Origin of the sequence: Klebsiella sp. M5al, assembly GCF_002090195.1 — a bacterium.
GTDB classification, from domain to species: domain Bacteria; phylum Pseudomonadota; class Gammaproteobacteria; order Enterobacterales; family Enterobacteriaceae; genus Klebsiella; species Klebsiella grimontii.
The window spans coordinates 4,640,994-4,756,336 of record NZ_CP020657.1 but is presented as its reverse complement, the minus strand read 5'-3'; the positions used below and the strand labels follow the sequence as shown (position 1 = coordinate 4,756,336).

At 57.4% G+C, this 115,343-nt stretch carries 108 protein-coding genes and 1 CRISPR repeat array (2 of these 109 cut by a window edge); of the genes, 74 read left to right on the top strand and 34 right to left on the bottom strand.

Annotation, left to right across the window (positions count from 1 at the left end; translation table 11 throughout):
• The 4 genes from relA to eno form a co-directional block, all read left to right on the top strand.
• Positions 1-1,586, top strand: the 3' portion of a protein-coding gene (gene relA / locus BWI76_RS22805) for a GTP diphosphokinase (protein ID WP_004137289.1). Its footprint begins 652 nt before the window's first position; only the last 1,586 of its 2,238 coding nucleotides appear in the window; the start codon falls outside the window, past its left edge; it ends in the stop codon at positions 1,584-1,586.
• A gap of 59 nt (positions 1,587-1,645) precedes the next feature.
• Positions 1,646-2,437, top strand: coding sequence for a nucleoside triphosphate pyrophosphohydrolase (gene mazG, locus BWI76_RS22800; RefSeq protein WP_049085091.1), 792 nt, complete (start codon positions 1,646-1,648; stop codon positions 2,435-2,437).
• Positions 2,438-2,664: 227 nt separating this feature from the next.
• On the top strand, positions 2,665-4,302 hold the full coding sequence (pyrG, locus tag BWI76_RS22795; RefSeq protein ID WP_004124328.1) for a glutamine hydrolyzing CTP synthase: 1,638 nt from the start codon (positions 2,665-2,667) through the stop codon (positions 4,300-4,302).
• A gap of 80 nt (positions 4,303-4,382) precedes the next feature.
• Positions 4,383-5,681, top strand: coding sequence for a phosphopyruvate hydratase (eno, locus tag BWI76_RS22790; RefSeq protein ID WP_004124327.1), 1,299 nt, complete (start codon positions 4,383-4,385; stop codon positions 5,679-5,681).
• A gap of 67 nt (positions 5,682-5,748) precedes the next feature.
• Here the strand turns inward: eno and BWI76_RS22785 are convergent, their stop codons facing one another.
• Positions 5,749-6,858 (bottom strand): SDR family oxidoreductase, encoded by a 1,110-nt coding sequence (locus tag BWI76_RS22785; RefSeq protein WP_004137295.1) that lies wholly within the window; start codon positions 6,856-6,858, stop codon positions 5,749-5,751.
• 459 nt (positions 6,859-7,317) lie between these two features.
• On the opposite strand from BWI76_RS22785, the gene queE reads away from it, so the two are divergent.
• Positions 7,318-7,989, top strand: a complete 672-nt coding sequence (gene queE / locus BWI76_RS22780) for a 7-carboxy-7-deazaguanine synthase QueE (RefSeq protein WP_004124321.1) — start codon at positions 7,318-7,320, stop codon at positions 7,987-7,989.
• 56 nt (positions 7,990-8,045) lie between these two features.
• On the opposite strand, the gene queD is transcribed toward queE, so the two are convergent.
• Positions 8,046-8,408, bottom strand: a complete 363-nt coding sequence (gene queD, locus BWI76_RS22775; RefSeq protein WP_004137297.1) for a 6-carboxytetrahydropterin synthase QueD — start codon at positions 8,406-8,408, stop codon at positions 8,046-8,048.
• Between the two features lie 436 nt (positions 8,409-8,844).
• On the opposite strand from queD, the gene cysJ reads away from it, so the two are divergent.
• The 11 genes from cysJ (at position 8,845) to cas2e (ending at position 21,830) form a co-directional block, all read left to right on the top strand.
• A complete protein-coding gene (gene cysJ, locus BWI76_RS22765) occupies positions 8,845-10,644 on the top strand; it encodes an NADPH-dependent assimilatory sulfite reductase flavoprotein subunit (RefSeq protein ID WP_004137299.1) in 1,800 nt (599 codons plus the stop codon).
• Entirely contained in the window at positions 10,644-12,356 is a 1,713-nt protein-coding gene (cysI, locus tag BWI76_RS22760; protein WP_004137301.1) for an assimilatory sulfite reductase (NADPH) hemoprotein subunit, read from the top strand. The genes cysJ and cysI overlap by 1 nt, the downstream gene beginning before the upstream one ends.
• Before the next feature lie 99 nt (positions 12,357-12,455).
• A complete protein-coding gene (cysH, locus tag BWI76_RS22755) occupies positions 12,456-13,190 on the top strand; it encodes a phosphoadenosine phosphosulfate reductase (RefSeq protein ID WP_024358494.1) in 735 nt (244 codons plus the stop codon).
• A gap of 189 nt (positions 13,191-13,379) precedes the next feature.
• Complete coding sequence (locus BWI76_RS22750; protein WP_064371631.1) at positions 13,380-16,040, top strand: CRISPR-associated helicase/endonuclease Cas3; 2,661 nt, start codon at positions 13,380-13,382, stop codon at positions 16,038-16,040.
• Positions 16,041-16,051: 11 nt separating this feature from the next.
• On the top strand, positions 16,052-17,611 hold the full coding sequence (gene casA / locus BWI76_RS22745; RefSeq protein ID WP_004137307.1) for a type I-E CRISPR-associated protein Cse1/CasA: 1,560 nt from the start codon (positions 16,052-16,054) through the stop codon (positions 17,609-17,611).
• Positions 17,608-18,159, top strand: coding sequence for a type I-E CRISPR-associated protein Cse2/CasB (casB, locus tag BWI76_RS22740; protein ID WP_004137309.1), 552 nt, complete (start codon positions 17,608-17,610; stop codon positions 18,157-18,159). The genes casA and casB overlap by 4 nt, the downstream gene beginning before the upstream one ends.
• 14 nt (positions 18,160-18,173) lie before the next feature.
• Entirely contained in the window at positions 18,174-19,232 is a 1,059-nt protein-coding gene (cas7e, locus tag BWI76_RS22735; RefSeq protein ID WP_004137311.1) for a type I-E CRISPR-associated protein Cas7/Cse4/CasC, read from the top strand.
• 9 nt (positions 19,233-19,241) lie between these two features.
• On the top strand, positions 19,242-19,988 hold the full coding sequence (gene cas5e, locus BWI76_RS22730) for a type I-E CRISPR-associated protein Cas5/CasD (RefSeq protein ID WP_004137313.1): 747 nt from the start codon (positions 19,242-19,244) through the stop codon (positions 19,986-19,988).
• Positions 19,970-20,620 (top strand): type I-E CRISPR-associated protein Cas6/Cse3/CasE, encoded by a 651-nt coding sequence (gene cas6e / locus BWI76_RS22725; RefSeq protein ID WP_004137315.1) that lies wholly within the window; start codon positions 19,970-19,972, stop codon positions 20,618-20,620. The genes cas5e and cas6e overlap by 19 nt, the downstream gene beginning before the upstream one ends.
• Positions 20,617-21,537 carry a type I-E CRISPR-associated endonuclease Cas1e gene (cas1e, locus tag BWI76_RS22720; protein WP_004137317.1) on the top strand — a complete coding sequence of 307 codons (921 nt, stop codon included), beginning with the start codon at positions 20,617-20,619 and terminating at the stop codon, positions 21,535-21,537. Before cas6e ends, cas1e begins: the two co-directional genes overlap by 4 nt.
• Positions 21,537-21,830 (top strand): type I-E CRISPR-associated endoribonuclease Cas2e, encoded by a 294-nt coding sequence (gene cas2e, locus BWI76_RS22715; protein ID WP_004137319.1) that lies wholly within the window; start codon positions 21,537-21,539, stop codon positions 21,828-21,830. Before cas1e ends, cas2e begins: the two co-directional genes overlap by 1 nt.
• 96 nt (positions 21,831-21,926) lie before the next feature.
• A CRISPR array of direct repeats spans positions 21,927-23,360; the repeat unit is 29 nt; unit sequence GTGTTCCCCGCGCTAGCGGGGATAAACCG.
• Between the two features lie 359 nt (positions 23,361-23,719).
• On the opposite strand, the gene BWI76_RS22710 is transcribed toward cas2e, so the two are convergent.
• Positions 23,720-24,775 carry an aminopeptidase gene (locus BWI76_RS22710; RefSeq protein ID WP_004137323.1) on the bottom strand — a complete coding sequence of 352 codons (1,056 nt, stop codon included), beginning with the start codon at positions 24,773-24,775 and terminating at the stop codon, positions 23,720-23,722.
• Between the two features lie 246 nt (positions 24,776-25,021).
• Here BWI76_RS22710 and cysG point away from each other — a divergent pair, with 246 nt between their 5' ends.
• From cysG to rpoS, 13 genes are all read left to right on the top strand, one after another.
• Positions 25,022-26,428: a siroheme synthase CysG gene (cysG, locus tag BWI76_RS22705; RefSeq protein ID WP_162685338.1), complete on the top strand. Its 1,407-nt coding sequence runs from the start codon at positions 25,022-25,024 to the stop codon at positions 26,426-26,428.
• A 9-nt stretch (positions 26,429-26,437) separates the two neighbouring features.
• Complete coding sequence (gene cysD, locus BWI76_RS22700) at positions 26,438-27,346, top strand: sulfate adenylyltransferase subunit CysD (protein WP_004104981.1); 909 nt, start codon at positions 26,438-26,440, stop codon at positions 27,344-27,346.
• Positions 27,347-27,355: 9 nt separating this feature from the next.
• Entirely contained in the window at positions 27,356-28,783 is a 1,428-nt protein-coding gene (gene cysN / locus BWI76_RS22695) for a sulfate adenylyltransferase subunit CysN (protein ID WP_004137327.1), read from the top strand.
• Positions 28,783-29,388: an adenylyl-sulfate kinase gene (cysC, locus tag BWI76_RS22690; protein WP_004124289.1), complete on the top strand. Its 606-nt coding sequence runs from the start codon at positions 28,783-28,785 to the stop codon at positions 29,386-29,388. Before cysN ends, cysC begins: the two co-directional genes overlap by 1 nt.
• A gap of 53 nt (positions 29,389-29,441) precedes the next feature.
• A complete protein-coding gene (locus BWI76_RS22685) occupies positions 29,442-29,768 on the top strand; it encodes a DUF3561 family protein (RefSeq protein ID WP_004137329.1) in 327 nt (108 codons plus the stop codon).
• A 139-nt stretch (positions 29,769-29,907) separates the two neighbouring features.
• Positions 29,908-30,225: a cell division protein FtsB gene (gene ftsB / locus BWI76_RS22680; RefSeq protein WP_004124270.1), complete on the top strand. Its 318-nt coding sequence runs from the start codon at positions 29,908-29,910 to the stop codon at positions 30,223-30,225.
• Positions 30,226-30,244: 19 nt separating this feature from the next.
• A complete protein-coding gene (ispD, locus tag BWI76_RS22675) occupies positions 30,245-30,955 on the top strand; it encodes a 2-C-methyl-D-erythritol 4-phosphate cytidylyltransferase (RefSeq protein WP_004137332.1) in 711 nt (236 codons plus the stop codon).
• Positions 30,955-31,434 carry a 2-C-methyl-D-erythritol 2,4-cyclodiphosphate synthase gene (ispF, locus tag BWI76_RS22670; protein WP_004124268.1) on the top strand — a complete coding sequence of 160 codons (480 nt, stop codon included), beginning with the start codon at positions 30,955-30,957 and terminating at the stop codon, positions 31,432-31,434. The genes ispD and ispF overlap by 1 nt, the downstream gene beginning before the upstream one ends.
• On the top strand, positions 31,431-32,480 hold the full coding sequence (truD, locus tag BWI76_RS22665; protein ID WP_004137335.1) for a tRNA pseudouridine(13) synthase TruD: 1,050 nt from the start codon (positions 31,431-31,433) through the stop codon (positions 32,478-32,480). Before ispF ends, truD begins: the two co-directional genes overlap by 4 nt.
• Complete coding sequence (surE, locus tag BWI76_RS22660) at positions 32,461-33,222, top strand: 5'/3'-nucleotidase SurE (protein ID WP_004124266.1); 762 nt, start codon at positions 32,461-32,463, stop codon at positions 33,220-33,222. The genes truD and surE overlap by 20 nt, the downstream gene beginning before the upstream one ends.
• Entirely contained in the window at positions 33,216-33,842 is a 627-nt protein-coding gene (locus BWI76_RS22655; RefSeq protein WP_024358491.1) for a protein-L-isoaspartate(D-aspartate) O-methyltransferase, read from the top strand. The genes surE and BWI76_RS22655 overlap by 7 nt, the downstream gene beginning before the upstream one ends.
• A gap of 122 nt (positions 33,843-33,964) precedes the next feature.
• Positions 33,965-35,083 (top strand): murein hydrolase activator NlpD, encoded by a 1,119-nt coding sequence (nlpD, locus tag BWI76_RS22650; protein WP_004137339.1) that lies wholly within the window; start codon positions 33,965-33,967, stop codon positions 35,081-35,083.
• Positions 35,084-35,241: 158 nt separating this feature from the next.
• On the top strand, positions 35,242-36,234 hold the full coding sequence (rpoS, locus tag BWI76_RS22645; protein WP_004137341.1) for an RNA polymerase sigma factor RpoS: 993 nt from the start codon (positions 35,242-35,244) through the stop codon (positions 36,232-36,234).
• Between the two features lie 65 nt (positions 36,235-36,299).
• Here rpoS and BWI76_RS22640 read toward each other — a convergent pair whose 3' ends face one another.
• Positions 36,300-36,677 (bottom strand): hypothetical protein, encoded by a 378-nt coding sequence (locus tag BWI76_RS22640; protein WP_004137343.1) that lies wholly within the window; start codon positions 36,675-36,677, stop codon positions 36,300-36,302.
• Entirely contained in the window at positions 36,674-37,888 is a 1,215-nt protein-coding gene (locus tag BWI76_RS22635; RefSeq protein ID WP_004137345.1) for an MFS transporter, read from the bottom strand. Before BWI76_RS22635 ends, BWI76_RS22640 begins: the two co-directional genes overlap by 4 nt.
• A 107-nt stretch (positions 37,889-37,995) precedes the next feature.
• Between BWI76_RS22635 and BWI76_RS22630 the strand changes: the two genes are divergently transcribed.
• On the top strand, positions 37,996-38,883 hold the full coding sequence (locus BWI76_RS22630) for a LysR family transcriptional regulator (RefSeq protein WP_064371659.1): 888 nt from the start codon (positions 37,996-37,998) through the stop codon (positions 38,881-38,883).
• On the opposite strand, the gene BWI76_RS22625 is transcribed toward BWI76_RS22630, so the two are convergent.
• Positions 38,880-39,299, bottom strand: a complete 420-nt coding sequence (locus BWI76_RS22625; protein ID WP_004137348.1) for a MarR family winged helix-turn-helix transcriptional regulator — start codon at positions 39,297-39,299, stop codon at positions 38,880-38,882. The two genes, BWI76_RS22630 and BWI76_RS22625, sit on opposite strands and share 4 nt — an antisense overlap.
• Before the next feature lie 170 nt (positions 39,300-39,469).
• Here BWI76_RS22625 and BWI76_RS22620 point away from each other — a divergent pair, with 170 nt between their 5' ends.
• The 4 genes from BWI76_RS22620 to BWI76_RS22605 all read left to right on the top strand — a co-directional run bounded on the left by BWI76_RS22620 (position 39,470) and on the right by BWI76_RS22605 (position 42,228).
• Positions 39,470-40,063, top strand: coding sequence for a non-oxidative hydroxyarylic acid decarboxylases subunit B (locus BWI76_RS22620; RefSeq protein ID WP_004137351.1), 594 nt, complete (start codon positions 39,470-39,472; stop codon positions 40,061-40,063).
• Positions 40,063-41,490: a non-oxidative hydroxyarylic acid decarboxylases subunit C gene (locus BWI76_RS22615; RefSeq protein ID WP_004853598.1), complete on the top strand. Its 1,428-nt coding sequence runs from the start codon at positions 40,063-40,065 to the stop codon at positions 41,488-41,490. Before BWI76_RS22620 ends, BWI76_RS22615 begins: the two co-directional genes overlap by 1 nt.
• Before the next feature lie 10 nt (positions 41,491-41,500).
• Entirely contained in the window at positions 41,501-41,737 is a 237-nt protein-coding gene (locus BWI76_RS22610) for a non-oxidative hydroxyarylic acid decarboxylases subunit D (protein WP_004124248.1), read from the top strand.
• Between the two features lie 338 nt (positions 41,738-42,075).
• Positions 42,076-42,228, top strand: a complete 153-nt coding sequence (locus BWI76_RS22605; RefSeq protein WP_004137356.1) for a Hok/Gef family protein — start codon at positions 42,076-42,078, stop codon at positions 42,226-42,228.
• Between the two features lie 118 nt (positions 42,229-42,346).
• On the opposite strand, the gene mutS is transcribed toward BWI76_RS22605, so the two are convergent.
• Complete coding sequence (gene mutS, locus BWI76_RS22600; RefSeq protein ID WP_064343142.1) at positions 42,347-44,908, bottom strand: DNA mismatch repair protein MutS; 2,562 nt, start codon at positions 44,906-44,908, stop codon at positions 42,347-42,349.
• A 649-nt stretch (positions 44,909-45,557) separates the two neighbouring features.
• Here mutS and BWI76_RS22595 point away from each other — a divergent pair.
• From BWI76_RS22595 to BWI76_RS22505, 19 genes are all read left to right on the top strand, one after another.
• Positions 45,558-46,097, top strand: coding sequence for a fimbrial protein (locus BWI76_RS22595; protein ID WP_004124241.1), 540 nt, complete (start codon positions 45,558-45,560; stop codon positions 46,095-46,097).
• A gap of 81 nt (positions 46,098-46,178) precedes the next feature.
• Positions 46,179-46,733, top strand: coding sequence for a fimbrial protein (locus BWI76_RS22590; protein ID WP_024358484.1), 555 nt, complete (start codon positions 46,179-46,181; stop codon positions 46,731-46,733).
• Positions 46,734-46,808: 75 nt separating this feature from the next.
• Complete coding sequence (locus BWI76_RS22585) at positions 46,809-49,277, top strand: fimbria/pilus outer membrane usher protein (RefSeq protein WP_004137362.1); 2,469 nt, start codon at positions 46,809-46,811, stop codon at positions 49,275-49,277.
• A 25-nt stretch (positions 49,278-49,302) separates the two neighbouring features.
• Entirely contained in the window at positions 49,303-50,046 is a 744-nt protein-coding gene (locus tag BWI76_RS22580) for a molecular chaperone (protein WP_024358482.1), read from the top strand.
• 18 nt (positions 50,047-50,064) lie between these two features.
• Positions 50,065-50,694 (top strand): fimbrial protein, encoded by a 630-nt coding sequence (locus BWI76_RS22575; protein WP_004137363.1) that lies wholly within the window; start codon positions 50,065-50,067, stop codon positions 50,692-50,694.
• Positions 50,694-51,746, top strand: coding sequence for a fimbrial protein (locus BWI76_RS22570; protein ID WP_004137364.1), 1,053 nt, complete (start codon positions 50,694-50,696; stop codon positions 51,744-51,746). The genes BWI76_RS22575 and BWI76_RS22570 overlap by 1 nt, the downstream gene beginning before the upstream one ends.
• A 9-nt stretch (positions 51,747-51,755) precedes the next feature.
• Positions 51,756-52,304, top strand: coding sequence for a fimbrial protein (locus tag BWI76_RS22565; protein ID WP_049088659.1), 549 nt, complete (start codon positions 51,756-51,758; stop codon positions 52,302-52,304).
• Between the two features lie 22 nt (positions 52,305-52,326).
• A complete protein-coding gene (locus tag BWI76_RS22560; RefSeq protein ID WP_004137366.1) occupies positions 52,327-52,998 on the top strand; it encodes a hypothetical protein in 672 nt (223 codons plus the stop codon).
• A gap of 103 nt (positions 52,999-53,101) precedes the next feature.
• The gene (locus tag BWI76_RS22555) at positions 53,102-53,311 is read left to right on the top strand and encodes a DUF4762 family protein (RefSeq protein ID WP_004137367.1); all 210 of its coding nucleotides are present in this window, start codon (positions 53,102-53,104) and stop codon (positions 53,309-53,311) included.
• Positions 53,312-53,381: 70 nt separating this feature from the next.
• Positions 53,382-54,050: a DsbA family protein gene (locus BWI76_RS22550; protein WP_004137368.1), complete on the top strand. Its 669-nt coding sequence runs from the start codon at positions 53,382-53,384 to the stop codon at positions 54,048-54,050.
• Positions 54,051-54,052: 2 nt separating this feature from the next.
• A complete protein-coding gene (locus BWI76_RS22545) occupies positions 54,053-55,003 on the top strand; it encodes a hypothetical protein (RefSeq protein WP_004137370.1) in 951 nt (316 codons plus the stop codon).
• A gap of 9 nt (positions 55,004-55,012) precedes the next feature.
• Positions 55,013-57,124, top strand: coding sequence for a peptidase domain-containing ABC transporter (locus BWI76_RS22540; RefSeq protein WP_004137372.1), 2,112 nt, complete (start codon positions 55,013-55,015; stop codon positions 57,122-57,124).
• Positions 57,121-58,281, top strand: a complete 1,161-nt coding sequence (locus BWI76_RS22535) for an efflux RND transporter periplasmic adaptor subunit (RefSeq protein ID WP_004137374.1) — start codon at positions 57,121-57,123, stop codon at positions 58,279-58,281. The genes BWI76_RS22540 and BWI76_RS22535 overlap by 4 nt, the downstream gene beginning before the upstream one ends.
• Positions 58,281-60,224 (top strand): ABC transporter permease, encoded by a 1,944-nt coding sequence (locus tag BWI76_RS22530; RefSeq protein WP_064371630.1) that lies wholly within the window; start codon positions 58,281-58,283, stop codon positions 60,222-60,224. Before BWI76_RS22535 ends, BWI76_RS22530 begins: the two co-directional genes overlap by 1 nt.
• On the top strand, positions 60,221-61,618 hold the full coding sequence (locus BWI76_RS22525) for a TolC family protein (RefSeq protein WP_004137376.1): 1,398 nt from the start codon (positions 60,221-60,223) through the stop codon (positions 61,616-61,618). Before BWI76_RS22530 ends, BWI76_RS22525 begins: the two co-directional genes overlap by 4 nt.
• Positions 61,605-62,858 carry a beta-ketoacyl-[acyl-carrier-protein] synthase family protein gene (locus tag BWI76_RS22520; protein WP_024358472.1) on the top strand — a complete coding sequence of 418 codons (1,254 nt, stop codon included), beginning with the start codon at positions 61,605-61,607 and terminating at the stop codon, positions 62,856-62,858. The genes BWI76_RS22525 and BWI76_RS22520 overlap by 14 nt, the downstream gene beginning before the upstream one ends.
• Positions 62,855-63,661 (top strand): MaoC family dehydratase, encoded by an 807-nt coding sequence (locus tag BWI76_RS22515; protein WP_049099302.1) that lies wholly within the window; start codon positions 62,855-62,857, stop codon positions 63,659-63,661. Before BWI76_RS22520 ends, BWI76_RS22515 begins: the two co-directional genes overlap by 4 nt.
• Before the next feature lie 16 nt (positions 63,662-63,677).
• The gene (locus BWI76_RS22510; RefSeq protein ID WP_004137379.1) at positions 63,678-63,929 is read left to right on the top strand and encodes an acyl carrier protein; all 252 of its coding nucleotides are present in this window, start codon (positions 63,678-63,680) and stop codon (positions 63,927-63,929) included.
• Between the two features lies 1 nt (position 63,930).
• Positions 63,931-64,662, top strand: a complete 732-nt coding sequence (locus BWI76_RS22505; protein ID WP_004137381.1) for an SDR family NAD(P)-dependent oxidoreductase — start codon at positions 63,931-63,933, stop codon at positions 64,660-64,662.
• Positions 64,663-64,688: 26 nt separating this feature from the next.
• On the opposite strand, the gene BWI76_RS22500 is transcribed toward BWI76_RS22505, so the two are convergent.
• From BWI76_RS22500 to BWI76_RS22490, 3 genes are read right to left on the bottom strand one after another with little or no spacing between them, the layout of a single operon-like run.
• Positions 64,689-65,954, bottom strand: a complete 1,266-nt coding sequence (locus BWI76_RS22500) for an HD domain-containing protein (RefSeq protein WP_049088667.1) — start codon at positions 65,952-65,954, stop codon at positions 64,689-64,691.
• Positions 65,920-66,408 (bottom strand): FidL-like protein, encoded by a 489-nt coding sequence (locus BWI76_RS22495; RefSeq protein WP_004137386.1) that lies wholly within the window; start codon positions 66,406-66,408, stop codon positions 65,920-65,922. Before BWI76_RS22495 ends, BWI76_RS22500 begins: the two co-directional genes overlap by 35 nt.
• Positions 66,401-67,141 (bottom strand): winged helix-turn-helix domain-containing protein, encoded by a 741-nt coding sequence (locus tag BWI76_RS22490; protein WP_004137388.1) that lies wholly within the window; start codon positions 67,139-67,141, stop codon positions 66,401-66,403. Before BWI76_RS22490 ends, BWI76_RS22495 begins: the two co-directional genes overlap by 8 nt.
• Positions 67,142-67,312: 171 nt before the next feature.
• On the opposite strand from BWI76_RS22490, the gene BWI76_RS22485 reads away from it, so the two are divergent.
• The gene (locus tag BWI76_RS22485; RefSeq protein ID WP_004137390.1) at positions 67,313-67,633 is read left to right on the top strand and encodes a FaeA/PapI family transcriptional regulator; all 321 of its coding nucleotides are present in this window, start codon (positions 67,313-67,315) and stop codon (positions 67,631-67,633) included.
• 760 nt (positions 67,634-68,393) lie between these two features.
• On the top strand, positions 68,394-69,545 hold the full coding sequence (gene fucO / locus BWI76_RS22480) for a lactaldehyde reductase (protein WP_004137392.1): 1,152 nt from the start codon (positions 68,394-68,396) through the stop codon (positions 69,543-69,545).
• Between the two features lie 96 nt (positions 69,546-69,641).
• Here fucO and BWI76_RS22475 read toward each other — a convergent pair whose 3' ends face one another.
• The 5 genes from BWI76_RS22475 to BWI76_RS22455 form a co-directional block, all read right to left on the bottom strand.
• Entirely contained in the window at positions 69,642-70,421 is a 780-nt protein-coding gene (locus BWI76_RS22475; RefSeq protein WP_004137394.1) for a heme ABC transporter ATP-binding protein, read from the bottom strand.
• The gene (locus tag BWI76_RS22470; protein WP_004137396.1) at positions 70,414-71,409 is read right to left on the bottom strand and encodes a FecCD family ABC transporter permease; all 996 of its coding nucleotides are present in this window, start codon (positions 71,407-71,409) and stop codon (positions 70,414-70,416) included. The genes BWI76_RS22475 and BWI76_RS22470 overlap by 8 nt, the downstream gene beginning before the upstream one ends.
• Positions 71,409-72,227, bottom strand: coding sequence for a heme/hemin ABC transporter substrate-binding protein (locus tag BWI76_RS22465; protein WP_004137398.1), 819 nt, complete (start codon positions 72,225-72,227; stop codon positions 71,409-71,411). The genes BWI76_RS22470 and BWI76_RS22465 overlap by 1 nt, the downstream gene beginning before the upstream one ends.
• Positions 72,224-73,264 carry a hemin-degrading factor gene (locus tag BWI76_RS22460; protein WP_024358463.1) on the bottom strand — a complete coding sequence of 347 codons (1,041 nt, stop codon included), beginning with the start codon at positions 73,262-73,264 and terminating at the stop codon, positions 72,224-72,226. Before BWI76_RS22460 ends, BWI76_RS22465 begins: the two co-directional genes overlap by 4 nt.
• A gap of 71 nt (positions 73,265-73,335) precedes the next feature.
• Positions 73,336-75,705, bottom strand: coding sequence for a TonB-dependent receptor domain-containing protein (locus tag BWI76_RS22455; protein ID WP_004137401.1), 2,370 nt, complete (start codon positions 75,703-75,705; stop codon positions 73,336-73,338).
• Positions 75,706-75,920: 215 nt separating this feature from the next.
• Between BWI76_RS22455 and BWI76_RS22450 the strand changes: the two genes are divergently transcribed.
• On the top strand, positions 75,921-76,205 hold the full coding sequence (locus BWI76_RS22450; protein ID WP_004137407.1) for a SelT/SelW/SelH family protein: 285 nt from the start codon (positions 75,921-75,923) through the stop codon (positions 76,203-76,205).
• A gap of 75 nt (positions 76,206-76,280) precedes the next feature.
• The gene (locus BWI76_RS22445) at positions 76,281-76,625 is read left to right on the top strand and encodes a nitrous oxide-stimulated promoter family protein (RefSeq protein ID WP_004137409.1); all 345 of its coding nucleotides are present in this window, start codon (positions 76,281-76,283) and stop codon (positions 76,623-76,625) included.
• Positions 76,626-76,749: 124 nt separating this feature from the next.
• On the opposite strand, the gene sitD is transcribed toward BWI76_RS22445, so the two are convergent.
• The 9 genes from sitD to BWI76_RS22400 all read right to left on the bottom strand — a co-directional run bounded on the left by sitD (position 76,750) and on the right by BWI76_RS22400 (position 84,481).
• Complete coding sequence (gene sitD / locus BWI76_RS22440; protein ID WP_064371629.1) at positions 76,750-77,604, bottom strand: iron/manganese ABC transporter permease subunit SitD; 855 nt, start codon at positions 77,602-77,604, stop codon at positions 76,750-76,752.
• On the bottom strand, positions 77,598-78,446 hold the full coding sequence (sitC, locus tag BWI76_RS22435) for an iron/manganese ABC transporter permease subunit SitC (protein WP_004132182.1): 849 nt from the start codon (positions 78,444-78,446) through the stop codon (positions 77,598-77,600). The genes sitD and sitC overlap by 7 nt, the downstream gene beginning before the upstream one ends.
• Positions 78,443-79,264: a manganese/iron ABC transporter ATP-binding protein gene (locus BWI76_RS22430; protein WP_004132184.1), complete on the bottom strand. Its 822-nt coding sequence runs from the start codon at positions 79,262-79,264 to the stop codon at positions 78,443-78,445. Before BWI76_RS22430 ends, sitC begins: the two co-directional genes overlap by 4 nt.
• Positions 79,261-80,178 carry a metal ABC transporter substrate-binding protein gene (locus tag BWI76_RS22425; protein WP_004132186.1) on the bottom strand — a complete coding sequence of 306 codons (918 nt, stop codon included), beginning with the start codon at positions 80,176-80,178 and terminating at the stop codon, positions 79,261-79,263. Before BWI76_RS22425 ends, BWI76_RS22430 begins: the two co-directional genes overlap by 4 nt.
• A 177-nt stretch (positions 80,179-80,355) precedes the next feature.
• Positions 80,356-81,318 (bottom strand): LacI family DNA-binding transcriptional regulator, encoded by a 963-nt coding sequence (locus tag BWI76_RS22420; protein WP_049085408.1) that lies wholly within the window; start codon positions 81,316-81,318, stop codon positions 80,356-80,358.
• 56 nt (positions 81,319-81,374) lie between these two features.
• Complete coding sequence (locus BWI76_RS22415; protein WP_064371628.1) at positions 81,375-82,289, bottom strand: ROK family protein; 915 nt, start codon at positions 82,287-82,289, stop codon at positions 81,375-81,377.
• Between the two features lie 207 nt (positions 82,290-82,496).
• Entirely contained in the window at positions 82,497-82,811 is a 315-nt protein-coding gene (locus tag BWI76_RS22410; RefSeq protein WP_004134302.1) for a PTS lactose/cellobiose transporter subunit IIA, read from the bottom strand.
• A 23-nt stretch (positions 82,812-82,834) separates the two neighbouring features.
• Complete coding sequence (locus BWI76_RS22405; protein WP_004134311.1) at positions 82,835-84,157, bottom strand: PTS cellobiose transporter subunit IIC; 1,323 nt, start codon at positions 84,155-84,157, stop codon at positions 82,835-82,837.
• A 9-nt stretch (positions 84,158-84,166) separates the two neighbouring features.
• The gene (locus BWI76_RS22400; RefSeq protein WP_004134312.1) at positions 84,167-84,481 is read right to left on the bottom strand and encodes a PTS sugar transporter subunit IIB; all 315 of its coding nucleotides are present in this window, start codon (positions 84,479-84,481) and stop codon (positions 84,167-84,169) included.
• Positions 84,482-84,655: 174 nt separating this feature from the next.
• Between BWI76_RS22400 and BWI76_RS22395 the strand changes: the two genes are divergently transcribed.
• From BWI76_RS22395 to BWI76_RS22380, 4 genes are all read left to right on the top strand, one after another.
• Entirely contained in the window at positions 84,656-85,927 is a 1,272-nt protein-coding gene (locus BWI76_RS22395) for a PTS sugar transporter subunit IIC (RefSeq protein WP_024358455.1), read from the top strand.
• Between the two features lie 223 nt (positions 85,928-86,150).
• Entirely contained in the window at positions 86,151-87,494 is a 1,344-nt protein-coding gene (locus BWI76_RS22390) for a maltoporin (protein WP_064371627.1), read from the top strand.
• Between the two features lie 12 nt (positions 87,495-87,506).
• A complete protein-coding gene (locus tag BWI76_RS22385; protein WP_049088679.1) occupies positions 87,507-89,702 on the top strand; it encodes a CBM35 domain-containing protein in 2,196 nt (731 codons plus the stop codon).
• A 54-nt stretch (positions 89,703-89,756) separates the two neighbouring features.
• Entirely contained in the window at positions 89,757-91,157 is a 1,401-nt protein-coding gene (locus BWI76_RS22380) for a glycoside hydrolase family 1 protein (RefSeq protein WP_064371626.1), read from the top strand.
• A 189-nt stretch (positions 91,158-91,346) separates the two neighbouring features.
• Here the strand turns inward: BWI76_RS22380 and BWI76_RS22375 are convergent, their stop codons facing one another.
• The 7 genes from BWI76_RS22375 to hypA all read right to left on the bottom strand — a co-directional run bounded on the left by BWI76_RS22375 (position 91,347) and on the right by hypA (position 98,361).
• A complete protein-coding gene (locus tag BWI76_RS22375; RefSeq protein WP_004134317.1) occupies positions 91,347-92,294 on the bottom strand; it encodes an alpha/beta hydrolase in 948 nt (315 codons plus the stop codon).
• Positions 92,295-92,411: 117 nt separating this feature from the next.
• Positions 92,412-94,484, bottom strand: a complete 2,073-nt coding sequence (flhA, locus tag BWI76_RS22370; RefSeq protein WP_004134321.1) for a formate hydrogenlyase transcriptional activator FlhA — start codon at positions 94,482-94,484, stop codon at positions 92,412-92,414.
• A 258-nt stretch (positions 94,485-94,742) separates the two neighbouring features.
• Positions 94,743-95,753, bottom strand: coding sequence for a hydrogenase expression/formation protein HypE (gene hypE, locus BWI76_RS22365; RefSeq protein ID WP_004134322.1), 1,011 nt, complete (start codon positions 95,751-95,753; stop codon positions 94,743-94,745).
• Positions 95,750-96,871 carry a hydrogenase formation protein HypD gene (gene hypD / locus BWI76_RS22360; RefSeq protein WP_004134323.1) on the bottom strand — a complete coding sequence of 374 codons (1,122 nt, stop codon included), beginning with the start codon at positions 96,869-96,871 and terminating at the stop codon, positions 95,750-95,752. The genes hypE and hypD overlap by 4 nt, the downstream gene beginning before the upstream one ends.
• Positions 96,872-97,144 (bottom strand): HypC/HybG/HupF family hydrogenase formation chaperone, encoded by a 273-nt coding sequence (locus BWI76_RS22355; RefSeq protein WP_004104861.1) that lies wholly within the window; start codon positions 97,142-97,144, stop codon positions 96,872-96,874.
• Complete coding sequence (gene hypB, locus BWI76_RS22350; RefSeq protein ID WP_004134325.1) at positions 97,135-98,007, bottom strand: hydrogenase nickel incorporation protein HypB; 873 nt, start codon at positions 98,005-98,007, stop codon at positions 97,135-97,137. Before hypB ends, BWI76_RS22355 begins: the two co-directional genes overlap by 10 nt.
• 3 nt (positions 98,008-98,010) lie before the next feature.
• The gene (hypA, locus tag BWI76_RS22345) at positions 98,011-98,361 is read right to left on the bottom strand and encodes a hydrogenase maturation nickel metallochaperone HypA (protein ID WP_004134327.1); all 351 of its coding nucleotides are present in this window, start codon (positions 98,359-98,361) and stop codon (positions 98,011-98,013) included.
• 208 nt (positions 98,362-98,569) lie between these two features.
• Here hypA and hycA point away from each other — a divergent pair, with 208 nt between their 5' ends.
• The 9 genes from hycA to hycI all read left to right on the top strand — a co-directional run bounded on the left by hycA (position 98,570) and on the right by hycI (position 106,390).
• A complete protein-coding gene (gene hycA, locus BWI76_RS22340; RefSeq protein WP_004134329.1) occupies positions 98,570-99,019 on the top strand; it encodes a formate hydrogenlyase regulator HycA in 450 nt (149 codons plus the stop codon).
• 82 nt (positions 99,020-99,101) lie between these two features.
• On the top strand, positions 99,102-99,710 hold the full coding sequence (locus BWI76_RS22335) for a 4Fe-4S dicluster domain-containing protein (RefSeq protein WP_004134331.1): 609 nt from the start codon (positions 99,102-99,104) through the stop codon (positions 99,708-99,710).
• Positions 99,707-101,533: a formate hydrogenlyase subunit 3 gene (hycC, locus tag BWI76_RS22330; protein ID WP_004134332.1), complete on the top strand. Its 1,827-nt coding sequence runs from the start codon at positions 99,707-99,709 to the stop codon at positions 101,531-101,533. The genes BWI76_RS22335 and hycC overlap by 4 nt, the downstream gene beginning before the upstream one ends.
• 2 nt (positions 101,534-101,535) lie before the next feature.
• Positions 101,536-102,459: a respiratory chain complex I subunit 1 family protein gene (locus tag BWI76_RS22325; protein WP_004134333.1), complete on the top strand. Its 924-nt coding sequence runs from the start codon at positions 101,536-101,538 to the stop codon at positions 102,457-102,459.
• Between the two features lie 17 nt (positions 102,460-102,476).
• A complete protein-coding gene (hycE, locus tag BWI76_RS22320; protein WP_004134338.1) occupies positions 102,477-104,186 on the top strand; it encodes a formate hydrogenlyase subunit HycE in 1,710 nt (569 codons plus the stop codon).
• Positions 104,187-104,195: 9 nt separating this feature from the next.
• On the top strand, positions 104,196-104,738 hold the full coding sequence (locus BWI76_RS22315) for a formate hydrogenlyase complex iron-sulfur subunit (RefSeq protein ID WP_004134341.1): 543 nt from the start codon (positions 104,196-104,198) through the stop codon (positions 104,736-104,738).
• Complete coding sequence (locus BWI76_RS22310; RefSeq protein ID WP_004134342.1) at positions 104,738-105,505, top strand: NADH-quinone oxidoreductase subunit B family protein; 768 nt, start codon at positions 104,738-104,740, stop codon at positions 105,503-105,505. Before BWI76_RS22315 ends, BWI76_RS22310 begins: the two co-directional genes overlap by 1 nt.
• Positions 105,502-105,912 carry a formate hydrogenlyase maturation HycH family protein gene (locus tag BWI76_RS22305; protein ID WP_004134344.1) on the top strand — a complete coding sequence of 137 codons (411 nt, stop codon included), beginning with the start codon at positions 105,502-105,504 and terminating at the stop codon, positions 105,910-105,912. The genes BWI76_RS22310 and BWI76_RS22305 overlap by 4 nt, the downstream gene beginning before the upstream one ends.
• A complete protein-coding gene (hycI, locus tag BWI76_RS22300; RefSeq protein ID WP_004134345.1) occupies positions 105,905-106,390 on the top strand; it encodes a hydrogenase maturation peptidase HycI in 486 nt (161 codons plus the stop codon). The genes BWI76_RS22305 and hycI overlap by 8 nt, the downstream gene beginning before the upstream one ends.
• Before the next feature lie 212 nt (positions 106,391-106,602).
• On the opposite strand, the gene BWI76_RS22295 is transcribed toward hycI, so the two are convergent.
• Complete coding sequence (locus tag BWI76_RS22295) at positions 106,603-108,027, bottom strand: 6-phospho-beta-glucosidase (RefSeq protein WP_004134347.1); 1,425 nt, start codon at positions 108,025-108,027, stop codon at positions 106,603-106,605.
• Between the two features lie 26 nt (positions 108,028-108,053).
• Entirely contained in the window at positions 108,054-109,496 is a 1,443-nt protein-coding gene (gene ascF, locus BWI76_RS22290; RefSeq protein ID WP_004134349.1) for a PTS cellobiose/arbutin/salicin transporter subunit IIBC, read from the bottom strand.
• A gap of 256 nt (positions 109,497-109,752) precedes the next feature.
• Here ascF and BWI76_RS22285 point away from each other — a divergent pair, with 256 nt between their 5' ends.
• The 4 genes from BWI76_RS22285 (at position 109,753) to BWI76_RS22270 (ending at position 114,685) form a co-directional block, all read left to right on the top strand.
• Entirely contained in the window at positions 109,753-110,766 is a 1,014-nt protein-coding gene (locus tag BWI76_RS22285) for a LacI family DNA-binding transcriptional regulator (RefSeq protein ID WP_024358443.1), read from the top strand.
• Positions 110,767-110,900: 134 nt separating this feature from the next.
• Positions 110,901-111,428 carry an electron transport protein HydN gene (hydN, locus tag BWI76_RS22280; protein ID WP_004134351.1) on the top strand — a complete coding sequence of 176 codons (528 nt, stop codon included), beginning with the start codon at positions 110,901-110,903 and terminating at the stop codon, positions 111,426-111,428.
• Positions 111,429-111,440: 12 nt separating this feature from the next.
• Positions 111,441-113,660, top strand: a complete 2,220-nt coding sequence (gene hypF, locus BWI76_RS22275; protein ID WP_064371625.1) for a carbamoyltransferase HypF — start codon at positions 111,441-111,443, stop codon at positions 113,658-113,660.
• An 11-nt stretch (positions 113,661-113,671) separates the two neighbouring features.
• The gene (locus tag BWI76_RS22270) at positions 113,672-114,685 is read left to right on the top strand and encodes a HoxN/HupN/NixA family nickel/cobalt transporter (RefSeq protein WP_064371624.1); all 1,014 of its coding nucleotides are present in this window, start codon (positions 113,672-113,674) and stop codon (positions 114,683-114,685) included.
• 254 nt (positions 114,686-114,939) lie between these two features.
• On the opposite strand, the gene norW is transcribed toward BWI76_RS22270, so the two are convergent.
• Positions 114,940-115,343, bottom strand: partial view of an NADH:flavorubredoxin reductase NorW gene (gene norW / locus BWI76_RS22265; RefSeq protein WP_004132900.1) — the 3' portion only. It continues 730 nt past the right edge of the window; the window shows 404 of its 1,134 coding nt (coding positions 731-1,134); its start codon lies off the right edge, out of view — the gene reads right to left on this strand; its stop codon occupies positions 114,940-114,942.

Sequence of the window (115,343 nt, the reverse complement as noted above, 5' to 3'; positions counted from 1 at the left end):
TGCACGAGCGGCGCATCGATCGTGAGCATTACATTGACGAATTCGTCGGGCATTTACGCACGGAGATGAAAACCGAGGGCGTCAAAGCCGAGGTCTACGGGCGTCCCAAGCATATCTACAGCATCTGGCGCAAAATGCAGAAAAAACATCTTGCCTTCGACGAGCTGTTTGACGTGCGGGCGGTGCGTATCGTCGCCGAGCGCCTGCAGGATTGCTACGCCGCGCTGGGGATAGTGCATACTCACTACCGCCACCTGCCGGACGAGTTTGATGATTACGTCGCCAATCCCAAGCCTAATGGCTATCAGTCAATCCATACCGTCGTGCTGGGCCCCGGTGGCAAAACGATTGAAATTCAGATCCGTACTCGCCAGATGCATGAAGATGCCGAACTGGGCGTGGCCGCGCACTGGAAGTACAAAGAGGGCGCCAGCGCAGCGGCCAGCGGCGGGCGCGGCTATGAAGATCGCATTGCGTGGCTGCGTAAACTGATTGCCTGGCAGGAAGAGATGGCTGATTCCGGCGAGATGCTGGATGAGGTGCGTAGCCAGGTCTTTGACGATCGGGTTTACGTTTTTACGCCGAAGGGCGACGTGGTGGACTTACCTTCCGGTTCGACGCCGCTCGATTTTGCCTATCATATTCACAGCGATGTCGGCCACCGCTGCATTGGGGCGAAAATCAGCGGGCGTATTGTGCCGTTTACCTATCAGCTGCAGATGGGCGACCAGATTGAAATCATCACCCAGAAGCAGCCCAACCCAAGCCGCGACTGGCTGAACCCGAACCTCGGCTACGTTACCACCAGCCGCGGGCGTTCCAAAATACACGCCTGGTTCCGCAAGCAGGACCGCGACAAGAATATTCTTGCCGGGCGGCAGATCCTTGACGACGAGCTTGAACACCTTGGCATTAGCCTGAAGGACGCGGAAAAGCATCTGCTGCCGCGCTACAACTTCAACGAGCAGGACGAACTGCTGGCGGCGATTGGCGGCGGCGATATTCGCCTCAACCAGATGGTCAACTTCCTGCAGGCGCAGTTTAATAAGCCCAGCGCGGCGGAGCAGGATGCGGCGGCGTTAAAGCAGCTGCAGCAGAAAACCCATGCTCCGCAGAATCGCAGCAAAGACAATGGTCGCGTGGTGGTCGAAGGGGTCGGCAACCTGATGCATCACATTGCGCGCTGCTGCCAGCCGATTCCCGGCGATGAAATTGTGGGCTTTATCACCCAGGGCCGCGGGATCTCGGTGCACCGCGCGGATTGCGATCAGCTCGCGGAACTGCAGTCTCACGCCCCGGAGCGCATCGTTGACGCGGTGTGGGGAGAGAGCTACTCGGCGGGCTACTCGCTGGTGGTACGCGTGCAGGCCAACGATCGCAGCGGCCTGCTGCGCGATATCACCACCATTCTCGCCAATGAGAAAGTTAACGTGCTGGGCGTGGCCAGCCGCAGCGATACCAAACAGCAGTTGGCGACGATCGATATGACCATCGAGATCTACAACCTGCAGGTGCTGGGCCGCGTGCTGGGTAAACTGAATCAGGTACCGGATGTCATCGACGCCCGTCGCCTGCACGGCGGTTAACTTCACTTTCTTTATGTCGGCCGGGGTCGCCCCGGCCTGATTCTTTAATGGAAACGACAATGAGCCAAATCGACCGCCTGCTCGGCATTATGCAGCGTCTGCGCGATCCGGAAAACGGCTGTCCGTGGGACAAAGAGCAGACTTTTGCCACCATCGCCCCGTATACCCTCGAAGAAACCTATGAAGTGCTCGACGCGATTGCCCGCGAAGATTTTGACGATCTGCGCGGTGAATTAGGCGACCTGCTGTTCCAGGTCGTCTTCTACGCTCAGATGGCGCAGGAAGAGGGGCGCTTTGATTTTAACGATATCTGCGCCGCGATCGGCGACAAGCTGGAGCGCCGCCATCCGCATATTTTCGGCGATGCCTCCGCCGGGAACAGCAGCGAAGTGCTGGCCCGCTGGGAGCAGATCAAAAGCGCAGAGCGAGCGGAAAAGTCCCAGCACTCAGCGCTGGACGATATTCCGCATAGTCTGCCGGCGCTGATGCGCGCGCATAAAATCCAGAAACGCTGCTCGGCGGTCGGCTTTGACTGGACTTCTCTGGGGCCGGTGCTGGACAAAGTGCACGAAGAAATAGACGAAGTCATGCACGAAGCGCAGCAGGCGGTGGTGGATGAAGCTAAACTGGAGGAGGAAGTGGGCGATCTGCTGTTTGCGACGGTCAATTTATCCCGCCATTTAGGGGTAAAAGCTGAAGTTGCCCTGCAAAAAGCCAACCTGAAGTTTGAGCGCAGATTCCGCGAAGTAGAGCGGATTGTCGCCGCGCGGGGCCTGGAAATGACCGGCGTTGACCTCGATACCATGGAGCTGGTGTGGCAGGAAGTAAAACGCCAGGAAACTGATCTCTAAAGAGTTTTCGTGATCAAGCGCTATTTGTGTGATTTTTTAAATAACAAGCGCTTGATTTACGTCAAAAACATTTCGCCAAAAGCGGCTATTTTCTCACTCCCTGCGTTTGTGTGGGCCTGATGAAAAGGAGGGATAATGAAAGTTTGTGGCGTCAGTCATGATCGGGTATACTGCTTTCCCGTCCTGGTTATTCCATCGTCTTTTAAACCTAACTTCTCAGGTTCAGCATGACAACGAACTATATTTTTGTGACCGGCGGGGTCGTATCCTCTCTGGGTAAAGGCATTGCCGCAGCTTCCCTCGCAGCCATTCTCGAAGCCCGCGGGCTTAACGTGACCATGATGAAACTGGATCCGTACATCAACGTCGATCCGGGCACCATGAGCCCAATCCAACACGGGGAAGTGTTCGTTACTGAAGACGGCGCTGAAACCGATCTGGACCTGGGTCACTATGAGCGTTTCATTCGCACCAAGATGACCCGTCGCAACAACTTCACCACGGGCCGTATTTACTCTGATGTCCTGCGCAAAGAGCGTCGCGGCGACTATCTGGGGGCCACCGTTCAGGTTATTCCGCACATCACCAACGCGATCAAAGAGCGCGTGCTGGCGGGCGGCGAAGGCCATGATGTGGTGCTGGTAGAAATCGGCGGCACCGTTGGCGATATCGAGTCGCTGCCGTTCCTTGAAGCGATTCGCCAGCTGGCGGTGGATATCGGTCGTGAAAACGCGCTGTTTATGCACCTGACCCTGGTGCCATACATGGCCGCCGCGGGTGAAGTCAAAACCAAGCCGACCCAGCACTCCGTTAAAGAACTGCTTTCCATCGGTATTCAGCCTGACATCCTGGTCTGCCGCTCCGATCGCGCCATTCCGGCGAACGAACGTGCCAAAATTGCATTGTTCTGCAATGTGCCAGAAAAAGCCGTTATTTCGATGAAAGATGTCGATTCCATTTATAAAATTCCGGGCCTGTTGAAATCGCAGGGGCTGGACGATTATATTTGTAAACGATTCAGCTTAAACTGTCCGGAAGCGAACCTGGCCGAATGGGAACAGGTTATCTATGAAGAAGCGAACCCGGCAGGCGAAGTCACCATTGGTATGGTCGGCAAGTATATTGAACTGCCGGACGCCTACAAATCGGTGATTGAAGCGCTAAAACACGGCGGTCTGAAAAATCGCGTTACCGTCAACATCAAGCTGATTGATTCGCAGGATGTGGAAACGCGCGGCGTCGAAATTCTGAAGAATTTAGACGCTATCCTGATCCCAGGTGGCTTCGGCTATCGCGGCGTTGAAGGTAAGATTGCCACCGCGCGCTATGCGCGTGAAAACAACATTCCTTATCTGGGTATTTGCCTGGGTATGCAGGTTGCGCTGATTGAGTTCGCGCGCAACGTAGCCGGGATGGAAAACGCCAACTCAACGGAATTTGTGCCAGACTGTAAGTACCCGGTTGTGGCCCTGATTACCGAATGGCGTGATGAAGACGGTAATGTCGAAGTGCGCTCTGATAAGAGCGACCTCGGCGGCACGATGCGCCTTGGCGCACAGCAGTGCCAGCTGGGCGAAGATAGCCTGGTGCGCCAGCTGTACGGTGAGCCAACCATTACCGAACGCCATCGCCACCGCTACGAAGTCAACAATATGCTGTTGAAACCGATTGAAAATGCGGGCCTGCGTATTGCGGGCCGTTCCGGGGATGATCAGTTGGTCGAGATCATCGAGGTGCCTAACCATCCGTGGTTCGTCGCCTGTCAGTTCCATCCGGAGTTTACTTCGACGCCGCGTGATGGCCATCCGCTGTTTGCAGGCTTTGTGAAAGCCGCTAGCGAGTACCAGAAGCGTCAGGCGAAGTAAAAGAGTTAGAACGGCAATGCACCCATCCGGGTGCATTGTTTGTCTGGAGTTTTAGTTTAACTTGTACTGAGGAAAACCTAATGTCCAAAATCGTTAAAGTCATCGGTCGTGAAATCATCGACTCCCGTGGTAACCCGACTGTTGAAGCCGAAGTACACCTGGAAGGTGGTTTCGTCGGTATGGCAGCTGCTCCGTCAGGTGCTTCTACTGGCTCCCGCGAAGCGCTGGAACTGCGCGATGGCGACAAATCCCGTTTCATGGGTAAAGGCGTACTGAAAGCCGTTGGCGCTGTTAACGGCCCGATCGCTCAGGCAATCCTTGGCAAAGACGCCAAAGATCAGGCTGGCATCGACAAAATCATGATCGACCTGGACGGTACTGAAAACAAATCTAACTTCGGTGCGAACGCTATCCTGGCCGTCTCTCTGGCTAACGCCAAAGCTGCCGCTGCTTCTAAAGGTCAGCCGCTGTATGAGCACATCGCTGAGCTGAACGGCACCCCTGGCAAATACTCCATGCCGGTTCCGATGATGAACATCATCAACGGCGGCGAGCACGCTGACAACAACGTCGACATCCAGGAATTTATGATTCAGCCGGTTGGCGCTAAATCCCTGAAAGAAGCCGTACGTATGGGTTCTGAAGTGTTCCACAACCTGGCTAAAGTTCTGAAAGCTAAAGGTATGAACACCGCTGTTGGCGACGAAGGCGGCTACGCGCCGAACCTGGGCTCCAACGCTGAAGCGCTGGCTGTTATCGCTGAAGCGGTTAAAGCTGCTGGCTACGAGCTGGGCAAAGACATCACTCTGGCGATGGACTGCGCGGCTTCTGAATTCTACAAAGACGGTAAATACGTTCTGGCCGGCGAAGGCAACAAAGCGTTCACCTCTGAAGAATTCACCCACTTCCTGGAAGAGCTGACCAAACAGTACCCGATCGTCTCCATCGAAGATGGCCTGGACGAATCTGACTGGGACGGTTTCGCATACCAGACTAAAGTACTGGGCGACAAAATCCAGCTGGTTGGTGACGATCTGTTCGTAACCAACACCAAGATCCTGAAAGAAGGTATCGAGAAAGGCATCGTTAACTCCATCCTGATCAAATTTAACCAGATCGGTTCTCTGACCGAAACTCTGGCTGCGATCAAAATGGCGAAAGACGCTGGCTACACTGCCGTTATCTCTCACCGTTCAGGCGAAACTGAAGACGCTACCATCGCTGACCTGGCTGTGGGTACCGCTGCAGGCCAGATCAAAACCGGTTCTATGAGCCGTTCTGACCGCGTTGCTAAATACAACCAGCTGATTCGTATCGAAGAAGCGCTGGGCGAAAAAGCACCGTACAACGGTCGTAAAGAGATCAAAGGTCAGGCATAAGCCCGTCTTTCTCTGATATGAAAAAGCCAGCCTTCGGGCTGGCTTTTTTTTGCCCCGAAACCGGTAACTACTTAAAATCTACCGCCATTTGCTGCGGAATAGAAAGCCCGCGCGTGGTTTGTACGCAGCGGTCAATGTAATCGGTAAAGCGCGGCGGTTTCGGCATGCCCATGCTGAGCAGCTTGTCGTTGCTGAACCGCACGTTGAGCGTGGCGAAGGCGCCGTACAGACGCATGGCCTTTAGCATCAGCCGCTCGTTGCAGGGGCCAAAAATAGTCTTCAGCTCACGGCGCATTTTGACCAGCGTTTCATAGCTGACCTGCGCGTATTTATCGCCGACCGGCGCCTGTTCGAGGGCGGAGGCCATCGCGTTATCGATATCCGCAAACCTTACGCTGTTTTCCTCTCCCGCTGAAATATGCACCACCTCTCCGCGCGCCAGCGGGCTGATAAGCAGCATCATCAGGGCGTCGGCGCAATAATCGACGGGGATCACGTCGATGCGGTCTTCCATTGAACACATAAATTTTTGCAGCATCAGCCCCATGCTGAACACCCAGAAGATGCTGCTGGAGGGCTGACAGCCGTGATGAGTGTGGCCAACAACAATCGAGGGGCGGGCGATCGCCAGCGGTAGCGTCGGGCATTCCTGCCGCATAAGACGTTCAATTGTTGATTTAGAGTGCGTGTACTCGACCAGATGCTCGGCGCGTTCACGGAACGCCGTGCTTTCCGCTACCAGCGAATCGGGGTCTGGTGAGCAGGACATCGCGGTGCCCACGTGCAGAAAGCGCTGAAGGCCGCTGACCTGAGCCATCCGCCGGGCAAACTGCAGCGTACCTTCGACGTTGACTTTCCAGATAAGCGGATTGTTACCAAATGAGGCGACGGCGGCGCAGTTGAGCACGTGGGTGACCTGATTCAGGCGCGGATCCTGGAGAAAAGGCTGCGGATTGGCCAGATCGCCCAGCAGGATGTTGTGGGGCGTCAGGGCCGTTAATCTCGCTTCACTAATATTGAATTTTCGCAGGTTATCCTTAATCCGTTCTACGGCGGCTACACTATTATCAGCACGAACTAACAGTAATAGATTAGGCGCATTCATTTTATTAAGAATGCTTTCTAACACTGCTCCACCCAGAAACCCGGTCGCGCCAGTAATTAATAATGTATTCATGAATGCAGTCTCATTAGTATTGGTTGACTGGATTCTAGGCGCGGAAAATTAAACGGATATTCAATGGGGGATGAACATAACGTGCGGTTTATTAAGGTTATTTTAAGGAAAGGCGTCGCAGTGGATCGAATTTGACCCCGAGCTCATCCCATAAATTCATTATTTCATGTATCCATTTGTACATCGTTGAAATTTATTATTTTTAATTTTGCTTTTTTATTTTTAGCGTTCAGGGTTATACATGTTTTGTTACACCAAAAATTTTAGCCATGCCGCTTAATAGTCGCCTGATGATTATCAGGCTAATTAAAAAACCGTCGCTGAATAATATTATCTGTCCGTCGCCAGAGGAGTATCGTCCTGGCGTATTTTTAATCAATCACTCGGCGCAGCGCGGGACAAGATCTGCGCGGGCAAATCTGCGATAATGCGCGCTCACAACCTTAAGCAGAGATGATTATGCAGTACCCGATTAACGAGATGTTCCAGACCTTGCAAGGCGAAGGTTACTTCACCGGCGTTCCCGCCATTTTTATTCGTTTACAGGGATGCCCGGTTGGTTGCGCCTGGTGCGATACCAAACATACCTGGGATAAGCTTGCCGATCGGGAAGTGTCGCTGTTCAGCATACTGGCGAAAACTAAAGAGAGCGATAAATGGGGCCCGGCAAGCAGCGAAGATCTGCTGGCCATCATCGGGCGTCAGGGCTGGACGGCCCGCCACGTGGTCATTACCGGCGGCGAGCCCTGTATTCATGATTTAACGCCGTTAACTTCTTTACTGGAGCAAAACGGATTTAGCTGCCAGATAGAAACCAGCGGCACCCATGAAGTTCGCTGCACGCCTCATACCTGGGTGACGGTGTCGCCAAAGGTGAACATGCGCGGCGGCTATGATGTGCTCTCGCAGGCGCTACAGCGGGCTGATGAAATTAAACATCCGGTTGGACGCGTGCGCGATATCGAAGCGCTGGATGAACTGCTGGCAACGCTGGCTGATGAAAAGCCGCGCATTATCGCCCTTCAGCCGATTAGCCAGAAAGATGACGCGACGCGCCTGTGCATTGAAACCTGTATCGCCCGCAACTGGCGCTTATCGATGCAGACGCATAAATATCTCAATATCGCGTGATATAAAAAACCCTGATAGCGCAAGGCTACCAGGGTTTTCTTCAGCGAAAGGCGCTCTCACTCGCCGCGATAGACGCAGCCCGCGGTGCAGGTTTCTTTGATCATCACCGCGCTCAGCAGCGGAACCCGCGGTTTCATCTGCTCCCAGATCCATTTGGCCAGCACTTCGCTGGTCGGATTGGACAGCCCCGGAATATCGTTCAGATAGTAATGGTCGAGGCGATCGTAGGTGGGTTTAAACGCGGCCTTCAGCTCGGCAAAATCCATGATCCACCCGGTATGGGGATCGACTTCACCGGTAATCTCCAGGCGCACCATAAATGAATGGCCGTGCAGACGACCGCATTTATGGCCTTCCGGCACGTGCGGCAGGTGGTGAGCGGCTTCGAAGGTGAAATCTTTAAACAGCGTGGTGGACATCTTTTATTCTCAATATGGCAAAAAACCGCCGTAGGGTACCGGAAAGCACCTTTTTTCGCATTAACTAAAACGGCCCTGAACACAAAATAGACGTATTGATCCAACTTATACAAATTAAGTGCTTATATTTCATGTGCTTATTTAATCGATTTTGTTGTTAATAACTATAACTAAAACAGGTTAGTTCATTTGGTTATTTGTTATTTCCATCCCTTATTTAGTTGTTACTATTTGCACCGTTAACCTACCAACTCGTCATACTTCGAGCCGCATGTGCGTTGGCAATACTCGGCCACTTACTTCGGTAAGTTCCCGGGGATGCGCTGTGTCGCCGCCAGCCTGCAACTCGAATTATTTAGAGTAAATACATTTTCTTCTGTTTTATCGCGCTGACAGGGCGTGAATCACAGCTTTGCTTACTGGAACATAACGACGCATGACGACACAGGCCCCACCTTCCAATTTGCTACCGCTGAGTCCGGAGCAAATGGCGCGCCTTCAGGCGGCCACGACCGACTTCACGCCCACCCAGCTGGCCTGGGTTTCTGGTTACTTCTGGGGCGCGCTGAATCAGCAGCCCGGCGCGGCGGCTGTCGCGCCAGCCCAGGCGGCGGAAGTTCCGTCCATCACCCTGATTTCGGCATCGCAAACCGGCAACGCCCGCCGCGTGGCTGAAGCGCTGCGCGACGATCTGCAGGCCGCGCAGCTGAACGTGAAGCTGGTTAACGCAGGCGACTATAAATTCAAACAAATTGCCTCCGAAAAGCTGCTGGTCGTGGTGACGTCGACGCAGGGCGAAGGTGAGCCGCCGGAAGAAGCCGTTGCGCTGCATAAGTTCCTGTTTTCGAAGAAAGCGCCGAAGCTGACCGATACCGCATTTGCCGTGTTTGGCCTCGGCGATACCTCCTATGAATTCTTCTGCCAGTCCGGCAAAGATTTTGACAACAAGCTGGCCGAACTGGGCGGCGAACGCCTGCTCGACCGCGTTGACGCGGATGTCGAGTATCAGGCCGCCGCCGCCGAATGGCGCGCTCGGGTGGTTGAGGTACTGAAAGCGCGCGCGCCTGCCGCTGCGCCGTCTCAGCTGCTCGCCAGCGGGTCGGTGAACGAGATCCACACCAGCCCCTATAGCAAAGAAGCGCCGCTGACCGCGACGCTGGCGGTGAATCAAAAAATCACTGGCCGCGATTCTGAAAAAGACGTGCGCCATATTGAAATCGACCTCGGCGACTCTGGCCTGCGCTATCAGCCGGGCGATGCGCTGGGCGTCTGGTACCAGAACGATCCGGCTCTGGTGAAAGAGCTGGTGGAGCTGCTGTGGCTGACGGGCGCGGAACCGGTCACGGTTGACGGCAAAACGCTGCCGCTCGCCGAAGCGCTGGAGTGGCACTTCGAGCTGACGGTTAACACCGGCAACATCGTGGAGAACTACGCCACCTTAACCCGCAGCGAGTCTCTGCTGCCGCTGGTGGGCGATAAGGCGCAGCTCCAGCATTACGCCGCGACCACGCCGATTGTCGATATGGTGCGTTTCTCCCCGGCGCAGATGGATGCTCAGGCGCTGGTCGACCTGCTGCGTCCGCTGACGCCGCGCCTGTACTCTATCGCCTCTTCGCAGGCGGAAGTGGAAAGCGAAGTCCACGTCACCGTTGGCGTGGTGCGTTATGACATCGAAGGCCGCGCCCGCGCCGGCGGCGCCTCCAGCTTCCTGGCTGACCGCGTCGAAGAAGATGGCGAAGTGCGCATCTTTATCGAGCATAACGATAACTTCCGTCTGCCCGCTAACCCTCAGACGCCGGTTATCATGATTGGCCCCGGCACCGGCATCGCGCCGTTCCGCGCCTTTATGCAGCAGCGCGCGGCGGAAGGCGCGGAAGGCAAGAACTGGCTGTTCTTCGGCAACCCGCACTTTACCGAAGATTTCCTCTATCAGGTGGAGTGGCAGAGCTACGTCAAAGAAGGCGTGCTGAGCCGCATCGACCTGGCCTGGTCCCGCGATCAACAACAAAAAGTCTACGTTCAGGACAAGCTGCGCGAGCAGGGGGCCGAACTGTGGCGCTGGATTAACGACGGCGCCCATATTTATGTCTGCGGCGATGCCAATCGTATGGCAAAAGACGTTGAGCAGACCCTACTGGAAGTGATTGCCGAATACGGCGCGATGGACGCCGAAGCGGCGGACGAATTTTTAAGTGAGCTGCGCGTTGAGCGCCGTTATCAGCGAGATGTCTACTAATGAGCGAAAAACATCCAGGCCCGCTGGTGGTCGAAGGTAAACTGACTGACGCCGAGCGCATGAAGCTCGAAAGCAACTACCTGCGCGGCACCATTGCGGAAGATTTGAACGACGGCCTGACCGGCGGTTTTAAAGGCGATAACTTTCTGCTGATCCGTTTCCACGGTATGTATCAGCAGGATGACCGCGATATCCGCGCCGAGCGCGCGGCGCAGAAGCTGGAGCCGCGTCACGCGATGCTGCTGCGCTGCCGCCTGCCGGGCGGGGTGATCACCACTAAACAGTGGCAGGCGATCGATAAATTCGCCGGCGATAACACCATTTACGGCAGCATCCGTCTGACCAACCGTCAGACCTTCCAGTTCCACGGCATTCTGAAGAAGAACGTCAAGCCGGTGCACCAGATGCTGCATTCGGTGGGGCTGGACGCGCTGGCGACCGCCAACGATATGAACCGTAACGTGCTGTGTACTTCTAACCCGTACGAGTCTCAGCTGCATGCTGAAGCCTACGAATGGGCGAAGAAGATCTCCGAGCACCTGCTGCCGCGCACGCGCGCTTATGCCGAAATTTGGCTGGATCAGAAGAAAGTCGCCACCACTGATGAAGAACCGATCCTCGGCCAGACCTACCTGCCGCGTAAGTTCAAAACCACCGTGGTGATCCCGCCGCAGAACGATATCGATCTGCACGCGAACGATATGAACTTCGTGGCCATCGCTGAAAACGGCAAGCTGGTGGGCTTTAACCTGCTGGTTGGCGGCGGTTTATCGATTGAGCACGGCAATAAGAAAACCTACGCCCGTACGGCGAGCGAGTTTGGCTATCTGCCGGTGGAGCACACCCTGGCGGTGGCAGAAGCGGTGGTGACGACCCAGCGTGACTGGGGTAACCGTACCGATCGTAAAAACGCGAAAACCAAATACACCCTCGAACGCGTAGGGGTTGAGACCTTTAAGGCGGAAGTGGAGCGTCGGGCGGGCATCAAGTTTGAGCCGATCCGTCCGTACGAGTTCACCGGCCGCGGCGATCGTATCGGCTGGGTGAAGGGTATCGACAATAACTGGCACCTGACGCTGTTTATTGAAAATGGTCGTATTCTTGATTATCCGGGGCGTCCGCTGAAAACCGGCCTGCTGAAGATCGCGAAGATCCACAAAGGCGAATTCCGCATTACGGCGAATCAGAACCTGATCGTTGCCAGCGTACCGGAAGATCAGAAGGCGAAGATCGAGAAGCTGGCGCGCGATCATGGTCTGATGAACGCCGTTACGCCGCAGCGCGAAAACTCGATGGCCTGCGTGTCGTTCCCGACCTGTCCGTTGGCGATGGCGGAGGCCGAGCGTTTCCTGCCGTCGTTTACCGATAAAGTCGAGGCGGTGATGAGCAAACATGGCGTTGGCGACGAGCATATCGTCACCCGCGTCACCGGCTGCCCGAACGGCTGCGGCCGGGCGATGTTGGCGGAAGTGGGGCTGGTCGGTAAGGCGCCGGGCCGCTACAACCTGCACCTGGGCGGCAACCGCAGCGGGACGCGTATTCCGCGTATGTATCGGGAAAATATTACCGAGTCGGAAATCCTCGACTCGATCGACGAACTGGTAGGGCGCTGGGCGAAAGAGCGCGAAGCGGGTGAAGGCTTCGGCGACTTTACGGTGCGTGCGGGCATCATTCGCCCGGTGCTCGACCCAGCCCGTGATTTCTGGGAATAAACATCCAGCTGCCCGGTGGCGTTTCGCTTACCGGGGCTGTGGGTTTTGTAGGCCGGGCAAACGCAGTACCGCCCGGCGAAACAGACAAACGAGGTCCTTATGTCCATACTCGATCTAAACGCGCTGAACGCATTACCGAAGGTCGATCGTGTTTTGCAGCTGGCGGAAACCAATAGCCAGTTGGAAAAGCTGAGCGCGGAAGCGCGCGTCGCGTGGGCGCTGGAAAACCTGCCGGGCGAATACGTGCTCTCTTCGAGCTTTGGTATCCAGGCGGCGGTGAGCCTGCATCTGGTCAATCAGGTGCGCCCGGATATTCCGGTCATCCTGACCGATACCGGCTATCTGTTCCCGGAAACCTACCAGTTTATCGACGAGTTAACGGACAAACTCAATCTGAACCTGAAGGTCTATCGGGCGAAGGAGAGCGCTGCATGGCAGGAGGCGCGCTACGGTAAGCTGTGGGAGCAGGGCGTTGAGGGCATTGAAAAATATAATGACATCAACAAGGTCGAGCCGATGAACCGGGCGCTGCAGGAGCTGAACGCGCAAACCTGGTTTGCGGGACTGCGCCGCGAGCAGTCCGGCAGCCGCGCCCACTTACCGGTGCTGGCGATCCAGCGCGGCGTGTTTAAGGTGCTGCCGATCATCGACTGGGATAATCGTACCGTCTATCAGTATCTGCAAAAGCACGGCCTGAAGTATCACCCGCTGTGGGATCAGGGCTATTTGTCGGTAGGGGATACCCACACCACCCGTAAATGGGAGCCGGGGATGGCGGAGGAAGAAACGCGCTTCTTTGGCCTGAAAAGAGAGTGCGGACTGCACGAAGGTTGAGATGAGTCCCGGCGCTGCCGGGATTTTTTCCTGAATTGTTAATTATTGATGTCTTTATAATTATTAATAATTGATATTATTATCAATTCCATCGCAAAGATAAAATATTTTTGATGTAAATCACATCTCTTATTTGGCAGTGTGATAATACTTGAATAAATATGCCTGCTAAATGGAATAATATAGAGAATGTTCAATTATTGGGGGAAATCCCTGCGCGGAGATGATGATGGCGGTGATGATTATCACTTGCTATGTTGGCATTCTCTGGATGTTGCCGCTGTAGGTTATTGGATGGTGCAGGATAATATCCATAGTATTAATGATTATCTTAATAAACTGGGGCTTCATCATAGAGAACAGGCGGCACAATTTTTTGCATGGCTATTATGCTGGCATGATATTGGAAAGTTTGCCCACTCTTTTCAGCAGCTTTATCGTCATGAAGAGTTAAATGCGCAGGACGAATATATAAAACATTATGAAGCCATCCCGCATGCGACTCTGGGATATTGGCTCTGGAATGCTTTTTTAAGCGAGTGCTCTGAACTTTTTCCTGAATCCTCTCTTTCTGCCCGTAAGTTAAAGCGCGCCATTGCGCTTTGGATGCCCCTTACGACAGGCCATCATGGTCGACCGCCTTCTTCAGTAACAGAACTAAAAAATTTTCGTCAGCAGGATAAAGAAGCGGCTCGTGATTTTCTTATCAGGGTTAAATCATTATTTCCACTGATTGAGGTTCCTGATTTTTGGGATGATGATGACGGTATTACGCTTTTTAAACATCTCTCATGGTTTATTTCCGCTGCGATAGTACTGGCTGACTGGGTCGGTTCTTCAATCCGGTATTTCCCTCGAATCGCTAAACCAATGGGCGTCGAGGAATACTGGCAGCAGCATGCGCTGGTTAAAGCGAAAGTAGCTATAACCGTTTTCCCTCCTTCCTCTGGCGTTGCCCCTTTTTCCGGAATAAAAGCGTTATTCCCTTTTATTCAACAGCCAACACCTTTGCAGAAAAAAGCGCTTGAACTGGATATTGATAAAGAAGGTCCACAATTATTTATTCTTGAAGATGTGACTGGCGCTGGAAAAACGGAGGCCGCGTTGATTTTGACGCATCGTCTGATGGCTACTGGAAAGGCGCAGGGGCTCTATTTTGGTCTGCCGACGATGGCGACGGCGAATGCCATGTTCGATCGTATGTTGGAGAGCTGGCTGGGGCTGTATCAACCGGGTTCTCGGCCAAGTCTTGTCCTGGCTCATAGCGCGCGTGGATTAATGGATCGTTTCACGCAGTCTCTCTGGTCGGGAGATTTATCAGGTTCAGAAGAGCCTGACGATCTTCTGCCTTCCAGCCAGGGGTGTGCCGCCTGGTTTGCCGACAGTAATAAAAAAGCGCTGTTAGCTGAAGTGGGCGTTGGTACGCTTGATCAGGCAATGATGGCGGTGATGCCGTTTAAACACAGTAATTTACGGATGCTGGGGCTGAGCCATAAAATTCTGTTGGCGGATGAAATTCACGCCTATGACAGCTACATGTCGCGGATCCTTGAGTGCCTGGTTGAGAAGCAGGCAAGCGATGGCAATACCACGATTCTGCTTTCCGCCACGCTATCACAGCAGCAACGGGACAGGCTGGTTGCTGCTTTTGCTAAGGGCGCACAGGGGCGGGTAGAAGCACCGTTATTAGGCCATGACGATTATCCCTGGCTCACGCAGGTGACCGGTTCGAAGGTGGTTTCTCAATATGTGGAGACCCGTAAAGAAGTTGAGCGCAGCGTCAAAGTTAACTGGACGCACGGCGAACAGGAGTGTCTTGAACGCATTGAGCAAGCGATAGGCCAGGGAAAATGTATTGCATGGATACGCAACTCCGTTGATGACGCAATTCGTATTTATCGCCAGCTTCTAACCCGAGGCGTTGTACCTTCCGAAAGCCTCTTGTTATTCCATAGCCGTTTCGCCTTTTACGATCGTCAGCGCATTGAAAACCGGGCGCTGGCGCAGTTTGGTAAACAAGGTGTTGCGAAGCGTTGCGGACAGGTTCTGATTGCCACACAGGTCATTGAGCAAAGTCTGGATATCGATGTCGATGAAATGATCTCTGATTTAGCGCCAGTGGATTTGTTGATTCAGCGAGCCGGTCGTTTACAGCGCCATATCCGCGATCGTAATGGCTTATTGAAAGCTTCTGGAAGAGACGAACGTAACCCGCCAGAGCTGCTGATCTTCGCCCCAGAATGGGATGACGAACCGCAAGAGGATTGGTTCTCAAACGCTATGCGCAACAGCGCCTACGTCTACCCCGATCATGGGCGCCTGTGGCTAACCCAGCGTGTGCTGCGCGAACAAGGGGAAATTCGAATGCCGCAGTCAGCCCGATTGCTGATTGAGTCTGTCTATGGCGAAGAAGTTGATATGCCACCGGGGTTCGTGAAGACGGAGCAGTTGCAGGAGGGGAAATTCTACTGTGACCGGGCATTTGCTAAGCAAAACATTATCAACTTTGCGCCGGGCTACAGCCCTGAATGCAGTGATTATCTGCCAGAGAAACTTTCGACGCGTCTGGCCGAAGAGTCGGTTTCATTGTGGTTGGCGAAAATTGTCGATGGAGCAGTTATGCCTTATGCCCCAGGAGAGCACGCCTGGGAAATGAGTGCGCTGCGGGTACGTCAGGGCTGGTGGGATAAGCACCGTGGAGATTTCGTTCTGCTTGACGGTAAGCGACTCCAGCAGTGGTGCGCGGAGCAGCATCAGAATCAGGAGTTTGCCTTAGTAATTGTAGTATCGGATCTGGAAACGTGCGGCTATTCAGCGCATGAAGGGTTGATTGGAAAGATGGAGGTATAGCAGATACTCGCATGGATAGTTTCTCACTTTTGACTACCCCCTGGCTCCCCGTACGTTTAAAAGACGGTTCTACGGGCAAGCTGGCGCCGGTTAATCTGGCGGATGAAAACGTGGTGGATATCGCCGCCGCGCGGGCGGATTTACAGGGCGCGGCCTGGCAATTTCTGCTGGGTTTATTGCAGTGCAGCATGGCGCCGAAAAATCATTCTCGCTGGGAAGATGTCTGGTTCGAAGGGCTAAGCGCAGATGTGCTTCAGCGAGCGCTGGAACCGCTGGAGCCTGCGTTCCAGTTTGGCGCTGATACGCCCTCTTTTATGCAGGATTTCGAAGCATTAACCGGAGAAAAAGTCTCTATTGCGTCATTGTTGCCGGAAACCCCAGGCGCACAAACCATTAAACTTAATAAAGACCACTTTGTTAAGCGCGGCATCACGGAGCGATTTTGTCCGCACTGCGCGGCGCTGGCGTTATTCTCGTTACAGCTTAATGCTCCATCAGGTGGCCAAGGACATCGCACTGGATTGCGTGACGGTGGTCCTATGACTACGTTGATCGAGTTACTGGAGTATCAGGAGAACCGGCAAACATCTCTGTGGCGGAAATTATGGGTGAACGTTATGCCACAGGATACTGCTGGGATGTATCTGCCCGCCCATTATGACGGTGCTATTTTTCCTTGGCTGACCAACACTCGTTCTAGTGAACCTTCAACAGGTGTAAACACGACGCCAGAACAAGTGAATGTTCTCCAAGCCTATTGGGGAATGCCGCGGCGTATTCGCCTCGATTTTAATACTACCCATTCAGGTCGCTGCGATCTCTGTGAAACGCAAAGCGATGAATTACTTAGCTGGATGATCATGAAGAACTACGGTGTTAATTATGTGGGTTGGAGACACCCGTTAACACCCTACCGTCTTCCCCGTAAAGAGGGTAGTGGCTTCATTTCAGTCAAACCGCCGCCCGGCGGGCTTATCTGGCGCGACTGGCTGGGGTTGAATCAAGAAGAGGATTCGGAAAATAACACCGAATATCCGGCGCTGATCGTCAAAACAACCGGTGCGCGTAGCCTGAAGGATGTAAAGATTGGGCTGTGGGGTTTTGGTTACGATTTCGAAAAGATGAAAGCCCGCTGCTGGTATGAACATCACTTCCCATTGCTATTAACCGAAAATATTATCCCCGAACTACGCACGGCGGCACTAACGGCATCGCGCAACCTTAGCCTGCTGCGCAGCGCGTTAAAAGAGGCCTGGTATTCCGATGCCAAGGGCGCGCGCGGCGACTTCAGCTTTATTGATATCGACTTCTGGCATCTGTCGCAGGAACGCTTTCTTGAGCTTATTCGCGATCTTGAAAACGGCCTGAACGCAGACGAAAGGCTGAACCGGTGGCAAACGAATATCTGGCTGTTTACCCGCAGCTACTTTGATGACCATGTTTTTACCAACCCTTATGAGGGCGTCGATCTCAAACGCATCATGCTGGCGCGTAAAAAATATTTCACCAAATCGGCGGAGAAGCAGAGCGCGAAAGCCGCCAAAGCGAAAAAGCAGGAGGCTGCTGAATGAGTATTGTGAAGGACGACCATAGGGCCACGCTGCGCAGATGGCACAAAGATTTACAGGAAAAACGCGGCCTGCGTGCCAGCCTGCGGCGCAGCAAAACGGTCAATGAAGCCTGCCTGTCGGAAGGATTTCGTTCATTGCTGATGCAGACTCACACGTTATGGAAAGTCGAAGGGCAACAGTGGCGTTTTACCGCGCTGGCGATAACCGCGTCGCTGGCCGCACACGTTAAATCTATCGATGAACGGCAGAAATTTGCCACGCAGCTAGGCCAGACGACGGGCAATAACCAGGTCATGTCCGAACTGCGTTTTTCCCGGCTGTCTGCGGTAAAAACGCCTGATGAGCTACTACGTCAGCTACTCCGTGCCGTTCGGCTGCTTAACGGCGCGGTGAACTTTCCCTCACTGGCGGACGATGTCTTCCACTGGTGTCGTGAATACGACGAACTGCTTAATCATACCCGCCGCCAGCAGCGGCCGACTGAATTTATCCGTATCCGCTGGGCGCTGGAATATTACCAGGCCGGTGAAGCTAACAACGACGATTAGTAAGGGACTATCAGATGACCACATTTATTCAGCTGCATTTACTCACCGCTTATCCAGCCGCCAACCTGAACCGCGACGACACCGGTTCACCGAAAACTGTGGTGCTTGGCGGTGCGACGCGTCTGCGCGTTTCTTCGCAAAGCCTGAAGCGCGCATGGCGGACCTCCGAACTTTTTGAACAGGCGCTGTCCGGAAATATCGGTATCCGTAGCGGACGTATTGCTCGTGAAGCGGCGAAGATCCTTATTGAAAAAGGTATTGATGACAAAAAGACCATCGAGTGGGCGGCAAAAATTGCGGATTACTTAGGTAAGGCAAAAGCAGATAAAAAAGCAAAAGATCCGCTGACCAACACCGAGACCGAACAACTGGTGCATATCAGTCCGGCTGAGTTTGATGCGGTCATGGCCCTGACGCACCGTCTGGCGGAAGTAAAGCGTGCGCCAAACGAAGACGAGCTGGATTTATTGCGTCACGATCGTATGGCTGTCGATATTGCCATGTTTGGCCGCATGCTGGCCAATAAACCGGAATTCAATGTTGAAGCTGCCTGCCAGGTTGCGCACGCCTTCGGCGTTAGTGAAACGATTGTGGAAGATGACTTCTTTACCGCTGTTGATGATCTCCGGAAGACTTCGCTAGAGGATGCCGGTGCCGGACACCTCGGTGAAGCCGGATTTGGCTCGGCGCTGTTTTATACCTATATCTGCATCGACAAAGATCTGCTGGTGAAAAATCTGAACGGTAATGAGGAACTGGTGAACAAAACGCTACGTGCCTTTACTGAGGCAGCGCTGAAAGTCTCGCCAACCGGTAAGCAAAACAGCTTCGCCAGCCGCGCCTATGCGTCCTGGGCGCTGGCGGAAAAAGGCACCGATCAACCGCGTTCGCTGGCCGCGGCATTTTACAATCCGATCAACGGCACCAATCAGCTGGATGCTGCGGTAAAACGCATTACTGAACTGCGTGAAAATATGAATACCGTTTACGAACAGCAGACATCATGTGTCGATTTTGACGTTATGAAAAAGAAGGGAAGTATCAAAGACGTACTGGACTTTATCTGCGCGTAAGGGGCGGCTATGAGCCAATATTTGGTTTTTCAGCTACATGGGCCGATGGCCTCCTGGGGCGTTGATGCGCCCGGCGAAGTGCGCCATAGCCACGAGCTACCCTCGCGTTCGGCACTGCTAGGTTTCCTGGCAGCAGCACTGGGTATCCGGCGCGATGAAGAAGCTCGCTTGAACGCGTTCAATCAGCATTACTCTTTTCTGCTGTGCGCCAGTCAGGAACCGCGCTGGGCGCGAGACTATCACACGGTCCAGATGCCGAAAGAAGTGCGTAAAGCCCGTTATTTCTGTCGTCGTGAAGAGTTGAGCGATCCAGAACTGCTCAGCGCGCTGATCTCGCGGCGGGACTATTACACTGATGCCTGGTGGATGGTGGCGCTTACGCAAACGACGGATGCGCCTTATTCGCTGGAACAACTGCGGGATGCATTACAGCACCCTGTTTTTCCTCTGTATCTGGGGCGAAAAAGTCACCCGCTGGCTTTGCCACTTGCGCCGTTGTTGCTGGAGGGTGCCGCACCGGATGTGTTGAACGAGGCGTATCGACAGTATCGGGAGAAGTTCAACAAGATAAATATCCGACTAGCAGAACTGCAACCTGAGTGCTGGTGGGAAGGCGAGCATGTCGGTCTGAATGCTAATAAAGTCTTACGTCGTCGTGACAGCCCGATGAGCCGCAAGCACTGGACGTTTGGCGAGCGTACCGTTAATCAAGGGCCGCTGCTCATCAAGGAGGAACCGTGTACCTTGCAAAAATAACGCTGCATACCAGCCAGCTATTACCATCACAGCTATTACAACTGGTGGATCGCGGTGAATATGCGATGCACCAGTGGCTCTGGGAGTTATTTCCAGAAGGGCCGGAGCGGCAGTTTCTTTATCGCCGGGAGGAGCTTCAGGGGGCGTTTCGTTTCTTTGTTCTTTCCCTTGAGCCTCCCGCTGAAAGTGAGATTTTTGATATTCAGTATCGACCATTTGCACCAACGTTGATCGCAGGACAGACCCTGTGTTTTAGCCTGCGTGCTAACCCAACGATTTGTAAAGGCGGTAAACGTCACGATCTATTGATGGAGGCGAAGCGCCAGGTAAGGGGGCAGGTTAATGGCCCGGATATGTGGCTGCATCAGCAGCAGGCGGCGCAGGGCTGGCTGGCGCGTCAGGGGGAGCAAAATGGGTTTTCACTGCGTGAAGTGAATGTTGATGCCTATCGGCAACAGCAGGTTGTGCGGGTGAAATCGCGCCAGATGATCCAGTTCAGTAGCGTGGATTACTCCGGCGTGCTGGTGGTTAACGAACCCACGTTATTCCTGCAACGTTTGATTCAGGGATACGGGAAAAGCCGGGCGTTTGGCTGTGGGTTAATGTTGATTAAACCCGGAGATGACGAGTGACATTTGTTCCGCTAAGCCCAATCCCATTGAAAGACCGTACGTCGATGATTTTTCTCCAGTATGGCCAGGTAGACGTACTCGATGGCGCGTTTGTGTTGATCGATAAGACGGGGATACGTACTCATATTCCGGTTGGGTCTGTAGCTTGCATAATGCTGGAACCGGGAACGCGGGTTTCTCATGCGGCGGTACGCCTGGCATCGACGGTTGGTACGTTACTGGTATGGGTGGGGGAAGCGGGAGTACGCGTTTACTCTTCCGGCCAGCCCGGCGGGGCGCGTGCTGATAAACTTCTTTATCAGGCGAAGCTAGCGTTGGATGATGATTTACGTCTGAAAGTAGTGAGAAAAATGTATGAGCTGCGGTTTCGGGAACCCCCTCCAGCGCGACGTTCTGTTGAGCAACTGCGCGGTATTGAAGGGGCCCGCGTCCGTCAGACTTACTTGTTATTGGCTAAACAGTACGGCGTGAAGTGGCATGGGCGTAATTATGATCCTAAAGACTGGGAAAAGGGTGATGTAGTTAACCGGTGCATCAGCGCGGCGACTTCTTGTCTTTACGGAATATCAGAAGCAGCGGTGCTGGCGGCTGGCTACGCGCCTGCGATTGGTTTTATACATAGCGGCAAACCTCTTTCATTTGTTTATGACATCGCGGACATCATCAAATTTGAAGCCGTCGTTCCTAAGGCATTTGAAATTGCCGCTCGCGCACCGGCTGAACCCGATCGAGAAGTTAGACTGGCCTGCCGTGATATTTTCCGTAGTACTAAGCTGACTGGAAAACTCATTCCTTTGATTGAGGACGTGCTAGCTGCTGGTGAGATTGAGCCGCCTAAGCCAGCGCCAGATATGTTGCCGCCGGCGATACCAGAGCCACAGCGACTCGGCGACGGCGGGCATCGGGGGCATGGCTGATGAGTATGGTAGTTGTTGTTACGGAAAACGTGCCGCCGCGCCTGCGAGGACGGCTTGCCATATGGTTGTTAGAGATTAGGGCTGGCGTCTACGTCGGCGATGTTTCAAAACGTGTGCGGGAGATGATTTGGCAACAGATTACGCAATTAGGCGGCGCTGGAAATGTTGTTATGGCCTGGGCGACGAATACAGAGTCCGGTTTTGAGTTTCAAACTTGGGGAGAAAATCGACGTAGTCCGGTAGATTTGGACGGCCTGAGATTGGTTTCTTTCCTTCCCATTGAAAATCAGTAAGTTATAAGTTCTTTAATAAAAAGGAATTGTAGAACATAAGTTGGTAAATTGTTGCTCTCTGAAAATTGTAATAGAAAACAAATATATATATTTAGAGTGTTCCCCGCGCTAGCGGGGATAAACCGCAGCTGCGCATTGCTGGCGCCGGTCAGCGCGTGTGTTCCCCGCGCTAGCGGGGATAAACCGGGGCACGGTAGACGCGCCAGCAGGCAGCGCAGGTGTTCCCCGCGCTAGCGGGGATAAACCGTTGACTCCTGCGCCAGGTCGGGGCGCTGCCGTGTGTTCCCCGCGCTAGCGGGGATAAACCGTTACCGCAAACGCGGCGCATAGCTTGATCACGGTGTTCCCCGCGCTAGCGGGGATAAACCGCCGATCAAAGTCAAAACCGGGATCGTGATGCCGTGTTCCCCGCGCTAGCGGGGATAAACCGCATCGCCCCGAGCTTATCCCGGCATATCGTGAGTGTTCCCCGCGCTAGCGGGGATAAACCGCGACTGCTCGAGATTGCCGACGCGCTGGTCGTGTGTTCCCCGCGCTAGCGGGGATAAACCGGCACTGAGGACAGAGGCGTGTAGTGTCAGAATGTGTTCCCCGCGCTAGCGGGGATAAACCGACCATAGAACCAAAATCAACCTCAGGGTCAGCGTGTTCCCCGCGCTAGCGGGGATAAACCGACAACGCACCGCGGCAGAACAGCGAAAAGTTAGTGTTCCCCGCGCTAGCGGGGATAAACCGACCACGAATGAAAATGTGGCCAGGAAAGCCGAGTGTTCCCCGCGCTAGCGGGGATAAACCGGTTGGCCAGGCATACGCAGCAAATGCCATTGCGGTGTTCCCCGCGCTAGCGGGGATAAACCGACTTGTTCAGAAAAAACCCCATTAGGAGGTTAGTGTTCCCCGCGCTAGCGGGGATAAACCGGGTGCTTGCCTGGGTAAAACTGAACAGGCTTAGTGTTCCCCGCGCTAGCGGGGATAAACCGACCATTCTCATCATTCACGGCACGCAGTTAGTGTGTTCCCCGCGCTAGCGGGGATAAACCGCCGTTGATTTTTTCCGACGCTGGCTCAGTCTCGTGTTCCCCGCGCTAGCGGGGATAAACCGCGCTTCCGTTTCCTGAGCATATAGGTCGCCATGTGTTCCCCGCGCTAGCGGGGATAAACCGCGACCGCCAGCGGCGTTGTTAAACACGCCTGGGTGTTCCCCGCGCTAGCGGGGATAAACCGGTGATTCCAGCGTTAACCCGCAACAGTTCATGGTGTTCCCCGCGCTAGCGGGGATAAACCGCCTATAACCGACGAAGGCAAGCGCCGCGCACGGTGTTCCCCGCGCTAGCGGGGATAAACCGCGATCCACTTTCTCACCGCAGAGCAAAAAGAAGTGTTCCCCGCGCTAGCGGGGATAAACCGCCTGCCGTTGACGTCAGACATCAGACACTAGCGTGTTCCCCGCGCTAGCGGGGATAAACCAGCTCCCGCTGGACGCTTCGACATGTCTGCGAATGTGTTGCCCGCGTCAGCGGGGGTTAACCGGTTTTTTCCCATACGCGCTCCGCATTCAGGGAATGTTCCCCGCGCCGCCATTCTTATTATCCTGTACTTTATTTTTTTACGTCATTATTTAGTGTGGCAAAGTCCAGTTCCAGTCAATACTTGCCAAAATTTTTGGCTCATGGGAACAGTGCGCCGTTTTTAACATAGCGCTTATACAGACGTTTTACCGATGCTGGGTTCTGAGCCCAAATCCAACCCGTCGTGCCAGACGCGCTGCCAGATATAAACCTGGTTGTCGGCGATGGACCGCGCGCTGGCAGCCAGTAGTAGAAACAACGGTATTAAAAAGCGAAAACGCATCATGGCGACAGTCCTTGTTGCCAGATTTTATCGTTAGTCTATTTTGAGGTGGGCTTCTTCTCCGCCTTCGCCAGCTCTTTCACCAGCGGCAGCATCACTTTCATCACATCGCGTCCGCGATGCTCAATCCGCCCCGGCAGCGCTTTATCAATATACTGCAGGTTATCCAACTGAAGGTTGTGCCAACTGGTGCCGTCCGGAAAGCTGCGTGATTTGCCCCGCTGCTGATAACCGTCTTTCTTGCCCAATGACCAGTTGGTCGCTTCCACCGACAGTACCGGGATCCCGGCGTTATCGAAAACGCTGGCATCGTTACAGCAGCCGGTGCCTTTCGGGAAGTCCCGGTTCAGCCCTGGATTGATGAAGGCCGCGATGCCGTGGCTGCGGGCGATAAACAGCGCCCGGTCGCGGGTGAGCTTGCGCACCGACGCTGGCGTGCTGCGGCCGCTATTAAAGTACAGCTTATCGCCCACGACCAGATTATCGAGATTAATCACCAGCAGGGTGTTTTTCTTTTCCGCATCGCTCATGCGCTTAAGCAGATTCTGTGCCCCCAGCCGGCCTTCTTCTTCGCCGCTGGTGGCAACGAAGCGAATACCGTAACGGGTGGGAACGTTCTTTAACTGTTCAGCAAGTTCCAGCATGACGCCCAGCCCCATCGCGTTATCGTCGATCCCCTGTAGGGTCAGGCCGCCGAGGTTATTTTCAACATCTTTATCGCTCTGCGGCGCGTAGGTATCCAGGTGCGCCATGATAATGATCTGCTGGCGAGATTGGCCTTCATGAGCGGCGATCACCGTACTGCCGGTGACGTTATGCCAGTTTTTACGCTGACTGCTATCGGTATAGACGTAGCGGGTATTGAAGCTGCGCACATCGCTCTGATAACCCATCTGGGCGAACTGCTGGCGGAGGTAATCGGCTGATAGCATCTCGGCCGGCGTACCGGTCATTCTTCCGGGAAAAAAGGTGGCGATATGACGAGCCTGGGCATTGGCGGTTTCGCCCGGGGCGCTGAATGCCGGGGCGGCGGAGAAGACAAATCCTGCGCCCAACGCCAGGGGGAGCAGGCGACGGCACAATGCGGAAAACATAGGGGGTCCTTTAGCACTTAAAACAATTTCACCCGCGTAGTATGAAACTGTGACCGGGGTTAAACAATTTCAATCGCTCTTAAATGGTGGAAAAACCGCGTGTTAAGCACTTTTTGATATTTGCTTTCCCAGGTCGTTATTCTTTTGAGTAACAACTCATTCCATTTCGTAATTTCATTTGCTCTAAACCGCACCCTATAGTCGCTCTATTGCTGATTGTAAGAGAGTTGTTGCGCAGTGGAATACTTGCCGATATTTGCCGAAGTGAAAGACAGACCTGTGCTGGTGATCGGCGGCGGCGAGATAGCCGCGCGTAAGATTACGTTTTTGCTGCGCGCTGAAGCGAAGGTGCACATTGTCGCCGAAACGTTGATGCCGGAACTTGCCGAAAAGGTCGAGCGCGAGGAAATTCAGTGGCGGGCAACCGTTTTTGAAGAGCAGCAGCTTGATGACGTATTTCTGGTGATTGCCGCCACCGAAGATGACGAGCTGAACCAACGCGTTTACGTCGCGGCGAACGCGCGTTATCGGCTGGTCAACGTCGTGGATAATCAAGCGCTGTGCTCGTTTGTCTTTCCATCAATTGTCGATCGCTCTCCGCTGCTGGTGGCCATCTCTTCCAGCGGCAAAGCGCCGGTGCTGTCGCGGATTTTGCGCGAAAAAATCGAAGCCCTGCTGCCCACCAACCTGGGGCGGCTGGCTGAAACGGCGAGCTACTGGCGTCACCATATTAAAACCCATCTGAAAACCACCGCCGAACGCCGCCGCTTTTGGGAGCGCGTGTTTACCGGTCGTTTTGCCAGCCTGATGCTGGCGGGCAACAAAGCCGAAGCGGAAAAAGCGCTGGAAGATGAACTTCGGCAGCCGGAAAAGCGCCCCGGTGAAATTATTCTTGTCGGAGCAGGGCCGGGCGATGCCGGATTGCTGACTCTGCGCGGCCTGCAGGCCCTTCAGCAGGCGGACGTGGTGTTTTACGACAACCTGGTCACCCCGGAGGTGCGCGAACTGGTGCGCCGGGACGCGGAGACAATCTGCGTCGGTAAAAGCGCCTCCGGCATATCCGTACCGCAGCAGGAGATCAACCGTCTGCTGGTGGACGCAGCGAAAGAGGGCAAAACGGTGATTCGCCTGAAGGGCGGTGACCCGTTTATTTTTGGCCGCGGCGGCGAAGAGCTGCAGGCCGCGGCCGAAGCGGGCATTCCGTTTCAGGTCGTCCCGGGCGTGACGGCGGCGGCGGGCGCAACGGCCTATGCCGGAATTCCGTTGACGCATCGTGATTATGCCCAGAGCGCAACCTTTATTACTGGCCACTTCGGCGCGGAAAACTCGCCGCTCGACTGGGCGCGGCTGGCGCAAAGCGGCCAGACCCTGGCGATTTATATGGGCAGCCTGAAAGCGGCGGAAATCAGCGCGCAGCTGATTGCCAACGGCCGCGAGGGCGATACCCCGGTAGCGGTGATCTCGCGCGGCACCCGCGCCGATCAGCAAACGAAGACCGGCACATTACAACAGCTTGAAAGCCTGGCGAAAGACGCCCCGATGCCCGCCCTGATCGTGGTAGGAGACGTGGTGCAATTACATCAACAGCTCGCCTGGTATCAACACACCTCATCCTCAGAGGCCTTTAAGGCTTCTGTAGTAAATCTGGCTTAAGGAACGGTTATGGACCAAAAACGACTCACTCACCTGCGGCAACTGGAGGCTGAAAGCATCCATATCATTCGTGAGGTGGCCGCCGAATTCTCTAACCCGGTGATGATGTACTCCATCGGTAAAGACTCCAGCGTGATGCTGCATCTGGCGCGTAAAGCGTTTTATCCGGGCACCCTGCCGTTCCCGTTGCTGCACGTCGATACCGGCTGGAAATTCCGCGAAATGTATGAGTTCCGTGACCGTACCGCTAAAGCCTACGGCTGCGAGCTGCTGGTGCATAAAAACCCGGAAGGGGTGGCGATGGGGATTAACCCGTTCGTTCACGGCAGCGCCAAGCATACCGATATCATGAAAACCGAAGGTCTCAAGCAGGCGCTGAACAAATACGGCTTCGATGCCGCGTTTGGCGGCGCGCGTCGCGATGAAGAGAAATCCCGCGCCAAAGAGCGTATTTACTCCTTCCGCGACCGCTTCCACCGCTGGGACCCGAAAAACCAGCGCCCGGAGCTATGGCACAACTATAACGGCCAGATTAACAAGGGCGAAAGCATCCGCGTCTTCCCGCTCTCCAACTGGACCGAGCTGGATATCTGGCAGTACATCTATCTGGAAAATATTGAAATTGTTCCGCTGTACCTGGCGGCAGAACGTCCGGTGCTGGAGCGCGACGGGATGCTGATGATGATCGATGACGATCGCATCAATTTACAGCCCGGCGAGATGATCAAAAAACAAATGGTACGCTTTCGCACCCTCGGCTGCTGGCCGCTGACCGGCGCGGTGGAGTCCAACGCGCAAACGCTGCCGGAGATTATCGAAGAGATGCTGGTGTCGACCACCAGCGAACGACAGGGGCGCGTGATTGACCGCGACCAGGCAGGCTCCATGGAGCTGAAGAAACGTCAGGGTTATTTCTAAGGAGCCGCCATGAACACCACAATTGCACAACAAATTGCCAATGAAGGCGGCGTAGAAGCCTACCTGCACGCCCAGCAGCACAAAAGCTTGCTGCGCTTTCTGACCTGCGGCAGCGTCGATGACGGTAAAAGTACGCTGATTGGCCGGCTGCTGCACGATACCCGCCAGATTTATGAAGATCAGCTCTCCTCGCTGCATAATGACAGCAAACGTCACGGCACGCAGGGCGAAAAACTCGATCTGGCGCTGCTGGTGGACGGTCTGCAGGCTGAGCGCGAGCAGGGGATTACCATCGACGTCGCCTACCGTTACTTCTCTACTGAGAAGCGCAAATTTATTATCGCCGACACCCCGGGACACGAGCAGTACACCCGTAATATGGCGACCGGCGCGTCCACCTGCGACCTGGCGATCCTGCTGATCGACGCCCGCAAAGGCGTGCTCGATCAGACTCGCCGCCACAGCTTTATCTCGACGCTGCTGGGGATCAAACACCTGGTGGTGGCGGTGAACAAAATGGACCTCGTCGATTTTAGCGAAGAGACTTTTAACACTATTCGTGAAGCGTATCTGACCTTTGCTGAACAGCTGCCAGGCGATCTCGACATTCGCTTTGTCCCGCTCTCCGCGCTGGAAGGGGACAACGTCGCCAGCCAGAGCGAGAAAATGCCGTGGTACAGCGGCCCGACGCTGCTGGAAGTGCTGGAAACCGTTGAGATTCAGCGCGTGGTGGAAAGCCAGCCGCTGCGCTTTCCGGTGCAGTACGTTAACCGCCCTAATCTCGACTTCCGCGGGTTTTCCGGGACGGTTGCCGCCGGCCGCGTGAGCGTAGGACAGCGTCTGAAAGTGCTGCCGTCGGGGGTGGAATCCACCGTGGCGCGCATCGTCACCTTTGACGGCGACCTGCCGGAAGCGGCGGCCGGGGAGGCGATCACGCTCGTGCTGAAGGATGAAATTGATATCAGCCGCGGCGACCTGCTGGTGGACGCGGCGGTCTCTCTGCCTGCGGTACAAAGCGCCAGCGTTGATGTGGTATGGATGGCGGAGCAGGCGCTGGCGCCCGGCCAGAGCTACGACATTAAAATCGCTGGTAAGAAAACCCGCGCCCGCGTGGATGGCGTACGCTACCAGGTTGATATCAACAATCTGACCCAGCGCGAAGTAGAATCGCTGCCGCTCAACGGCATCGGACTGGTAGATCTGACTTTCGACGAGCCGCTGGTGCTGGATAAATACCAGGATAACCCGGTCACCGGGGGGCTTATCTTTATTGACCGTTTAACCAACGTTACCGTTGGCGCGGGCATGGTACGCGAGCCGAACGAACAGGCGCAGGCGGGCGCTTCCCAGTACAGCGCGTTTGAGCTTGAGCTGAATCAGCTTATTCGTAAGCACTTCCCGCACTGGGACGCTCGCGACCTGCTGGGAGGCAAGTAATGGCCCGGCATGACGAAAACGTTGTCTGGCATGCGCATCCTGTCACTCAGGAGCAGCGCGAACAGCATCACGGCCATCGCGGCGTGGTGCTGTGGTTCACCGGGCTTTCGGGCTCGGGGAAATCCACCGTTGCCGGCGCGCTGGAAGAGGCGCTGCATCGGCTCGGCGTGAGCACCTATTTGCTGGATGGCGATAACGTGCGTCACGGCCTGTGCAGCGATCTTGGCTTCAGCGACGACGACCGCAAAGAAAACATTCGCCGGGTGGGTGAAGTGGCGAAACTGATGGTGGATGCCGGACTGGTGGTATTGACCGCGTTTATCTCTCCGCATCGCGCAGAACGGCAGATGGTACGCGAGCGTTTAGGCGAAGGACGTTTTATCGAAGTCTTTGTCGATACGCCGCTGGCGATCTGCGAAGCGCGGGATCCGAAAGGCCTGTATAAGAAAGCGCGGGCCGGAGAGCTGCGCAACTTTACCGGAATAGATTCAGTGTATGAATCCCCGGAGCGCGCTGAAATTCACCTCGACGGTGAACAATTGGTAACAAATTTGGTGCACCAATTATTAGACCTGCTACGACAGAGCGATATTATCAGATCCTGAAACGGCAGCGGCATCATCACAGGATGCCGATCGCCAGGTCAACAGGATTCGATATGCGCAATACCCAGAACATCAGTATTATTCGTTCAGAACCGCCGCCGACAGTCAGCGACGAGACCACCTGGTCTCTGTCGGGCGCTGCCGTTGGCTTTATTTCATGGCTGCTGGCGCTGGGTATTCCCTTCCTGATCTATGGCAGTAATACGCTATTTGTCCTCCTCTATACCTGGCCGTTCTTTCTGGCATTAATGCCGGTTGCCGTCGTGGTTGGCATCGCGCTGCATTCGCTGATGGACGGAAAACTTCAATACAGCGTCTGCGCGACGATTTTGACCGTCGGACTGATGTTCGGTCTGCTGTTCCTCTGGCTACTGGGGTAGTCTTTTTACGAATGAATCTAGCCTGGGTATCAACGGTAAAAATGTGGTACAGTCCCCGCGTTACGCGGCGTCGTCCGCGCGCCAGAGTAGAGAACTCGGGCGAGTTATGGGATGATGATGCCGTTTTTCAGGGGGCAGGATGGGTAAACTAACGCTGCTGTTATTGGCTTTGCTGGTCTGGCTACAGTATTCGCTGTGGTTCGGCAAAAATGGCCTGCACGACTATAGCCGGGTTGATGACGATGTCTCCGCGCAGCAGGCAACTAACGCTAAATTAAAAGCACGCAACGATCAGCTGTTCGCCGAAATTGACGACCTCAACGGCGGTCAGGAAGCTATCGAAGAGCGCGCACGCAATGAACTCAGTATGACCCGCCCGGGCGAAACGTTTTATCGTCTGGTGCCGGATGCGTCAAAACGCAACCAGGCCGCGGGGCAACAGCAGAATAATCGATAAACAGGCCCAGGATTACAACATGGCAGCCACTTTTCCGGGCGTTTGCGCCGTGGTGCCGGCAGCCGGTTTTGGCCGCCGCATGCAAACGGAATGCCCTAAACAATATCTCTCAATCGGTAACAAAACGATTCTCGAGCACGCGGTCGCCGCGCTGCTGGCAAACCCGCGTATACGGCGGGTGGTCATCGCCGTCAGCCCGGGCGACGTGCGCTTTAGCCAACTGCCGTTGGCGAACCATCCTCAAATTACCGTCGTTGATGGCGGGACAGAACGCGCGGATTCCGTTCTCGCTGGCCTGAAGGTGCTTGGCGAGGCTGATTGGGTGCTGGTGCACGATGCCGCGCGCCCCTGCCTGCACCAGGATGACCTCAGCCGCCTGCTTCAATTATGCGAAACCAGCCGTACGGGCGGCATTCTGGCCGCTCCGGTTCGCGACACGATGAAGCGCGCGGAGCCGGGCAGGGCGGCCATCGCCCATACCGTTGAGCGTAATGATTTATGGCACGCGCTGACGCCGCAATTTTTCCCTCGCGAACTGCTTGTTGATTGCCTGACGCGGGCGCTTAATGAAGGCGCGACTATCACCGACGAAGCCTCGGCGCTGGAGTACTGCGGCTTCCATCCTGAACTGGTCGCCGGACGAGCTGATAATATAAAAGTGACGCGCCCGGAAGACCTGGCGCTGGCCGAATTTTACCTTACCCGTTCCCGACACCAGGAGAAGGCTTAATGCGAATTGGACACGGTTTTGACGTACACGCTTTTGGCGGTGAAGGCCCAATCATTATCGGCGGCGTGCGCGTGCCCTACGAGAAAGGGCTGCTGGCGCACTCCGACGGCGACGTCGCGCTGCATGCGCTGACCGATGCGCTGCTCGGCGCGGCGGCGCTGGGCGACATCGGCAAGCTGTTTCCGGATACCGATCCGGCCTTTAAGGGCGCCGACAGCCGCGAACTGCTGCGCGAAGCGTGGCGGCGGATTCAGGCGAAAGGCTATACCCTTGGCAACGTAGACGTCACCATCATCGCCCAGGCGCCGAAAATGCTGCCGCATATTCCCCAGATGCGCGTCTTTATCGCCGAAGATCTCGGTTGCCATATGGATGATGTGAACGTCAAAGCCACCACCACGGAAAAACTGGGCTTTACCGGCCGCGGCGAAGGCATCGCCTGTGAAGCGGTGGCGCTGCTGCGTAAGGCGGAGAAATGATCGCTTTTGACGAACTCACCTATCTGCATGGAAAACCGCTGGGCCAGGGGCTGCTAAAAGCCAGTCCGGAGGACTTTTTGGTGGTGGAAGATCTCGGCTTTTCCCCCGATGGCGAAGGCGAGCATGTGCTGGTGAGAATTCTGAAAAACGGCTGCAATACCCGTTTTGTTGCTGACTCGCTGGCAAAATTCCTTAAAATTCATGCGCGTGAAGTGAGCTTTGCCGGGCAGAAGGACAAACACGCGGTGACTGAACAGTGGCTGTGCGCCAGAGTGCCGGGCAAAGAGATGCCCGACCTGAGCAAATTTCAGCTCGAGGGTTGCCAGGTTCTGGAGTACGCGCGCCATAAGCGCAAGCTGCGCCTCGGGGCGCTGAAGGGGAACCAGTTTACTCTGGTACTGCGCGAAGTCAGCGCCCGCGACGATGTCGAAAAGCGTTTACAGGCGATCGTCGAGCATGGCGTGCCCAACTATTTCGGCGCCCAGCGCTTCGGTATCGGCGGCAGTAACCTGCAGGGGGCGCTGCGCTGGGCCGAGAGCGGCGCGCCGGTGCGCGATCGCAATAAACGCAGTTTTTGGTTGTCGGCGGCCCGCAGCGCATTGTTTAATCAACAGGTTGGTATTAGATTAAAAAAACCGGAATTTAATCAGGTTGTTGATGGCGATGCGCTACAATTAGCGGGGCGCGGAAGCTGGTTCGTTGCGGACTCTGAAGAACTGACGGCACTCCAGGCGCGGGTAGATAACCGCGAGCTGATGATTACCGCTGCGCTTGTGGGCAGCGGCGACTGGGGAAGCCAACGGGGCGCGCTGGCCGCTGAACAGGCGGCAGTGGTCGAAGAGACGCAGCTACAGGCGCTGCTGGTGCGTGAAAAAGTAGAGGCCGCCCGCCGGGCGATGCTGCTTTATCCCCAGCAGATGAGCTGGAACTGGTGGGATGACGTTACCGTTGAACTGCGTTTCTGGCTGCCCGCAGGCAGCTTCGCCACCAGCGTAGTAAGGGAGCTTATCAATACAACGGGTGACTATGCGAATATTGCTGAGTAACGATGACGGGATTCATGCGCCGGGCATTCAGACCCTGGCAAAGGCCTTACGAGAATTCGCTGAGGTTCAGATAGTTGCACCCGATCGTAACCGCAGCGGAGCGTCGAATTCCCTGACGCTGGAATCTTCGCTACGTACTTTCACTTTTGATAACGGCGATATCGCCGTACAGATGGGCACCCCGACGGACTGTGTTTACCTCGGCGTGAACGCCCTGATGCGGCCGCGTCCGGATATTGTGGTCTCCGGCATTAACGCCGGCCCCAACCTCGGTGACGACGTCATCTATTCCGGCACCGTTGCCGCCGCGATGGAGGGCCGTCATCTCGGCTTTCCGGCGCTGGCCGTCTCGCTAAACGGCTATCAGCATTATGATACCGCCGCCGCGGTTACCTGCTCGATTCTGCGGGCTTTAAGCCGCGAGCCGCTGCGTACCGGACGCATTCTGAATATCAACGTGCCGGATCTGCCCCTTGAGCAGATTAAAGGTATCCGCGTGACCCGCTGCGGCAGCCGGCATCCTTCCGATCAGGTGATCCCGCAAAAAGATCCGCGCGGCAATACGCTGTACTGGATTGGACCTCCGGGCGAGAAGTACGACGCCGGGCCGGATACCGATTTTGCCGCCGTGGATGAAGGCTATGTGTCGGTCACTCCGCTACATGTCGATTTAACCGCCCACGGCGCACATGAGGTGGTGAGCGGCTGGCTGGATCGCGTTGGGGTTGATACGCAATGGTAAATAAACGTGTTGAAAGTCTTCTCAATCAGCTCCGCACGCAGGGCATTGTTGACGAGCGCGTGCTGAACGCGATCGCGCTGGTGCCGCGAGAAAAGTTTGTTGATGAAGCCTTTGAACATAAGGCGTGGGAAAACACGGCGCTGCCGATTGGCCAGGGGCAAACCATCTCGCAACCCTACATGGTGGCGCGGATGACCGAGCTTCTGACGCTAACGCCGGAGTCAAGGGTGCTGGAAATTGGCACCGGATCTGGCTATCAGACGGCGATCCTGGCGCATCTGGTGCATCACGTGTGCTCGGTTGAGCGCATTAAGAGTTTGCAGTGGCACGCGCGCCGTCGCCTTAAACAACTTGATTTACATAATGTTTCAACCCGTCACGGCGATGGATGGCAGGGTTGGCAGGCACGCGCGCCGTTCGACGCGATCATCGTTACCGCCGCGCCGCCGGAAATTCCGGCCGCGCTGCTGGCGCAGCTGGACGATGGCGGCGTACTGGTGCTGCCGGTAGGCGAAGAGCACCAGTTCCTGAAGCGAATCCGTCGGCGCGGCAACGAGTTTGTCATTGATACTGTCGAAGCCGTGCGCTTTGTACCCCTCGTGAAAGGGGAGTTGGCCTGAACCCGGATTATTCCAGGTTTTTTTGCCTGCATTTAGGCATAGGGTGGACGCATTTTTCGTGTCCTGGCCGGGCGCCGTCCGGTGAGCAAGATATTGGTAGTTAACATATTCCTGGGGGATAAATGAGCGCGGGAAGCCCAAAATTTACCTTAAGCCGCATTGCGGCTTTGTCACTGGTGTCACTCTGGCTGGCAGGCTGCAGCAGCTCCAACAATCCGCCTGCGCCGGTCAGCTCGGCTGGCGGGGCTTCGTCTTCCAGTACGAATTCCGGAATGCTGATCACGCCTCCGTCAAATAACGTTCCGCAGGCGCGCCCGGTACAAACGCAACCGGTGCAGACGCAGCCCGCTCAGATTCAGCCGATGGCCCAGGAGCCGGTGCAAACGGTAAACGGCAAAATTGTCTACAACCGTAAATATGGGGATATTCCGAAAGGTAGCTATACCGGCGGCAGTACCTATACTGTTAAACGCGGCGACACGCTATTCTATATTGCGTGGGTCACCGGGAACGACTTCCGCGACCTGGCGCAGCGTAATAATATCCCGGCGCCGTACGGTCTGAACGTCGGTCAGACGCTGCAGGTTGGCAACGCGTCCGGCCAGCCAATCACCGGTGATAACCCTGTCGCCCAGGCCAGCGTGAAGGCCAGTAATGGCGGGATGTTAACCGCAAATTCTGCACAAAAATCCACCGCGGTGGTTGCGTCCCAACCAACTATTACGTATTCTGAATCTTCAGGTGAACAGAGTGCTAATAAGATGTTGCCGAATAACAAGCCTGCGACGACAACTGCCGTCGCGCCAGTTACGGCCCCAGCTGTCAGCACAACCCAATCGACTGCAAGCAGTACGTCAACCAGTTCGCCGATCTCTTCATGGCGCTGGCCGACTGATGGCAAGGTTATCGAGAACTTTAGTGGTGCCGAAGGCGGCAATAAAGGTATTGATATCGCAGGCAGTAAAGGACAGGCTATTGTCGCGACCGCAGATGGGCGCGTCGTCTATGCCGGTAACGCACTGCGCGGTTACGGTAATCTTATTATCATCAAACACAACGATGATTACCTGAGCGCCTACGCACATAACGATACGATGCTCGTAAAAGAGCAACAAGATATCAAGGCGGGGCAGAAAATCGCTACCATGGGTAGCACAGGTACTAGCTCTACACGTTTGCATTTTGAAATTCGTTACAAGGGGAAATCCGTCAACCCGCTGCAGTATTTACCGCAGCGATAATTTGGCAAAGTACGGATAAGCTCAGTATCGCTAACAAAGGCGCCAGGGCGGCCGCGATGCCTTCTTCACCGGGGCAGAAAAGGTTATCGTCCTGGCGTCTTTTGAGTGATGTTTAGCGAAGGTGCTTTGCTTAGGGATCACGGGTAGGAGCCATCTTTATGAGTCAGAATACGCTGAAAGTTCATGATTTAAATGAAGACGCGGAATTTGATGAGAACGGAGTCGAGGTTTTTGATGAGAAAGCCTTAGTTGAAGAGGAACCCAGTGATAGCGATCTGGCTGAGGAAGAGCTTCTTTCGCAGGGAGCAACCCAACGGGTGCTCGATGCGACGCAGCTTTATCTTGGAGAGATTGGTTATTCCCCGCTGCTGACGGCCGAAGAAGAGGTTTATTTTGCGCGTCGCGCGCTGCGTGGTGACGTTGCGTCACGCCGCCGGATGATCGAAAGCAACCTGCGTCTGGTCGTCAAGATAGCCCGCCGTTACGGCAATCGCGGTCTGGCTCTGCTGGATCTGATTGAAGAAGGTAACCTGGGGCTGATTCGCGCAGTTGAGAAGTTTGACCCGGAACGTGGGTTCCGTTTTTCGACTTACGCGACCTGGTGGATTCGTCAAACGATTGAACGGGCGATCATGAACCAAACCCGTACGATCCGTTTACCAATTCATATCGTCAAAGAGCTGAACGTCTATCTGCGTACCGCACGCGAGTTGTCCCATAAGCTGGACCACGAGCCAAGCGCGGAAGAGATAGCCGAACAGCTGGATAAGCCAGTTGATGACGTGAGCCGGATGCTGCGTCTGAACGAGCGCATTACCTCGGTGGATACCCCACTGGGCGGCGACTCGGAAAAAGCGCTGCTGGATATTCTGGCCGATGAAAAAGACAACGGCCCGGAAGACACCACGCAGGACGATGATATGAAACAAAGCATCGTCAAATGGCAGTTCGAACTGAACGCCAAGCAGCGTGAAGTGCTGGCTCGTCGCTTTGGCCTGCTGGGCTATGAAGCCGCGACGCTTGAGGATGTGGGCCGCGAAATTGGCCTGACCCGCGAACGCGTGCGCCAGATCCAGGTAGAAGGCCTCCGCCGCCTGCGGGAGATTCTGCAAAGCCAGGGGCTGAATATCGAAGCGTTGTTCCGCGAGTAAGATACCTTTCTTAAAAAAGGCTCAATCGTTTGATTGGGCCTTTTTCTTTTTTGTGTCTCCGCCGCTTATGCGAGCGCCGTCTCGTGGAGGTGCCGCCAGATGATTTTCTCTTCCTGCAGACGGAAAAGAACCGTTGACCAGCGTGCGGTGTCCGCTTTGCCGGGTAAAGCGTGGGTTTCCCGATAGAGCACCGCTGCGCCATCGTGCCATTCGGCAAGTATGGCGGTATTGTCGATGACAATCTTCAAGCCCGGGCGGCTGGCGCGAGCTCCGTGAAAAAAAGCGCTGACCGACTGATGGTCCATGCGCATACCGTTTATCGGGATCATGCTAAATTCCGGGCTAAAGCGATGCAGCAGCGCTTCGGCGCTCCCTTCCCCCTGATTCAGCCAGTGTTCTATAGCCACGTGGGCCGCAATAACTTCCGCAATATAGCGATTCATTTGTTCTCCATTTTACCGTGCAGGCGCATGATTAACGCCCGGTTATCGAATTTAAGGCAGCCCAGCAGCGGCACCAGGGTCAAAACGGCGGCGGCGATAAATACGCCGCGCCACGCCAGCGGGGTGGGCCAGTAAAGTAAAAAAGCGCTCAGTAAAGCTGCCAGTAGCGCAGATCCTATCAGGAAACTGAGCTGGCGATTGAGGTTCCACAGCGCGCTGGCGTCCGGCATATCGGGGTTCGCCACGTTAAGAAACGCGCTGCTCTGGGCCGTACTGCTGCACAGGCTGCCGCCTGCGCCCATCAGGATAAACGCCGCGATCAGCGCGCTGCTGGCGGTATGCGCATTGACGCCAGCCAGGATGAGTATTCCGGCAGCCTGAAGAAGGCAGCCCAGCGCAATCAGGGGGCGGGGGCCGAGACGATTGAAATAGCGGCCGGTCGTCGCGATCGCCACAAACGAGGCCAGCGACCACGGAAGCATCAGGGAGCCGATGGCGGAGGGCGCCATCCCCGTCACGCTTTGCAAATAAAACATCCCGACGACATTGATGCCAATAAAGGTCCCCGGCACGCAGAGATAGACCAGCATAGAAAAGCGCAGCAGCGGGTCGCGCAGTAACGAGAGATGTAAAAAGCCGCCCGACCGCGCGACGCTCTTCTCATCCCTGAGCCACAGCGCGGCCAGCCCGAAAGTCAGCAGCGCTATCGGCAGGCTGGCAAAGAAAACCCAGCGCCAGCTCAGCGATTGCACCAGCGCTCCGCCGAGCGCCGGAGAGCACGCCGGCGCCAGCAGCCCAACCAGCATCACCGCGGCGGAAAGTTTCGCCCGTTCGTGAGGCTTGAACTGTTGCCAGGTTAACGCCTGTCCTGGTGGGATCAGCAGCCCGCCGCCCATCCCCTGCAGGGCGCGCCACATGACGAGGCTTATCAACGAGTCGGCCATCCCGGCAGCCAGCGCCCCGAGGCTAAACAAGCTAAGCGAAAGCAGGAATACCCGCCGGGCCCCAAACTGCTGGCTGAGCCAGGCGCTAAACGGCAGCACCAGGGTGAGCCCGGCAATATAGCCATTGCTGACCCACGCCAGCTCGCCCACCGACGCGTGTAGCGTCCGGCCCATCGCCGGAAAGGCGACGCTGGCGATAAACATATTGATTAAGTCGAGAAAGAAACCCAGCAGAAAAACGGTTGCGACCTTGCTGCGATACGTCATTGATGAAATCCCCCGTGAAGGCCGCTACTGTAAACCTCAATATCAGGGCGAATAAACACGACATTCGCAGATATACTGTCGGAAATTTTTTGACAATGGGCGGCGCGATGCTGAACCTGCAGCGGATGAACATGTTTGTGGCGGTAGTCGATAGCGGGAGTTTTACCGCAGCGGCGGCGGCTCTGGGGCAGACCAAGGCGGTGGTGAGTTTCAACGTCCGCCAGCTGGAGAACGAACTGGGGGTCACGCTGCTATTGCGATCGACCCGTCGCCTGACGCTTACCGAAGCCGGTTCGCTGTTCTATCATCGCGGGGTCGCGCTGCTGAAAGCGGCGGAAAACCTGCAGGACGACGTCCGGGGCAGCCACGTGGGGTTGAGCGGCGAGCTGCGGATCACGACGACGCCTGAATATGGCGCGCAGGTGATTATTCCGGCATTGGCGGAGTTCAGCCTGCGGCATCCTGCGCTCCGCGTACGCCATGTTTCCTCTTCTCACCACGCGGATTTAATCTCCGAGCGGTTTGACGTGGCGATTCGTCTCGGCACGCTGGCGGATTCGCGCTACCGCGCGGCGCTGATATCACGCTTTGCCATCGTCCCGGTTGCAGCCCCGTCATGGCTGGCACAGCATCCTGTGAAGACGCTTGAAGATCTGGCGCAATCGGCGTGGATTATTCATGAACGTCTGACCGCGCCGCTCCGCTGGCAGCTTAGCGGGCCCCATGACGAGAGCATTGCCTTCGAGATTAAACCGGCGCCGCGGCTGTCGGCGGATAGCGCCAGCGCGCTGATGGCTTTTGCGCTGGCGGGCAGCGGCATCGCGCTGCTACCCGAGTGGCTGGTGGCCGCTGCGCTGGCGGACGGCGCACTGGTGAAGGTGATGCCGGAGTTTAGCTTTCCGCCCCAGGGGGTATATGCGGTTTACCCGGACGCGCAGCATATCCCTGCCAGAGTGCGGGCGTTTATTGTTTTTTTACGCGAACGCGTGGGTTAACGCTGCTGTTCTTGCGCCATCAGCTTGTGGATGATTTGCGAAAACTGCTGGCGCTCCTCATCGCTCAGCCGACCTAAAAACTCTTCGTCGACGGCGTGACCCAGCGGCATTGAGCTTGCCAGTAGCGCTTCGCCTTCTGCGGTTAAATAGACAAACCGACGGCGTTTGTCCGCCGGGTCGTGTTCGCGACGAACCAGACCGCGGCTCTCCATTCGGCTCAGCATCTCCGCCAGCGTCGCTTTGGTGCTGACCGCCGCTTCCGTTAACGTCACCTGTTCAATGCCGGGATGCTCGGCAATGGAACGCATCACCGCATACTGCGGTTTGGTGAGGTCCGGCAGCTCAAGCTGCCAGCGGGCGGTGTGCTGCTGAAAAAGCTGGCGCAGCAGGTGGAACGCCTCGTTTTTTAACTCCATGACCACTCCATAAAAAAACCGTCGGTTCTATGATAGCCGTTCGGAGGGCGTTTGAGCATTTTTCCTGTTTTGATGAAAAATGCGGCCGTGTACGAACGAACTTGCAAGAAAAGCGTATCAAGCGTAGCTTTAATAAAAATGTTCGTACACGAACGATTTGCGAGGCGATGATGAAGCTAATAGTCGGGATGACCGGAGCGACGGGCGCTCCGCTGGGGGTTGCGCTACTGAAAGCGCTTCGTGAGATGCCGGAAGTGGAAACGCATCTGGTGATGTCAAAGTGGGCCAAAACCACCATTGAACTGGAAACGCCGTACAGCGCCCGTGAAGTGGCGGCGCTGGCCGATTTCTCGCATAGCCCGGCGGATCAGGCCGCCATCATCTCATCAGGTTCATTTCGTACCGACGGCATGATCGTTATCCCCTGCAGTATGAAAACGCTGGCCGGTATCCGTGCCGGTTATGCCGAGGGGCTGGTGGGGCGGGCCGCGGACGTGGTGCTGAAAGAGGGGCGTAAGCTGGTGCTGGTACCGCGCGAAATGCCGTTGAGCACTATCCATCTGGAAAACATGCTGGCTCTGTCGCGCATGGGCGTGGCGATGGTGCCGCCCATGCCCGCCTATTACAACCATCCCAAAACCATTGAGGACGTCACTGACCACGTTGTCACGCGGGTGCTGGATCAGTTCGGTCTGGAGTATCACAAAGCGCGCCGCTGGAGCGGGTTACGGGCGGTAGAGAGTATTTCACAGGAGAATGAATAATGGCTTTTGATGATTTGCGCAGCTTTTTGCAGGCGCTGGACGACCAGGGGCAACTGCTGAAAATTAGCGAAGAAGTGAACGCGGAGCCGGATCTGGCCGCGGCGGCAAACGCCACCGGGCGCATCGGCGATGGCGCTCCCGCGCTGTGGTTTGACAATATTCGCGGTTTTACCGATGCGCGCGTGGCAATGAACACCATCGGCTCCTGGCAGAACCACGCTATCTCGCTGGGTCTGCCGCCGAATACGCCGGTGAAAAATCAGATCGACGAATTTATTCGTCGCTGGGATAAATTCCCGGTGACGCCGGAGCGGCGGGCAAACCCGGCGTGGGCGGAAAATACCGTCGACGGCGAGGCGATTAATCTGTTCGATATTCTGCCCCTGTTCCGTCTCAACGACGGCGACGGCGGCTTTTATCTCGACAAAGCCTGCGTGGTCTCTCGCGATCCTCTCGACCCGGACAATTTTGGCAAGCAAAACGTCGGCATTTACCGTATGGAGGTGAAGGGTAAACGTAAGCTCGGCCTGCAGCCGGTACCGATGCATGATATCGCTCTGCATCTGCACAAAGCGGAAGAGCGCGGTGAAGATCTGCCGATCGCCATTACCCTGGGAAACGATCCGATTATTACCCTGATGGGCGCTACGCCGCTGAAATACGATCAGTCGGAATATGAGATGGCCGGCGCGCTGCGCGAAAGTCCGTATCCTATCGCCACCGCGCCGCTGACCGGCTTTGACGTGCCGTGGGGCTCAGAGGTGATCCTCGAAGGGGTGATTGAAAGCCGCAAGCGCGAAATCGAAGGCCCGTTCGGCGAATTTACCGGCCACTACTCCGGCGGCCGTAATATGACGGTGGTACGAATCGATAAAGTCTCTTACCGCAGCAAACCGATCTTCGAGTCTCTCTATCTCGGCATGCCGTGGACCGAGATCGACTATCTGATGGGCCCGGCCACCTGCGTGCCGCTGTATCAGCAGCTGAAGGCCGAGTTCCCCGAGGTACAGGCCGTCAACGCGATGTACACCCACGGTCTGTTGGCGATTATCTCCACCAAAAAACGCTACGGCGGCTTTGCCCGTGCGGTAGGCCTGCGGGCGATGACTACGCCGCATGGTCTGGGCTACGTGAAGATGGTGATCATGGTTGATGAGGACGTCGACCCGTTCAACCTGCCGCAGGTGATGTGGGCGCTGTCGTCGAAGGTTAACCCGGCCGGGGACCTGGTGCAGCTGCCGAATATGTCGGTACTGGAGCTCGATCCAGGCTCCAGCCCGGCGGGGATCACCGACAAACTGATTATCGACGCCACCACCCCGGTTGCGCCGGACCTTCGCGGCCACTACAGCCAGCCGGTACAGGATCTCCCTGAAACGAAAGCCTGGGCTGAAAAATTGACCGCCATGCTGGCTAACCGTAAATAAGGAGAAAAAGATGATTTGTCCACGCTGCGCCGATGAACATATTGAAGTGCTGGCAACATCGCCGGTAAAAGATGTCTGGACGGTATTCCAGTGCCAGCATTGTTTCTACACCTGGCGTGATACGGAACCGCTACGCCGCACCAGCCGCGAACATTATCCTGAAGCGTTCCGCATGACCCAGAAGGATATTGATGACGCGCCGATGGTGCCGCATATTCCGCCGCTGCTGGCGGAGGATAAACGATAAAATAAACGGGCCCGCGCAGTCGGGCCTTTTTTATATTTAATGAATCAATGAGAAATCTGTAGCCATTAAATTTTTAAATATGAAAAAAGGTTAATAGAGCAGATACGTTTGCGAGCCATCTTCCAGTTTATAATAAAATCAACGGGTTTGATAAATTACCGATAAGCTTCGCGGCCGGGAAAATATAGAATAGCGGCGGGTGCTTGAGGCTATCTGGCTTTGAGCATTGACAAGGATTCAGATAGACGAAAGCCCCAGGAGATATTTCTATCAACTGAGGCTGACGAATGAACCTGAACAATTCAGATGTTAGTCTCTTCTTTGCAGGGAGGCAAGACATGCTAACAAAATATGCCCTTGTGGCAATCATCGTACTGTGTTTTACGGTACTGGGATTGACGCTTTTGGTGTGCAGCTCGCTGTGCGAGCTAAGTATTAAAGAGCGTAGTATGGAGTTTAAAGCTGTTCTCGCTTACGAATCGAAGAAATAGCATCAGCGCGGGGGCGACCCCGCGTATTGGTTGTCAGGATGCATTCTCTCGCACCCATTTTGCATTTGTTAAAACGGCAGCACCGCAGGGCGCTGCCGTTTTTCACGTTAAACGAGAACTACACCAGGCTCTTCAGGCGATAGATCCACTCCAGCGCCTGGCGCGGAGTCAGCGAATCCGGATCGAGATTCTCCAGCGCTTCAACCGCGGGCGAGGTCTCTTCCGGCGCGGAAAGCAACGACATCTGGGTACCGTCCACCTGCGTGGCGGCAGCGCTCGGCGCGATGCTTTCCAGCTCGCGCAGCTTCTGCCGCGCGCGCTTGATCACCTCTTTCGGCACCCCGGCCAGCGCGGCAACCGCCAGGCCGTAGCTCTTACTGGCCGCGCCATCCTGCACGCTGTGCATAAAGGCGATGGTATCGCCGTGCTCCAGGGCATCAAGATGGACGTTGGCCACGCCTTCCATTTTCTCCGGCAGTTGGGTCAGCTCGAAGTAGTGGGTGGCAAACAGGGTCAGGGCTTTGATCTTATTCGCCAGATTTTCCGCGCAGGCCCACGCCAGCGACAGGCCATCGTAGGTCGAAGTGCCGCGGCCAATTTCATCCATCAGCACCAGGCTATGCTCGGTGGCGTTATGCAGAATATTAGCGGTTTCGGTCATCTCTACCATAAAGGTTGAGCGGCCGCTGGCCAGGTCATCCGCCGCGCCGACGCGGGTGAAAATACGATCGATAGGGCCGATGTCGACTTTTTCCGCCGGAACGTAGCTGCCGATATACGCCAGCAGGGCGATCAGCGCGGTTTGGCGCATATAGGTACTTTTACCGCCCATATTCGGACCGGTGATAATCAGCATTCTCCGCTGCGGGGCGAGATGCAGCGGGTTGGCGATAAACGGCTCTTTCAGCACCTGCTCAACCACCGGATGGCGGCCTTCGCTAATCCGAATACCCGGCTTATCGCTAAAGGTCGGGCAGCAGTAGTTGAGGGTCTCCGCGCGCTCGGCGAGGTTCACCAGCACATCGAGCTCCGCCAGCGCGCTGGCGCTCTGCTGCAGGTCGCCAAGATGCGGCAGCAGCATATCGAAAAGCTCATCGTACAGCTGCTTTTCCAGCGCCAGCGCTTTCCCTTTGGAGGTCAGGACTTTGTCTTCATACTCCTTCAGCTCAGGAATAATATAGCGCTCGGCGTTTTTGAGGGTCTGGCGACGGACGTAGTGGATCGGCGCGTGCTGGCTCTGACCACGGCTAATCTGGATGTAGTAGCCGTGGACGGCGTTGTAGCCCACCTTCAGCGTATCCAGCCCCAGACGCTCGCGCTCGCGAACTTCCAGTCTGTCGAGGTAATCGGTAGCGCCATCGGCCAGGCCGCGCCACTCATCGAGTTCCGCGTGATAGCCGGGGGCGATAACCCCGCCGTCGCGAACCAATACCGGCGGCGCATCGATAATCGCCCGCTCCAGCAGTTCGCGCAGTTCGCTAAATTCCCCCATCTTTTCCCGGAGCCGCTGCACCGGCGCGCAGTCGACGTCGGCCAGCATGGCGCGCAGCGCCGGCAGCTGCTGGAAAGCGTGACGCATACGCGCTAAATCGCGAGGGCGGGCGGTGCGCAGCGCCAGGCGCGCCAGAATACGTTCGAGGTCGCCGACCTGACGCAGCACCGGCTGCAGCTCGGTGTAATGTTCCTGCAGCGCGCCGATGGTCTGCTGGCGCTCTACCAGCACGGCGGTGTCGCGCGCCGGCATATGCAGCCAGCGCTTCAGCATACGGCTGCCCATCGGGGTGACGGTGCAGTCGAGCACCGAGGCCAGCGTATTTTCAAAGCCGCCGGCCAGGTTCTGGGTTATCTCCAGATTGCGACGCGTGGCCGCATCCATAATGATGCTGTCCTGCTGACGCTCCATCGTGATGGAGCGGATATGCGGCAATGACGTGCGCTGGGTGTCTTTGACGTACTGCAGCAAGCAGCCGGCGGCGCACAGGCCGCGCGGGGCGTTTTCAACGCCGAAACCAACCAAATCGCGCGTGCCGAACTGAAGATTGAGCTGCTGGCGCGCGGTGTCGATTTCAAATTCCCACAGCGGACGACGGCGCAGGCCGCGGCGCCCCTCAATAAGCGACGACTCGGCAAAATCCTCCGCATACAGCAGCTCGGCGGGGTTGGTGCGCTGGAGCTCGGCGGCCATCGTTTCGCGGTCGGCGGGCTCGCTCAGGCGAAAACGTCCGGAGCTGATATCAAGGGTGGCGTAGCCAAAACCTTTGCCGTCCTGCCAGATGGCGGCCAGCAGATTGTCCTGGCGTTCCTGCAGCAGCGCTTCATCGCTGATAGTGCCGGGCGTCACAATACGGACGACTTTGCGTTCCACCGGCCCTTTGGTGGTAGCCGGATCGCCAATCTGTTCGCAAATGGCCACCGACTCGCCCTGATTAACCAGTTTGGCCAGATAGTTCTCCACCGCGTGGTGCGGGATCCCGGCCATCGGAATCGGTTCGCCCGCGGAAGCGCCGCGCTTCGTCAGCGAGATATCCAGCAGCTGCGACGCGCGTTTCGCATCGTCGTAGAATAGTTCGTAGAAATCACCCATCCGGTAAAACAGCAGAATCTCTGGATGCTGGGCTTTCAGCTTGAGATACTGCTGCATCATGGGGGTGTGGGCGTCGAGATTCTCTAATGTACTCATCTGTTTTTGATGTCCATTTTCTTACGTTTTAACGCGTTAGCGGAGTTTATTGTTTTCATGACGTCGCGCTATTGCTCATCGGTTCCCGTGACATTGTGCATTTCTTTTCATTGACTCATAGGCCGCATGATAACGGAGTCTTCAGGTCAGGAAAACAAGAAGGCGCGGCGGGCCCATGAATCGTCTTCCCCCTCCTCTTAGCCGCTGCGTAATGTCCATTGCTCGGGCTGCTTTTGACTATCCTTATATCAGGAAAAGCTATTTGTTAATAAAATGTGATCTATGTTACAATTATTTTACTATGAATATCTGCCCACTATCATTTATTAATTACCTGACGCAATTTGTTTTTAGGATATATCTCAGCGCTCTGCGAGTTAATTTCCTATGGTGGCATTGTTCGCGAGGTTAAATCTTTTTTTAATTCCTCTGTAAATGTATCTCTTTTTACCTAAAAAATGATTTGTTAGTATTTTTGTCGACCAGGGGATCTGGCTTTAATTAAATTATTAATATTAATTAATAGTCTAATTATTGAAACGGATTTTTCGGTGATGCGGAGGGCTGGAAATTGTTGGGTGAGTAGACTTCGGCAATTTTATAGCTCCTTACTCTTTTAGGATAAAAATTTATAACGCAGGAATTTTCTATGAAACTGAATAAAGTTGCTATGGCTGTGGCATTAACTGCTGCTCTCGGCTCAATGTCTGCACTGGCTGATACCACGAATGGCCAGATTGAGCTTCAGGGTGAGCTGGTGAATACCGCTTGTGGTTTAGCTCCGTCGTCCAGCCCGGTAACCGTTGATTTTGGTCAGGTTCCAGTTTCCCTGCTGCAAGGCGGTGGTCAGGCAACTGAAACCAAAAACATCGAGCTGCAGTATTGCGATACCACTATTGCCAGCAGCGCCGTTGTTTCCTATACCCCGACTTCGGTTAACCCGAACGATCCTACTCTGGCTGCATTTACTTCTGGTACTGCATCCGGTGCAGGTATCGGCCTGAAAGACAGCGCTAGCCAGACTGTAACCTGGGGCGCGCAGACCACTCCGGTCACCCTGGTTGATGGTACTAACACCATTCCTTTCGTGGCGTTCCTGAAAGCGGAAGCGGCAGCGAGCGGTTCTACCACTACCGTAACCGCAGGTGCATTCCAGTCAACGATCAATTTCACCATCGATTATCAGTAATCGATTTTGAATTATCGCTCGCGGGGAGAGATCTCTCCCCGCGATATTGGAGTAGGTGCCAGATAATATGGAATTCTGAGTATGGTTAAGGATACAGAGAAAAAGAGACTGATGGCGTTATTGGTATCGGGATTACTCTTTTCCGGACATGCTTCGAGTACTAGTTTTACGCCTGGCCAGCTGGCGCTTTCGGGGGAGCTAGTGGCTGCCGCATGCGATATTGACCCTAATTCGCGGGAGCTATGGGTAGATTTCGGTAACATTTCCGCTCGCGATATTAATAGCGATCAAGAAGGTAAGCTGATCCGGCCTTTTTTAGTACGCTTAATTGGCTGCACCTCTTTCGGCAGCGTAAATCAATCAACGCCAGGGGCTTATGCCACCATTACGTTTACCGGCAATGCTTCATCGCAGGACCCAACAGTATTAATTCCGGATGGTGAAGGAAAGGGATTTGGTATCCAGATTCGCGATCGCCATGGGGAAATTTTAACGTTTGGAGAACCCTCATCGGGATATCTCCTGAGTGATGAGAATAATACGCTGAAATTTACCGCTACGCTGGTGCCGGTTCAGCAGCATATTAAGGCCGGGGATTTTTACGCCGTCACTCGTTTTTTTATGGATTACAACTAGAAACAAGCCAGCGATTGCTGTTGGAGCTTGTTTGTCGCGCACGATATTTTACTGAATGATTCGGGATGAATAGTCATGTCAGCAGAACAAAAAATAAAAATAATCCTCTCTCAGATGCTTTTTTTCTGCTGTACCTCTATGGCTTACGCCTCAACCGACGTGGAATTTAATACCGACGTACTGGATGCGGCCGATCGCGACAATATCGATTTAACCCGTTTCGCCACCGACAACTATGTCCCGCCGGGCGAGTACTTATTAGATATTAAAATAAATGGCCAGGCGGTCGGGCAGCAAAAGGTTCGCTATCTGGCTTCTAAAGATCAGAAGCATACCCAGGCCTGCATTAACGGCGAAATTCTTGCCAGATTGGCTTTGAAAGAGGACGCGCAGCAAAAGGTCGCACAGCCGTTTGCCGACTGCTATGACCTGCTGAGCCTTCCTGGCGCCACCCTCAGTAACTACGCCGGGGTGCTGGACATCACCGTCCCGCAGGCGTGGATGAAATACAACGATCCGAACTGGACGCCGCCGGAGCGCTGGGACCAGGGGATCGGCGGATTTTTGCTCGACTATAGCCTGACCGGGCAATATACCCGCCAGCTGGATATGCATGAAGATTACAGCACCCTGAGCGGATACGGTCAGACTGGGGTCAACCTCGGCGGCTGGCGCCTGCGCGGCGAATATCAGACCAGTTATTACAGCGCGACGCATCAATTTGATTTCGATATGAATCAGATCTACGCCTACCGCCCGCTGCCGATGATGGCGGCAAAGCTGACGGCGGGGGAGATCTATCTTGATTCTCAGGTCTTCGACACCGTGCGCTTTACCGGGCTTAATCTCGCCAGCGATGAGCGCCAGCTGCCGCCAAACCTGCAGGGGTATGCGCCGGAAATTCGCGGTCTGGCCAAGACCAACGCCAAAGTGACGGTGAAGCAGAGCGGACGCATCATTTATGAAACGACGGTGCCCGCCGGGCCGTTTAATATTCAGGATTTACGCAGCTCGGTGCGCGGTACGCTGGATGTGCAGGTGGAAGAGCAGGATGGCTCAATTTCGACTTTCCAGGTTAACACCGCCAATATTCCTTATCTTACGCGTCCCGGCTACGTGCGCTACAACGTGGCGATCGGCGCGCCGTCCCGCTATAGCCATAAAATTCAGGGACCCGGTTTCGCTTCCGGCGATTTCTCCTGGGGGATCACCAACGCCTGGTCGCTGTACGGCGGTTTACAAAGCGCAGGGGCCGAATATACCGCGGTCTCCGCCGGTATTGGCCGCGATCTCAGCGTACTTGGCGCCCTCTCGCTGGACGCTACGGAATCCTACAGTCAGCAGTCAAACCAGAAGCGGCTTAAAGGGACCTCGTTTAAGCTGAGCTATGCGAAAACGTTCGACGAATATAATAGTTCCATTACCTTCGCCGGATATCGCTTCTCGCAGGAGGACTTCCGCTCTTTCTCGCAATATCTCAACGAGCGCTATGAGGGTTACGACAGCCTTGGGCGTGAAAAAGAAGTTTATACCATCACCGGCAATAAAACGTTCTGGGCCAATGAGCCAGGTAAAGCGACCACGGTATTTTTGACCTACACCCATCAGAATTACTGGAACCGAAGCAGCCAGGATCGCTACGGCATCTCGCTAGGGCGCTCGTTTAACGTCGGTAATATTCGCGGGATCACCACTAATATTTCGGCCTACCGTTCGGATTACGAAGGGCGGAAAGACGACTCTATTGCTTTCTCGCTTTCCATTCCGGTTGGCGATAGTAAATGGAGCGGCCTCGACGTGCAGACCAATAACGGCAAAACCAGCCCGATGCTCTCCTATACCGACAGCAGCGACTACAACAACCTGTGGCGTCTGCGTGCCGGAGCGAGCCAGAGCGGCTATGCCAACGTCGACGGCTACTATCAGCGCCGCTCCCAGTACGCTGAAATCAACAGCAACGCCAGCTATCAGCAGGATCACTATCTCTCTCTGAGCAGCACCCTGCGCGGCGGCTTTACCGCGACCCGGCACGGGGCGGCGATCCACAACAGCGGCGCGACGCTCAATACGGCGCGCGTAATGGTGAACACCAACGGCATCGGCGACGTGCCGCTCAATGACGGTAAATCAAGAACCAATAATTTCGGCATTGCCGTTATTCCGGACATCGTGAGCTACAACAGCTTTGATACCCGGGTTGACGTTGATGCGATGTCGGAATCCATTGAACCGGCAAAAGCCATCAGCACCGCCACGCTGACCGAAGGCGCTATTGGTTATCAGACCTTTGGCATGGCGCAGGGCGAAAAAATGATGGGCATTATCCGCCTGGCTGACGGTACCTATCCGCCGTTCGGCGCCGAGGTTATCAACGGCGATGGCGTGAGCGTATCGATGATTATGGAAGGTGGGCAGGGATGGCTGGCAGGGGTGAATCCTCATGAGCTGCTAAGCGTAGTGTGGAGCGGGAAAAAGCAGTGTCAGATTGCCATCCCGCCGACCATAGAGCGTCGTTCGACAGCCGCGCTATTGCCGTGTAAATGACAGTGACAGTAATAAAAGGCCAAAAATGAGCATAACAAGCAACAAACTCTGCTGGATGGGCATTCTGATGCTGGCGGCGGTAAGCGGTACCGCGCAGGCGGGGGTTTCGCTGGATCGCACGCGTCTTATCATCACCGGTAAAGATAGCTCGGCGAGCGCCAATCTAACCAATACCAGCCCGGATATTCCGTTCCTGGCGCAATCGTGGGTGGAAGACAGCAAGGGCAACAAGATCACCTCTCCGCTGGTGGTTTTACCGCCTTTGCAGCGGATTAACGGCGGGCAAAAAGGGGTGGCGCGGGTCACAAAAACAGATGGTATCAACCAGCTGCCGCAGGACCGCGAAAGCCTGTTTTATTTAAGCGTGCGGGAAATTCCGCCTAAGCCAGATAAAGCGAACGTCCTGCAGCTGGCCATGCAGTCGCGGATTAAATTATTTTTCCGCCCGACCGCCATTATTCCCAAAAGCAAAAGCGAAATATGGCAGGACCAGGTCGTCTTTCAAAAGAGCGGCAATAAGATGACCGCGCAAAACCCGACGCCTTACTACATCACCATTATTAGCCTGTCCCGCGTTAAGGGTGAAAAAATCACTAAGTTCCCGGGAATTATGATTGCGCCGAAGTCCAGTCTGGAATTCAGCGTGACCGATGGCGGCGTTAGAGAGTTTGCGATGATGTACGTGAATGATTATGGCGGACATCCAGAGCTGAAATACCGCTGTGAAGGAAACACCTGTAAAGCGCTGCCGCCATCGCAGCAAGGGTAATTAAAGAGGAACCTGATGATGAAAACGCGCCTATCGCTATTAGCACTGTTTGTATTCGGTATCAGTATGCCAGCGCTGGCCGACGCTGATATTCCTCTACAGCCGCAGCACTATAACCGGGATCATCAGGGGGAGGATGGCGGTAACGTGATATTCAATGGCTCTGTGTATGCCTCGCCTTGCGTGCTTGCCCCGCAAAGCCGCCTGCAGATTATTGAGATGGGCGAAATCAGCGCCCGGCGTTTTCACCAGGCGGGCGACCGTAGCCAGCCGGTGCTGGTTCGCGTTGAACTCAGGGATTGCCTGAAAGGCGCGTCGCAGGCGCGCGACAGCATCGCCTCACGGACGACGGGCAGCAGCAAGCATCTCTATACCACCGGCGAGCAGGCGGTTCAGCTCACCTTCATCGGCGAGTCGGATGAGCATAATCGCCAGCTGTTGCGCCTGACCGGCAGCATCTCAGGAGCCGGTATTCGCCTGCTGGATGTCAAAGAGCGGGCGCTGGATATTAATCAAACGCAGCCGCCGTTTATCGTGAAAACCGGCGACAGCAGCCTGACGTTTATTGCCGTGCTGGAATCGACCGGGCGAAACGTGACCGCAGGAAACTTTAGCGGCCTGCTGCGTTTAAAAATGGAGTATCTCTGATGGCGACGAGAGTTATCGGGCGGAAATCTTGTATCACGCTATTACTCTGCGGCGGCGTATTCACTCTCGACGCCAGCGCGGCGGTGGAAGGGGAAATTACGCCGGTTGGCGGACCTAAAATGTACAATATTGACGTCGCCAATCAGGATATTACCAACAATAGCATTGGGGCGACGATCCCTTATGTCTTTTCATTGGGCGGACAATATTCTGGTATCGCCAGCTGCACTATTCCTATGGAAAACGAGGCGATTTATTACTCTGCGACCGCTTCGCTGCTGCAGCAGGGAAGCACGCCGGGGTATTTAAAACTTAATGATTATATGGATGTGAAAATTGAGATATATATCCGTGGCCAGCGCATGGAATATCTTCCGGTGCCTTTTAATAATGAGTCAAACCAGGCTTACCAAAATAAATGCGTACCGCCAACCACCCAGTTTAACAACTTTGAGTCCGGCGCTCAGGGGCGGGTAACGTTTATGATCACCAAGCCGATTGTCAACGGCGTTAACCTGCTGGGTACTGAAATCGCCAAGCTTTATGGTCGCCTTGGGAATTACAGCGCAGGGATGGGCAGCACTCCCATGTCGATTGTCTCGATTAATTCCGGGGTCATTACCGTTCCGGATAAATGTATTGTTAACTCAGGATCGCCGATCGTCGTTGATTTTAATACCATCCCCAGCGCGGGCTCGCTGCTTAACGGCAATAATTACAGCCAGTCTGTGCCGATTCAGGTGAAGTGCGAAGGGGGGAGTTTCGCCACCGGAAATTTAAATATTCGCCTGGGAATTCAGCAGGCCAATACCGCCAGTTTTAACAGCGACTATTTAGGCACCACCGGCGCCGTCGACCGCTCCAATCTTGGCATTATCCTGAAAGATTCCGGCGGCAATTTAGTCGCCGCGAATAAGTTTTATGACGTGCCGGGTTTTAATAACAATCAGGGAACCTGGAATTTGACCGCCGCGCCAATTGCCAATGCCGGAACCAACGTTCTCGAAGGGGATTTCCAGGCATCGGCCACCGTGGTCGCTGAGTTTCAGTAAGGGGACAGCATGCGTCAACTCATCGCATCAATGATACTCATAGGTTCGCTACCCGCAGCTGCTCCGGCGCATGCCATCGGGGAACTGATCGGCGGCGATTTAAACTTCAAGGGAACCGTCGTTGCCCATGGCTGCAGTATTGTGCCTTCGTCAAAAAACATCACCGTGGATTTTGGCCAGATTTCAACCCGCACGCTTTATGCGGAGGGAAAATCGCAGCCCAAAGCGTTTGTTATTGAACTCCAGGATTGCAGCACCGATGTTTTTAATTCCGTCACCGTGACCTTTAGCGGGACGGAAAATGCCAATATGAGCGACCGTCTGGCGATTACGCCGGTCGCGCCTCAAACCGCCAGCGGTATTGGCATTGGTTTTGAAGAGAGCAACGGCACGGCGATTTTACTCAATACGCCAACCACCGCCGTCGCTATTTCCGATGCCAACATGCAGTTAAATTTTAAAGCTTTTGTTGAAGGCGAACCGGACGCCTTGAGTAACAAAACCCTGGAAACCGGCGCCTTCCAGGCAACAGCGAATTACACCCTTAATTACCAGTAGAATAGATCAAGGATGATGATAAATGAGCCGTCGTTTCTTTCTCTACGATAAAAACATCTTTTTCGCGGAAGGCGTACGTTCTGTGGTTGACGATCTTGCCATGCATGAAGGCGACTGCGCGTTCACAAGGCTCGACCATTTCTCTGAACTGATCAACACCCTGCGTCTGCCTAAGCAGAAAGATGAACTACGCTGGATCCTCTGCGATGTCGACAGCTTGCCGGATGAGCGGTTTAATGCGCTGTACACCATTAAAGAGTATTACTGCCGGGAAAATCAGCAGCTAGTGATTTTGTTAGGCGAGAATAATATTTCGTTATTCTTTGCGCTGCATTCACTTCTCCCGGAAGCAAGCTGGCTTTTGAAGAATGAGTCCCTGGATAACTTTTTTAAGTTCATCGAAGGTGCTGATTCTATGCCAGCGAAAAAAATATTTTTCAGTCGCTCTTTGATTAATTATACCCGGCAGAAATGGTTAGCCAGGGATTTTAATAATAGTATCTCCAGTGATGACTGGTGGTTAATGGAAGAAATATTCAAAGGAAAATCTTTATCGCAAATTTCCTCTGAACAAAAAATTGATGTTCGTCGCCTGAGCCGCTGTAAACGAGGCCTGATGAAAAAGCTAAACGCTAAAAACAACGTTGAGCTGTTTAATATTTTCAAGTGCATCGTAGCTACCCCCTGCGTATAACAGCGGATAAATATGACATCAAAAGAATTACTGGCAGGTTACTTAGCCAGTAGGTAAGTGCAAGAAAAACATATTTCAATATAAATAGTTAAGGATCTAACAAATGCAAAAATTAAGTATGATTGAAGCATCAGCTATTATTGGCGGAACTTGCAAGGAAACTTGCACCAGCTCTTACGAGACCGTGGTGGTGGGCGGTGTTTCAACCTGTAAACAAGTGACTACCTGTACGGATAAGCACGGCAACTCAACCGTGACCATGAAAGATGCGTCCGATGGTATGTGTGTTGTACCGAATAGCATCCGTCAGTAATTTCTGCTGCGGTATATGGAGGGGAAACCCTCCATATATTTCTCCGCCATATTCGCGAGCCTGGTATCAAATGAAGATAAAACCTATTACCGCTGTTGGCTATACGTTTCTGGTGGCGTTAATTTCGTCGCTGATTACCGTGCTGTGCTATCACGTTTTTGTATTTAATACGTTTGCATCGAACAGCAGCGAGCCTTCGGCCCTGCGGGAAATTGACAGCGCAATCGTTGCCAGTAGCCCAATAAAACATGACAGCAGCATTATTGAAGTGATGTCCTACGGCTGTCACTACTGCGCGTCGAACGAGGAAGATATCGAGAAATTCGCCGGCACATTGCCTGCGGAGAGTACCTTTGAAGTTATCCATATCACCGCCGAAAGAAACGGTCTGGCAATTTATGCGCCGGTTTTTGCCACCCTCGAAGTCATGGGGCTTGAGCGCCAGATGCGCGACCAGGCTTTTAACGCGGTAATGACCCGCGGTATCAATTTAGCCGACGATGAAGCGCTCAACGGCTGGCTGAAAAAGAACAATATTGATGTCGAAAAATACCATCAGGTACGCCAAAGCAAAGTCGTTACTGAACGCCTTGAATATATGGCGAAAATTACCGAACTCTATGACATAAACGCCACGCCGCTATTTATTGTGAATAAAAAATACGTGGTGGCGAAAGATCGCCAGTTTCCTGAATTTGCTGACTATATGCGCCAGCTGTTAACTCAGGACAAGGAGTAAGCGTGACGCGCTTTCTGATTGTCTGGAGCGTCTTCAGCGTAAGAAAATGGTCCGCGCAGCTGAGCTGGCGCAGTCGCCCGTTTACTGGCTACGGTCAAAAGGCGGTGCGTGGGATTATGCGTTTTACCCCTATGCCGCTGCTGTTGGCGGCGGCTCGGGCGTTGTGCCGGCTGCGGCTGTTGGGGCGACAATATCGCGGACGCACCGCCGTGGCGACGCAAAACTACCGCTGCCTGACGGGCGCCGATGGGCGAATTGACGCCGCATGGATAGCCATGCGCCGCCAGCTGCTGGAGATGGGTGCGACCTGGGGACAGCATCCGGCCACTTTGGCCCAGATGCAGGCGTGCACGCGAGCGCTTGATGCCGTAGTCGCTCCGCTGGCGGCGCAGAGAACGCCGGTTGTTCTCGCACCGCTGCACTGCGTGTCGGATATCCTTGCAGCGATGGTTGGAGCCAGGGTAACGCCGGGTAAAGCCAGCGTGGTGGTCTCTTCCAGCGCGGAAAGCTATACCGTCGCCAGCCGCAAAATGGGCGGCGTCGCGCTCTCTTATTGCTCCATCCATCAGGATAATACGTCGCTTGCCAGCGAGCTGATGGCGCTAATGAGCAACGTCTCGGAAGGGCGGGAAAATATGATTATTTTCCCCGATATTCCTGCCGACTATACCGTGCAGACCCATGAGGCGCAGTCCGGGAAAATAAGCTGTCGGCTATTTGACCGCCCGGCGAAATTACATAGCGGCGTACAGCGTTTTTCCCGCATTGTCTCGGCAAAGGTGGTTTTTTATCACCTCTATTATCAGCAGGGGATCAAAATAAAAATCTATTCCCCACTGACGCCAAAAGAGGTCGCGGCGAATCTGCCGTCGATGATTGAAAACACCCTGCGTGATTATCCGCAGGATTGGCTTTTATGGCATAGCCATTCGCTCTACTTTATTAATCACTGACGCATAATAATGAAAAAGATTATCCCTGATATGGTTTTCCAGGAAGAGACCAATGAGTGTGGCCTTTCCTGTATTGCGATGCTGGCGCAAACCCAGAATATTCAGTGTTCTCTTCCGGCATTGCGGGAAATTTTCCCGGCATCCGATCACGGGACTTCGTTAAGCGACTTATCTCTTATTCTGCAACAGATTGGCATCGCCACCGCGCCGGTGCTGTTCGATCACGAAGAACTCCATGCGCTGCCGTTTCCGTCCATTCTGCACTACGGCGCCAGCCACTATGTCCTGCTGGCCTGGCGCAAAGGGGATTACGTCTGCGTGATGAATCCGGCGATTGGCCAGCAGTGGCTGCCTTTCTCGGCGTTGAAAAAAGAGATTAGCGGCTACGCGCTGATCCTTGAAGAGTCTCCCGGCGTTATTGACCAGCAGGCGCCTGTTATTACCGGCGCACAGCAGGAGATGCCGCGGGCGATGAGCCTGAAGGAGACCGCGGCGGTGCCGGGCATTTATAAACTGATGCTCTTGACCTTCCTGGTGTCGCTCACGCTGTTTTTAATGCCGACGATGGTCAGCCGGGCGATCAATCAGGCTTTCTCTGACGTTCAGAATACGTCGTTTCCCTATTTGTGGTTCATCCTCGCTTTTGTCATTTCCACGCTGTTGGCGCTGGGCGTGAGGGTCATTAGCGAGCGTTTTATCCGCCGCTTTGTGCTGCTGAAGAGCGATATCGGTTTTTCCCGCTTGCTGAATAATCCGCTGCGTTTTTTTGAAAAACGCGCGCCGGGGGATGTGTTCAGCCGCTTTATCGCCTGGCAGGGCGGGATGCTGCAAAAAATCGAGCTGGATAACGGCCTCCGCTCGGACTGGATCATCTGCGTTATCGCTATCGGCATTATGTTCTGGATCTCACCGGTGCTGGCGCTGATTTCCGCCGTGGGCATTGTGGCGATGGGGCTGATTAGCGTCTGGGCCATCTTCCGCGACCGCTGGTATACGCAGCAGCTGCAGCTAAAAAGCGCGACGCTGAATGACTTTTTCATGGAAACCCTTCAGGGGGTATTAACCATTAAAACCGCCGGGCTGGAAACGCAGCGTAAAGCGCAGTTTGCCCGTTTGTCACACGACCTTTTCACCTGCCTTCAGCGGCAGAAAGTTTACCAGCAGGTAAAAGAAGGTCTGTATCAGCTCACCGGCAGCCTCGAGATGGTGGTCTTTATGCTGGTGGTGCTGCCGCTGGTGAGCGCAAAGCTTATCTCGCTGGGCGACTTTTTTGCCTATAGCTTTTTACGGCAGATTTTTACCTCCTACGTCACGCGGATATTCTATGCCGTGATCCGTAAATCGCAGCTGCACGTGATTGATACCCGCGCGCAGGGCCTGTTTACCCGTGAGGAACCTGCGACTCCTCAGTTATCTCCGCTGCGTGGGGAGGCGGTTCCACAGCTGGCGTTTGAGGCGGTGAGCTTTCATTATGCTCCGCAAAGCCCGGTGCTGAATGACGTTGATCTCCGGCTGGAACCCGGCGATCGGGTGGCGATTGTCGGCGATTCCGGCGCCGGAAAAAGTACCCTGCTACGGCTGATGGCCGGGCTTTTTTCCGCACAGCATGGGCGCATTCTGCTGGACGGCGAAGAGGCGACCGCCCGACAGCTGGCCTCGCAGGTGTGGCTGCAGAGCCAGGAAGACATCCTGTTTAACGCCTCGGTGCTGCAAAACATCACCCTGTTTGATCCGTGGTATAGCGACAGCGATCGTGGGCGAGTAGAGGCGTTGGTCGATAAAATGGCGCTGGGGCCGGTGGTTCAGGCGCTGCCGGGAGGGATGGAAGCGCTGATCCGCGAGAGCCATTCGGCGCTCTCGTTAGGCCAGCGTCAGCGGCTGATGCTGGCGCGGGCGCTCTACAGTAACCGGCCTATTTTGCTCTGCGATGAACCGACTGCCAATCTTGATGACGAAACCGCGGAAACGGTGATCGCCGCGCTGTGCCAGCACTGTCGCGAACAAGGCAAAACGCTGATCGTGGTGACCCACAGTGCGCCCATTCTGCATCACTTCACGCGGGTATATCGTCTGGATGAAGGCGAGCTGCGCGATATCGCCCAAGGAGCGCTGGGCCAATGAGGCGACAATTTTTACGCCGCCGTAAAGCGTGGCTACTTGCGCTAGTCGCGATCCTGGCCACTATCGCCGCCGTTTTTTATCAGCGCTCGCTTCCGGCCCAGGCCGAGTCGCTCTACGCCGTTGCGCTCGAACGGGGGGATATCGAAAAAGTGGTGCTGGCGAGCGGGATTATCAAACCCGCCGTCCAGGTGAGCGTCGGCGCGCAGGTCAGCGGCCAGCTACGCAAGCTATACGTACGTCAGGGCGAGCGGGTGCGCAAAGGGCAGCTGCTCGCCGAAATCGACCCGACGCTGCAGCTTTCCGACTTACGCAACGCCACCGCGCAGCTGGCCAGCGCCAGAGCGCAAAAGCTGGCCTCCGAGGCCACGCTGGTGCAGTACCGCAAAGCGTTGGCGCGCGAGCGGGCGATGAATCGCGATGGCTCAGGGGTGAGCAGCGATCTTGAGCAGGCCCAGGCGCAGTATGCCGCACAGGTTCAGCAGATAGCGGTCAATGAGGCGCAGATAGTGCAGGCGGAAATGAGTGTGCAGACCGCCAACGCCAACCTCGGCTATACCCGCATTCTCGCGCCCATGGATGGCGAAGTGCTGGGCATCGTCACCCGTGAAGGGCAAACCATCGTCTCCTCGCAAATCGCGCCGACCATTCTGGTGCTCGCCGATCTCGATAAAATGCAGGTCCAGACCCGCATTTCCGAAGCCGATATCCAGAAAATCCATCCGGGACAGCCGCTGTGGTTTTACGTTATTGCCGATCCGCAGACGCGTTACGAAGGGGAGCTTGGCTATGTCCAGCCCGCGCCGCAGGAGGCGCTGGAAGAGCAAAACGCCGGCGCTTCTGCCGGCAATCAGCAGAGTAGCGCCATTTACTATAACGGCACCTTTGAAGTGGATAACCGCCAGCGATTGCTGAAAACCTCGATGACCGCTCAGGTGTTTATCCGCATCGCGCAGGTAAAAGACGTGCTGCGCGTGCCGGTCGCCGCGCTGGGACGTTCGCTCGGCGATGAGCGTTACATTGTGATGGTACAAACGGCGAGCGGCAGCGAGGAGCGTACCGTCCGCATCGGGATTAACGATCGTCAGTATGCGCAGGTGCTGGAAGGATTGCGGCCCGGCGAGCGGGTGGTGATCCCCCAGGACGCGGGGTCTGTCTGATGGCTGAGCCGCTGATCGTGCTGCACAACGTCACGCGTCATTTTACCGCCGGGACGCAGATTATTCCGGTGCTGAAATCCGTCTCCCTGACCATTATGCCCGGCGAGATGGTGGCGATTATGGGCGCTTCCGGCTCGGGTAAATCGACGCTGATGAACATTATCGGCTGTCTGGATAAGCCCAGCAGCGGCGAGGTGTATATCAACGACATCGCCATTCACCAGGCCGATAGCGCGTCGCTGGCGGAGCTACGCAGCCGCTGGCTGGGGTTTATTTTTCAGCGCTACCACCTGATGCCTTATTTGACCGCGGAAGAGAATATTGCCATCCCCGCGCTCTATACCGCGATGCCCGCCGCTGAACGCCAGGCGCGCATTGCGCTGCTGGCAGAAAAGTTGGGCATTGATGGGCGCTTACAGCATAAACCCGCGCAGCTTTCCGGCGGCCAGCAGCAGCGGGTCAGCGTCTGTCGAGCGCTGATCAACGGCGCGCAAATTATTCTCGCCGATGAACCCACCGGAGCGCTGGATAGCGTCAGCGGCCGGGCGCTGACGGACGTTCTGCACCAGCTGAACGCCGACGGGCACACGGTGATCATCGTGACCCACGATCGCGAGGTGGCGCAGCAGGCGCAGCGGATCGTCGAGATCAGCGATGGGCAGGTAGTCGCCGACCACGCCTATAGCGCGCGGGATAATCGTGACGTCCAGCGGCTGCCCGCGGTACAGGATAACGGCCGGGCTTCGCTATCGCGCAGTATCGGCGAGTCGGTGCGCATGGCCTGGCGCTCACTGCTGGGACATCGGATGCGCGCCTTTCTGTCGATGCTGGGGATCATCATCGGTATCTCGTCCGTGGTTTCTTCAATGGCGGTGGGGGAAGGCGCCCGGCAGAGCATCATGAACGAGATTGGTAAGCTCGGTAATACCACGTTGGAAATCCGCCCGGGTACCGGCTGGGGCAGCAAGCGTCCGGATATGGAGCGGGCGCTGTCGCTGGATGATATCGCCAGCCTCGGCAGGCAGCCTTGGGTACAGGGGGTATCGCCGATTGTTTCCAGCATGACCACCGCGGTACGTCAGGGCTTTGATTCCTCGATAATTCTCTCCGGCGTTTCCGCTGAGTACTTCTCACTGCAGGGGATGCGTTTTATTCAGGGCAACGGTTTTACCCACCGCGATGTCGAGGATCGCGAACCGGTGCTGGTACTGGATGAAACCAGCAGGGAGACGCTGTTTCCCGGCAATGAAGATCCGCTAGGCAAAATTGTGCAAATCGCCGGCGCGCCGTGGCGGGTAATCGGCATTGCCAGCAAGCCCGGACCGAAGGTGGTCAGCGGATTTATGTCGGCGTGGATCCCCTATACCTCGCTACTGCAGCGGATTTCCGGCGATAAGCCGCTGGAGGCGCTGACGCTGCGCTTTCAGGAAACGCTGTCGCCGCAGGACGCGGCGCGCCGTGCGGAAAGGCACCTTATCCGCGAGCACGGCAAAAAAGATTTCTTTGTCCAGACCGATGAGCAGCTGGCCAAAGCGCTGCAAAAAACCTCCGACTCCATGTCGCTGCTGATCACCGCGATTGCCGCTATTTCATTGCTGGTCGGCGGCGTCGGGGTGATGAACATCATGCTGGTTTCGGTAACCGAACGTACCCATGAGATTGGCATCCGGCTTTCGGTCGGCGCGCGCCCCTCGGACATCATGCATCAGTTCTTAATTGAGGCGGTGATGATCTGCGCCCTCGGCGGACTAACGGGCGTTTTAGGATCCTGGGCCGCCGGTAACCTGTTCGCCCTGCTGACGCAGGAGTTTTCTATGGTCTTCACCTGGCTGCCGGTAGCGATGGCCTGCGGCTTTTCCGCCCTGATTGGCCTGACGTTTGGCTATTTCCCGGCGCGTCGTGCGGCGCGGCTAAACCCGACGGAGGCGCTGGCCCGCGAATGAGACCGCTGACTTTATTACCGTTCATTGTCTTGCTAACGGGCTGCGGCAATTTGACCCGCAGCGACTATCAGCGCCCGCTGCTGTCGGTGCCGGAAAGCTGGCAGCGAATGGAGGGGCAAAGCAACGCGCTCGCGCCGGAGAACGCGCCGCGCTGGTGGGATCGTTTCGGCGACCAACGCCTGTCGCGGGTGGTGGGACAGGTGCTGGAAAGCAACAACGATCTGGCCGCTGCCGCCTTAACGCTTAAACAGGCGCGCCTTGCCGCCGGATTAACCCAGACCAATATCAGCCCCGACGCGACCCTGAGCGGCACCGGCAATAACTCAAAACCGCTAAACAGCGGCGGGTCGCAGGAGAGCTACAGCGCCTCACTGTCCCTGAGCTATGAGCTGGATCTGTGGGGCAAGCTGGCGCGGATCCGCGAACAGAGCGAATGGGAGGCGGTAGCCAGCGAACAGGATTACCGGGCGACGATCCTGTCGACGATTGATACCACCGCGCAGCTCTACTGGAACATTGCGCTGTTGAATCAGCAAATGGCTTACCAGGCAACGAGTCTCGATATCGCCAGGCAGACGCTGGCGCAGATTGAGTCCTGGCAGCGAGCGGGGAAAGTGGGCCTGCTCGATGTGCTGCAGGCGCGGCAGACGGTCATCAGCCGTCAGAATCAGCTGCTGAGCCTCAAGCAGCAGCGGGCTATCTCCCGCAACGCGCTGGCGCTGCTGCTCAACAGACCGCCAGCTCAGCACACCGATGAATCTGCCGCGCTGGATGTGCGTCAGCATATCGCCATTGCCAGCGCCACGCCGCTGGCCGCGCTCGCCAGCCGGCCGGACCTGCAGGCGGCGGAATCGCGGCTGCGCGCGGCGCTGGCGGGTTCCGATGCGGCGCGGCTGAGCTTCTATCCCACGCTGTCGCTGCAGGGAACGCTGAGCGCCGGGAGCCAGCTCTTTCACCAGTGGTTTAACGACCCGCTGCGCACCGTGGGCAGCAGCGTTTCCGCGCCCTTTATCCAGTGGAACACGGTACAGCTCACCGTGGAACAGGCCAGCGTGAAGGTGCAGCAGGAGGCGGTTAACTTTCGCCGCACCGCCTATACCGCGCTGTCGGAGGTGGACAACGCGATGGAGAAGCGGCTTAACGCCGATGAGCAGCGCGAACGCCTGCTGCAATCGCTGCTGCTGGGCGAGCAGCGCCTGGCGCTCACCGAAAGCCGCTATCAGGCGGGCGCGGTGGACTACCAGACCCTGCTGAACGCGCAGGACGCGCTGCTCGACGTACAGAACAGCCTGGCGCAGAACCAGTACGACTATCTTTATGCCACTTTGCAGCTTTGGCTGGCGCAGGGAGGCAATAACCCGCAACAGAGGACTTCCCAGAATGAGTCACAGTAAACCCCCTTATCGCGTGGTGATAACCGGCTATGGCGCGGTGACTCCCCTTGGCGATAGCGCTGCCGAAAGCTGGCAGGCGATTATGGATTATCGACGCGGTTACCGCTATGTGGATCTCTCCGCTAACGGCATCCACACCCATTTTATCGGTCAGGTGGAGAATGAACCCAGCCTCAAGGGGGTTCCCGCCGCCATTCGTCGGCGTCTGCCGCGTCACGCTCGCCTGGCGCTGGCCGCCGCGCGGGAGGCGGTGGCGATGGCCTTTGCTGGCGAACCACCCACCGATTCTCATGACCCGCTGAGGTGTGGCGCCATCATCGGCTCCGGTTGGGCAGGGTTGGATGAAAGCTATCTGGCGGTACCGGAGTTTGAGAAAACGGGCGTCTCTTCGCCCTTCAGCTGCTTCTTTTCGATGCCGAACGTGACCACCGCGGCCTGTAGCCAGCTGTGGAATCTGCGCGGCTACCAGAACACTCCGGTCGCCGCCTGCGCCACCGGCACTATCGCCATTGGCGAGGCCTATGATGCGATTCGCTTTGGCCGCGCCAGCATGATGCTCGCCGGCGCCGGGGAGTCGTTAAACAGCGTTTGCGCTATCTGGAATATCGATGTGCTTGGCGCGCTGAGCCGGGAAACGTCATCGCCGGAGCGGGCCAGCTGCCCGTTCAGCCTGCAGCGCAGCGGATTTGTACTTTCAGAGGGCGGAGCGGTGCTGTGTCTGGAAGAGCGCGAGAGCGCCCTGGCGCGGGGCGCGACAATCCTCGCGGAGGTCACCGGCTACGCCAATTTTTCCGACGCGGTGGATTTTACCTCCCCGGCCGAAGACTGCGTGGCCCGCGAGCAAACTATCCGCTGGGCGCTGCGCGCCGCGGATCTCCAGCCCGCCGACCTCGACTATATCAACGCCCACGGTACCTCCACGCCGCTCAACGATATTAACGAAACGCGGTCGCTGAAAAAGGCGCTGGGCGACGAGGCGTATCGCATCCCGGTCTCCAGCACCAAAGCCTACTCCGGGCATCTGATCGCCGCCGCGGGGAGCTTCGAGACCATTGTTTGCCTGCAGGCGATGGCGGCGGGGATCATGCCGGCGACGGCGCATCTGACGCAGCCAGACCCGCAGTGCGATCTCGACTATATCGCCGAAGGGCATCGTCAGGGAGAGATCCGCCGGGCGCTAAATCTGAGTTTTGGTTTCGGCGGCGCGAACGCCGCGCTGGTACTGGAGAAGCACGGGTGAAGCGGCTGCGCTATACCCTTGCGGACGCCCGGCAGTGGGCGGCGTTTTCCGGCGACGATAACCCCATTCACTTCGACCTCGCGGCAGCGCGCGCGATGGGCGACGGCCGGCTGAGCGTCCACGGGATGCGCGCGCTGCTCGACGTGAAGCGCGACGTCCAGTCGCGGCTGACGAACCCGCTCACCGGTTCTGAACGCTACCTGAAATGCGTGGTTCGCCTGCGCAGGCCGCTATGGTGCGATAGCGACTGGCTGCTCACTCCCGGCGCCGCGAAAAATCGCGTCTTGTCCGCCGCGTCGGTCAGCAGCTCTCAGGATGATGAAGTCTGTTTGTCATGCCAGATGAGCCTCGCCGCCGGGCCGGAATCGCTAACGGGAAAACAGCCCAGCGAACTTGCACCAAAGACGCTGCTTGCGCTGCAATCCCATTTCAATAGCGCCTGGCCCGACCTGGCGCAGTGGCAGTTTCTTGACGCGCTGCTGTTCCGCCAGCTTATTAGCGATCCCGCGCTGCTGCGCCAGGCGAATATCGTGACTCTGCTCGGAGCGGGGGAAACCTCGTTGCAGCAAATTTTTACCCGCTATCCGGTGCTGCAAACCCACCAGGAGGTGGTGTTTGATGTTCATCTCGCGGGCAAAGCGACGCCGATCTGGCCCGAATCGCTATCGCTCTGGCTGCTGCCCTCGCTGGTGGTCGGCCAGGTTGAGCAGGGCGCGCTGGTGCGCATCGCGGCGGCGGCGCAGCTGGATAACCTGATAATGACCAATGTGGTCACGCTCAAAGTTGGCCCAATGACCAATTGATAATTAAGGATAATTTATGATTGCCTATGATGATGTTCTGCAAAAAGTATGTGAAATGATTTGCGACGCGAAAGACCTTGAGCCCGATGAGGTGGAGGAGAATACGCCGCTGGTTCGGCTGAAGTTGGATAGCCTCGACTACGTCGAACTGATGGTGCTGGCAAAGCGTGAATTCAACATTACCCTGGAAGCGGACTGGTTTATTCACAATCCAGGGATAACTCTTGGCGAACTCTGCCAGCACATCAGTAAAGAGTCAGGCAGCTAATATGGCACAAAAATGGATACTGATTACCGGAGGCAGCCGCGGCATCGGTCGGGCGCTGGTCACAGGTCTGGCGCAAAGCTGGAACGTGGTATTTACCGGACGCGATGAGGAGGCGATGAACGCCACCCTGGCGGAGTGTGAAAATTCAAGCCACCGGGTGCGGGGATACGCCTGCGACGGCAACGACGAATCGCGGGTGGCGCAGCTTGCGCAGACGCTGCTGGCCGAGCGGGGGGCGCCGGAAGCGATTATCCACAATGCCGGGATCGCTCGCGACGGCCTGCATATTCGCCAGAACGCCGCGCTCTGGCGCGAGGTTTTGGACACCAATGTGATCTCAATGCTTAACTGGAACCGGGTGCTGCTGCCGGCGATGCTGATGCAGCGGCGCGGCTCCATCGTGATGATGTCGTCGGTCAGCGCGGTAAAGGGCAACGTCGGCCAGACGGCGTATGCCGCGAGTAAAGCGGCGATGAGCGGCATAGCGCGCTCGCTGGCGCTGGAGGTTGGACGCTTCGGCATTCGCGTCAACTGCCTGGCGCCGGGCCTGATTCGCACCGAAATGCTCGAAGAGATACCCGCGCAAAAATTAAAAGAGATGCGCCAGGCGATACCGCTGCGCAGGTTGGGCGAAACCCACGATGTGCTGCAGGCGGTGGCGTTTTTAATCGGTGAGGGGAGTCAATATATGACCGGGCAAACCCTGGTTCTGGACGGCGGATTGAGCGCCTGAGTCGTGCGATCAGGCCGGGTTAGCCTTTAAACAGAGTGAGTGAGTTGCGCAATGCGATTCACTAACTTTTTTATTTCGCCCGCGGTAGCACGGTGGATCTGAATAATCTGTGAAGAATATTGCGCAATCAGGGCCAGCATCAACGGGGGAATTTCCTCTCCCGGATTATTTTTAATTAACTGCGCCAGCGATTTCTCTTCCGCTTTTGGCCCATTGAGCGCATGGACCACCCGTCGGCTTACCGCGATAAGCATGGCTTCCGGTTGCAGAGTTTTATTATGCCATTGCGCCGACGCGGGATCATTTTGCATGGCCAGCCACTCAGAAATATCATCAATACCTTCAATGGGATAAAAATAACGCTGGGCTTTATCCGATAAACCCACGCGCTTTGGCGGCGGGCTGTGATCCAGACAGGAAATATTATGCAGTAATCCGCCAATCTCTACTTTTAGCGCTTGCGTGGCGCTCATCTCCATTTTTGTTGCCAGATAACCGGCAATATGGCCGACGGCCGCGGAGTGCCAAGGCGTCTGCTGGCTGAACTGATCGATAATAAAAGAGACCAGCTCGGCAATGTCGCGAAGGTTGTGCAAAGAGAGTGTGTCGTTATGCACGCCGGAGATCGCTTTAATGTAATCGCGATAGTCGGTGGACGCCATGACCGACCAGAAATGGTCATCGGCGGAGAGGATTCGGAAGGCCTGAATATACTCTTGCTTATAGAGAATGGGGGCGCCGGCGGCGGCGATGTCGACCAGCTTTTTGCTTAATAATGGGATATGTTCGGTACGGTGCTGGCAATACAGAACATCCAGTCGGTCCGCAAAGAATAACAAATGGCTCTCTTCGGGCACCCGCTCGCCTTCACTATAATGCCCGAGACCGTTGCGCCAGTGGGTATGGTGATAGCGAACGATTTTGTTGAGCGGACGAAACAGCGGAATGCGGCTAAGTAATTCGCTGCCGATGAGCGCATGATGGTTGTGTTCGTTATCAATATAGTTAAGCGGTTCAAGACGCGATTTTTCATTTAATCCTCCGACATCATGGATGAGCGCCGCCAGAATGGTTTTACGCCGCTGGGCCGCAGAAAAATCGACTAACTTAGCCAGATGCGATGCGATAAACGCCGTTCTGACATGGTGCAGATTGAGCCGGGGGTTAATCATATCAATGATATTCGCGATGCTGCCTAAGGTCGGTAGTAAATGTATCGTCATGATATCAGCATAATTAAAATTAATGAGATGAATCTCAATCAATGATTGTATTCTGACGCTGGCAACCATATTGTGGGAACGTTTGATTACCGAATAAAATAGTATCATCATTAACGTGATTGATATAGATGATTCGATCATTACTTTGGTTGCCAAAGAGATTTTGCCGGGCGATATTTTCAGGCGTATTGTCAGCGTGATGGCGAGTGATTTGCGAATCAATGATATAAAAGAGATGACTGGTCGCAGTGGTTCTTTTTAATGTGATAGCAATGGTGCGGGAGACAATGTATTTATCGCCATTGCTGGTGAGCAGTCCCTCAAGACTGATTAAAAGACGGTTATTAGCAAGCTGAGCGGATAGCAAACCCTGTGAGCGGAGAATATTCTCATTTATATCCTCTGTGAGGTCGTACTGTGATTTACAGGAAAAGGTGTCATGGCTGCGGATATCTATATAGAGGAACGCAGCGACTACCAGCGTCAGGGCAGTGGCGAGGAATATTATAGCGTATTTACGCATTTTTTATTTCCTTATAGTAGTAACTGTGGCACTGCTGGTCCTTCATATCACATTTGAGGATGAATATATCCATATAAATACCTAAGCCTTGTGGCTGATTTAATTGTCGGTTGAAAAGGTAGATTTTCTTAGGCGTCGAACAATCAAGCCCAGAGGGGAACAGCTTTTTATTGCTGAGGATTTCGCGCGCGCGCTGAGCGCCAGAGCCATAAATAGTACATTTATCCTGGGTGAAAACTAACGTAGTAGGCTGTTTTTTATACATAAAAAAAGGTAAAAGCAGCAGAAAACCTATCAACGGCAGGATAAAAAAAATGGCCGCTTTGCGGTGCCGCCATAGTAAACTTCGCTGGGGAAGGTCGGCGGTAAGAACCGGCAGAGTGAAGGAGGATGAATAATCATTATCGCTGGTGATAATGACTTCCTCAGAAATCTTAAAGCCGATTCGCGGTACCGTAATAATCACATTTTTCTCAATGCCGAGATCGGCAAGACTACGCCGCAGCGTTGAGATGTATTGATTAAGATTGCTATTTGAGGGCCTGGCGCCATATTTTTCAAACACCGACTGAAAAATATCAACGCGAGAAATAATATCCCCTCGGTATTGTAACAGATTGGTTAGGAGGCGAGTGGAAGTCGCAGAGAGTTCAATACAATCACCGGTCAACAGATTGACCAGGGATGCTTCCTCAGTATCAAATGTAATAAATCCCTCTATATCGAACCGCATTTTTATCTCCGCACGGAATTAAAAATTCACTCTTTATATCAGGGTTTTTATCATAAAAAAAAGTGAATTTCAGATAAATGTACTGTTTAAGTTGAAATTTAAAGCTAATGTTGCCGTTTTCGTGGGGGCAATCCATACTGCCGGGTACTGAATGACAGAAGGAGCTGACTCATGAAGATTTCATTTTCATCCTGTACCCCACATTCAAATCAAAATTCTGTAACCGCAGTTGAGAGTTTGCGCTCATTGATGAGCTCAATGGGCATCAATAAATTCTCCGGGGTCGTTGTACCAGAGCAGGAGTATATTCTTTATGTTTTAAAAGAACATGGACCTGAGGGGTTGCTTACTCGGGAATTAGCGGACAGGTGCGAAATGTCAATATATAAAGTCAGACATTTGCTACTGCCGTTGGAAAAGTATGGTCAGGTGAACAGAATAAAAGTTAATAAGCATCATAAATGGTATTTTTATAATAAAAATATTGACTAATAGTCATACTAACAAGAGGCTATGATGTTTGCAATAAATATAGATCTCTTAGGCGTTTTTTCTAATTTTTTATGAATTTTGAGAATTAATATCTCGCAAATAACAGAGAATATTCTTAATAATGAAAATTTCCCAGCTCTTAAAAAATCCCTTGCGCTATCCGTAGGGCGATAAGCAATTATCCATAATGACAGATAATTCTTATGCGATGTTTTTAAGCGGTGGCCAGCACCGGGGATAGCCGCTTTTGTTGAGTAAATGACCTTTTTGTTAACTAAGCGTTAAATTTGCGGTATGCAATCTGCGACGGCGTACGTCGGGAGCGTACGGATAAGGCTGAGTGGTAAGCAACAGATGTGCAGAATAATCTCAGAGTGTGGTCATGAAATATTGACTTCGGCCGTACGACGCTATCCTGTTCATTTTTCGTCCCGGCATAAACGGTTTTTTTGCTATACGAACGAATACTGGCGGTAGAAGAAAAATAATGTGATCAACTTCAATAATATTTACCGTGAGTTAATGTTCTTCGCCAGCTTATATTGTGGTGAGGTTTAGCAATCTCATTAAATTTGCGGATGATGATGTCCAGTATGCTGGACAAACTTGATGACAACTGTGCGATGGGTTAATTAACTGCGATTGCGTGCAGGGCAATTAGGGCGTTATTTGATATTAAATAATAAAACGGCTACGTCAGTCACGTTACTGTAGGGCTAAATATTATGGTTATCAAACACTCAGATTGAGGGAAGCACGCATGGCTTACAGAATGATTTTAAACGAAACCTCTTATTTTGGCCCCGGCTCGATTAGCTGTATTGTCGATGAAGTCAAAAAACGCGGCTTCAAAAAAGCGCTGGTGGTCACTGATAAGGATCTGATCCGTTTTAACGTTGCGACAAAAGTCCTGGCTATTCTCGACGGAGCCGGGCTGCCTTACAGCATTTTTGATGACGTTGTTCCGAACCCCACCATTGAGGTTGTGCAGCAGGGCGTAGAGACGTTTAAGCAGTCGGGCGCCGATTACCTGATCGCCATCGGCGGCGGTTCACCGCAGGATACCTGTAAAGCGATAGGCATTATTATTAATAACCCCGAGTTCGCCGACGTTCGCAGTCTCGAAGGCGGGGCCGATACCAAAAACGCCGCCGTACCGATGATCGCGATCCCAACCACCGCCGGTACGGCGGCGGAAGTGACCATCAACTACGTGATTACCGATGTTCAGAACCGCCGCAAATTTGTTTGCTATGACCCGCACGATATCCCGCTGGTGGCGATTATTGACGCCGAAATGATGGCCAGCATGCCAGCCAGCCTGAAAGCGGCGACCGGCGTCGATGCGCTGACCCATGCGATCGAAGGTTACATAACCAAAGGCGCATGGGAACTCACCGACATGCTGCATCTGAAGGCCATTGAGGTGATTGGCCGCTCGCTGCGTGCTTCGGTACAGGGCGACGCGCAGGGTGCGGAAGGCATGGCGCTGGGGCAATATATTGCCGGGATGGGCTTCTCTAACGTTGGTCTGGGGCTGGTCCACGGTATGGCCCACCCGCTGGGCGCATTTTACGGTACGCCGCACGGCGTGGCTAACGCGGTGCTGTTGCCGCATATCATGGCCTATAACGCCGAATATACCGGCGAGAAGTATCGCGACATCGCGGTTGCGCTTGGTAACAAGTCGGCGGCAACGATGCCGATTGCCGAAGCGCGTCAGGCGGCGATAGAGGCGGTGGCGCAGCTGAATCGCGACGTCAATATCCCGGCGCGTCTGCGCGATGTCGGTATGAAAGAAGAGGATATTGACGCGCTTGCGGCGGCGGCGCTGGCGGACGTGTGCACCGGCGGCAACCCGCGTGACACTAATCTGGAGGAGATTAAAACGCTGTATCGGCAGATCTTCTAATTTAGCAATCGCAGCGAAGCCGGTAGCAATATCGGCTTCGCCGTTCAGAAAGTAACGTTTTGGTAGGCCACCGCCCGGCAGAATAATGTCATCGACTCACGGCGCCAGATAGACCTGCGGAACGGACGTATCGGGATGTTCGCCCACGCTGACCTCCGCGCCGTACCAGCGGCTGACGATCGGCTGCTGAATCACCTCCTGCGGCGTGCCCTGCGCCACCAGTTTCCCCTGATGCAGCAGCAGAATCCGGTCTGCCCACAGCGCCGCGAGGTTCAGGTCGTGCAGTACGACGCAGACGTGCAGCCGGCTGCTGCGGGTCAGGCGTTTGAGCAGACGCAGCAGATGTTGCTGATAATAGAGATCCAGCGCCGAGGTAGGCTCATCGAGAAACAGCCAGCCCTTGGGCGCGCCATCGCGCCACAGCTGCGCCAGACAGCGGGCCAGCTGCACCCGCTGCTGTTCGCCGCCGGAGAGGGAGGGGTAGCGTCTCCCGGCCAGATGGTCGCAGCCGGTCTCCTTCATCACCCGGCGGATTATCTCCTCGTTTGGCGCGCCGCCCCACGGCGCGCGGCCCATGGCGATAACCGTTTCGATCGGCCAGTCGGCGTGCAGCTGGGTGCGCTGCAGCATCACCGCCCGGCGGCGGGAAAGCGCTTCTGCTGACCAGCTTTCCAGCGGGCGGCCTTCCACCAGTCGTTCGCCGGCGTCGGGGGTTAAAAAACCGGTCAACAGGCGCAGCAGGGTCGACTTACCGGCGCCGTTGGGGCCAATCAGCGCCGCCATCTCGCCGCCGCGGAGCTGGAGCGAAACATCGTTAACGATCTGCCGGTGACCCAGACGCAGCGTCAGCGAACGCGCGCTATAGCGATTATCCATGCGTCTCTTTCTCCTGACGAAAAATCAGCCACAGAAACCACGGCGCGCCAAGCACGCTGGTCAACAGCCCGACCGGCATCTCCGCGGGAGCGGCAACGGTGCGCGCCAGCGTGTCGGCCAGCAGCAGTAGAATCGCGCCGCACAGCAGCGAACCGGGAACCAGGCCGCGATGGTCCGGCCCCAGCCACATCCGCATCAAATGCGGCACGACCAGGCCGATAAAGCCGATAATGCCGCTGATGGCCACCGCCGACGCTACCAGCAATGCGCTGCACAGCAGCAGTAGACGCTGCAGGGCGCGAACGTTGACGCCGAGATAGTGCGCCTCTTCATCACCCAGTTGCAGCAGGTTAAGCCGCGAAGCCATCGCCCACACCACGAGGGAGGCCGGGATCATCAACGTGGCCGCCACCAGCAGCGTCGACCATTCCGCCTGCCCGAGGCTACCCATACCCCACAGCGAAAGCTGGCGCAGCTGAGTATCGTTGCTGATCCACGCCAGTACCCCGACCAGCGCGCCGCAGAGGGCGTTAATGGCGATGCCGACCAGCAGCAGGCGCGACAGCGAGGCGTCTCCCGCCTGGCTGAGGATAAAAATCACCACCATCACCGCCGTGCTGCCGATAAACGCCGCCAGCATCGGCGCGTACAGCGCCACGAGCGCTGGCAGCGACAGGGGCAGCACCAGCCAGCAGGCCACCGCCAGCGCCGCGCCGCCGCTGATCCCTAACAGTCCCGGATCGGCGAGGGGGTTGCGAAACAGCCCCTGCATCACGCAGCCGGAGAGCGCCAGCGCGGCGCCGACCAGCAGCGCCAGCAGCACTCGCGGCAGGCGAATGGTCAGCCAGATGTTCCTCAGGATCTCATCGCCGGCGGGCAGCAGGCTGGTCAACGGCAGGCGCATCGCGCCCAGGGTCGTGGCGAGCAGCGTCAGGACAATCAGCAGCAGCGTCATTAACCACAGATGACGGGCAGGGTGGGAGCGCATCAGGGCAACTGCTCCGCTTTTTGCCGCAGCGCGAGCACTTCCTGCGGGGTGCGCGGGCCAAAGCCGAGCAGGGCCATATCATCGATCACCAGTACCTGCTTATGGCGTCCCGCAGGCGTCTGCGCCAGCCCCGGCAGCTTCCAGAGCCCGGCTTCGCCGCCCATGCCTTTCAGCCCATCGGCGGAGATCACCACCAGGTCCGGTTTACTGGCGATAACGCCCTCCTGCGACATGCTGCGATAATGGTCGAAGCTCTGCATGGCATTCTGCAGCCCGGCCGCCCTGATTGCGCCATCCGCCGCGGTTTGTTTCCCGGCCACCATGGTATTCATGCCGCCGTGGCTGAGAATAAACAGCACCCGCTTGTTCACCGGCTGCGAAGGAATTTGCGCGATCTGCTGATGAACCTTCTGGCGCAGGGCGTTACCTTCGCTCTGCTTACCAAGGGCGTCGGCAATCACGGCAATTTTTGCCTCGATTGCCGGCAGGTCGTAGCCGCCCGGTACGTTGATCACCTTAACCTTATTCTCTTCAACCTTTTTCAGCACCAGCGAGGGCTGCGCCTGGGCGCTGGCCAGCACCAGCGTCGGGCGCAGGGAGAGGATCCCCTCGGCGTTCAGCTGGCGGATATAGCCCACATCCGGCAGGCTCTGCGCGGCGGCAGGCCAAGTGCTGGTGCTGTCTTTCGCCACCAGCTGCCGCTGGGCGTCGAGGGCGCAAATCACCTCCGTGACGTCGCCGCCGAGCGACACAATCCGCTCGGCGGCGGCGCTGGCCAACAGTGGAAACGCCGCAAGTAATATCAGCCAGCGCTTCATGCCAGTAGCCCTTCGGTGGTCAAACCATCGACCTGCGCACGCCACTGCGCCTGCTCCGGGTGGCCTTCGCTGCGTTGGCCGTACAGCTGCGCGATCTGCGTGCCGTCTTTGGCGAACAGCTCGACGCTGGTGACGTGGCCGTCGGAGGTCGGTTTGCGGGTCACCCAGATCTCATCCACGCTCTCCTCGCGCAGATGCAGGGTAAACGCGGCGTTGAAGATATTCAGCCAGCCGCGCATCGGGGCGACCTTTTCCAGCGCGCCGGTGAAGATCTGTACGCAGCCGCGGTTGCCAACGAAGATCATGATCTCGTTGCCATCCTGGCGGATGGTTTCCAGCAGCCCCGGCAGCGTCTGGGTGTCAATGCGGCAGGCGAGATCGTCGCTGACCAGGCGGAAAGCCTGCTGGCGCGACAGGTTATATTTTCTCAGCAGGCCGAAGAACTGGTGAACGTCGGTCATGGCGCGCCATTCGTTTTCCAGCGCCTCGCCGTCGGCGGCATCGGCATATTTCAGCGGATCGGCCGGGCGAATCGCCAGCGGGGCAGGCGATTGCTGCGTATGCGCGGCAATCAGCGCATCCCAGGCCGCCATGTCGGTATTTCCGGTGGTGTAAACCTTGAGCAGCGCGTCGCCGTGCGGATCGAAGAACTGAATGCTCTGGCGACCGTTGTCGCTCAGGTGAAAAGCGCTGGCCCACTGGCTGAGAAACAGGCGCAGGTCGAGGGCGCGCGGATTGAGCACCAGCCCGGCGTGGCCGCTCAGATGCTGATGGGTAAATTCGCCGACCTGCTCATGCACCGCATATTCGTTGCGGCAGATGCATTTGGTTTCCCCCACGGCTTCCAGCGCCGTCAGAATGGCGCGGGCGTCGTCCTGCAGACGTACGGCATCGTAGCCCTGGCGGGCTTCGGTCAGTTCGGCTTCGCTAATCCCCATTTCGGCGGCGATATCGCGGGCGTATTTCGCGGAAGATTGCGCTTTCGTGGCCAGATAGCGCTGCCACAGCGGGGTATGTTGCGGTTGGGTGTTGTGCATAATTCACATCCTTCTCTACGATGAGTTTCCCCGGCTCGCGGCCGGGGAGCAGGTTTCTTATTATTAGCCGGTCAGAAATCGACGTTAACGCCCAGCTGCCAGGTGCGGCCAGGCATCACCGCCAGCGCCCGGTCGTTGGCGTCCTGATTGGTGGACATTTCGATATTGCGGCTGCTCAGATAATCCCAGTATTTACGATCGGTAATGTTGTATACGCCGCCGTTGACGCGCACGTTCTTCGCGACCTGCCAGTACGCGGTCCAGTCCAGCATGCCGTAGCCCGGAACGCGCATATATTCGCTGGTCGAATCGGTAATCGCGGAGCCGGTGTTGGTATAGCTTTCACGGCTGGTGGCGGTGGCGCGCTTGCCCTTAACAAAGGTGGCGGTCAGCGCGGTGCCGTACACTTTTGCCGGATCGTCCCACGCCACGCCGACGATGGCCTTCATTGGCGCGACGCTATCGAGGTCGACGTACTTATCGCCGCTGTAGCTCGATTTCGATTGCCCTTCGCTATAGCCGTAGGCGAGGGTGGCGCTCAGGCCGTTAACCTCTTCAAACCAGGTGCCAAAGTTGAATTTAGCGCTGATTTCGCCGCCGTAGATGTACGCTTTATCGCGGTTTTCCGCCTGGTAAATGGTGTAGATGTTCGACGGTACGTTAGTGAACTGCACCGGATTATTGGCGCGGGTGTAGCGGGTATAGGCGATAAAGTTTTTATAGGTGTTGTAGAACAGCGCGGTGCGCATAGTGATGCCTTCCGCCACTTCGCCCTTCATCCCCCACTCAACGTTATCGCTGGTTTCGGTTTTCAGATCGGTGTTGCCGATCAGCGCATACTGGGCGCGTCCGGCGTAGCTGGAGCCGAGGTTCCACGAACCGTACAGCTGGCTGGCGTTCGGGAACTGCGCGCCGCGCTGATACTGCAGATAAGTCATCAGGCGCGGGGTGATATCGTACTGCAAGACCAGCGACGGCAGCGCCTGGGTATCAGCGTTCTTACCGTACAGATTTGACACGTCGGAACCGGTCAGCACGCTGCTGTTGTTGGCCAGATCGGAGACGTTCTCCGGCCTGGTCGACTGATGCATCACGCGAATGCCCGGGATAACCGCAAAGTTATGCTCGTCGAGGTCGAAGTTAATTTTGTCCTGCAGGAAGCCGGCGACGATATAGCCGCGGCTGTCGGCGTCCGGCTGCATGATCTGGCTAAAGGCGCTCGGGGTTGGCGACTGGGTTAACGGGCGCTGGGTTTTCGTCGTGCTGGCGTTAAAACCGGCGCTCAAATCGTGGCGGCCTATCGATTTCGCCAGCGCGCTCTGAATGCCCCAGGTGTCGGTATCGTAGTCGGAGCTCACCGTTTGCATCGCGCGGGTGACGCTGTCCGGCATATATGTCCAATCATGGGCCTCGGTATGCTGGTAGTAGACCTTGGTCGATACGCTGTCGATATAGTCGTTCATCGGCGTCCAGTCGTCTTTCAGGCTCAGGCCCCAGCGGCGGGTCTGGCTGGTCTGGTTTGACGTGCCGATAACGCTGTTGCCGCTGGAGTCCCAGGCGTCATAATGCGTGTGGTTCGTTTTATGGTAATAATCGAAGGTGCTGGTGAGCTTATGTTCGTCATTCGGCTGCCAGATCCCCGAGGCCATAAAGGCGTTGGAGTGCCAGTTTGCCGGGTATGAATCAACGGTCCCGCTGTTGTTTTCCGTTTCCTGGCCGTCGCGACGGCTGTAGACGAAGATCCCGCGCAGGGTTTCATCGCCGCCGGCAACGGTGACGCCGTTGTGCCAGCTGCGATCGGATGAGTCGTAGCCGCTGCGGTAGCCGAAGGCGCTGGTTTTGCCCGGATGCAGGTAGTCATCCGCGGACTTCGGACGGAAAGAGACGTTGCCGCCGATGGCGCTGTTGGCGGTATCGGTTGAGGTCGCCCCGGACTGAATATCGATGCTGCCGTACATGTAGGGGTCAATGTAGTCGCGGCCCATACCGAACGTATTGAGGCCCGCGCGGCTGGCGTAGCTGCGCCCGGTGGCATTCGGCTGGGCGATGCCGTCGACGTCGATCCCGACGCGGTTGCTCTCCATGCCGCGTATGTTGTAGCCGGTATAGCCGCCGCGGTCGAAGCCGCTTTTGCCGTTGCCGGAACCGCCGCTGGCGCCGGTGGCGCTAATGAGCGGCTCGTAGCGCATGATGGAGCCAAAGTCGTTGGCCCCTTTATCCTGCAGCTCCTGAGCGCTGATCGAATGTTCGCTGCCCGCTTTCAGCAACGGCGCCGGCGCGGTAACGGTCATCCGTTCCGAGCTGTCATCAGAAGATGCGCTGCTGGTGGTTTTCGCGGTGGTATCAGCCGCCCCGGCGGAAGTTTGATAAATTGCTGTAAGCAAAGAAGTCACCAGCAGGCTTTTCTTGAACCATGCTGTTGATTGAGTGGAGTTATACATAGTAGCCACGCCTTAATCATTATTAGTATTGGCTCACGCGTTACTTCCAGAGTGCAGGTGTGTCCGGTTATTCCGTTACTGGACGTTTTTTCTCCATGCTTATTGATTGCGAATGGTAATGATAGGTATTATCGTTTGCAACAAAATAATCATGTATTCTTCAATTAATCTGCAAGTTGTTTACAATTTGCCCTTTGACCGACAGCGAGACGCCGATGAGCCACAAAGCCGCGATTACCATTACCTACTGTTCGCAGTGCAACTGGATGCTGCGCGCCACGTGGATGGCCCAGGAACTGCTGCACAGCTTTAGCACCGACATCGCCTCGGTCACGCTGATTCCGGGAACCGGCGGGATCTTCGTGGTGGCCGTTGATGATGTGCAAATCTGGGAGCGCAAGCAGGATGGCGGTTTCCCCGACGCGGCGGAACTCAAGCGCCGGGTGCGCGACGTATGCTTCCCGGAAAAACCGCTGGGGCACGTGGATAAACCGGCATAATCCTCAGGGAGTATGGGGCTGCATCGCCCTCTATGAATGTGTATTATGAATGCATCTTTTCGGGGGGGACAGGCGATGGCGGGCAAACGTATTGCGCGGGAAAAAAAGACCATTAGCAGCATGATAACGCTCTACCAGCGCCGCTGCCCGGATGCCCGCGACGACGGCGAACACTATCAGGCGCTTAACGACTATGCCGACAAGCGGCTGGATAAATGCGTCTTTGGCGAAGAGAAGCCCGCCTGCAAGCAGTGCCCGGTGCACTGCTACCAGCCCGCGAAACGCGAAGAGATGAAGCGGATTATGCGCTGGGCGGGGACGCGGATGCTCTGGCGGCACCCGATCCTGACGATTCGCCATCTGATCGATGACAAACGTCCGGTGCCGGAACTGCCGGAAAAGTACCGGCCCAAAAAATAGCGAATTTCCCCCGGAGGCGATGCTGCGCATCTGTCCGGGCTACGTCCTGGGGGAGAGGTAGCCCGGACAGGCGCAACGCGCCGCCTCCGGGAATAATGCCCGTCAAGGTAGCCCGGGTAAGGCGTCAGCCGCGACCCGGGGCCTCGCCGGAATGGGCTGTGGTTTGGCTATCGCGAACCGAGGTCCAGATAAACGCGATAACGAACAGAACGGTAAACAGCACCACGATGGTCGGCGCCGGGGCGCTGTCGAGATAAAACGACAGCCACACGCCGCCCAGCGAACAGCTTAACGCTATCGCCACCGCCAGCAGCAGGGCGCTGACAAAACGCCGCGTCAGCAGCAGCGCAATAGCCCCCGGCGCTATCAGCAGCGAAATCGACAAAATGATCCCCACCGCTTTCAGCGTCGCCACGATGGTCAGCGCAATCATGCACAGCAGCCCATAATGCAGCAGCCCGCAGCGCAATCCGCTGGCCTTCGCCTGCTGCGGATCAAAGGCATGCAGCAGAAAATCGCGCCACTTCAGGCCGATAATCAGCGCAATCGCCAGCGCGATCAGCGACGTTTGTACAATATCGCTGGCGGAAATACCCAGCATATCGCCAAACAGAATATGATCGAGATGCACCTCCGACTGAATCGACACGTACAGCACCAGGCCCGCGCCAAACATCCCGGAAAACACGATGCCCATGATCGTATCGCGCTTAATACGGCTGTTATCGTCGAGATAACCGGTGGCGATGGCGCAGAACAACCCGGCGATAAACGCGCCGATGGCGAAGGGGATACCGAGGATATACGCCACCACCACCCCCGGGAAAACCGCGTGGCTCATGGCGTCGCCCATCAGCGCCCAGCCTTTTAGCACCAAAAACACCGACAGCAGCGCGCAGGGGACGGCAACGATCGCCGCCACCAGCATGGCGTTGACCATAAAAGAGAACTGGAAAGGTTCAAGCAGCGCGCTCAGCATGAGGCCTCCCTGGCGCGACGACGGCTGGCGAGCAGGCCGTGCTTCGGCGCGAAAACGAACGCGGTTAAAAACAGTAGCGTCTGGGCGACGACGATAATTCCGCCGGTCGCCCCGTCCAGATAGTAGCTCAGCCAGGCGCCGAAAAAGCTGGTCAGGCTGCCAATCGCCACGGCGATGGCCAGCAGGCGCGGGAAGCGGTCGGTCAACAGCCAGGCGGTAGCGCCGGGCGTCACCACCAGGCAAATCACCAGAAACGCGCCGACGGTTTGCAGCGCCGCCACGGTACAGGCCGCCAGCAGGGTAAAGAACAGCAGCTTCAGCCCGCTGGTATTGAGGCCAATCGAGCGGGCGTGATTCTCATCGAAAAAGGTCACCATCAGGTCTTTCCACTTCAGCAGCAGAATCGCCATCGAAATAAAGCCAATGGCCGCCAGCTGGATAATATCCTCCGGGGCGATGGCCAGAATATTGCCGAGAATAATGGTCTGGATATTCACCGAGGTCGGGTTCAGCGACACCATAAACAGGCCGATACCGAAAAAAGAGGAGAAGATCAGGCCGATAATCGCGTCTTCCTTCAGCTTCGAACGCTGATTAAGAAACAGCATGCTGCCCGCCGCCAGCCCGCCGGAAAGAAACGCCCCCAGCGCGAAGGGCAGGCCGAGCATATAAGCGCCCGCCACGCCCGGCACGATAGAGTGGGAGAGGGCGTCGCCAATCAGCGACCAGCCCTTGAGCATCAGGTAGCAGGAGAGAAACGCGCACACTCCGCCCACCAGCGCCGACACCCACATCGCGTTCAGCATATATTGATAACCAAACGGCTCCAGCAGCCAGCTCATCTTTCGCCTCCCGCCGCCCGGCGGCTGATAAACGGCCGCTCATCGTCGGTAATAATCCGCTCTTCCGCGCCGCTCAGCACCACGTGGCGCAGCACGCCGCTAAACGCCAGTTCGAGGTTTTCGGCGGTAAAAGTGCTTTCCGTCGGGCCGCTGGCCAGCACGGTGCCTTTGACCATCACCGTGTAGTCGCAGAACTCGCTCACCGAGCCGAGGTTATGGGTGGAAACCAGCATGGTGCAGCCTTCGTCGCGCAGCTCCCGCAGCAGTTCGATGATGCGCGCTTCGGTCTGTACGTCGACGCCGGTGAAGGGCTCATCCAGCAGAATGACTTTCCCCTGCTGAGCGATAGCGCGGGCCAGAAACACGCGCTTTTTCTGCCCGCCGGAGAGCTCGCCGATCTGGCGCTGCCGGTACTCGCTCATGCCGACCCGCGCCAGGGCGGCATCGACAATCTCATGGTCGCGCGCTTTAGCCCGCCGCAGCCAGCCCATATGGCCGTAGCGCCCCATCATCACCACATCTTCCACCAGCACCGGGAAAGACCAGTCCACCTCTTCCGCCTGCGGAACGTAGGCGACAAGGTTCTGGCGCAGGGCGCGGTTAACCGGCTGGCCGAGGATCGCGATATCGCCCTTACCGACGCGCACAAAGCCCATCAGCGCTTTAAACAGCGTTGATTTGCCCGAACCGTTCACCCCAACCAGCGCGGCGATGGAACTGCGCGGCACGCGGAACGAGGCGTCGCGCAGGGCGGTATGACCGTTGCGATAGGTCACGCTGACGTTGTTGACCGCGAGGCCCGGCAGCTCGTTACTCATGCCTGTTTCCTTAGTCCGTCGTTGATGCCCTGGACGATGGTTTGGGTGGTGACGCGCAGCAGGTCGAGGTAGGTCGGCACCGGGCCATCGGCGGCGCTCAGGGAGTCGACGTACAGGACACCGCCGTAGTGGGCGCCTGCTTCTCTTGCCACCTGACGCGCCGGTTTATCGGAAATGGTGCTTTCGCTAAAGATAGTCGGGATATGCGCTTTCTTCATGGTGTCGATGGTTTTCCGCACCTGCTGCGGAGTGCCCTGCTGGTCGGCGTTGATCGGCCACAGATAGAGCTCCTGCAGGCCGTTATCGCGGGCCAGATAGGAGAACGCCCCCTCGCTGGTTACCAGCCAGCGCTTGTCCTGCGGCAGTTTCGCCAGTTCCGCCTTCAGCGGCGTCATGGTCTGGCGAATCTTCTCTTTGTAGGTCTCAGCGTTATGGCGATAGGCGTCGGCATTTTCAGGATCGTACTTCACCAGCGCGTCGCGAATGTTATCGACATAGATCAGCGCGTTGTCCGCCGACATCCACGCGTGCGGGTTGGGCTTACCGTTATACGGCCCCTCGCTGATGCCCATCGGCTGAATGCCGTTGCTGACCACCACTTCCGGCACGCCGTTCAGGTGCTGATAAAAGCGGGCGAACCACAGTTCAAGATTCAGTCCGTTGGCGAGGATCAGCTGCGCGCCCTGCGCGCGTTTGATATCGCCGGGCGTTGGCTGATATTCGTGGATCTCGGCTCCCGGTTTGGTGATGGAGCTGACGTCGGCGGCGTCGCCCGCGACGTTTTGCGCCATGTCGGCGATTACCGTGAAGGTGGTGATCACTTTAAATTTCTCTTTTGCCTGGACGGGGGCGACGGCCAACAGCGCCAGCGTGGCGGCAAACATCAGATGCTTCAGGGGTGGCAGGTGCAGCATAAGGTCCCTCACAACGTTGCGATTAATTAATCATCATTTATAGCCATTGCTATGTTATATAGCACACGCTATTTATAAATGAAAATAATTCTTATTTAGATGTGAGGCGAATGATTAGCGTGGGAACCAGCGGCGCGAGAGGAAAGGCCCGGCCACGCGGAAGGCCGGACGCTAGAATCAGGAGAGATCGGCCACCGACTGGCGCGGGATCAGGCGCCCCGCCAGCGTACGGCCTTCGGCGGAGAAGGTGGGGCGCTCGTCAATCAGGTTACGAATACGCTGCAGGCAGTTCTCCATCAGCTGCTCCAGCGGCCAGGAAATACAGGTGAGCGGCGGATTGAGCAGCGAGGCGAGGGGGGAATCCTCCAGGCTCAGCAGCGAGACCTCCTGCGGTACGGCAACGTTGAACTCGCGCAGCAGGCGCATCGCTTCGGCGGCGTAGCGGTCCCGTTTCACGATAATCACCGAGTATTTGCTGAAGCTGTTAATCAGCGTCAGCAGCGCCTGTTCAACGTTATCGTTGGCCGCCAGCATCAGCTGCCGGTTAAAAGGGATGGAGTAGTTTTGCAGAACGTTGCGATAACCTTCGAGCATCTGGCGGCTGGCGTCATCGCTGTCGTTATCAACGAGCAGCGCGATATTGCGATGGCCCTTGCCGATCACGTAGCGGCAGGCGCTTTCGGTGGCGAAAGTGTAGTCGTAGCCCTGATTATTGACTCCGGCAATGCTGAAACGGTCAAAGGAGATCACGTTGCGCGGCGCCTCCGCCGGGACGGCGCCGAGCACCACCACCGCCACGCACTGGCGCTGTAAATCGTCAACCACCGCCGCCTGTTCCGCCGCATCCGTCACGTACTGAACAATCAGGTTTTTATTTAGCCCCTTTAGCGCTAATGAGAGCATCGGCAGCAGGCGCGCGCCGCTGCTGTCATCGTTCGCCGGGATCACCAGCCCCACGTGATTGGATGTCTGACTGGCGAGGTTTTGCGCGGCAAAGCTCGGGCGGTAGTTAAGTTCTTCTACCGCGCGCAGAACCGCTTCCCGGCTCTCTTCGCGCACGCCCCTGGTGCCGGTCAGCACGCGGGATACCGTCGCTCGGGAGACATTCGCTAATCTTGAAACATCATCAATGGTTGGCATGGCATTTTCTGTCTGAATATTTTCGCCTAGCTTAGCATACCTGCTGAAAAAAGTGTCTACCGCCGGCGGCCTTCAGCGCTGTCCAGAACCGGTAGCCAGGCCGCGCCGCGCACGCCGCTGGCGTCGCCGAAGCGGGCCTGTTTGATCTGCGTCCGGCAGCTATCGGAGAAGAGATACGGGACGATTGCCGACGGCAGCTGCTCATAGATTTGCCCGACGTTGGAGAGCCCGCCGCCCAGCACAATCACCTGCGGATCGAGGATATTGATTACCGACGCCAGGCTGCGGGCGAAAGCGTCGATAAAATGCCGCCAGTGGGCCAGCGCCAGGGGAGCGCCGTTTTGCGCGGCGGCGATAATCGCTTCGGATCGCGCCTGCGCGCCGTAGCGGCGGGCAAAGCCGGTGCCGGAAATAAAGCTTTCGATGCAGTTCTCTTTTCCGCAGTAGCAGGGCTGCGCCGGGCCGTCGCGCTCGGGGCGGTAGCCCGGCAGGGGGTTGTGTCCCCATTCGCCAGCGATGGCGTTAGGCCCGCTGAGCAGCCGTTGGTTCACCGCGACGCCGCCGCCGCAGCCGGTGCCGATGATGACGCCGAATACGGTCGTCGCCCCGGCACCCGCGCCGTCCACCGCTTCAGAGAGGGTGAAGCAGTCGGCATCGTTCGCCATCCATACCGATTGACCGAGCTCCCGCATCAGGTCGTGGCGTAGGTCGTGGCCGTTAAGCACCAGACAGTTACAGTTTTTAATCAGGCCGCTTTGCGGGTCGATAGCCCCCGGCAGGCCGATACCGAGGGTAAACGGACGCTCGCTCCAGGCGCGGACGCTCTCAATCAGCCCGAGCAGCTGCTGCATAAACGCGTCGTAGCTCTCTTTATGTGTCGGACGGCGCTGGCGATAGACGCATTCGCCCGCCGCGTTGAGCAGGACGGCTTCCATTTTGGTGCCGCCGATGTCTAAACCGAGATGTAGCATGGTTGTCCTTAATCGTGGTAGACGGTTTCCCGAGGCCAGCCGGTTTTCTCCGGGAGGAGGCTACGCGTGCAGTCCAGGTAGCCCGGCTAAGCGCAGCGCGAGCCGGGAAGTCAGCCAGATGACATGAAAATTTACCGTTTTCCCGGGTCGCGGCGTAAACGCCTTACCCGGGCTACGTCACCTCCTCTCCCCTGGAGAGGAGGAACTCTACGCGTGCAGCGGTCGCGAGCGGTAAATGGCGATCAGTTCGCCGATCAGCTCTTTCGCCAGAATTGAGGTCATCAGATGATCCTGAGCGTGAACCATCACCAGGGTCATTTTGGTTTTACCCTCTCCCTCGTCGGCCTCAATCAGCTGGGTCTGCACCCGATGCGCCTCGCGGGCGAAATGCGCCGCTTCTTTCATTTTTTCGTCGGCGGCGGTGAAATCCCCCGCTTTAGCGCAGCTCAACGCTTCGTAGCACAGGCTACGCGACTGGCCGGCGTTGATGATGATACCCATCACCTGTTCTTCTAATTCCATGACAACCCTCTGAATAGTATGAATTATGCGGACTGCGGCGCGCTTTCGGCCTGGGCGGCCGCGTTAGCGTGCTCCTGCTCAAGCAGCTGTTTTTCGTAGGCTTTGAGGAACGGCAGGTACATCACCATCGCCGTCGCCATACAGATCAGGCACATGATCACCGGGCTAAAGCTCCAGTTCGCCGCCCATGAGGCGCCGATAGGGGCAGGCGTCGTCCACGGCGTCATCGACACCACGCGGCTCACCAGGTCCAGCTTCAGCGCAAAGTAGGCCAGGGTCGCGTTGATCATCGGCACCAGCACGAACGGCAGGAAGAACAGCGGGTTCATGATGATCGGCGCGCCAAACAGAATCGGCTCGTTGATGTTAAATACGCCCGGCACCACGCCCATCCGGCCAATCGTTCGCAGATGCACGGCCTTGCTGCGCAGCAGCATCAGCGCCAGCGGCAGGGTGGATCCGACGCCGCCGATCAGCAGGTAGTGATCCCAGAAGCCCTGGACGTAGATATGCGGGATCGCGGTGCCTGCGGCCATCGCCGCCTGGTTGATCGACAGGTTCGCCATCCAGAATGGATTCATGATCCCGGTGACGATCAGCGCCCCGTGGATCCCGGCAAACCACAGCACCTGGCACACCAGCACCGACAGCAGAATCGCCGGTAGGGTATCGGAAGCCGCCACCAGCGGTTTCACCAGCGACATGATCGCTTCCGGGATAATCATTCCCAGCTGCGCTTCGATAAACAGATTCAGCGGATGCAGCGTCAGCACGATCGCCAGCACCGGGATCAGAATTTCAAACGAGCGCGCTACGCCCGCCGGAACTTCAGGCGGCAGACGGATCGTAATGTTGTGCCGCTTGAGGAAGGCGTACAGTTCGGTGGAGTAAATCGCCACCAGAATCGCGGTAAAGATCCCCTGACCCGAGAAGTAGGCGGTGGAGATCTGGCCATCCTTCAGCGGCGCGGCCACCAGCAGAAACGACATCAGCGACAGCATCCCGGCGGTCAGCGAGTCCAGATTGTGGTGTTTCGCCAGGCTGGCGGCGATCCCGACGGCGATAAACAGCGTCATCACCCCCATGCTGAAGTTAAATGGCAGCATCAGCGCATCGCGATGATCGAGGGAAAATTGCAGCCAGGCGCGGGCAAAACCCCACGTCGTATCCGGAGAAAAAGGCGGGAAAATAAAGACCAGCAAAAACGAGCCGACGATCATAAAGGGCAGGGCGGTAATAAAACCGTCGCGGATGGAGGTGACGTATTTTTGCTGGCCGATCGCCCCCGCCATAGGGGTGATCTTCTGTTCAATCACGGCGATCAGCTTCGCGTACAGAGAGCTCATGATCTTTCCTTAGTTTTTGTTATCGATAAGGGAAAGCGCGAAATCCAGCACGGCGCCGCCTTTCTGCATGCCGTAATCCATCATGTTGATGGGCTCCACGCGGATCCCGTATTTATCCGCCTGTTTTTGCAGATCTTTCTGCATGTATTTCACCTGCGGCCCCAGCAGGACCACCTGGTAATGGCCGACCTGCCGATCGAATTCCGCGACGCCGAAGGCGTTGATCTCCACCGGTAGACCGCGCTGCTCGGCTTCGGCGATCATTTTTTTCACCAGCAGGCTGGTGGACATGCCCGCGGAACAGCACAACATTATCTTTTTCATATATCGCTCCTGATGAGATGGATGCGCCGACTATAGTCATAACGGATATAAAACGGAAAGCGCTTTCCAATTGTGGATTTATTTATTGTGACCACGATCACCTATGACGGGCTTTTACTTTACCCGGGAGTGCGCGATCATCCTGGCGACCAACCTATTCTGAAAGGCAGGATTATGAACATTCAGTTGATGAATGTTGCCGTCGACATCATCGAGCAGCGTCTGGCGCCACTGGCCAACGTTCTGACACGCAATAACCACATCACGGCGATGCGCGACAGCTTTGCGCTGGCGATGCCGTTTGTGATTGTCGGAAGTTTGCTGGTGCCGATTTTGTTTCCGCCCGTTTCCATCGACGGCGCATCGTTTTTCGGCCAGTTCTATTTCCAGCTGCGTCCCATTCTGCTGCCGACTTTCGAACTGACCATCGGGCTGGTGGCGCTGATTGTGGCCTTCGGCGCCAGCGCCAGTCTTGCCAAGCAGTACCGGCTGCCGGAGCGGCTCTGCGGGCTGACCGGCTGCCTGGCGTTCTTGCTGTTTATCGGCTTTCGCGGCAACGGCGCGGCCAATCTTTATCTTGGCGGGATGGGGATTTTTACCGCGCTGATTTCAAGTACTTACTCCATTGAGATCGTGCGCTTCTTCTACAAAAAAGGCTGGTGCATCCGCCTGCCGGAAGAGGTGCCGGTGATGACCCGCAACGGCTTTCAGCTGCTGATCCCGCTGCTGGTGGTGATGCTCTCTATCAGCGTCATCAACGCGCTGCTGTTGCAGAGCACCGGGCGCATTTTACCGGAGCTGATTAGCGAAGCGGTGCGGCCGCTGGTGGTGGCGTCCGACACCTTAACCGCGGTATTAATCTCTTTGTTTATCTGTAACCTGCTTTGGTTTGTCGGCATTCACGGGGCGCTGATTATCACCGGGATTATGAACCCATTCTGGATGACCTATCTGTTTGAAAACCAGCAGGCGCTGGCCGCCGGTTCCGCCACGCTGCCGCATATTTACCTGCAGGGATTCTGGGATTTTTACCTGCTGATCGGCGGCATCGGCTCCACCCTGCCGCTGGTGTTTATGGCGATGCGCAGCCGTTCGCGGCAGCTGAAAAGCGTGGGGAAAATTGGCTTGCTCCCCTCGCTGTTTAATATCAATGAGCCGATACTGTTTGGTTTTCCGATTATCATGAACCCGGTCTTTCTGCTGCCGTTTCTGTTTGTGCCGCTGATAAATGCCTGTATCGCCTGGTATTTAACCCAACTGGGGATTCTCGATCGGGCGGTGGCGATGCTGCCGTGGTCGATGCCGGCGCCGCTCGGCGCGGCGTGGTCAGCCAACGGCAGCTGGAAAAACTTATGCATGTGCCTGTTTGCCATTTTTAACGCCTGGATGCTCTATCGTCCGTTCTTCAAGGTCTACGAACGCCAGCTCGCCGACGCCGAACGCTAAGCTTTTCGCCTGCCTGCCACAGCCCGCCGCGCGCGGGCTTTTTTATTTCTGCCGGATTATGTGAACCTCATCACGAATATTCGCCCGCTCTCGTTAAAATTGTGAACTCATCCGGCAATTACGGAAAGCGCTTTCCGTTAATGGATGTACATTTCCAATTTTGATCCGTAAATTTCCTCCCGTTCTCAGGCAGTGTTAATAAAAAAATAACCAAGGAATAAAAATGATCAGGCTAAATCATTCAATACCTCTGTCTTTACTCGCCCTCGCGGTGATGAGCGACTGCGCCATCGCCGATCCGAAGTACGATTTTATGCTCCACGGCTACATCCGTTCGGGGATCCTCGCCAACGCCGACGGCAACCGCGCCGACTCCGTTGGCCTGATGCCGGACGGCAAGTGGCGTCTGGGCAACGAAGAGGATACCAAGATCGAACTGATCCCGACGGTGACGTTAACCTCGGACAGCGGCGTGGTGGCTAAAGTCCAGGCCAACATTACCCATCAGTCGAAATGCACCTCCGACTGGAACTGTCAGGATGACGACGGGCATGATGTGCAGTTCCGCGAAGGTTTCGCCGAACTGTCAAACCTCGACTTCGCGCCGGAAATGACCTTCTGGGCCGGTAAGCGCTACAGCAGCTCCAACACCTCCAGCCACCAGTTCGACTGGGAGTACATTCAGTACAACGGTACCGGCGGCGGCTTCGACAATATGGATCTTGGCTTCGCGCGCTTCGATGCCGGGGTTTACGCCTTCTCGCCAACCGACGAAACCAAAGCCTACCCGGTCGACAAAGGCGATCAGGGCTATCCGGATGACTACTCGCTCAACCTGTGGCTGAAAAAGATCGGCGGCACCGGCTTCGACCTTGAGCTGATTGGCCACCACATGAACCGCAATGAGAAGCACCCGACCTCGGCGGAAAAGGGCTACGGCGTAACCGGCGTCTACAACTTTGACGGTTTTTACGGCCTGACCGGCGGCTACTCTCGCGTGGTCTTCCAGTACGGGCGCGGCCTGGCGGCGGGGGACTCGCTGGGTAAAAACGGCTGGGGCTGGGCAAACCTCGACGATACCCAGTCCTGGCGCGTGGTGCTGGATAACATGGCCTCGCTCGGCGACTGGGAAATCTCCACGTTTGCCTACTATCAGAAAGACAAAAACTACCGCTGGTGGACGGAAGATGCCGACGGCTGGGGACGCACCAGCTGGGTGGCGGGGATCCGCCCGTACCAGCAGATCACCAAAAACTTCGCCATGCAGTACGAGCTGGGCTACGAATATCTCAACGATAAAAACTACAAAGGCGTGGACGGTAAAGGCAAAGGCAAAGGCGGCCTGACGAAAGTGACCATCGCGCCGACCCTGACCTTTGATTCCGGCTTCTGGACTCGCCCGCAGCTGCGCTTCTTCGTCACTTACGCGAAGTGGGACAAAGGCGTGTCCGACGCGCTGGACGGCAACTATAACTGGGACACCAATACTATTTCCGCAGGCGGCTACTCGCGCAGCGGCGACACCGACACGCTGAACTTTGGCGTGCAGGCCGAAGTCTGGTTCTAAGGAGAGATAACGATGATTAAGCCGGTGACAAAACTGATGCTCGTCGCGCTGCTTTCGGCGCTGGGAAGCGCAGGCGCGATGGCCGCAGAGCGCTCGCACTTTGAACACTTTATTACCCGCGACGGCGCGACGCTAAAAGACGGCGACAAGGTTTTCCGCTTTGCGGGCATCCACGCGCCGGAGCTGCACCGTATCGAGGACGATGCGCGCGGTACCTGTAAGGCCGACACGCGCGGCTGGGGGCAATACTTCCGCTGGCCGACGGCGGAAGAGCAGGAAAACTGGATTAAGGCGATGGTGCAAACCGGCGCCAGGGCGCAGCGGGTATACGTGCTCTCGGTGCAGCAGACGTTTGACGAGGCCTGCGGTCGCGAAACCCATATTCTGGCCCCGGAAACCACCGACGGCATGCCGCGCCTGAACGAAAAGGCGATGCGGGTATACGACAACATGATCGCCGAGGCGGACAAACAGGGGCTGCGCCTGATCCTGCCGTTTATCGATCACTGGTGGTGGTGGGGCGGTCGCGAGCAGCTGGCGGCGTTCTACCACGAAAAGCCGGAGGATTTTTACCGTACCGACAGTAAAACCTTCAAGGCCTATCTTGACGTGATTCGCCAGGTTATCACCCGTACCAACAGCGTGACCGGTCGTCCTTATTTCGACGAAAAAGCGATTATGGCCTGGGAGACCGGCAACGAACTGGAAGACACCAACGCGGCGTTCCTTCAGCAGACCGCCGCGTGGATCAAAAAGTGGGCGCCGCATCAGCTGGTGGTCGATGGCACCTACAAGAAAATTAACGGGTTTGCGCTCAACGATCCTAATGTCGATATCGTCAGCAACCACTACTACACCAATGCCGATAACAACCATCCCGATCAGGTGAAAAAAGACCTGACGGCGGCAGCGGGTAAAAAAGTCTATATGGTGGGCGAATTCGGCCTGCTGGACGCGCAGCAGCTTAACGCCATTATGCAGTCGATCGTGCATAGCGAAGTCAACGGCGCGCAGGCGGCGGGCGGCTTGATTTGGGGCTTCCGCGGTCATCGTCACGATGGCGGTTTCTACTGGCATAAAGAGTCCACCGGCCACTACAGCTACCATCTGCCGGGCTTCCCGATGGAAGGTAAGGCCAATGAGGAAATGGAAGTGGTCGACCTGGTGCGGACCGCCGCGGCGCAGATGAACGGGCAGGAGAACGCGCCGCCGCTGCCGAAACCGGATGCGCCGACGCTGCGGGCGACGGATTCACCGTTTGCTATCAACTGGCTGGGGGCGGCGGTAGGGCGCGCTTATGATGTCGAGCGCGCTGATTCGGCATCCGGGCCGTGGAAAGTGGTGGGGCGCGATATTTCCGATGGCGTTAACGAGTGGAACCCGCAGACGATGGATCTGTTCCGCGATGACTATCGCAGTCTGCAACTGGGGAATACGTACTATTACCGCGTCATCGCTAAGAACGAGAGCGGCAGCTCAGCGCCTTCGAACGTGATTAGCGTGAAGCACACCCAGGCGAATCAGGCGCCGGTAGTCGCGCTGGCGGAGACGCTCACCACCAGCCAGGATCAGGGCGTGCAGCTGAGCGCGAGCTGGCGCGATGACGGGCTCCCGGACCGCGACGTAAAGGTGAACTGGAGCAACGGCGGCAGCGCGCAGGCTCATTTCTGCACGACGGATAAAGCCGAAACCCGCGCCTGGTTCAGCGCCCCCGGTGAATATGCGCTGACCTTTAGCGCCGATGACGGCCTGCTCAAAAGCAGCAAAACCGTAAAGGTCACGGTGACGGAAGCCGCCGGTAAAGTCCCCGCCGACTACTGCCGTTTTGGCGGTGGGGTATTGCACGTGACCGAGGGCAAGATTGAGGCGGCGAAAAGCGAGAAAGACGCGCTGACGATTGACGAAGACGGCTTCCTCGGGCCGTTCGCCAACGACGGCGATAAGGTGAGCTGGCAGGTTTCCGCGCCGTGGGCCGGCAAGTATCTGCTGCGGGTAACGTTCAGCGGCAAATGGGGCGGCAAGAAAAACTCGTTTATTGTCAACGGCGGCGCGCCAATCGCGGTTGAGTTCCCGCAGACCGATGAACAGGGCCAGCAGCAACTGGTGCCGGTCGAGCTGAAGGCCGGCGATAACCGCATCGACTTCGGTAAATTCGCCGGCGACTGGGGCTATATGTTTATCAAATCGATTGAAGTGGTTGCAGAGTAGTGCTTATTGGCTGCGCCCGTCGGGTGCGGCCTTTTTTAACTTACAGGAGGCGTTATGACCCGGTATCAGTTTCCGGAAGGCTTTTTTTGGGGCGCGGCGGCATCCGGTCCGCAAACGGAAGGCATCAGCAACAAGCCGCACCGTTCTATTTGGGACAGCTGGTTTGCCGAACAGCCGGAACGTTTTTATCAGCAGATTGGGCCGCAAACCGTTTGCGATACCTATCATCAGTATCCTCAGGACGTGGCGTTGATGAAGCGGACCGGATTCAACTCCTTTCGCACCTCGATTCAGTGGTCGCGGCTGATTGACGATTTCGAAACCGGCGCGCCCAATCCGGACGCGGTGCGTTTCTATCATGCCTACCTTGATGAGATGATCGAAAACGGCATTGAGCCGATGATTAACCTCTATCACTTTGATATGCCGGAAGCGCTGCAAAAGCAGTACGGCGGCTTTGAGTCGGCGCACGTGACGGATCTCTTCGCGCGTTTTGCCCGCACCGCCTTCGAGCTGTTTGGTCACAAAGTGAAATACTGGATCACCTTCAACGAGCCGATTGTGCCGGTTGAGGGCGGCTATCTGTACGACTTCCACTATCCCTGCAAGAAAGACGGCAGGCTGGCGGCGCAGGTGGCGTTTAACATTATGCTGGCCCACGCCAAAGCGGTGCGCGAGTTTCGCACGCTGGCGCTGGAGAGCGAGATTGGCGTGGTGCTGAACCTGACGCCCTCCTATACCCGTAACGACAGCGCTGAGGATAAAAAAGCGGCGTGGTATGCGGATCTGTTTTTCAACCGCAGCTTTCTCGATCCGCTGGTGAAGCATCAGTTCCCGAAAGAGCTGTGCGAAATTCTGGCCGCGCACGACTGCCTGCCGGAGGTGACAAAAGCCGACGTGGAGCTGATTAGCGGATCGCGCGTCGATTTTCTCGGCGTTAACTATTACGTTCCGCGGCGGGTCAAGGCACGCGAAAGCGACTATACGCTGGACTATTTCACCCCGGAGTTCTATTTCGAAAACTACGTGAATCCAGAAGGGCGCTTTAATCCTTATCGCGATAATAATGAGATTCTGCCGCAGGCGATTTATGACATTGCCGCCAATATTCGCGATAACTACGGCAATAAAAAGTGGTTCCTCGCGGAAATCGGCATCGCGATGGATATTGATTCGGAAGGCGAACCGGGCGAAGACGGGGTGATTGACGATTCGTTCCGCATCGGCCTGATGGAAGAGCATCTGGTGCAGCTGCATCGCGCGATAGCCGACGGCGCGAATTGTTTTGGCGTGCATCAGTGGACGTTTATCGATAACTGGTCGTGGATTAATTCGTTCAAGCGGCGCTACGGTTTTTGGCGGCTTAATCTGCAAACCGGAGAGCGGCAGATAAAGCGCAACGCGCTGTGGTTTGCCGAGCTGGCGACCAGCAACGGTTTTAGTTCTGATAAATAGCTCTGCAAAATCCCCCGGAGGCGGCGCTTGACGCGCCTGTCCGGGCTACCAAACCGCACGAACTTGTAGCCCGGACAGATGCGCAGCATCGCCTCCGGGAAGCCGTACCCACCGGTGCTACGAGGTCCCCGCCGTCTGCGGACAGGTAGCCCGGCTAAGGCGTCAGCCGCGAGCCGGGGATTATCGGCGCTATTTGTTCATTTCCGCCAGCGAAGCTATCCAGTTCATCGCCAGTTGCGGCCACTCGGCGGCGGGCAGGCCCCGGGTCCCGCGAATGCCAAATCCGTGTTTCCCCTCGGCGAACAGATGCAGCTCGGTCGGCACCTGATGCGCGCGCAGGGCGTTAAACATCACCAGCGCGTTATCCACCGGCACCGAAGGATCGTCTACCGCGTGGAAAATAAAGGTCGGCGGCGTCTGCGGCGTGACGTTCTGCTCCGGTGAATAACGATGCTGCCGCTCCGCCGTCGGCGTTTCGCCAATCAACGCCTTGCGCGATCCGGGATGGGCAATCGCCGGATCCATCGAAATCACCGGATAGCCGAGCACCGCGAAGTCCGGCCGCGCGCTCTGCTGGTCGATGGCATCCACGGCGGCGTAAGCCGGTTCGCTATAGCGGATCTCCAGGCTGGCCGCCACGTGCCCCCCGGCGGAAAAGCCCATAATGCCGATTTTATGCGGGTCGATATGCCACTCGGCGGCCCGCGCCCGCAGGGTACGCAGCGCGCGCTGCGCATCGGCCAGCGGCGCATCGCTGCCCTCCGCATGACCGTCCGCGGGCATCCGGTAGGTCATCACAAACAGGGTATAGCCCCGGGCGTTAAACACCGGGGCGAGATCGCTGCCCTCTTTATCCAGCACCACCCGCTGATAAGAGCCGCCCGGCGTCACCAGCAGCGCGATACCGTTGGGCTTCTCCGGCGCGTAAATGGTAATTGTCGGAGCGCGAACGCCGGTGACCGCGCGATCGGGCAGCGAGGGGTCTTTGCTGCGCTCCACCAGCGATTCACTCGCCGGGCTGTTTTTCGCGCCGGGCGCTTCACCGCCGGGCCAGACAGAAAAAGTGGGCAGAGAGGAAAATGCCGCCTGAGAAGAGAACAGCAAAGCGATGGCGGCGGCCAGAGGTAAACGCGTCATAAGCATCTCCATTAAGGAAAAGGCTTATTTATCATCGATGAGCGGCGGGTAACGCGAGTTGCTTCACAGAACGCTGTTTCATTAAAATCAAAATGAAACAGCGTTCTGAAGATACGCCTACTGCAGCTGGTCTTTATGAATGCCCAACCGTTTCATGCGCGAAAGCAAAGTGGTGCGCTTTAATCCCAGACGCTGGGCCGCGCCCTTCGGTCCGGCGACCACGCCGTTGCTCTCTTTCAGCACCCGGACAATCAGCTGGTATTCATCTTCGCCTTCCTCCGGCAGCACTTCTGCCGCCAGCGGCTGCGGCTCGATGTTCATTTCCGGCAAGGAGAGCTGCAGCACGCTGCCGCGGGTCAGCAGCACCGCGCGCTCAATGACGTTTTCCAGCTCACGCACGTTGCCCGGCCACTCCATGCGGCTGAGAAGGCGCAGCGTTTCCGCCGGAATGCTGTCGATATTGCGTCCCAGACGGCGGGCGATTTTAAAGGTGAAGGCCTTCACCAGCAGCGGAATATCGTCCGGCCGCTCGCGCAGCGGCGGCAGGTGGATCGGGAAGACGTTCAGCCGATAGTAGAGATCGCTGCGAAATTCGCGATCGGCGACCATCTGCTTAAGATCGCGGTTGGTCGCGGCGATCAGGCGCACGTCGGTGTGAATCAGCTTATTGCTGCCGAGACGCTCGAACTCCTGCTCCTGCAGGACGCGCAGCAGCTTCGGCTGCAGCTCCACCGGCATATCGCCCACTTCATCGAGAAACAGCGAGCTTTTGTCCGCCAGTTCGAAACGGCCGATACGCTGCGCGCTGGCACCGGTGAAGGCGCCGCGCTCGTGGCCAAACAGGTCGCTTTCCAGCAGCCCGGCGGGCATCGCCGCGCAGTTCATTTTGACCATCCGCCGGCTATTGCGGCCGCTCAGATTATGAATAGCGCGGGCAATCAGCTCCTTACCGGTGCCGGTTTCGCCGAGGATCAGCACCGTGCTGTCGCTGTGCGCCACCATCTCCACCTGCTTGAGCACGCTGTTCATCGCCTCGCTGCGGCCAATGATTTCGCCAAACTCGCTCTCCACGTTGTTGAGCTGTTCGGTCAGGGCGAGGTTCTCATCGACCAGCCGCTCCTTCAGGCGCTGAATTTCGCGGTAGGCGAGGGCGTTGTCGATGGCGATCGAGACGCGCTCGGCGATTTGCCGCAGCAGCTTAAGATTGGTGGTGGTGAACACTTTCTCATCGCACTGCGCCAGCTTCAGCACCCCGAGCAGGGTATTGCCGGACATCAACGGCAGCAGGCACAGGGTCTGAATTTTGTTATCCCACATCTCGAAAAGCATTTTTTCGTACGGCGCCAGCGGGTCATGCTCGTGCAGATTGAGCAGCAGCATCTCTTTACTTTTGAAGACCCGCTCGGTCAGGGTACCGGCTTCATCCACTTCGCTCTGGTCGTGCACCGGATGGCTGGCGTCGAGGTAGTGGGTGGAGTAGATGTTGAGCTTGCCTTTGCGGTTGCTGCGCAGCACTACGCTAATGGCATCGATGCGGAAGTAGCGGTGGATCTCTTTGGCCACTTCGCTGACCAGCTCGTCGATATCCAGCCGCGAGAGCACGGCGTTGGTGATCGCCACGAGGATGCGGAAGTTATCGCGCTCGTGGCACAGCAGGTCGTAATCGACGTTATTGCTGACCCGGCTCTGGATCTGCTCGGTCACCACGGCGACGATTTGCGTAAAAGTGTGCAGCCGCTGGTACTCTTTTTCAGTCCATGGCCGGTTGTCATCGCGGATGAATTCGCAGCCGCCGAAGATGCGGCCTTCCGCCGCCAGCGGCAGCAGGCAGTAATAGCCAAAGGTGGGATAGAGTCCGCTTCGGGCCAGCTGCGGCCAGGTCTCGGCAAAGGTGGCGCTATCGCAATGCAGCGCATCCGGTCGGGACAGCAGACGACGAACCGGGCCGTTGGCGAGGACGGTTTCATCTTCATAGCTCACCGGATGCCCGGCATCGTCGCAGGCGTGCCTTGTCGCGCGATGGTTGCCGGAATGCCACAGAATAATCGCCGCCCGGTCGGCGAGCGCGGACTGCTGCACCAGGCCGGTCAGCGTCTCGCTCAGCGCGGCCAGATCCGGCTGCTGTAATAAAATGCGGGTGATATCAAACAGACCCTGCTGCCCAAGATCGCCCATCGGTGTATACGACATTGCTTAAGTCCAAAAGCGCCGCAAAGCGGCGCAGAAGAAAGTGATGACACAAATAATAGTCTGTTTATAAAGCGGTTGTGACCGCCGTCCACCCATCCGCAGTTGCCCGCGGGTTTGGGCGGGATAATCATGCAGAGATCCTAATTTTTCCCCGGAGGCGATGCTGCGCATCTGTCCGGGCTACAGGTTCGTGCGATCCGGGTTAGGGTAGCCCGGACAGGCGCATCGCGCCGCCTCCGGGAAAGCTCCTGAATCTCGTTAACAAATTCTCGGCAGCGGCTCGGCGTGAGGAAGATCCAGCGTACGTTTGACGCCGTACAGGCCGATGGAGCGCACGCCCGCGCGCGCCACAACGTCGCCGATTATCGCCGCATCGCGGCCTAACGGATGAGACCGTAAATGCGCAAGTACGCTTTCCGCCGCTTCGCGGGCGACGGCGATCAACAGCTTGCCTTCGTTGGCAAAATTCAGCGCGTCCAGCCCCAGCAGCTCGCACACGCCGCGCACGGTCTCGTTCACCGGCAGCTTATTCTCATACAGCTCAATCCCGCAGCCGCTGGCGGCGGCGAACTCGTGGGCCACCGCGTTAACCCCGCCGCGGGTGGCATCGCGCAGGGCTTTCACGCCAGCGACGTCGCGCAGCGTCTGAATCAAGGGCGTCAGCACCGCGCAGTCGCTGGACAGCGCGCCGTCCAGCCCCATTTGCTCGCGCAGGTTGAGGATAGTCGCCCCGTGATCGCCAAGCGTACCGCTGACCAGCAGCACGTCGCCGGCGCTAATCTGCTGCGCCCCCCAGCGAATACCGGTGGGGATCACGCCGATCCCGGCGGTATTGATAAACAGCTTATCCGCCGCCCCGCGCGGCACCACTTTGGTATCGCCGGTGACAATGGCGATACCGGCCTCCCGGGCGGTCTGCGCCATGCTGTTCACCACCGCTTCGAGGGTGGCCATCTCCAGCCCCTCTTCGAGAATAAACCCGCAGGAGAGATAGCGCGGCAGCGCGCCGCTCACCGCCACATCGTTGGCCGTACCGCACACCGCCAGCTTGCCGATATTGCCGCCGGGAAAAAACAGCGGATCGATGACGTAGCTGTCGGTGGAGAAGGCGAGCCTGTCGCCCTGCGCGCTAAGCTGGGTGAGATCGAGACGCGCCTGATCCTCCTGCTCCGCCAGCCAGGGGTTGGCGAAAGCTTGCATAAACAGGTCGCCGATCAGCTGCTGCATCGCCTGACCGCCGCTACCGTGGGCTAACTGAACGCTTTTCATGCTTCGATTTCCTGACTGCGATATTGATACCAGGCGGCGCAGGCGCCTTCCGATGAGACCATCAGCGCGCCGAACGCGCTCTGCGGGTTGCAGGTCTTGCCGAACAGCGGGCACTGGTGCGGCTTACAGCGGCCGGTCAGCACCTCGCCGCAGCGGGCGCGCGGGTCGTCGCTGACCCGCTGCGGCGCCGGGCGGAAATGCGCCTCGGCGTCGAAGCGCTGGTATGCCGCCGTCAGATGCACGCCGGAGTCGCTAATCACCCCCAGCCCGCGCCACTCGCTATCGCCGCTAAGGCAAAACACCTCGGCGATGGCCGACTGCGCCAGCGGATTGCCCTCATCGGGCACCACCCGGCGATACTGGTTCTCCACGTCGCTGTGCCGCGCTATTGTCTGCTCAACCAGCATCACCGCGCCTTGCAGTAGATCAAGCGGTTCGAATCCGGCCACCACTAAAGGACGATGATAGTCGCTGGCGATAAAGCCGTAGGCGTCGGTGCCAATCACCATGCTGACGTGACCGGGGGCGAGAAAAGCGTCGATACCGTTATCCGGCTGGTCGAGCAGGCTGCGCAGGGTCGGCAGCAGGGTGATGTGCTGGCAGAAAAAGTAGAAGTTGGCGACGCCGCGCTCGCGGGCCTGGCGCAGGGTCAGGGCGGTGGCGGGCATCGTCGTTTCAAAACCAAGGCCGAAGAACACCACTTCACGTTCGGGGTTCTGCTGCGCCAGCTTCAGGGCGTCCATCGGCGAATAGACGATGCGGACGTCGGCGCCGCGCGATTTCGCCTGCAGCAGGGAGCCGTTTTTTCCCGGCACGCGCATGGCGTCGCCAAAGGTGCAGAAAATCACCCCCGGACGGCTGGCGATATCGATACAGGCGTCGATGCGTCCCATCGGCAGCACGCACACCGGGCAGCCGGGGCCGTGAATAAACTCGATATTTTCCGGCAGCAGCTGGTCGAGGCCGAATTTAAAAATGGCGTGGGTATGGCCGCCGCACACTTCCATAATGCGCAGCGGACGGTCGGCGGTATGCGGCAGCAGGCGCGCCCGCTGCCGGAGATGCTCCACCAGCTGCATCACCTGTTCCGGCGCGCGGTATTCATCGACATAACGCATTTACCGCTCCTCGCCGTACAGCAGCGCGCCGACGTCCGGCTCGACTTCAAACATATTTTGCAGCGCTTCGAGGGTGTCGCGGGCTTCGGCTTCGTTGATTACGCTCATGGCGAAACCCACGTGGACCAGCACCCACTGGCCGAGACGCGGCTGACCGCGGTCGTCGACCGCGCCGACTAAGGTGAGATCGACTTCGCGCTGAATGCCGCACACTTCGACCTTCGCCAGATTGCCGTCAATGGCGCAGATTTGTCCGGGAATGCCTATGCACATTGCTGCGCCTCCAGCCAGCTGAGCCACTGGTCCATGCCTTCGCCGCTGGTGGCGGAGAGCAGGATGATGTCAATATCCGGGTTCACCTCGCGAGCGCAGGCCAGACATTTCTCCACGTCAAAGTTGAGATACGGCAGCAGGTCGACCTTGTTGAGCAGCATCAGGCTGGCGGCGGCGAACATATGCGGATACTTCAGCGGTTTGTCTTCGCCTTCGGTGACCGACAGCACCGCCACTTTATGGCGTTCGCCGAGGTCGAAGCTCGCCGGGCACACCAGGTTGCCGACGTTTTCGATAAACAGGATCCCGCGGTCATCCAGCGGCAGGCGCGGCGCGGCGTCGGCGATCATCTGCGCGTCGAGATGGCAGCCTTTGCCGGTGTTGACCTGAATCGCCGGGGTGCCGGTGGCGCGGATGCGCGCGGCGTCGTTCACCGTTTGCTGATCGCCTTCAATCACCGCGCAGGCGGTTTTCGCTTTCAGCCGCAGCAGGGTTTCCGTCAGCAGGGTGGTTTTGCCGGAGCCCGGGCTGGAGACCAGGTTCAGCACCAGCTGGTTTTTAGCGGCGAAGCGCGCGCGGTTGCGGGCGGCCAGACGGTTGTTTTTATCCAGCACGTCGATTTCCACTTCCAGCATCCGCCGCTGGCTTTGGCCCGGCGCGTGGGTACCCGCCTCGCCGTGACCGTAGTGCAGGTCGCCCGCTGCCGAGCGGGTGGGGGAAAAGTTATCGGTTTTCACGCCGGTAATGTTCATCATCTGGCGCGGGGCAGGCGCGAAGGGGGCGCTGCGAAACGCCGAATGCGGGTTATGCTCATCGCCTTCTATATAAAGGTTGCCTTCACCGCAGCCGCAGGTTGTACACATATGTCACTCCTGAGTTACTTCTATTCGCTGAATCTGTAAGCCGTCATCCGCCACAATTTGCAGCCGGTCGCTCTGACACTGCGGGCAGCGGCGCACGTGCTGCGAGATGAGATGCACGTACTGCTGGCAGGTTTCACACCAGCATTCAGCCTGTTGCTCGGCGATATGCAGCTCGCAGCCTTCCGCCAGCGTGCCGCGGCACACCAGCTCAAAGCAGAAGGTCAGCGCGCTGGCCTCCACGCAGGAAAACGCCCCGACCTTCAGCCACACGCCGGTGACCCGACGCGCGCCGGCCTGCTGCGCCTGCTGTTCGATAATTTCCAGCGCCCGCTGGCTAAGGGTGATTTCGTGCATGGTGCCTCCGTATCGCGATGGCCCTTTAATGCAATAACGATGCCAGGTCACAGGTAATGTCACGGAAATGTCGATGACGCGCGTCAGATATCGTCATCGACATGTCTTTCTGCCGTCCGGTATTTAATAAATTCATTTAAAATCAATAAATTAATTTTTGGCATGGAAAATGCTTAACCGGTGCATCTCATACAACGGGGGATCCGGGATGACTATTTGGGAATTAAGTGAAAAGGCGGACTACATCGCCGATCGTCACCGCCAGCATCAGGAGCAGTGGCACACCTATTGCAACTCCCTGGTACAGGGAATAACCCTGTCGAAAGCGCGTCTGCATCACGCCATGAGCTGCGCGCCGGATAAAGAACTGTGCTTCGTCCTGTTTGGCCATTTTCAGGTCTACGTCGCGCTGGCGGAAGGGTTTAACAGCCACACCATCGAGTATTACGTGGAAACCAAAAACGGCGACGACAGGCGTCTGATCGCCCAGGCCACGCTGGGCTCGGATGGCACTATCGATGGCCGGATCAGCAACCGCGACCGCGAGCAGGTTCTCGAGCACTATCTGGCGACTATCGCCAGCGTTTACGACCGTCTCTATGAGGCTATCGAACAAGACCAGCCGGTGGATTTAAGCCACCTGACGCTGGCCCGTTAATCGTCAGGTGTCGACAAGTGTCGAAGCTGACACCTGCGCAACCTGTTTTCGTCAAAAATGACTTTCACCCGAGGATGACCCGGTGAACCGTTTTGTAATTGCTGACTCCACCGTCTGTATCGGCTGTCGCACCTGCGAAGCCGCCTGCGCTGAGACTCACCGCCAGCATGGCCTGCAAGCCATGCCCCGGCTGCATTTAATGCGCAATGAAAAAGAATCCGCGCCGCAGATGTGCCACCACTGTGAAGATGCGCCTTGCGCCGCCGTCTGCCCGGTTAGCGCCATTAATCGCGTCGATGGCGCGGTGCAGCTTAATGAGAGCCTGTGCGTAAGCTGCAAGCTGTGCGGCATCGCCTGTCCGTTCGGCGCCATTGAGTTTTCCGGCAGCCGTCCGCTGGATATACCGGCTAACGCCAATACCCCCATGGCCCCCGCCGCGCCGCCGGCGCCGGCCCGCGTCAGCACGCTGCTCGACTGGGTGCCGGGCGTGCGCGCTATCGCCGTTAAATGCGACCTGTGCCACTTCGACGAGCAGGGCCCGGCGTGCGTTCGCACCTGCCCGACTAACGCGCTGCTGCTGGTGGATATCCGCGATATCGCCCAGGCCAGCAAGCGTAAGCGGCAGCTGACTTTTAATACCGACCTCGGCGATCTGTCGCTGTTCCAGGCGCAACAAGGGGACGTGAAATGAGTGTGATTTCCTTAGTGAATCAGGCGGTGGCCTGGTACGCCGCCAGCGCGGTGCTGGCATTTCTGTTCGCCCTGCGCAAACCGCTGAGCGGGGCGATCGCCGGGATCGGCGGCGCGGTTGCCAGCGCGATGCTGGTGTTGGCGGGCGGAACGGCGCTGCTGATGCCGGAGCGCGTCAGCGGCGGTATGCTGCAGATGCTGCACCTGACCCTGCGCGTGGGCGGCGTCAACGCGCTGTGGCTGCTGGCGATCGGCCTGTCGGCGCTGCCGATTTCGCTGTTCAATATCGCCTGGCATCGCCACTCGCAGGTCAAAGCCAACGGCCTGCTGGTGAATCTGCTGCTGGCCGCCGCCGTCTGCGCGGTGGTGGTGACGAACTTCGGCGCGCTGGTGGTGATGGCGGAGATTATGGCCCTGTGCGCCGCGTTTCTTACCGGCTGCGCGCAGTCCGGCAAGCTGTGGTTTGCGTTGGGGCGTCTGGGTACGCTGCTGATGGCGTGGAGCTGCTGGCTGGTGTGGTCGTCCTACGGCACCCTTGAGCTGGCGCAGATTAACCAGCTGGCGCTGGCGGTACCGCAAAACGCGCTGCTGTGGCTGCCAGGCCTGATCGGCTTTGCGCTGCTGGCCGGGGTCATTCCGCTGCACGGCTGGGCGCCGCAGGCTCACGCCGGCGCCAGCGCGCCGGCCGCCGCGCTGTTTTCCACGGTGGTGATGAAGGTCGGTCTCTACGGCATCCTGACGGTGTCGCTGGCCGGTAGCGTACCGCCGCTGTGGTGGGGCGTGATGCTGCTGGTGCTGGGGATGATCACCGCCTTCGTCGGCGGACTGTACGCCCTGATGGAGCACAATATTCAGCGCCTGCTGGCGTACCACACCCTGGAAAATATCGGCATTATCCTGCTCGGCCTCGGGGCGTTCGTCACCGGCGTGGCGACCCATAACCCGACCCTGATGGTGCTGGGTTTTATCGGCGGCATGTATCACCTGATCAACCACAGCCTGTTTAAAACCACCCTGTTCCTCGGCGCGGGGGCAGTGTGGTTCCGCACCGGTCATCGCGATATCGAAAAGCTCGGCGGCATCGGCAAGAAAATGCCGCTGATTTCGCTCTCCATGCTGGTGGGCCTGATGGCGATGGCCGCGCTGCCGCCGCTGAACGGTTTTGCCGGGGAGTGGGTGATCTATCAGTCCTTCTTCAAGCTGAGCACCGGCGACGCGTTTGTTGGCCGCCTGCTGGGGCCGCTGCTGGCGGTGGGCCTGGCGATTACCGGCGCCCTGGCGGTGATGTGTATGGCGAAAGTCTACGGCGTCACCTTCCTCGGCGCGCCGCGCAGTAAAGAGGCGGAAAACGCTACCTGCGCGCCGGGGCTGATGACTTTTAGCGTGGTGCTTTCTGCCGTTTGCTGCGTGATTGGCGGGGTTGCCGCGCCGTGGTTGCTGCCGCTGGTGAGCGGGGCGTTTCCGGTGCAGGCGGAAGTCTCCAGCGTTGTCTCCCAGCCGCTGATCGCCATTCTGCTGATTGCCTGCCCGCTGCTGCCGCTGCTGATGATGATCTTCTTCAAGGGCGACCGTCTGCCTGCGCGCTCCCGCGGCGCGGCCTGGGTCTGCGGTTACGACCATGAAAAATCCATGGTGGTGACCGCCCACGGTTTCGCCATGCCGGTGAAAGAAGCCTTTGCGCCGATTCTCAAGCTGCGCCACTGGCTGAACCCGGTACGCCTGGTGCCCGGCTGGCAGAACGCTTCCGCGCCCGCGCTGTTTCGCGGCGTGGCGCTGGTGGAGCTGGCGGTACTGGTGGTGATTGTGATTTCCCGAGGAGCCTGAGAATGAGCGTATTAATTGCATTGTTGCAGGCGCTGGCGCTGTTTGCCGTCGCGCCGCTGTTATCCGGGGTAACTCGCGTCGCCCGCGCGCGTCTGCACAACCGCCGTGGTCCGGGCGTGTTGCAGGAGTATCGCGACATCATCAAACTGCTGGGCCGCCAGAGCGTCGGCCCGGACGCTTCCGGCTGGGTGTTCCGCCTGACGCCATACGTGATGGTCGGCGTGATGCTGACCATCGCCACCGCGCTGCCGGTGGTGACCGTCGATTCGCCGATGGCGGGGCTGGGGGACCTGATCACCCTGATCTACCTGTTCGCTATCGCCCGCTTCTTCTTCGCCATTTCCGGCCTCGATACCGGTAGCCCGTTTACCGCTATCGGGGCGAGCCGCGAAGCGATGCTCGGCGTGCTGGTCGAACCGATCCTGCTGCTCGGCCTGTGGGTCGCGGCGCAGGTGGCGGGTTCGACGCATATCAGCAGCATCACCGACACCATTTACCACTGGCCCGCCGCCCGCAGCATTCCGCTGGGGCTGGCGCTGTGCGCCTGCGCTTTCGCCACCTTTATCGAAATGGGCAAGCTGCCGTTCGACCTGGCGGAAGCGGAGCAGGAGCTCCAGGAAGGGCCGCTCACTGAGTACAGCGGTAGCGGTTTTGCGGTGCTGAAGTGGGGCATCAGCCTCAAACAGCTGGTGGTGTTGCAGATGTTCGTCGGCGTGTTTATCCCGTGGGGCCAGATGACCAGCTTTAGCGTCGGCGGGCTGCTGCTGGCGCTGGTGGTTGCCGTCGTCAAGCTGGTGCTTGGCGTGCTGGTGATTGCGCTGTTCGAAAACAGCATGGCGCGTTTGCGCTTTTGCGCCACCTCCCGCGTCACCTGGGCCGGGTTTGGTTTCGCCTTTTTAGCCTTCGTCTCCTTGCTGGTGGCGTGATTTAAGAGAGTTTGAGCATGTCTGAAGAAAAAATCGGTCAACACTATCTCGCCGCGCTGCATCAGGCCTTTCCGGGCGTGGTGCTGGATGAAGCCTGGCAGACCAAAGACCAGCTTACCGTGACGGTGAAGGTCAACTATCTGCCGGAAGTGGTCGAGTTCCTGTACTACAAACAGGGCGGCTGGCTGTCGGTGCTGTTCGGCAACGACGAACGCAAGCTCAACGGCCATTACGCCGTCTACTACGTGCTGTCGATGGAGCAGGGCACGAAGTGCTGGATCACCGTGCGCGTGGAAGTGGACGCCAACAAACCGGAATACCCGTCGGTGACGCCGCGCGTGCCTGCCGCCGTGTGGGGCGAGCGCGAAGTGCGCGATATGTACGGCCTGGTGCCGGTAGGGCTACCGGACGAACGTCGCCTGGTGCTGCCGGACGACTGGCCGGACGAGCTGTATCCGCTGCGTAAAGACAGCATGGATTATCGCCAGCGCCCGGCGCCGACCACCGACGCTGAAACCTATGAATTCATCAATGAACTGGGCACGAAAAAGAACAACGTAGTGCCGATTGGCCCGTTGCACGTCACTTCCGATGAACCGGGCCACTTCCGCCTGTTCGTTGACGGCGAGAACATTATCGATGCCGACTACCGCCTGTTCTATGTCCATCGCGGCATGGAAAAGCTGGCGGAAACCCGCATGGGCTACAACGAAGTGACGTTCCTGTCGGACCGCGTGTGCGGCATCTGCGGCTTCGCCCACAGCACCGCCTACACCACCTCCGTTGAGAATGCGATGGGGATCGTGGTGCCGGAACGCGCGCAGATGATCCGCGCCATTCTGCTGGAAGTGGAACGCCTGCACTCGCACCTGCTGAACCTCGGCCTCGCCTGCCACTTTACCGGCTTCGACTCCGGGTTTATGCAGTTTTTCCGCGTGCGCGAAACCTCAATGAAGATGGCGGAAATTCTCACCGGGGCGCGTAAAACCTACGGCCTGAACCTGATTGGCGGCATTCGTCGCGACCTGCTGAAAGAGGACATGATCCAGACCCGCCAACTGGCGCAGCAGATGCGCCGCGACGTGCAGGAGCTGGTGGATATGCTGCTCAGCACGCCGAATATGGAGCAGCGCACGGTCGGCATCGGTCGTCTTGACCCGCAAATCGCCCGCGACTTCAGCAACGTCGGCCCGATGGTGCGCGCTAGCGGCCACGCCCGCGATACCCGCGCCGATCACCCGTTTGTCGGCTACGGCCTGCTGCCGATGACCGTGCACAGCGAGCAGGGCTGCGACGTGATTTCGCGCCTCAAGGTGCGTATCAACGAAGTCTATACCGCGCTGAATATGATCGACTTCGGCCTTGATAACCTGCCGGGCGGCCCGCTGATGGTGGAGGGCTTCACCTATATTCCGCACCGCTTCGCGCTCGGCTTCTCGGAAGCGCCGCGCGGGGATGATATCCACTGGAGCATGACCGGCGACAACCAGAAGCTGTACCGCTGGCGCTGCCGGGCGGCGACCTACGCCAACTGGCCGACCCTGCGCTATATGCTGCGCGGCAATACCGTTTCCGACGCGCCGCTGATTATCGGCAGCCTCGACCCGTGCTACTCCTGTACCGACCGCATGACCGTGGTCGACGTGCGCAAGAAGAAAAGCAAAGTGGTGCCGTACAAAGAGCTGGAGCGCTACAGCATCGAGCGTAAGAACTCGCCGCTGAAATAAGGAATCGCCATGTTTACCTTTATTAAAAAAGTCATCAAAACCGGCACCGCGACGCACTCATACCCGCTGGAGCCGATGCCGGTGGATAAAAACTTCCGCGGCAAACCGGAGCATAATCCGCAGCAGTGCATCGGCTGCGCCGCCTGCGTTAACGCCTGCCCGTCGAACGCCCTGACGGTGGAGACCGATCTGGCCGCCAACCAGCTGGGGTGGCAGTTCAACCTCGGGCGCTGCATCTTTTGCGGGCGCTGCGAAGAGGTCTGCCCGACGGCGGCGATTAGGCTCTCTCAGGAGTACGAGCTGGCGGTGTGGAAAAAAGAGGATTTCCTCCAGCAGTCGCGTTTTGCCATCTGCCACTGTCGGGTATGCGAACGGCCATTCGCCGTACAGAAAGAGATCGACTACGCCATCGCGCTGCTCAAACACAACGGCGACAGCCGCGCCGAGCTGCATCGCGAAAGCTTTGAGACCTGCCCGGAGTGTAAACGCCAGAAGTGCCTGGTGCCGTCCGACCGTATTGAACTGACTCGCCATATGAGAGAGGCCAGCTGATGAGCAATTTATTAGGCCCGCGCGATGAAAACGGCATTCCGCTGCCGATGACGGTGGATGAATCCATCGCCAGCATGAAGGCCTCGCTGCTGAAAAAAATTAAGCGTTCCGCCTACGTCTATCGGGTGGACTGCGGCGGCTGCAACGGCTGCGAAATCGAGATTTTCGCTACCCTGTCGCCGCTGTTCGACGCCGAGCGTTTTGGTATCAAAGTGGTGCCGTCGCCGCGTCACGCCGATATTCTGCTGTTTACCGGGGCGGTGACCCGGGCGATGCGTTCTCCCGCGCTACGCGCGTGGCAGTCCGCGCCGGACCCGAAAATCTGTATCTCCTACGGCGCCTGCGGCAACAGCGGCGGCATCTTCCACGACCTCTACTGCGTGTGGGGCGGGACCGATAAAATCGTGCCGGTAGACGTCTATATTCCCGGCTGCCCGCCGACGCCTGCCGCGACGCTGTATGGCTTCGCGATGGCGCTGGGCCTGCTGGAGCAGAAAATCCACGCCCGTCTGCCGGGGGAACAGGATGCACGGCCGACCGAGCTTCTGCACCCGGATATGGTACAGCCGCTGCGGGTGCGCATTGACCGCGAAGCGCGTCGCCTGGCGGGCTATCGCTATGGTCGCCAGATTGCCGACGACTATATGCGCCTGCTGGCGCAGGGCGATAGCCAGGTGGTGCGCTGGCTGGAGGCGGAAAAAGATCCGCGTCTGACCGAGATCGTCACCCATCTGAACCAGGTGGTCGAGGGAGCGCGTATCCGATGAGCGAGACGGTGGTGTTCAGTCAACTGAGCCGTAAATTTATTGATGAGAACGACGCCACGCCCGACCAGGCGCAGCAGGTGGTCTATTACAGCCTGGCGATTGGCCACCACCTCGGCGTGATCGACTGCCTGGAGGCGGCGCTGAGCTGCCCGTGGCAGGCGTATCTGGCGTGGATTGCGACCCTCGAAGAGGGCAGCGTCGCGCGGCGCAAAATGGAAGGCGTGCCGAAGTACGGCGAGATCGTCATCGATAGCAATCATGTGGCGATGCTGGCCAACGCGTTTGATAAAGCGCAGGCCCGGCAGACCCCCGAGCAGCAGGCATGGAGCAAAACCCTGCTCAGCATGCTGCATGATATTCACCAGGAAAGCGCCATCTATCTGATGGTGAGGAGACTCCGTGACTGACGTTTTACTCTGTGTCGGCAACAGTATGATGGGCGACGACGGCGCCGGCCCGCTGCTGGCGGAGATGTGCGCGGCTAATCCCGCCGGCGAGTGGGTGGTGATTGACGGCGGCAGCGCGCCGGAAAACGACATCGTCGCCATTCGCGAGCTGCGCCCCGAGCGCCTGCTGATCGTCGATGCTACCGATATGGGCCTGAACCCCGGCGAGATCCGTATCGTCGACCCGGACGATATCGCCGAGATGTTTATGATGACCACCCACAATATGCCGCTCAACTATCTGATCGATCAGCTAAAAGAGGATGTCGGCGAGGTGATTTTCTTAGGCATTCAGCCGGATATCGTCGGCTTTTATTATCCGATGACCCAGCCGATCAAGGACGCGGTCGCGACGGTGTACGCGCGGCTTGATGGCTGGCAGGGGCAGGGCGGTTTCGCGGCGCTGGAAGCCGCTGAGGAACCGGAGTTCCCCGGCTAAGCGCAGCGCAAGCCGGGAGTTCGGCCAGGAGGGAGCAAGTGTACTTTTTTTCCCGGGGCGCGGCGTAAACGCCTTACCCGGGCTACGGCTACTTTTGTCACCCGTAGCGTTTGCCATTCCCGGAGGCGATGCTGCGCATCTGTCCGGGCTACCGGTCCGCGGGCGTTGATGACCTGTAGCCCGGCTAAGCGCAGCGCAAGCCGGGAAAATTGCTACACCAAATCTTCCCCGTTGCTGGCAATCACTTTCTTATACCACCAGAACGACTTCTTGCGCCTGCGCGCCAGCGTGCCGTGACCGGCATCGTCGCGGTCAACGTAGACAAAGCCGTAGCGCTTGCTCATCTCGCCGGTGGAGGCGGACACCAGATCGATACAGCCCCAGCTGGTATAGCCCATCACCGGGATGCCATCTTCGATGGCGTCGCCCATCGCCTGAATATGCTCGCGCAGATAGCTGATACGGTAGTCGTCGTTGATCTCGCCGTTAGCGTCAATCTCATCGCGCGCGCCGAGACCGTTCTCCACGAGGAACAGCGGTTTCTGGTAGCGGTCATACATCATATTCATGGTGATACGCAGGCCGAGCGGGTCGATGCCCCAGCCCCATTCGCTGGCTTTGATGTACGGGTTTTTCAGCGACTTAACGATATTGGCGGCGCTGGTGTTGCCGGCGTTCATCTCCGCCGACGCGCAGCGCGAAGCGTAGTAGCTGAAGGAGACGAAATCGACGGTATGGCGCAGGATTTCATCATCGCCCGCTTCTTTGGCGATGGTCACGCCTTTCTCGCGGAATACCCGCGCCGCCCACACCGGGTACGCGCCGCGCGCCTGGACATCGATAAAGAACAGGTTCTCGCGATCTTTCTCCAGCGCCATCCACACGTCTTCCGGCTTACAGGAGTAAGGGTAGAAATTGCCGCCCGCCAGCATACAGCCGACCTGATTTTGCGGATTCACCTCGTGGGCGATTTTGGTCGCTAAGGCGCTGGCGACCAGTTCATGATGGGCGGCCTGGTATTTCACCTGCTCCTGATTTTCCCCCTCTTCAAACACCAGACCGGCGCCGGAGAATGGGCTATGCAGCATGATGTTGATTTCATTGAAGGTAAGCCAGTATTTCACTAACCCATCAAAGGCTTCAAAACAGGTACGGGCGTAGCGGGTGAAAAATTCCACCATTTTACGATTGCGCCAGGAGCCGTACTCGGTGACCAGGTGCATCGGCACGTCGAAATGGCACAGCGTCACCAGCGGCTCGATATTATGCTTTTTACACTCCTCGAACAGCGAGCGGTAGAAGGCGATCCCTTCCGGGTTCGGCTCTTGTTCATCACCTTTTGGAAACAGGCGGCTCCAGGCGATAGAGGTGCGGAAAACGCTAAAGCCCATCTCGGCCATCAGGGCGATATCTTCTTTATAACGATGATAAAAATCGATCGCCTCGTGGCTCGGGTAGAACTCATCGTCGCGCGGCGCGAAGCGTTTCTCTTGCCCCAGCTTGACCGCCAGGCGGTGCGCGCCGTGGGGAATCATATCGACGGTGGTCGGCCCTTTGCCGCCCTCCAGCCAGGCCCCTTCGGACTGGTTGGCGGCCAGTGCGCCGCCCCATAAAAATCCCTGTGGAAAAGTCGCCATGCGTTACCTCGTTAATAAAATGGTGTTCAGGCGTGAGAAGCCTGGGCGCCGGCCTGACGCTGTCTGGCGTCGGCGGCGGCTTCTTCAACCGGTATATCTTCAAAGCCGAGCATCAGCGTCAGAACAAACGACAGCACGACCGCCAGCGCCATGACGCCAAAGACCCAGACGATGGTCATCGGATTGGCCGGGTCGAAAAACTGGACGCTGGTAAACAGGCCCGGCGCCGCCATCGAGTGGCTGGCGAGCCCGGCAATCCCGGCCACTGCGCCGCAGATAAAGCCGCTGATCAGGCTGGCGATAAGCGGTCGCTTCAGCCGCACCGCCACGCCGTACAGCGCCGGTTCGGAAATCCCCGCCAGAATCGCGGAAGCCGCGGCCGCCAGCGCCGTCTGGCGCAGCTCAGGGTTTTTGGTTTTCCATGCCACCGCCAGCGATGAGCCGCCCAGCGACAGGTTGGCGCCGATTTCCGACGGCATCACCATGCCCTCTTTGCCGGTTTCGGCGATGGTCTGAATGATAGTCGGCGTGAAGACGCGGTGCATCCCGGTCATCACCAGCAGCGGCCACAGGGCGCCCATAATCGCCACCGACAGCCAGCCGAGGTAGCTGTGGATCGTATAGACCAGCGCGGAAATGGCGCTACCGATCCAGATACCGAGCGGGCCAATCAGCAGAATCGACAGCGGGGCGGCAATCAGCACGATCAGCATCGGTTTAAGGAAGTTTTTCGTCACCGCCGGGGTGATACGGTCGACCCAGCGTTCGATATAAGAGAGGCACCAGGTCATCACCAGCGCCGGGATCACGGTATAGGTATATTTCACCGCCGTCACCGGAATAAAGGCGAACTCCACGTGCTCGCCCTGGGCGGCTTTGGCCATCAGCTCGATAAAGCTCGGGTGCACCAGCACCCCGGCAATCGCAATCGCCAGCGACATATTGGTTTTAAATTTCACCGCCGCGGAGGCCGCGACCATCAGCGGCAGGAAGAAGAACGCGCCGTCGCCGATAACCGTCAGGATGGTCAGCGTTGGCGCGCCTTTCGGCAGCGCGCCGGTCATCTCTAAGATCATCGCCAGCAGCTTGACCATCGATCCGCCGATAATCGCCGGGATCAGCGGCGACATGGTGCCGATCAGCGCGTCGAGGATCCCGGCGCCGATGCGCTTCAGGGTGATCGGCGGTTTCCCCTGCGGTTCGACAGGGCGCAGATCCCCCGGCAGCAGGGCGACCACCTCGCGGTAGGCCTGGGAGACGGTATTGCCGATGATGACCTGACACTGGTTATCGCTACGCACGACGCCGAGTACGCCTTTCAGCCCTTTGAGGGTGGCGCTGTCGACCCGCTCGTTGTCTTTGACCACAAAACGCAGGCGGGTCATGCAGTGGGTGACGGCGGCCACGTTATCTGCGCCGCCAATTGCCGCCACAACCTGCTGCGCCAGAGCTGCATAATTTTTAGACATCGGATTTTATCCTGTTTATCAATGGGGTACTGGCTTGTCACCGCGCCGGAAAGCGGAGCGGCATGATGCATATATAGGAAACCGGTTCCACAAAATCATGATTAGTTTCATGAATGCATACAAGAAATAAAAAAATAAGATCTCGATTTTGTGATTTTGATCGCGGAGTGTGCGTCAGCGCGGGATACGCGCAAATGCTGAAAAAGCGCCGCGCGTGCAGTACACTGCGGGCAACATTGGCAACAGGAATAACCACATGGCAACAATGCTGGAGGTCGCGAAGCGCGCGGGGGTGTCGAAGGCCACCGTTTCGCGGGTGCTGTCGGGGAACGGCTATGTCAGCCAGGAGACCAAAGATCGCGTCTTCCAGGCGGTGGCCGAAAGCGGCTACCGGCCGAATCTGCTGGCGCGCAACCTGGCGACGAAAAAGACGCAGACCCTCGGGCTGGTGGTGACCAACACCCTTTATCACGGCGTCTATTTCAGCGAACTGCTTTACCACGTGGCGCGGATGACAGAAGACAAAGGGCGGCAGCTGATCCTCGCCGACGGCAAGCACAGCGCGGAGGAGGAGCGCGAGGCGATTCAGTATCTGCTCGATCTGCGCTGCGATGCGATTATTATCTATCCGCGCTTTCTCAGCGTTGATGAGATGGACGAGATTATCGAAAATCATGAGCGGCCGATCATGGTGCTCAACCGCCGCCTGCGCCGCAACGCCAGCCACTGCGTCTGGTCCGATCAAAAGGCCTCGGCGACGATGGCGGTGGAAAAGCTTATCGCGCTCGGCCATCGCGATATCGCGTTTATTACCGGTTCGCTGGATTCGCCAACCGGCGTTGAGCGGCTCTCGGGCTATAAAGACGCGCTGGCCCGCCACAGCATTGCGGTGAATAACGATCTGATCGTCGAAGGGCGCTGGACGCCGGAAACCGGCGCGGCGGGGGTCGAAACGCTGCGCCAGCGCCGCGTCGGCTACAGCGCGCTGGTGGCGAGCAACGACGATATGGCGGTTGGCGCGATGAAACAGCTGCATCAGCTCGGCGTTAAGGTGCCGGAGCAGGTCTCGGTGGTGGGTTTTGACGATATCGTGCTGGCGCCGTATATGGTGCCGGCGCTCTCCAGCGTCAAAGTGCCGGTGACGGAGATGATCAAAGAGAGCATCAACCGGCTGATCTTTATGCTCGACGGCGGCGATTTAAAATTTCAGCAAACCTTCCCCGGCGAGCTGATCGAACGCGACTCAATGGTGCCCGGCCCGCACGCCTGACGTCGTCAGCTGTCATCGTCACAACTGACGATGACAGTCTCTCCCGTAATTACCCCCTTTAATATCAGTATGATAAAAGTTGGAACGCATTATGCATACTCCGGCGCGTAACCTTCTTACAGCTGGAGAAATGGATGAACCGTTTCATTATCGCCGACGCGAGCAAATGCATCGGCTGCCGCACCTGTGAAGTGGCCTGCGTGGTCTCTCATCAGGAAAATCAGGACTGCGCCGCGCTGACGCCAAAAAACTTTTTACCGCGTATTCACGTGATCAAAGGCGTCAACGTGTCGACGGCCACCGCCTGTCGTCAGTGTGAGGACGCCCCGTGCGCCAACGTCTGCCCGAACGGCGCCATCAGCCGCGACCAGGGCTTCGTCCACGTGATGCAGGAGCGCTGCATCGGCTGCAAAACCTGCGTGGTGGCCTGCCCGTACGGCGCCATGGAAGTGGTGGTGCGCCCGGTTATTCGCCACAGCGGCGCGGGGCTGAACGTGATAGCGGAAAAAGCCGAAGCCAACAAATGCGACCTGTGCTATCACCGTGAGGAAGGCCCGGCCTGTATGGACGCCTGTCCGACCCACGCGCTGATTTGCGTCGACCGCAACAGGCTCGAACAGATGAATATCGAAAAACGCCGCCGCACCGCGCTGGCCTGGTAATCCGGCCGCGCAATGAACGGGGTGCAGATCCGCATTCGCGGTAAAGTGCAGGGGGTGGGATTCCGCCCCTTCGTCTGGCAGTTGGCGCAGCAGCTGGGAGTGCGCGGCGACGTGTGCAACGACGGCGACGGCGTGCTGGTGCGCCTTGTCGGCGATGATGCGGCCTTTCTCAGCGCGTTAACCCGCCGCTGCCCGCCGCTGGCACGTATCGATAGCACAGAAACTCAGCCGTTTGTCTGGGCCGTCGCGCCGCTGAATTTCACCATCCGCCAGAGCGGGGCCGGGAGCATGCGCACGCAGATCGTGCCCGATGCCGCCACCTGCCCGGCATGCCTGGCGGAGATGAACAACCCGCAGGATCGCCGCTACCGCTATCCGTTTATCAACTGCACCCACTGCGGGCCGCGCTTTACCATTATTCGCGCCATGCCCTACGACCGCCCGCTGACCGCTATGTCGCCGTTTCCTCTTTGCCCCGCCTGCGCGGCGGAGTATCGCCATCCCGCCGATCGCCGCTTTCACGCGCAGCCGGTGGCCTGCGCCGAGTGCGGCCCGCTGCTGGAGTGGCGCGGCCCGAAGGGGCATTTATTTGGTGAGGCCGCTTTAGACGCGGCGATTACTCGCCTGCGGGCGGGTGATATCGTGGCGGTGAAGGGGCTGGGCGGTTTTCATCTAGTGTGCGATGCCGGAAATCGCGCTGCCGTGGCGACGCTGCGGGCGCGCAAGCATCGCCCGGCGAAACCGCTGGCGGTGATGCTGGCGAATACTGCGGGACTACCCGAACGGGCCATAAAGCTGCTGGCTTCTCCCGCCGCGCCGATCGTGCTGCTGGACAAAGCGCAGGTGGCTGGCCTGTGCGACCTGATTGCGCCAGGGCTTGCGGAAGTAGGGGGGATGCTGCCGTCTAATCCACTGCAGCATTTACTTTCGCAGGCGCTGGCGCGCCCATTAGTGATGACCTCCGGCAATCTTAGCGGCCGCCAGCCAGCGCTGACTAATGAAGACGCGCTGGCGGATTTAGCCGCGATTGCCGACGGTTTTCTGCTGCATAACCGCGAGATTGTGCAGCGGATGGATGATTCGGTGGTGCGGCAAAGCGGTGAGATGCTGCGCCGCGCCCGCGGCTACGTGCCGGACGCGCTGGCGCTGCCGCCGGGCTTTTGCGACGCGCCGCCGCTGCTGGCCCTCGGCGCGGAGATGAAAAATACGTTCTGCCTGCTGCGCGGCGACGAAGCGGTGCTCAGCCAGCATTTTGGCGATCTCGACGAGGAGGGCGTTGAGGCGCAGTGGCGGCAGGCGCTGCGCCTGATGCAGGAGATCTACGCTTTTACGCCGCAGCGGGTGGTTGCCGACGCCCATCCCGGCTACCGCGCTTCGCGGTGGGCGGCGTCGCTTATGCTGCCGGTGGAGCGGGTGTTGCATCATCATGCCCACGCTGCCGCGTGCCTGGCCGAGCATCGCTGGCCGCTGGAGGGCGGCGACGTGATTGCCCTGACGCTCGACGGCATCGGGATGGGGGAAAATGGCGAACTGTGGGGCGGCGAGTGCCTGCGGGTCAACTATCGCGAGTGTGAGTATCTTGGCGGTCTGCCGTCGGTGGCGCTGCCCGGCGGCGACCTCGCGGCGCGTCAGCCGTGGCGCAATCTGCTCGCCCACTGCCTGGCGTTTGTCCCTGAATGGCAGAATTATGCCGACACCGCCGCGCTGCGCCAGCAAAACTGGCCGCTGCTGGCGCGAGCAATCGAGCGTGGTATTAATGCGCCGCAGGCATCGTCGTGCGGCCGTCTGTTTGACGCCGTCGCCTGCGCGCTGGGCTGTGCGCCGCTAGCCCTGAGCTATGAGGGGGAGGCGGCATGCCGTTTGGAAGCGCTGGCGGCGACCTGCGAAGGCGTGGATCATCCGGTGACCCTGCCGTGGCGCGAAGGTAAACTGGACCTGGCGACGTTCTGGCGGCAGTGGCTGAGCTGGCAGGCGGGCCCGGCGCAAAAAGCGTGGGCCTTTCATGATGCGCTGGCCCGCGGGCTGGCGGCGATGATGCGCGATTGCGCGAACGCGCGGAACATTCACACGCTGGCCTTCGGCGGCGGGGTGCTGCACAACCGGCTGCTGACGGCGCGATTGACCTTTTATCTGGCCGATTTTACTCTGCTCTTTCCGCAGCAGCTGCCCGCCGGCGATGGCGCCATTGCCCTCGGTCAGGCGATCGTCGCTGCGGCCCGCCTGCAGGCTTAAAGGATACCCATATGATAGTGACGATTTTGCGTCAGCAGCCGCGCGCAGCGGCGCTGGTGCTGGCATTAATTGCCGCCAATTTGCTGGCCTGGGGCTGGGCGTTTGCGGCGTTCGGCGGCAGCGGCGCGCTGATGGCCGCCAGCCTGCTGGCCTGGGGTTACGGTCTGCGCCACGCGGTGGACGCCGACCATATCGCGGCGATCGACAACGTGACCCGCAAAATGATGCAGCAGGGGAAGCGGCCTTTTGCCGTTGGCGCGTGGTTCTCGCTCGGACATTCGTCGATTGTGGTGCTGGCGTCGGCGGCGATTGCCGCGACCGCCACCGCGTTTGGCCAGCAGATGAGCTGGTTTCACGAGACCGGCAGCGTTATCGGCACTGCCGTGTCGGCGCTGTTCCTGCTGGCTATGGCGTTTATCAATCTGGTCATTTTGCGCAGCGTCTGGCGCAGCTTTCGGGCGTGGAAGCAGGGCGAAAAGGTGAGCGATGAGGTCATGACCGGCGGCGGCATGATGAGCTGGGTGTTCGGGAAAACCTTCCGCCTGATTAACCGCAGCTGGCAGATGTATCTGGTGGGCTTTCTGTTTGGCCTCGGCTTTGATACGGCGACGGAAATCGGCGTGCTGGGGATTTCTGCGGCCAGCGCGTCGAGCGGGATGTCGATTTGGTCGATTATGGTTTTTCCGGCGCTGTTCGCCAGCGGGATGGCGCTGGTGGATACGCTTGATAACGTGCTGATGGTCGGCGCCTACGGCTGGGCGTTCAGTAAGCCGCAGCGTAAGCTCTATTACAATATGACCATTACCGGCACCTCGGTGGTGGTGGCGCTGTTTATCGGCGGCCTGGAAGCGCTGGGACTGGTGATGGATAAGTTTTCCCTCAGCGGCGGCGTCTGGCGCTGGATCGGCGCATTGAATGACCATCTCGGCGACGCCGGTTTTGTGGTGGTCGGGCTGTTCGCGGCCTGCTGGGTGCTGTCGGTGCTCAACTACCGCTGGCGCGGATACGATAACCTGGCGCGGTAGGTTGGGCATTTCCCCGGCTCGCGCTGCGCTTAGCCGGGCTACAGGTTAATGGCCATCTGCTGGCCGGTAGCCCGGACAGATGCGCAAGCATCGCCTCCGGGAAATTATGCCACTCTGCGCGCTGCTCCCGGGGGCGGCGCAAAGCGCCTGCCCGGGCTACAGGACCGCAGGCTGCTGTGAATCTGTATGCGCGGCTGGGTAGCCCGGGTAAGGCGTTTACGCCGCGACCCGGGAATAACGTCAGTTCATACAGGCTAACTCACCAACTGCTTGAGCAGCGCAAAGGCGTCTTTCATACGATCCTCGCTGACCACAAAAGCGCGCAGCTGGTTTTCGGCGTCAACGCCTTTCGCGACCAGGCCGTCTTTGGCGGCAACGATATGCCACGTCAGATCCTCGCGCCGGGTATCGCCCGCCAGGTGCAGCGGTAAATCCGGCGTTTTAACCTTCACCAGCATCGGCGGCAGCTTCAGTTCTCCCTGCTGAGTCAGCAGATTTTTCCCCAGGCACATGGCGCTCAGCAGAATCGGCTGCAGGAACGGCAGGACCATGCCGTTGATTTCCGCGCAATCGCCGAGGGCGTAAATTGCCGGATGGCTGGTTTGTAGCTGGCTGTTCACCACCACGCCGCGGTGCGTCTGCAGACCCGCATGCCGCG

Coding starts and splice junctions, on each gene's coding strand:
- cysD (WP_004104981.1), top strand. CDS start 26,438: ATGGACCAAAAACGACTCACTCACCTGCGGCAACTGGAGGCTGAAAGC.
- casB (WP_004137309.1), top strand. CDS start 17,608: ATGAGTATTGTGAAGGACGACCATAGGGCCACGCTGCGCAGATGGCAC.
- cysC (WP_004124289.1), top strand. CDS start 28,783: ATGGCCCGGCATGACGAAAACGTTGTCTGGCATGCGCATCCTGTCACT.
- BWI76_RS22485 (WP_004137390.1), top strand. CDS start 67,313: ATGAAGATTTCATTTTCATCCTGTACCCCACATTCAAATCAAAATTCT.
- surE (WP_004124266.1), top strand. CDS start 32,461: ATGCGAATATTGCTGAGTAACGATGACGGGATTCATGCGCCGGGCATT.
- BWI76_RS22375 (WP_004134317.1), bottom strand. CDS start 92,294: ATGACGCGTTTACCTCTGGCCGCCGCCATCGCTTTGCTGTTCTCTTCT.
- BWI76_RS22430 (WP_004132184.1), bottom strand. CDS start 79,264: ATGAGTAACGAGCTGCCGGGCCTCGCGGTCAACAACGTCAGCGTGACC.
- cas2e (WP_004137319.1), top strand. CDS start 21,537: ATGAGTATGGTAGTTGTTGTTACGGAAAACGTGCCGCCGCGCCTGCGA.
- mutS (WP_064343142.1), bottom strand. CDS start 44,908: ATGAGTACATTAGAGAATCTCGACGCCCACACCCCCATGATGCAGCAG.
- BWI76_RS22270 (WP_064371624.1), top strand. CDS start 113,672: ATGATAGTGACGATTTTGCGTCAGCAGCCGCGCGCAGCGGCGCTGGTG.
- BWI76_RS22685 (WP_004137329.1), top strand. CDS start 29,442: ATGCGCAATACCCAGAACATCAGTATTATTCGTTCAGAACCGCCGCCG.
- sitD (WP_064371629.1), bottom strand. CDS start 77,604: ATGCTGAGCGCGCTGCTTGAACCTTTCCAGTTCTCTTTTATGGTCAAC.
- BWI76_RS22635 (WP_004137345.1), bottom strand. CDS start 37,888: ATGACGTATCGCAGCAAGGTCGCAACCGTTTTTCTGCTGGGTTTCTTT.
- BWI76_RS22560 (WP_004137366.1), top strand. CDS start 52,327: ATGAGCCGTCGTTTCTTTCTCTACGATAAAAACATCTTTTTCGCGGAA.
- flhA (WP_004134321.1), bottom strand. CDS start 94,484: ATGTCGTATACACCGATGGGCGATCTTGGGCAGCAGGGTCTGTTTGAT.
- BWI76_RS22395 (WP_024358455.1), top strand. CDS start 84,656: ATGAACATTCAGTTGATGAATGTTGCCGTCGACATCATCGAGCAGCGT.
- fucO (WP_004137392.1), top strand. CDS start 68,394: ATGGCTTACAGAATGATTTTAAACGAAACCTCTTATTTTGGCCCCGGC.
- BWI76_RS22625 (WP_004137348.1), bottom strand. CDS start 39,299: ATGGAGTTAAAAAACGAGGCGTTCCACCTGCTGCGCCAGCTTTTTCAG.
- hypF (WP_064371625.1), top strand. CDS start 111,441: ATGAACGGGGTGCAGATCCGCATTCGCGGTAAAGTGCAGGGGGTGGGA.
- hydN (WP_004134351.1), top strand. CDS start 110,901: ATGAACCGTTTCATTATCGCCGACGCGAGCAAATGCATCGGCTGCCGC.
- BWI76_RS22310 (WP_004134342.1), top strand. CDS start 104,738: ATGAGCAATTTATTAGGCCCGCGCGATGAAAACGGCATTCCGCTGCCG.
- cysI (WP_004137301.1), top strand. CDS start 10,644: ATGAGCGAAAAACATCCAGGCCCGCTGGTGGTCGAAGGTAAACTGACT.
- BWI76_RS22415 (WP_064371628.1), bottom strand. CDS start 82,289: ATGCTACATCTCGGTTTAGACATCGGCGGCACCAAAATGGAAGCCGTC.
- hypB (WP_004134325.1), bottom strand. CDS start 98,007: ATGTGTACAACCTGCGGCTGCGGTGAAGGCAACCTTTATATAGAAGGC.
- ispD (WP_004137332.1), top strand. CDS start 30,245: ATGGCAGCCACTTTTCCGGGCGTTTGCGCCGTGGTGCCGGCAGCCGGT.
- BWI76_RS22590 (WP_024358484.1), top strand. CDS start 46,179: ATGGTTAAGGATACAGAGAAAAAGAGACTGATGGCGTTATTGGTATCG.
- BWI76_RS22500 (WP_049088667.1), bottom strand. CDS start 65,954: ATGGTTGCCAGCGTCAGAATACAATCATTGATTGAGATTCATCTCATT.
- BWI76_RS22285 (WP_024358443.1), top strand. CDS start 109,753: ATGGCAACAATGCTGGAGGTCGCGAAGCGCGCGGGGGTGTCGAAGGCC.
- BWI76_RS22470 (WP_004137396.1), bottom strand. CDS start 71,409: ATGCGCTCCCACCCTGCCCGTCATCTGTGGTTAATGACGCTGCTGCTG.
- BWI76_RS22535 (WP_004137374.1), top strand. CDS start 57,121: ATGAGGCGACAATTTTTACGCCGCCGTAAAGCGTGGCTACTTGCGCTA.
- queD (WP_004137297.1), bottom strand. CDS start 8,408: ATGTCCACCACGCTGTTTAAAGATTTCACCTTCGAAGCCGCTCACCAC.
- BWI76_RS22445 (WP_004137409.1), top strand. CDS start 76,281: ATGGCGGGCAAACGTATTGCGCGGGAAAAAAAGACCATTAGCAGCATG.
- BWI76_RS22530 (WP_064371630.1), top strand. CDS start 58,281: ATGGCTGAGCCGCTGATCGTGCTGCACAACGTCACGCGTCATTTTACC.
- BWI76_RS22555 (WP_004137367.1), top strand. CDS start 53,102: ATGCAAAAATTAAGTATGATTGAAGCATCAGCTATTATTGGCGGAACT.
- nlpD (WP_004137339.1), top strand. CDS start 33,965: ATGAGCGCGGGAAGCCCAAAATTTACCTTAAGCCGCATTGCGGCTTTG.
- BWI76_RS22410 (WP_004134302.1), bottom strand. CDS start 82,811: ATGGAATTAGAAGAACAGGTGATGGGTATCATCATCAACGCCGGCCAG.
- BWI76_RS22785 (WP_004137295.1), bottom strand. CDS start 6,858: ATGAATACATTATTAATTACTGGCGCGACCGGGTTTCTGGGTGGAGCA.
- truD (WP_004137335.1), top strand. CDS start 31,431: ATGATCGCTTTTGACGAACTCACCTATCTGCATGGAAAACCGCTGGGC.
- cas7e (WP_004137311.1), top strand. CDS start 18,174: ATGACCACATTTATTCAGCTGCATTTACTCACCGCTTATCCAGCCGCC.
- mazG (WP_049085091.1), top strand. CDS start 1,646: ATGAGCCAAATCGACCGCCTGCTCGGCATTATGCAGCGTCTGCGCGAT.
- hycA (WP_004134329.1), top strand. CDS start 98,570: ATGACTATTTGGGAATTAAGTGAAAAGGCGGACTACATCGCCGATCGT.
- hypD (WP_004134323.1), bottom strand. CDS start 96,871: ATGCGTTATGTCGATGAATACCGCGCGCCGGAACAGGTGATGCAGCTG.
- BWI76_RS22585 (WP_004137362.1), top strand. CDS start 46,809: ATGTCAGCAGAACAAAAAATAAAAATAATCCTCTCTCAGATGCTTTTT.
- BWI76_RS22610 (WP_004124248.1), top strand. CDS start 41,501: ATGATTTGTCCACGCTGCGCCGATGAACATATTGAAGTGCTGGCAACA.
- BWI76_RS22565 (WP_049088659.1), top strand. CDS start 51,756: ATGCGTCAACTCATCGCATCAATGATACTCATAGGTTCGCTACCCGCA.
- BWI76_RS22580 (WP_024358482.1), top strand. CDS start 49,303: ATGAGCATAACAAGCAACAAACTCTGCTGGATGGGCATTCTGATGCTG.
- BWI76_RS22540 (WP_004137372.1), top strand. CDS start 55,013: ATGAAAAAGATTATCCCTGATATGGTTTTCCAGGAAGAGACCAATGAG.
- BWI76_RS22295 (WP_004134347.1), bottom strand. CDS start 108,027: ATGGCGACTTTTCCACAGGGATTTTTATGGGGCGGCGCACTGGCCGCC.
- cysH (WP_024358494.1), top strand. CDS start 12,456: ATGTCCATACTCGATCTAAACGCGCTGAACGCATTACCGAAGGTCGAT.
- BWI76_RS22465 (WP_004137398.1), bottom strand. CDS start 72,227: ATGAAGCGCTGGCTGATATTACTTGCGGCGTTTCCACTGTTGGCCAGC.
- BWI76_RS22630 (WP_064371659.1), top strand. CDS start 37,996: ATGCTGAACCTGCAGCGGATGAACATGTTTGTGGCGGTAGTCGATAGC.
- BWI76_RS22460 (WP_024358463.1), bottom strand. CDS start 73,264: ATGCACAACACCCAACCGCAACATACCCCGCTGTGGCAGCGCTATCTG.
- BWI76_RS22655 (WP_024358491.1), top strand. CDS start 33,216: ATGGTAAATAAACGTGTTGAAAGTCTTCTCAATCAGCTCCGCACGCAG.
- rpoS (WP_004137341.1), top strand. CDS start 35,242: ATGAGTCAGAATACGCTGAAAGTTCATGATTTAAATGAAGACGCGGAA.
- hypE (WP_004134322.1), bottom strand. CDS start 95,753: ATGAAAAGCGTTCAGTTAGCCCACGGTAGCGGCGGTCAGGCGATGCAG.
- BWI76_RS22385 (WP_049088679.1), top strand. CDS start 87,507: ATGATTAAGCCGGTGACAAAACTGATGCTCGTCGCGCTGCTTTCGGCG.
- hycC (WP_004134332.1), top strand. CDS start 99,707: ATGAGTGTGATTTCCTTAGTGAATCAGGCGGTGGCCTGGTACGCCGCC.
- sitC (WP_004132182.1), bottom strand. CDS start 78,446: ATGAGCTGGCTGCTGGAGCCGTTTGGTTATCAATATATGCTGAACGCG.
- BWI76_RS22510 (WP_004137379.1), top strand. CDS start 63,678: ATGATTGCCTATGATGATGTTCTGCAAAAAGTATGTGAAATGATTTGC.
- BWI76_RS22355 (WP_004104861.1), bottom strand. CDS start 97,144: ATGTGCATAGGCATTCCCGGACAAATCTGCGCCATTGACGGCAATCTG.
- ascF (WP_004134349.1), bottom strand. CDS start 109,496: ATGTCTAAAAATTATGCAGCTCTGGCGCAGCAGGTTGTGGCGGCAATT.
- BWI76_RS22490 (WP_004137388.1), bottom strand. CDS start 67,141: ATGCGGTTCGATATAGAGGGATTTATTACATTTGATACTGAGGAAGCA.
- BWI76_RS22420 (WP_049085408.1), bottom strand. CDS start 81,318: ATGCCAACCATTGATGATGTTTCAAGATTAGCGAATGTCTCCCGAGCG.
- cysN (WP_004137327.1), top strand. CDS start 27,356: ATGAACACCACAATTGCACAACAAATTGCCAATGAAGGCGGCGTAGAA.
- BWI76_RS22425 (WP_004132186.1), bottom strand. CDS start 80,178: ATGCTGCACCTGCCACCCCTGAAGCATCTGATGTTTGCCGCCACGCTG.
- casA (WP_004137307.1), top strand. CDS start 16,052: ATGGATAGTTTCTCACTTTTGACTACCCCCTGGCTCCCCGTACGTTTA.
- BWI76_RS22400 (WP_004134312.1), bottom strand. CDS start 84,481: ATGAAAAAGATAATGTTGTGCTGTTCCGCGGGCATGTCCACCAGCCTG.
- BWI76_RS22455 (WP_004137401.1), bottom strand. CDS start 75,705: ATGTATAACTCCACTCAATCAACAGCATGGTTCAAGAAAAGCCTGCTG.
- BWI76_RS22380 (WP_064371626.1), top strand. CDS start 89,757: ATGACCCGGTATCAGTTTCCGGAAGGCTTTTTTTGGGGCGCGGCGGCA.
- BWI76_RS22710 (WP_004137323.1), bottom strand. CDS start 24,775: ATGTTTTCCGCATTGTGCCGTCGCCTGCTCCCCCTGGCGTTGGGCGCA.
- BWI76_RS22750 (WP_064371631.1), top strand. CDS start 13,380: ATGTTCAATTATTGGGGGAAATCCCTGCGCGGAGATGATGATGGCGGT.
- BWI76_RS22640 (WP_004137343.1), bottom strand. CDS start 36,677: ATGAATCGCTATATTGCGGAAGTTATTGCGGCCCACGTGGCTATAGAA.
- BWI76_RS22505 (WP_004137381.1), top strand. CDS start 63,931: ATGGCACAAAAATGGATACTGATTACCGGAGGCAGCCGCGGCATCGGT.
- BWI76_RS22575 (WP_004137363.1), top strand. CDS start 50,065: ATGAAAACGCGCCTATCGCTATTAGCACTGTTTGTATTCGGTATCAGT.
- hycE (WP_004134338.1), top strand. CDS start 102,477: ATGTCTGAAGAAAAAATCGGTCAACACTATCTCGCCGCGCTGCATCAG.
- BWI76_RS22605 (WP_004137356.1), top strand. CDS start 42,076: ATGCTAACAAAATATGCCCTTGTGGCAATCATCGTACTGTGTTTTACG.
- ispF (WP_004124268.1), top strand. CDS start 30,955: ATGCGAATTGGACACGGTTTTGACGTACACGCTTTTGGCGGTGAAGGC.
- BWI76_RS22520 (WP_024358472.1), top strand. CDS start 61,605: ATGAGTCACAGTAAACCCCCTTATCGCGTGGTGATAACCGGCTATGGC.
- BWI76_RS22315 (WP_004134341.1), top strand. CDS start 104,196: ATGTTTACCTTTATTAAAAAAGTCATCAAAACCGGCACCGCGACGCAC.
- eno (WP_004124327.1), top strand. CDS start 4,383: ATGTCCAAAATCGTTAAAGTCATCGGTCGTGAAATCATCGACTCCCGT.
- BWI76_RS22325 (WP_004134333.1), top strand. CDS start 101,536: ATGAGCGTATTAATTGCATTGTTGCAGGCGCTGGCGCTGTTTGCCGTC.
- BWI76_RS22390 (WP_064371627.1), top strand. CDS start 86,151: ATGATCAGGCTAAATCATTCAATACCTCTGTCTTTACTCGCCCTCGCG.
- hypA (WP_004134327.1), bottom strand. CDS start 98,361: ATGCACGAAATCACCCTTAGCCAGCGGGCGCTGGAAATTATCGAACAG.
- cas5e (WP_004137313.1), top strand. CDS start 19,242: ATGAGCCAATATTTGGTTTTTCAGCTACATGGGCCGATGGCCTCCTGG.
- BWI76_RS22595 (WP_004124241.1), top strand. CDS start 45,558: ATGAAACTGAATAAAGTTGCTATGGCTGTGGCATTAACTGCTGCTCTC.
- BWI76_RS22525 (WP_004137376.1), top strand. CDS start 60,221: ATGAGACCGCTGACTTTATTACCGTTCATTGTCTTGCTAACGGGCTGC.
- BWI76_RS22570 (WP_004137364.1), top strand. CDS start 50,694: ATGGCGACGAGAGTTATCGGGCGGAAATCTTGTATCACGCTATTACTC.
- BWI76_RS22450 (WP_004137407.1), top strand. CDS start 75,921: ATGAGCCACAAAGCCGCGATTACCATTACCTACTGTTCGCAGTGCAAC.
- BWI76_RS22305 (WP_004134344.1), top strand. CDS start 105,502: ATGAGCGAGACGGTGGTGTTCAGTCAACTGAGCCGTAAATTTATTGAT.
- cysJ (WP_004137299.1), top strand. CDS start 8,845: ATGACGACACAGGCCCCACCTTCCAATTTGCTACCGCTGAGTCCGGAG.
- pyrG (WP_004124328.1), top strand. CDS start 2,665: ATGACAACGAACTATATTTTTGTGACCGGCGGGGTCGTATCCTCTCTG.
- BWI76_RS22620 (WP_004137351.1), top strand. CDS start 39,470: ATGAAGCTAATAGTCGGGATGACCGGAGCGACGGGCGCTCCGCTGGGG.
- BWI76_RS22405 (WP_004134311.1), bottom strand. CDS start 84,157: ATGAGCTCTCTGTACGCGAAGCTGATCGCCGTGATTGAACAGAAGATC.
- queE (WP_004124321.1), top strand. CDS start 7,318: ATGCAGTACCCGATTAACGAGATGTTCCAGACCTTGCAAGGCGAAGGT.
- BWI76_RS22550 (WP_004137368.1), top strand. CDS start 53,382: ATGAAGATAAAACCTATTACCGCTGTTGGCTATACGTTTCTGGTGGCG.
- BWI76_RS22615 (WP_004853598.1), top strand. CDS start 40,063: ATGGCTTTTGATGATTTGCGCAGCTTTTTGCAGGCGCTGGACGACCAG.
- BWI76_RS22475 (WP_004137394.1), bottom strand. CDS start 70,421: ATGGATAATCGCTATAGCGCGCGTTCGCTGACGCTGCGTCTGGGTCAC.
- BWI76_RS22495 (WP_004137386.1), bottom strand. CDS start 66,408: ATGCGTAAATACGCTATAATATTCCTCGCCACTGCCCTGACGCTGGTA.
- ftsB (WP_004124270.1), top strand. CDS start 29,908: ATGGGTAAACTAACGCTGCTGTTATTGGCTTTGCTGGTCTGGCTACAG.